The sequence below is a fragment of the Streptomyces sp. Root1304 genome (assembly GCF_001426405.1).
In the GTDB taxonomy this organism is placed as follows: domain Bacteria; phylum Actinomycetota; class Actinomycetes; order Streptomycetales; family Streptomycetaceae; genus Streptomyces.
The window spans coordinates 111,834-224,481 of the sequence record NZ_LMEP01000027.1 but is presented as its reverse complement, the minus strand read 5'-3'; the positions used below and the strand labels follow the sequence as shown (position 1 = coordinate 224,481).

The following is a 112,648-nucleotide window of genomic DNA, read 5'->3' as shown; positions in this document are numbered from 1 at the left end:
GTTCGGTGAGATCGTCGAGGGCCTCGACGTGCCTGCCGAGGTCGACCAGGCATTCCACTCGCTGCACGTGTGCCTCGCGCCGCCGGTTCAGCAGCCGTTCGCGTTCCTGCTCGGCGAACGGTCCCGGCAACCCGGCCAGTGGCTCACCGTCGAACAGGGCCAGGGCCTTCGCCAACTGGTCCGCCGCACCGGCCGGGTCACCGGCAACCCTCGCCCGCCGGGCTGCGTCGGTGCGTTCGGCGAGATCCGTCAGATCGAGCGTGAACCTGTCGGAGACCAGGCGGTACCCGCCCCGCTCCCCACGGATCAGCGACTTCTCCGGGCTGCTGCCCGGAACGTCCAGATCCTGGCGCAGCGCGTACACATAGCTGGGCAGTACGCTCCGGCCGGTCTTCGGGGGATCATCACCCCAGACCGAATCGAGCAGTTGCTGCTGACTGACCAGGGCACCGGGTCGCAGCGCGAGCGCGACCAGAACCGCCTGTCGGCGGACAGGCCCCAGCGGCAGCCGGTTGTCCTCGTGCCAGAGCTGCACCGGACCGAGCAGCACGAGCCGAAGCCGTCGCGGCTGTTGCGCCCCCATGTGATGCCTCCGCTTTCGCGCCATCGGAATTTCATCGGCATTGCAGCGGCTTCCGCGAGGCTTGCGCAAGTGCCCCGCCGAGTCCCGGCCATCCGGGAAGTACCGGCCTGCACACATGAGGGCGGACGGTGGCCGGTCACGGGGGTCCGGCCACCGCCCGCCGAGGGCTGAACCGGAGGGACAGAGACATGGCTGCCGAATCGAACGCGCGGACATCGCCGTCGAGACAGCGTGGGATCCTGCTGGTGCCGGACCGTCCGGTCGAGCAGGGCGGTGTGGTGTACGTCTGTGTGGACGACGGGTTTCCCGGTGGCTTCCCCATCGGCCGGGCGATCCGGGACGACGACGGCACCTGGTGCGCGTACGCCCGCTTCCGACCGGGCCGGGTCTTCGCCGACGACCGGGTGGCCACCGGTCTGCCCGACTTGCGGGCGGCTGTTCGCAAGGTGCTCGCCCATGCCCGCTACACCGATCCGGAGTTGTCCGATTCTCCCGCCGCTGTGGTGCCTCGTCGGCGCCCTGCCGCGGGTGGGGCTCGCGGTCGATGCGCGGGTCCACCGTGGTGACGGGCGGGCGTGGGGACTTGGCCGGTTCCAGCGCCTGCCCTTCCACCGCCCCGGGTGGGCGAGACCGAAGCCGTGACGTCGGGCGTGAGCCGGCTGTGATCGGGCCGTGGGCGGGCAGTCCGTGGACCGGATCGTTCGTCGGCGGTTGACCGCTGGGTTCGCCAGGAGGAGCGGGGAGGCGCCGGACCCCGGGGGAAACCCCGGGTCCGGCGCCTCTCTTCGGGCCGCCCCGAAACGCGAGAACACGCGTGACCGGTGGCGGTGGGACGACCCGGTCGCTCCCGCGGGGGCCCTGGCCGAGTTCCGCGACGCTGTGCGGAGGGCAGGGAGGGGCGGGAGCGTCAGGCCACGCCGTCCTGCCACCACCAGGACTGCGACCCGTAGGCGTACTCGACCCGGGAGTCGACGTGCTGCCACGAGACCGTGTAGGTCTCCAGGCCCGAGTAGCCGCAGGTCTCGGCCTTCTGGTAGATGTTCTTCGTGGACAGGCCGGAGATGGCGACGTCCGAGGCGATCCCGTACAGGTGCATGGAGTTGGAGGCACCGCCCACCGACGCGTTGTGGGAGATGCTGCGGAAGCCGGAGTTGACCGTGACGGCCAGGTCGCCGCACTTCTTGCGCAGCGCCTCCAGCTTGTACATGTTGCGGCGCACGTTCTCCTTGACGGTCGTGGCGTCCACCTTGCCGCCCGAGAAGCCGGAGCCGTCCTTGCTCGCGAACTCGGCGAAGTCGAAGTGGGCGGTCGATCCGTCGGAGCTCTCCAGGGCGTTGAGCCGGCTGAACGTCTCCGGCCCCGCCACACCGTCCACGGTGAGTCCGTAAGCGGCCTGGAACCGACGGAGAGCCGCCTCGGTGCCGGGACCGAAGCCACCGTCCACGGAGACGTACGTCTGCTGGGCCGAGCCGGCGGCCCAGCCGGCGATCCGGATCTGGAGTTCCTTGACGGCCGCGCCGCTGGAGCCCTGGGCGAGCTGTGAGGGCCAGCTGTAGGCGGCGGCCGGGCCGGCGAGGGCCAGGCCGGTGCCGACGGCCAGACCGGTGGCGGCCGCCGCGCCGGCGCCGTAGCGCAGCAGCGAGCGTCGCGAGAGGTTGGAAGTCATCGTCGAATTCCCCTTGTTCCTAGTACCAGTTGTGGGACTGCCAGAAGGACCACGCCGCGCACGGGGTGCCGTACCGCGACTTGATGTAGTCGAGGCCCCACTCGATCTGGGTGGCCGGGTTGGTCTGCCAGTCCGCTCCCGCGACGGCCATCTTGTCGCCGGGCAGGGCCTGCGGGATGCCGTACGCACCGGACGAGGGGTTCGTCGCGTACACCTTCCAGGTGCTCTCGCGGATCCAGAGGTTGTCCAGGCAGTCGAACTGGCTGCTCACGGACCAGCCGTGCTCGGTGATCTTCCACTGGCCGGTCGTCTTCACGGTGCGGGCGATGCGCATCGTGTTCATGGTCGCGGGGCCCGTGACGCCGTCGGCGGACAGGCCGTTCGCCTGCTGCCAGGCCGCCACCTTGGACTTGGTGCCGTCGCCGTAGGCGCCGTCGGCGGTGGTGCCGACCTTGCGCTGCACCTCCATCACCTTGTTGTGCAGGGCGAGTTCGGTGCGGCTGCCGTAGTCGCCGTCCTCGGCCAGCCCGTTGTCGTGCTGGAAGGAGCGGACCGCGGTGCTGGTCTGGGAGCCGTAGACGCCGTCGATGCCGCTGTACGACAGGTAGCCGATCCCCGCGAGATTGCGCTGGAGCCAGGTGGTGGAGTCCAGGGCGTGTGCGGGGGCGGAGAGCGTCAGCATGGCGAGCAGGGTGACGAACAGGACGAGTGCCGCGCGGGCGACGGGCAGCCGGGAGGCCGGCACCTGGGAGGCCGGAAGGGCCGTACCGATGGGTATCACTCCGAGTCCTTGTCTTCGCAAGTCGATGTCGATGCCTCGACGGATACCCGCCGAGAAGGCCAAGTCGGAGGTGTACGGGCGACTTGGCGAATGAAGGACATGGTGCCGTCGGGGTCCGCGGTGGGGAGCACCTCGGGAGGGATACGGGAGCGATACGGGACGGGCCGGGACGGCCGGGACGGCCGGGACGGCCGGGACGCGCGGGACGCAGGGGCGGGATGCCCCCGGATGGCGTCCGGGGGTGGGCCAACCGCCTCATCGCCCGTGGATCAGGCGGTCGTCGAGCCCCGCGGCCCCGGGCATGCGCCGACCGAGGAACAGGCACAGGGCCGTACGCGGTTCGGGGTCGCCCCCGGCGTTCCCGGACACGGCCAGGTCGATGGCCCGGGGGTCGATGTCCAGGAGCAGTCCGCGGCCGAGCCCGGTGGCCCACCGCGCCGCCCCGGTACCGCTTCCAGCACGCCGACTGCGGAAGCATCGCGACGCTCCGCAGCAGCACCTCGCCGTGCGGCCGGTGGCGAGGTCGCCCACCGGCCCGTACGGCAGCCGCCGCGCCGGACCGCCCTCCGGGGGACGCTCCAGGCCCAGGTGGCGAGCGGTGAAGGGGTGTGCTGCGGGGTGAGGACGACCACCTCGCCCCCGGGGGGCCAGCCCGCGACCCGGGTACGGGGATGGCCGAAGTGGGTCGGTCTGCGCGGCGTGCCGCCGGCGAGCGGGACGACGTACGCCTCGGGCGTGCCGTCGCGGGACGAGGTCCACGCGAGCAGCCTTCCGTCCGGGGAGATACGAGGGTGGCTCACCCGGGCGCCGTCGGAGGTCAGCTTCCGGGCCCGGCCCCCGTCCACCGGGACGCCCCGCACCACCGACGCCCGGATCACGGTGCCGTCCGAGCCCGACGGCGGGGTCCGGGGCGGGAGGACCGCGACCGCCGGGCACCGGCGAACGGTGTCCTGTCATCCGGTCGGTCGTTCTCCTGCGAGCGGGCCTCCCTCGACGGCTCGCCCGGAGCAAGGAGGAGAACGCATGGACGACGACCTGCTGACGGCGAAGATCGCCTACGGTTTCGACAGCCTCGACGCGGACAAGGACGGCCGGCTGACGGAGCACGACCACGTCCTGATGGGACGCTCGTCCGCCCGCTCGCTGGGCCACGAACCGGACTCGCCGCAGGAAGCGCGGTTGGTGGCGGCGTACATCGCCATCTGGCGCGATCTGCACCTGCCGTCCCTGCCGCCGGGCAGTGAGGCCATCACCCGCGAGGAGTTCATCGCCGCCACCGCCGCCCTCGCCGACGACCCGGCCGCCGCCCGCAGCACCCTCGGGGCGCTGGCACTGGCGTTCCTGTCCATCGCGGACACCGACGGCGACGGCCTCGTCGACCCGGACGAGTTCTTCACCTTTCAGCGCGGCCACTTCCCCGGCATCGAGCGCGCGGCTTCCGACACCGCCTTCCGGCGCCTGGACCGTGACGGGAACGGCACGCTCTCCGAGGACGAGTTCGTCGAAGCCGTCATCGAGTACTGGACGAGCCGCGATCCGCAGGCCCCCGGCAACTGGTGGGTGGGCGACCCCGCCCGCACCTACTCGGCCTGACCCCGCCACCGCGATCACCCCCGTGCCGGGCAGATAGGTCGAGGACCAACAGGCCGGGACACCCGTGCGGGGCAGAACCCGACGCCCGGTTCAGGCGCGCGCGCCGGTCGCGGTCGACCTCATCGTCCGGGCGCACGATCCAGACCCGGTGACAGCCGCAGCCGGCGCGACCCGCTCGGTGGACACCAGGCCGAGCGGGCCGCCGCCGTCCGGCGGGCCGTGCGCCGGCTGCCGCGTGGGCGGCCGCCCTACAGGGCCGCGTCCGCTCGTGTCTCCTGTCCGCGTGGGCTCGTGCCCGCCTCCGGCCTCTGCTGCTCGGCGCCGCCCGTGGGGACGCGTACCGTCGAGACCACGAGCAGTGAGGCCACCGCCCCCAGCGCCGCCGCCACGACGAGCACCGCGTTCAGACCGGACGCGAACGCCTCACGTACCAGGTGCGCCATCCCGGCGCGTTCACCTTCCGGCCAGCCGGCGACGATCGACCGGGCTTGTCCGCCGCTCAGCGCGACGGCCGCCTCGTGCGGGTCCGGGACACTGCCGCCGGCCTTCAGCACACTCTCGATCCGCGCCTGAAAGATCACGCCGAACACGGCGATCCCCAGGGCGAAGCCCAACTGGCGGAAGGTGTTGACCGCACCGCCCACCATGCCTCCGCGCTCCGGCGGCACCGTGGCCAGGGCCGCCGCCGACAGACTCGGTGTCACGAGCCCGACCCCCAGGCCGGAGACGACGAGCCCCGCCACAAGGCTGCTGCCCGTGGACCCCGCGTCGAGGCTGGCCTGCATCCCGGAGCCCAGGGCGATGAGCGCCAGCCCGCCCCCGATGGTCGCCCGAGGGGGCCAGGGGCCGAAGCGGCCCGCGAGCGCGGAGACGACGAACGCGGAGGCGCACATGGGCAGGATGTACAGACCCGCTTCGACGGGCTCGTACCCCAGTACGGACTGCATCCACAGCGACTCGAACAAGAGAGAGGCGAACGCGGCGCCTTGCAGGAAGAGGGCGCTGATCATGATGCCGGTGAACGACGGGCTGCGGAACAGCGACAGGTCGAGGACGGGGTGCTCGACCCTCCTCTCGACCACGACGAAGAGGGTGAGGGCGACGGCCGCCGCCGCGAACAGGCCGAGCGTGAGGGGTGCCGCCCAGCCGTCGGAGTGGGCTCGGATCAGCCCGAACGTGAGGGCCCCGCTCGCCACCGTGAAGGTGACCATGCCGAGCACGTCCGCACGCTGCGGGCCCTGGCCCTTGGCCTCTCGCACCGAACGCAGGGTCAGCACGACGGCGGCCAGGCAGACCGGCAGGTTGACGAAGAAGATCCACCGCCAGTCCAGGTACTGCGTGAGGACTCCGCCGACCATCGGCCCGGCCGCCGCGGCGACCGAGTTGGTGGCCCCCCACACGGCGAAGGCCACCCCCCGCTCCCGGCCGCTGTAGTGCATGCCGAGCAGGGCGATCGTCGTACCGAACATTCCGGCGGCGCCCAGCCCCTGTACCGCCCGGGCGCCGATCAGCACACCCGCGTTCGGGGCGACCGCGCACACCACCGAAGCCGCGGTGAAGACGATCAGCCCGACGAGGTACACCTTCCTGCGGCCGATCCGGTCGGCACGGGAACCGACGCCGAGCAGCAGCGACGCCAGTGCCAGAGCGTAGATGTCGACCACCCACTCCAGCTCGGAGAGCGAGGTGCCGAGGTCCGTCGCCATGGCGGGCAGCGCCACCGTCACGATCGTGACGTCCAGAAGGAGCATGAAGGTGCCCAGACAGATCGCCGCCAAGGGCCACCACTTACGCATCCGAACCCCTTCCCTGCCCGCCGCACCGAGGAGATGCCCCCGGCGGCGCCATGATCCACGGGGGAGCGGCGTTTTCGCCCAGGACGCGCGCGCCACGCCCATGCGTGGACCGCAGGGAGGTATGCCTAGGTCCGCCTGGAGGATCAGCGGTGGCAGGCCGGCAGACGCGCTCATAGCTTCGGCACATGACCAAACGACAGATCGCCCTCCTGGCATGCACCGTGGCTGTCGTGGCCTCGGGGTCGGGCGCAGCCGTCTCGGCGGCCGACAGCCGGACGGTGCACCGGGTGAAGCCGGGCGAATCGATTCAGAAGGCCGTGGACACCGCGAAGCCGGGGGACACCATCGTCCTGTCGCCCGGCACCTACCGTGAGAGCGTCCGCATCACCACGTCGGGCCTGACCCTGCGAGGCTCGGGCCTCTCCTCCACCGTCATCGTGCCCGGCGGCGCCGCTGCCGGCGACGCGTGCGCCAAGGCCGGTCACGGCATCTGCGTGACCGGGACGGAGAGCCGCCCCGTCCAGGGCGTCACCGTCCGCTCGCTCACGCTCAGGGGCTTCACCGCCAACGGCCTTTGGGCGTCCTGGACCGACCGGCTGAGGGTCCACAGAGTGCTCGCCGAGAAGAACGGAAAGTGGGGCATCGGCCAGGAGAGATCCGTGCGTGGTGTGTTCAGCCACAACACCGCCAGGAACAACGGCGACGCCGGACTGTTCCTGGCCAACACCGTCGACAGGGAGGGCGGTGCCACGGACGCCATGGGGACGGTGATCACGCACAACAACCTGTCCGGCAACCGGATCGGCATCACGGTGAGGCGCCTCCGGAACCTGACCGTCGACCACAACGACGCGACCGGGAACTGCGCCGCGGTGTTCGTGGTGGGCGACGAGTCCAAGCCGCGCGCCGGGGCGATGACCCTGCGCCGGAACAACATCCACGCCAACAACAAGCACTGCCCGAAGACCCCTCGTCTGCCCTTCCTGCAGGGCTCGGGAATCGTCCTCACCGGTACCGAGGAGACGGTGGTCGAGAAGAACAGGGTCGTCGACAACGTGGGCACCTCGCCGCTCTCGGGCGGCATCGTGCTGTTCAAGAGCTTCGTGGGCGCCCTGAACGAGCAGAACGAGATCCGCGACAACGTGGTGATGCGCAACGGCACCGCCGATCTGGCCAACCGGGACACCGGCCAGGGAAACACCTTCACCCGCAACACGTGCACGCTCTCGGAGCCCGCCGGAATGTGCTGACCCACCGGGTTCCCCGCCATCGCCCATGGCACGACAGCAAGGACAAGGCAGAAGATGACAACGGTTGATCCGGCTCCCCCGCCGCCCATGCGACTGCGGGAGCTCGTATTCGGGGCGGCGTGCGCCGCCGCCGTACGTGCGGCCGCCCGCCTCGGTGTGGCCGACGCCCTGGGCGACACGCCCATGACCGTGGAAGACCTGGCGGTGGCGGTGAAGACCCAGCCGCGGACACTGCGCCGACTGCTGCGCGCGCTGTCCTGCCAAGGGGTCTTCACCGAGAACCCCGACGGCACCTTCGCCCACACGGAGATGTCCCGGCTGCTGCGCGAGGACGATCCGCACAGCCTGCGCTACATCGCACTGTGGTGCACCGAGCCGTGGACGTGGGACGTCTGGCCGAAGCTCGACGAAGCGGTGCGCTCCGGACGCAACGTCTTCGAGGACGTGTACGAGCGGGAGTTCTTCGCCTATCTCAACGAAGAGGCGCCCGAGTCCGCCTACGTCTTCAACCGGGCCATGACGACGTCGAGCCAGCAGTCGGCACGTGACGTCGCGAACCTTCTCGACCTCACGGACGTGTCCTCCGTCGCGGACATCGGTGGCGGCCAGGGACACGTCCTGGCGAGCCTGCTGGAGAAGCATCCCTCCCTGCACGGCACGCTGCTCGACCTGCCGGGAGTGGTGGAGAACGCCGACCCGCGCCTGCGCGACAGCGGGGCGCTGGCCCCGCGGGTCCGTGTCGTGGCCGGCGACTGCCGTGAGGACATCCCGGTCCAGGCGGACGTGTACATCATCAAGAACATCCTGGAATGGGACGACGACAGTACCCGCAGGGCGCTCGCCAACGTCCGCAGGGCGGCGCGCCCCGGCGCGCGGGTCGTCGTGATCGAGAACCTCGTGGACGACACGCCGTCGATGAGGTTCACGACCGCCATGGACCTGCTCCTGCTCCTCAACGTCGGCGGTGCGAAGCACACCCGGCAGAGCATGGTCGACCGGCTGACGGACGCGGGGCTCGTCATCGGCGAGATCCGCCCGGTCAACGCGTACCTCCACGCCTTCGAGTGCACCGTTCCGGTCTGACCGGCGCGAAGGAGGAAAACCCGAGGCCGCCCGCTCCGCGTCGTTCGCGGGGCGGGCGGCCTCGGGTATTCCCTGCCGTGCGTACCGGGGGATCAGGAACCCCCGTCGCGCTCCCAGCGGTAGAAGCACTGCGCCATGGCGTCCTTGGGGCTCCGCCACGTCTTCGGGTCGTACGCGCTGACGTACGCCGACAGTCTCTCGCTGGCGTCGCGGAACTCAGGGTGGCCGGTCAGCTTCGCGATGGCCGGCGCCGGGTCCTGGTCCGACTCGATGAGGTGCAGATACACGTCGCCGAACTGGAACAGGCGACGCCGGGTGACGCCGACCAGGTGCGGCAGCTCGCCCCGGTCGGAGGCGGCGAAGACGTCGGCGATCGCCGGCGCCGAATCGGGCGCCATGCGGGCGACGATCAGAGCGTGGTGCATCGAGCGTCCATTCTGGGTGTGGGCGTGGGTGTGGGCGGCCGAGTGCGGTCAGCCGGGCAGGACCGAGGCGTTCCGGCGGTCGTGGGCGACCTGCTCGATGCGGTCCCGGATGAGGGCCATCTGCGTACGGGAGTTGCGGTTGATGTTGTCGGTCATCCAGGCGTCGTCGACCGGAGCGTCGGGCTTCATCGCGAAGTCCTGCACCCAGCGCATGTGGACGCCGGCCGGCGTCTCCTCGTACTCCCACCGGATGTTCATGTGGTCGAACGGGCCGGTCTCCACACGGCGGGCGCGAACGGTCCGGCCGGGCCGGTCCACGGTGCGCTCCGACACCCAGCTCCAGACCTTCCCGGACTCGTCCGGGTGCATGGTCAGGCGGAAGGTGGTGGAGTCGCCCTCGCGGGAGAGGACTTCGAGGGAGGCGTACTCGCTGAAGAGGTCGGGCCACTTCTCGATGTCGTTGGTGATGTCCCAGACGAGGTCGAGGGGGGCGTCGATGGTGATGCTGTTGTCGGTGTGGCCGGCCACGTCAGACTCCCGTCTTGAGGGCGGTGTTGACCAGGCCGAGGAACTCGGCGGGCGTCTTGCAGCGCTCGGCGTCGGTGGGCAGCGACACGCTGTACCGGTTCTCCAGCTCGCCGACGATCCCGAGCAGGCCGAGCGAGTCGAGGCCGAGGGTGGCGAACGGCGTGTCCGGCTCCTTGTCCAGCTTCCCGGCGTCGACGGTGACCCCGGCCGCCTGCTTCATCAGCGCGGCGAGTTCGTCGAAGGTCAGTGCGGTGGTGATCATCAGTGTTCTCCTTCCCGCCCGGTCCTACCGGGCGGAGCAGTCGCCGCGGCGCACGACCAGCGCCGCGTTGGATCCCATGAGTCCCCGGCTGAGGACGAGGGCCGTGCGCAGCTCGGCGGGGCGAGCGCGGGACATCACCAGATCGAGGTCGTGGCAGATGTCGAACACGTTGGGGGTGGGGGGGACCAGGCCGTGTTCCATCGCGAAGACCGCCGCGGCGGTGTCCAGGACGGGCGCCCCGCAGTAGGCGCGGCCGATGCCCGTCTTGGGCGCCGTGACGGGGACGCGGCCGGCGTGTGCCCCGAGGGCGTCGGCGATCGCCATCGCCTCGGCGCGGTCCGCGTCCGGAACGCCCAGGGCGTCGGCGAAGACGACGTCGATCTCCTCGGGCGCGCACTCGGCCTCGTCGAGGGCGACACGGATGGCGCGGGCGAGTCCCTCCCGGGACTCCTTCCACCGGGAGGCTCCGGTGAACGTGGCGCCGTGGCCGGCCACGACGGCCCGCACGGCCGCTCCCCGGTCGCGGGCACGGGACTCGTCCTCCACGACGAGCATCGCACCGCCCTCCGCGGGAACGAAGCCGCAGGCTCCCGCGGTGAAGGGCCGGTAGGCGCGGTCCGGGTCCTCGACGGTGCTGAGCTCCGGATATCCGAGCTGGCACACCATCGAGTACGGGGCGAGGGGCGCCTCCGCCGCTCCGACGACCACCGCGCCGGTCCCGCGCCGTACGGCCCGAGCGGCGTGGGCGAGGCCGTCCAGTCCGCCCGCCTCGTCGCTCGCGACCACACCGCACGGCCCCTTGAACCCGCTCCGGATGGAGATCTGGCCGGTGCTGGCGGCGTAGAACCAGGCGATGGACTGGTACGGGCCGACGAACTTGGACCCCTGGCCCCAGAGCTTCTGCAGCTCTCGCTGGCCGAACTCACCGCCGCCGGAGCCGGCCGCGGTGACGACGCCGATCGAGAAGGGCTCCTCCGGGTCGTCCGGGGCGAGCCCGGCGTCGTCGAGGGCGAGCTGGGCCGCAGCCATCGCGTAGTGACTGAAGCGGTCGGTCTGGACGAGGAAACGCTCCTCGATCAGGTCGGAGGCGTCGAAGCCCCGGACCTCGCCCGCGACCTTGAGCGGCAGGTCCTCGCAGCCCTCGCGGGTGATCCGGTCCAGTACGCCGAGGCCTTCCCGGACGGACTTCCAGTACGCGTCGCTACGCTGTCCGTTGGGGGCGATCACGCCGATGCCGGTGACGACCGCGCGTCGCGGGCGTTCAGTGCTCATCGTGTCCTCCCGCCCGGCCCCGTCAGGAGGACCGCGGACTGGAAGCCGCCGAATCCGCTGCCCACGGAGAGCACGTTCCTGAGCTTCCGGGAGCGGGCGGTGCGCGGCACGTAGTCCAGGTCGCACTCGGGGTCGGGGGTCTCGTAGTTCGCCGTCGGAGGTACCACCTGGTGCTTCAGCGCCAGGACGCAGGCGGCCACCTCGATCGCGCCGATGGCGCCCAGCGAGTGCCCCACCATGGATTTGATGGAGCTCATGGGCGTGTCGTAGGCGTGCGCGCCCAGGGACCGTTTCACGGCGGCGGTCTCGTGCCGGTCGTTCTGCCGGGTGCCCGAGCCGTGCGCGTTGACGTAGTCGATCAGCGTGGGGTCGACCCGGGCCTGGTCGAGCGTGGTGTCGATCGCCCGGGACATCTCCAGCCCCTCGCCGGTCAGACCGGTCATGTGGTACGCGTTGCCGAAGGTGGCGTAACCACCGATCTCGCAGTAGATGTGCGCACCGCGGGCCCTGGCGTGCTCGTACTCCTCCAGGACGAGGACGGCCGCGCCTTCGCCCATGACGAAACCGTTGCGGTTGTTGTCGAAGGGCCTGGAGGCGTGCTCCGGGTCGTCGTTGTCGGGCGACGTGGCCTTGATGGCGTCGAAGCAGGCCATGGTGATCGGGGAGATCGGGGAGTCCGACGCGCCCGCTATGCAGACGTCCGCCCGGCCCTCCGCGATGGTGTGGAAGGCGTAGCCCACGGCGTCGAGGCCGGAGGTGCATCCGGTGGAGACCGTCTGCACCGGGCCGCGGGCGCCGAACCGTTCGGCCACGACGGACGCGAGCGTGCTCGGCGAGAACGCCATGTGCAGTCGGGGGCCGGCCGCGCGGTGGTCCACGTCCCACCGCCGCCCGCCCTCGCTGACCAGGACGTAGTCGTGTTCGAGCCGGGTGGTGCCGCCGACGGCGCTGCCCAGGGAGACGGCGACGCGCCAGGGGTCTTCGGTGTCGGTGTCGAGCCCGGAGTCCTGGACGGCTTCCCCGGCGGCGACGACGGCGAACTGGATGTACCGGTCGACGTGGCCGCTCAGGTCCGGATCCAGTCCGTGGTCCGCCGGGTCGAAGTCGCACTCGGCGGCGATGCGGGAGCGCAGTCCGACCGGGTCGAACAGGGTGATGCCGCGGGTCGCGGTACGGCCGGCGGCGAGGAGGTCCCAGAACGCCTTCGCTCCGGTGCCGCCCGGAGCGACCACACCGATGCCGGTGACGGCCACTCGGCGGGTCACTCGATGGCCCCGTTTCGCTCGGGCACCCGGCCGGGGTCGTGCACGGTCACGTGCGGGCCCGCGGCGGCGAGCTCGGCCTCGTCGGTGACCTCCGTGTCGACGTGGCCGAGGCTCGGCCGGGGGGCGAGCGGGCCCAGGTGGAAGACCATGCGGGCCTCGACGTCACCCACGTTGCGGAAGCGGTGCCGCACGTCGATCGGGATCAGGAGCCCCTGATCGGGCTGGAGCGCGTACGTGTCGCCGTCCAGGTCCACTTCCAGCGCGCCCGATACGACGTACACGAACTCCTCGGAGTACGGGTGGTAGTGCTCGCCGATGCGCTCACCCGGTTGAACGATGGCCAGGCCCATGAAGCCGCTGGTGGAACCGACCGTGGCCGGCGTGAGCATGGCCCGCAGGTCACCTCCCCGCCTGCGGTTGGGTTCCGTCTCGCTCAGGGTCACGATGCGTGGGCGCTGCTTGAGCATGGTTGATACCTCCGGATGTGCCAGTGACGTGCTGGGGGAGCGACTGCGGTGGGGCCACGGCCGGCCGTCAGGAATCCGCCGAGCGGTCGGTGACGGGCAGCATGTCGGCGTGCGACAGGAGCCGGTTGATGTTGCGTTCCGTCTGCAGGGAGCCCTCGACGCCGATCGCGGCGCCGTCGAGGAGACGTTCCAGCTCCGCGGCCCGACCGGATCCCTTGAGCCCGAGCGAGGCGACAGGGTCGAGGTCGAGTTCACCCGTGATGTCGACGAGGCGCACCACGATGTCGTCGCGCTGGAAGACCGTGCTGCCGTACACCGGGCTGTTCGGATCGTCCGCCGCGACGCGGTCCTGATCGGAGAGCAGCCGGGCCAGCTCCATCCCGTGGCCTTCCTTGGCCGGGTAGTACAGCGCGTGCCGTCGCAGGTCGGCCGGCGTCGGCCGGTCGGACACCACGTGGTGGACGGCCGGGAGCGCGGCCCGGGTGAAGAACACACGTGCCGACTCGGGGTCGGTCAGGTCCCGGTCCTGCTCCAGGTACGGGTTGATGGCCTCCTCGACCGCTCGTACCTCGGGCTGACGGGCGACGTGCCGCAGGGCCACGAGGAGGTCGCCTTCCACCTCCACGGCACGCACGACGCGATTGCCGTGCATGAAGAGGGAGGTGCGGCGCAGCCGTGTGGTCTCGTCGACCTGGGCCCGGGGCGACTCGTACCCGGCCAGGAGCTCCGCCACCTTCGACTCGGATCCGGGCTTGACGGTGAAGGTGAGGGCGTGGCGGGCCACACCGTCGCCCTCGCGGGCCTTCACCTGCGCGTCGGCCGGTGCCGCGGTCCGCGCGGTCTGCTGACCGGGGCTGGTCTCCCGGAGGATGCTGTAGCGCATCGAACGGGTGTCCCGGACGCAGCTGTGCATCGGCTTGACGGTTTCGACGTGCTCCTCGCTGTTCACCCAGGCGAGGAACGGCGGCGCACTCTCCCACTCGCTGGTGATGAGCCACTGCGAGGGGTTCTCGATGGACTGGCAGAGCTGGTCACTGATGTGACCGGGAACGGAGGCGACCTGCTTGCGCATGAGTTCGTACGCGTCCAGGAACTGCTGCTGCGCGCCTTCGTACAGGTCGAGCAGGAGGATCACCCGCAGCCTGGAGCCGTCGAACACGGACTGCGAGATGCGTCCCGAGGGGGCCATCCGGCACACCTCTTCTCTTCTCGGTGGGGGGAGGGGGGGAACGGCCTACGTGACCGACACGCCGGGTCCGTCGTGTGTCGATCCTTGACGGGAGCGCCGACAGCGCGCGAGCCCCGTGAAGCGGACGAGTGAACCGCGTGTCATCCGGGTGCCCCCGGCACGCGGGCCCGTCCCCGAAGGGCATGAATCTGCATCCCATCCCCGATTCGCGTCGCAGGTGACGCCGGAGACGAACAATGAACCGATTCGACGTGGCCGGCGGAGCAACCGGTCACCGCACGCCCGTACTCATCGTCGGCGGCTCGCTGGTGGGCCTGTCCACCTCGCTGTTCCTGGGGCGTCTCGGCGTGCCGCACACACTGGTGGAGCGCCATACGGGCACCTCGATCCACCCGCGTGGCCGCGGCAACAACCTGCGCACGATGGAGCTGTTCCGCAGCGCCGGGGTGGCGGATTCCATCCGGGAGGCCGCGTCGGTCCTGGCGCCCAACAACGGCATCCTGCAGACACCGAGCCTGGTGGGCGACGTCGGCGAGTGGCTGTTCAAGGAGATCGACCCCGGCGGCGGGGTCGCCCGCTTCAGCCCCGCCGGATGGTGCCTGTGCAGCCAGAACGATCTCGAACCGGTGCTGCTCGAGCGCGCTCGGGAACTGGGCGGAGATCTGCGGTTCGCGACGGAACTGATGTCCTTCGAGCAGGACGCCGAAGGGGTGACCGCACAGGTCAAGAGCCGCGGCACCGGTGAGCACACCACCATCCGCGCGGACTATCTCGTCGCGGCGGACGGCCCGCGCAGCCCTGTTCGCGAGCAGCTCGGCATCGGGCAGAACGGTCCGGGCGACCTCTTCCACAACGTGAGCATCACCTTCGTCTCCCGCGGCCTCGCGGACGTCGTCGGCGACCGGCACTTCATCGTCTGCTACCTGACGAACCCGGAGGCCGACGGGGCCCTGCTGCCGGTCGACAATCGGGAGCGCTGGGTGTTCCACGCTCCATGGCACCCCGAACAGGGCGAGACGCTCGAGGAGTTCACCGACGAGCGGTGCAGGGACCACATCCGGCGGGCCGTGGGGGTCTCGGACCTCGATGTGGAGATCACCGGCAGAGCGCCCTGGCACGCGGCCCAGAGAATCTCCGAACGGTACGCGGACGGCCGGGTGTTCCTCGCCGGAGACTCCGCCCACGAGATGCCGCCCACCGGGGCGTTCGGCTCCAACACCGGTATCCAGGACGCGCACAACCTCGCCTGGAAGCTCGCCGCCGTACTGGGCGGCTGGGCCGGCCCCGGACTGCTCGCGTCCTACGACGCGGAGCGCCGGCCGGTCGCGGAGGCGACGAGCGCCCGGGCTTCGGCGCGGTCGGTCGAGCACAGCCACCCCGGGTACGCCCCCGGCCCCGGATCCGGCAGTCCCAAGGGAAGGAAGGGCGGCATCCTCAACGAGGTGCTCGGCTACCGCTATCCGCAGGGCGCCGTCCTGGGCGCCGACCGGACGCTGCCGGTCGTACCCGACGGACTGCGGTTGACGGGCGAACCCGGGAGCCGGGCACCCCACCTGTGGCTGGACCGCGCCGGGACCCGGGTCTCCACCCTCGACCTGTACGAGCGGTCCCTGGTACTCCTGAGTTCCGAGGACGGCGCCGGCACGTGGCACACCGCGGCGACACGCGTCGGGCGGCAGTTGTCGGTGCCGCTCGACGCGTACCGGATCGGCGACGGGCCCGACGCGGAGCTCTCCCCGGCGAGCGACACGGACTGGGCGGAGGCTCACGGCGTCACCGCGGACGGCGCGGTGCTGGTCCGCCCCGACGGGATCGTCGCGTGGCGGTCCGAAGGGGCGTCGGCGGATCCCGAAGCGACGTTGAGGCAGGCCCTCACGGCGATCCTGGGCCGGGACTGACCGCCTTCCCGTCGCCGGCAGGGCAGGGATGCCCCGGGGCGCCCCGGTCGCCCGCTGATCCGATTGACGATCCATCAGGCCGTGGGCGTCCGGGGCGCTTCGGTGTCGAGAACGCTCGTGGTCGAGGCTCCTCACCCGTTCGCGCGCAGGAGGCCGTTCGTTTCCGATCACCGCACGGGATGCTGTGACCTGCGGCGCTGATCACCGGGGAGGACGATCAATCCGCCAACCGGGGGCATCGCGCGCGATCTTCCCGTTGCGGTGATCACCGGTCGGGGATCTCCTCGTGCACGGAGCACAGCACCGGAGCCGCGCGGCCCAGCCGGCCAGGAAAGCTCCACCGAAGGAGAGAAGAAGCATGCGTCTCGCACGCACGGGTCCCCAGCTCGCCCTGGTCCTCGGCGCCCTCGTCCTGTCCGCACCCTCCGCCGTCGCGGCGCCCGGCGGTGACGTCCGGGTCAATCCGGGGAAGGCGGCCCCCGGCACCACCGTCACCGTCAGCACCACCGCCTGCGGCAAGGAGACATACGGCAAGGGCGAGTCGGAGGCGGGCGGGAAGTTCCACCTGCTGCCGGGCGACCGGGAGGGCGTCCTGGTGGGCAAGTTCACGCTCCCGTTGGACGCCGTCTCCGGCACGGACACCGTGACCCTCAAGTGCCCGCCCCGCATCAAGCAGACCGTCACCTACCAGATCTCCGGCAGGCCGATCGGTGCCGTGGAAGCGGGCTTCGGCTGGGCCGCGGGCGCCGGCGCGGACGAGGGTGACAGCGGCAGCCCGTACGCCCTCGGCGCGCTGCTCCTCGGCGGCGCCGCCGCGGGCGTTCTGATCAGGATGCGCCGCCGCACCACCGCCGCCCGGAACTCCGTCTGATCCCACGCCCCAGGGCCCACGGTCAGGGCCCCGGCTCCGAGAGGAGAACCGGGGCCCGCCGCTACTCCTGAGCCGCCCCTCATGGGGAAGGGCAGGGGGCTCCAGGGAGGCGCCCGACCCGGGAAAGAGCCCAGGTCAGGCACCTCTTTTCGTGCCCCTGGAAGAACCCGAGCTTCTTGGGGGAGTAGCTCACCAGCAGGTTCTTCGTGTGCTGGTGGTACACGCCTCGCGCGTCCGCTGACCGGCGGAAACGGCCACGATTCGGTCGAGCTGCAGGAGGCTGGTCCGCGTAGGGCGGTCCTCCGGTCCGTCTGGGCCCCAGCGCAGCAGGCGGCGGGCGCGGGCGATCCGGGAAGCGGTGCCGCCGGCCTCGATCTCGTGGCATCGGCCGGCTCGGAGCACGCTTGCAGGGACTCGGTACGGCCTCCGGCGCGATCCAGGATCACGTCGAGGGGCGTACCGAACGCGGTCTCCAGGACACCGGGCGTCGCGACCGCGCCGGAGATGGTTTCGAGCGGCGTGCCGGGCTCGTCCGCCGTTCTGCTCGCCGTACGGCGAGCAGAACGGCGGGTCGGAAGCCGGTGAGCGCGAGCCGTCGGTCGGCGGCGCGTGCATCGGGGCTTGGGCACGACGACGTCGACGGTCGGTGGTCAGCTCTGCACGGCAGCCCGACAGCTCACGTAGTGCCTTCTGCGACGGTGGCGAGTGCCGTGTCGAGGCGTCGTGCCGCCTCGTCGGCGACGGGGGTCATGGCGTCGACGCCGGTGAGGGTGACCATGGTGGCGGGGTCGATCGCCTGGACGGTCACCTGGTCGCCGTCGGTGCGGACCACGACGTTGCAGGGCAGCAGCAGCCCGATCGAGCGGTCGGCGTCCAGGGCCTGACGGGCGAGTGGGGGGTTGCACGCTCCGAGGATCAGGTACGGCTCCATGTCGTGGCCGAGCTTCGCCTTGAGTGTGGCCTGGACGTCGATCTCGGTCAGGATGCCGAAGCCCTGGTCGGCGAGGGCGCGGCGGACGGCCTCCACCGTCTCGTCGAAGGTTCCGGCGACCTTGATGGTGCGGTCGTAGGGCATGGTCTTCACCTCACTGTTCGGAGGGCGACCGCCTCGGCATGCGGTCGACCCGGTCGTCGTGCCGCTGACGGTCGGCGCAGCGTGGGCCGAGGACAACATGATGTCCTGACGCATCCGTCCGGGGGCGGACGACAGGCGTTGAGGGGCCGTTGGAAGTCCTTCAGTTCGGTCTCGTGGTGAGGCCACCTCTTGACCCCTCTCATACCCCATGGGGTATCTGGATCATGTCCTTCACCTGACCTCTCCCGTCCGGCGTGTACCGGGAATGGTCCGGATCTCGATGCGTGGTGGCCTGCACCGGCTGTGACGGCATGCCCGGAGCGCAGGTGAACAGCCCCTACCCAAGGAGGGCGAAGGGGAAGTTCGAGGACGCCCGCACTTCACCGTCTGCAGCGACGGTCAGGAGGGCGTACCCCGGCAGAGCAGTGATCCACCGATGGGCCTCGCGAGCCCCCAGAACCATCGCCGCCGTCGCGTAGACGTCGGCCCACAGTAGTTCCGGGCCTGTCACGGTCGCTCCCAGCAACCCTGTGGCCGGGGTCCGGGTGTGCGGGTCGATGACGTGCGCGCCGCGCTCGGTCGTGCCCGAGGTGGCGACCGCGAGGTCCCGCCCCGCCACCACCGCCAGCAGCCGCCCCGGAACCCGGGGGTCGGTGATCCCGATGCGCCAGGCGCCCGCGGGCCCCGGGGCGCCGCCGACCCGCACGTCACCGCCCGCGTTCACGCACGCGTCGGTGGCGCCGGCCTCCCGCAGCACCCGCCAGGCCCGCTCGGCGGCCCAGCCCTTCACCAGACCGCACGGATCGGGCCGGCCGTCCGCCCAGGCGTCGAAGGCGCCCCGGGTGCGGCTGTGCGCGAGGTCGCACAACTCCAGCACGCCCCGTACGGCGGGAGTGGTGTCCGCCCGGCCCGTCTCGCCCCGTCGCAGTCGGCTCACGGCGCTGTCCGGCAGGAACGGGGAGAACTCCCGGTCGACCTCGTGCAGCAGCGCCACGGCATCGCCCAGCGCGGTCCGCAGCTCCGGCGTCCGCCGGTGGCGCAGGGCGAAGGAGACCACGGTGCCCATCACCGGTTCGGCGTGCCGCCAAGGGGCCGTTCCGGGCGCGGTCCGGTCATCCATGGGCCTGGTCCAGCGCGCTCTGCAGGGATTGGATGTAGCCCTCGCTCGTGTACGTGGCACCCGACACCGTGTCGATGTGGGCGCTCTGCGCGGTCAGGGCTTCGCCGGTGAGCGTCGGCACTGCGTAGCCGGCGATCTCCCGGTCGCGTTCGTTCTCCGACGGGGTCCGGACCGCGGTGACGTCGGTGAGCCGTCCGTCGGTGATCGTGACGCGCACCTGTACCGGTCCGTACCGGGTGTCGACGACGTCCCCGGTGTACGCGCCGGACGCCGGGGTGCCCGGTCTCGTGCCGACAGAACCGGGCCGTGTCGGAGCGGCGCCCGCCGAGGCGCCGGCCGGCTGGTGCGGTTTCAGGGCGAGCAGGGAGCACACTCCGCCCACGGTGACCGCGGTGGAGAGCAGAAGACGGCGCATGGGGCCTCCTCAGGGCCGGTGGGAGGGGAGTGTTCCGGGCCGACCCGGCAGGTTCACCACGTGAACGATTCGTGGTGGATCCGGTGGGCGGGCACCCCCGCCTCGCGCAATGCCGCCTCCGCCGCCGCGGTCCAGCCGGGCGGCCCGCACAGGAAGCAGGTGCGCCCCGCCACGTCCGGGACCAGGCTGCGCAGTGTGGCGGCCTCCAGCGGCAGGTGGTGGCCCGCCGGGTGGCTCACGGAGTAGTAGGCGTGCGCGCCCCGGCGGGACGCGATCGCGTCGAGCTCGTGGCGGAGCACCAGATCCTCGGGCCGTCGTGCCCAGTGGATCAGCACCGGATCCCTCGGCAGTGTCTCGAACAGCACCCGCAGCGGGGTGATGCCCACCCCGGCCGCGAGCAGCAGCACGGGCCGTCCCGCCGCGCGGTCCGGGGTGAGGGCACCGTACGGGCCTTCGGCCCACACCCGGGTGCCGGGGCGGACCGTCGCGAGTGCCGCGCTGTGGCCGCCCAGGGCCTTCACGGTGATGCGCAGGCTGCGTCCGTCGGGGACGGCGGACACCGAGTACGGCGACGCGGTCCACCACAGCCCCGGTGCCAGGAACCGCCAGCGGAAGAACTGCCCGGGCCGGACGGTGAGCTCATCCATGCGCTCGCCGGTGACCAGCACCGACACCACGTCCGGGGCTTCCCACCGGACGCCCGCGACCCGCAGTCCGTGCCGCCGCGAAAGCCGCAGCGGCGTGAGCATCCGGAACCAGACGATCAGGGCGGCGGCCCCCGCGTACAGCACGTACCAGGCGGCCCGCACGGCCGGCCGGTCGAAGTCCGCACCGTTCGTGATCTGGTGCCCGAAGGCGAGGAAGACCGCCGCGTACGTGAGGAGGTGCAGGTAGTACCAGGTCTCGTGGCTCAACCGGCGGCGTGCGGCACGCGCCGAGACCGCCGCCGTGAGCAGCAGGAGCAGCAGCCCGGCTGTTGTCTTGAGCATGTCCGGGTAGTGCAGGACCACCCGAACTCCCTCGGTGACCGGATCCGTTCGGCCGGTGAGCGCGTAGCCTTCGATGATCAGCACCGCGTGGGCCAGCGTCAGCCCGATGGTGTAGCGGCCCGCCGCCGCGTGCCAGCGCGTGATCCGGTCGGTGCCCACCGTGCGGTCCAGGAGCGGTATCCGTGCCATGAGGACGACCAGCACCGCGCAGGCGTACCCCGCGAGCAGGCCGGTGATCCGGCCCGCGCCGGTGAACCAGCCCGCAGGCCCCACCACCGAGGCGGTGTCCACCCACCACAGGGCGAGCACCGCCGCGGCCCCGACCCAGATCGCCGCCTGGGCCGAAAGCATCGCGACGGTCGCGGACCCGGCGGCGGCCCGACCGCCACGACGTCGGCCTCCCGGCCGCACCGTCCGTGCCACTTCCGTGCTCATTCGCTCCCTCGCCTTCGGCCCGTGGCCCGACAGGACGCCGGGGCCTCGTCACTGTGCTCCGTGATCCTGTGAGAAGTCTCTGAACCGGACCCCGTACGGAGCGGTCCGCAGGCCCCGGACCAGCGCCGGACCCGATGGGGCACGGGCGGGCGGTGAGAATCTGTTCAGAGGAAACTCAGAGGTGGGGACGGGCCTCCGGCCCCGCGCCGTCCGGCATCCTGGAAGGACCATGAACCCATCGCCGCGTACCGAGGTGCGCCGTCCCGACGGCACCCGGCCCAGGGTGCTGGTCGTCGACGACGAGCAGGACCTCACCGAGGTGTTGGCCGCAGCCCTGCGCGCCGAAGGCTGGGAGGTGCGCACCGCGACCACGGCCGCCGAGGCGACGGCGGCCGCCGCGGACTTCGGCCCGGACGCGGTGGTCCTGGACTGGATGCTGCCGGACCACGACGGCCCGCACGTGCTGGCCCGGCTGCGCGCGGCCCGTCCCACCCTGTGTGTCCTCTTCCTCACCGCGCGCGACGCCGTCGAGGACCGGATCGCCGGGATCACGGCCGGCGCCGACGACTACGTCACCAAGCCGTTCAGCCTCGAGGAGGTACTGGCCCGGCTCCGGGGACTGCTGCGCCGGGCCGGGCTCGCGGAGGTCACGCAGGGCGGCGGACCCCGCCTGGTCCTCGCCGACCTCGTCATGGACGAGGAGGGCCACGAGGTCGCCCGCGGCGGCGTGCCCATCGACCTCTCCCGCACCGAGTTCGAGCTGCTGCGCTACCTCCTGCGCAATCCGCACCGCGTGCTGTCCAAGCGGCAGATCCTGGACCACGTCTGGCGGTACGACTTCGGCGGCCGCGCCCATGTCGTCGAGCTCTACATCAGCTATCTCCGCAAGAAGATCGACGCCGGCCGCCCGCCGCTCATCCACACCGTGCGCGGCGTCGGCTACGTGCTGCGCCCCGAGCGCCGATGACCCCGCAGCGCCCGTCACGCGCCCGTGGACGGCGCGTCCGCCCCCGACTGCCGCACTCCCTTCGAGCCCGGCTGACCACCGGGCTCGTCGTGCTCCTCGCCCTCGCCTGTGTCATCGTCGGCCTGGTCACCGTGCTCGCACTGCGCAGCTTCCTGGTCGACCGCCTCGACCAGCAGGTCGTGGCGAGCGGCGGACGGTACGCCGTCAGCCTCGAACACGAGAACCGGCCCGATGCCGACGGTCGGGGTGACACCCGGGGACAGGCCGACGGGACTCTCGGGGTCCGGCTGCTGAGGGGCGGGATCGCGCAGGCCGCCGTGGTACGCGGCACCAGCGATGTCACGGTGCCGTTGACCGCAGACGACGCACGGGCGCTCGCCGCCGTGCCGGCGGACGCCCGGCCCCGCACCCTGCGCCTCGCGTCCCTCGGGGCGTACCGTGTCGCCGCCTGGAGCGGCGACGACGGCGACGTCCTGCTGTCGGGACTGCCCCTGCACCCCGTCGAGGAGACGGTGGAGCGGCTCGCGGTCGTGGAGACGGTCGTGTTCACGATCGTCCTCACCGCGGCCGGGGTGACCACCGCGGCCTGGACCCGGTTCTCCCTCCGATCTCTCGAACGCCTGGCCGCGACCGCCGACGAGGTGACGCGCCTTCCGCTCGCCACGGGGCAGGTCGCCATGCCACCACCGCTGCCCGGAACCCGGCCGGACACCGAGGCGGGCCGGCTCACCGGTGCGTTCAACCGGATGCTCGGCCATGTCGGCGACGCCCTGGAGCGCCGCCACGTCGTCGAGGAACGGCTGCGCACCTTCGCCGCCGACGCCGGACACGAGCTGCGCACTCCCGTCGCGACGGTGCGGGCCCGCGCCGAACTCGCCCTGCGGCAGCACGGGGACGCCCTGCCCGACGAGGTCCGGCACGCGCTCGAACGCATCGACGCCGAGTCCCGCCGCATGAGCCTCCTGGTGGACGAACTGCTGCTGCTGGCCCGACTGGACGCAGGGCGCAGTCTGCGCCGGGACCCCGTGGACCTGACGCGCGTGGTTCTCGACACGGTGGCGGACGCGACGGCCCGGCACCCCGGACACCTCTGGGAGCTGGACCTCCCCGAGGTGCCCGTCCACGTCACCGGCGACGGCGACCGCCTCCACCAGGTCCTCGGCAACCTCCTCGCGAACGCCGGCGGGCACACACCGGCCGGCACCCGAGTCGTCGTGGGCCTCGCCGTCGACGCGGAGGGGGTGGTTCTCACCGTCACGGACGACGGTCCGGGCATCCCCGTCGAGCTGCTGCCCCGCGTCTTCCACCGGTTCGCCCGGGGCGACTCGTCGCGCTCCCGCGCGACCGGCTCGACCGGGCTGGGACTCGCCATCGTGGACGCCGTGACACGCGCCCACGACGGCCGGGCGACGGTCACCAGCCGGCCCGGCCGCACCCGCTTCACCCTGCGACTGCCGGCGCGATGTGACGACGACGGCGCCTCCGGCGGCGACGGCGCCGAAGACCGGACGTCTTGACCCGCTCACCGTCGAGGGTGCTTCATCACTGGGCTGGCCAGATGAGCTGTCCCAGGTTGCTCGTCATTCGGTGACGCGGACCGCGAGGGCCGGGCGGATGGCGGCCGCGCGCCGCGCCGGCCCGAGCGTGGCCAGGAGCGACGCGACGAAGGTGGCTGCCGCCAAGCCGCCGACGCTGGCCCATTCGACGGGGAACCCTCCTTCGAGACCCTCGAATGCGGCGCTGTTCCGGTACATCAGCCAGGTCGTCAGCACGCCCAGCAGGGATCCGAGCACGATTCCCTCCACCGCGACGAAGGCGCTTTCCCACAGGAAGGACCGCTGGACGGTCCGTGCCCGGAAGCCGAGGGCCCGCAGGATTCCGATGGTGCGTCGGCGCTCGCGTACGGCCCGGACCATGACGACGCCGAGGCCGGTGATGCCCACGCCGAGGCCGAGGACGAGGAAGCCCTGCATGAGGCGGAAGAAGGCGGTGCTGGAGTCGAACTGGCGTCGGATGTCCGACTCGATGGGTGTGGCGACCAGGCTGGACGACAGCTGCTCGCCCTGCAGTTGGGTCGCCAACGCGTCGGGTGCGGTGCCAGGGCTGGTTCTCACCAGTGCGGAGGCGTTCTGTGCCTGGCTGCCGAAGAGTTCTTGCGTGGCCCGCTCGCTCATCACGACCGGGTAGGTGGTCGAACTCGCGCCCGTGCCCGGGTAGAAGACCATGCCGTTGCTGAGCACGCCGGCGATGACCTTCTGTTCGCTGCGGCCCGTCCGGGGATCCGTCAGAGTGAGGGTGTCCCCGGGGTCGTAGTAGTCGCCGGCCGGGCCGCCGGTGCTGCCGAAGAAGCCGTCGAGAACGACGTAGCGGGGGTCGGAAGCGAGAGCCCGCCAAACCGCGGGGTCGTCGGCCAGACCGGGCAGCCGCTCCCGGAACGTGATGCCGGTGATCGCCCCGTCGGGTACGCCGACGACGGCGGTGTCCAGGGGCTGAGGGCCGCGACCACCCGGATCGGTGGCCCGCCCGGTGGCGTTGAGCAAAGGTGTCACGGCGGAGATCCCGGCGGCCGACGGGCCGCCGCGCAGATCGGAGACGAGCTGATCGGCCGCGACCTCGGGGTTGTAGTCCAGCCGCAGGGAGTATCCGGCGGTGGCGTCGGCGACGACGCCGTCGACGCCGGCGCGGAGGATGCCCGAGATCTCCGTCAGGAGCACGAGGACGAACACGATCAGGGTGTACATCACCAGCGTCGCGCCTGTCCTGAACCGTTTGGCCAAGGGGTACGCGACCGCGAGCCGCGCCGCGAGACCGCCTTCCGTCGGGCGCTGGAGGAGTCGCCGTACGGGGCGGAGCAGGGTCCTCTGGTTGTCGCTGACGAGCACCACGGCGGAGAAGGCGGCCAGGACACCTTGGATGACGTACACGGACATCGACGGCGTGTCGAAGATCCGGGGGCGGATGACGGGTGCGAGGAGCGTCCAGGCGAGTACGGCTCCCGCGACCAGGGTGGTGACCGTGTGGCGGGGGAGGACGCGCAGCAGTGCCGGGGTGGCGAAGGAGAGGGCGAGCGCCGGCATGAGGTACGTCGCGTCGGGCTGGCTGCGCGCCACGGCCGGGACGGCCACGAGCGCGCAGAGGACGGCCAGGGTGGTGGAGACCGTGAGCAGACGGCGGCGCGGACCCTGCCCGGGTGTGGCGGGGAGGTCGCGGATGGCGGCGATGATGTTGAACCTGCTGATGCGGACGCTGGTCGCGAGGATCGCGGCGAAGGCGATGAGCAGGCCCATGGCCAGCCCGTTGAGGACGCTGGTCGGGGTGATGGCGAACGCGATACGGATGCTGCTTCCGCCGACCGACCAGCCCTGGAAGATCTGCGCGGCCACCACGGCGACGCCCCAGCCGACGGCGACCCCGATGGCCACGCCCGGCAGCGCCGACAGCAACGCGTAGGTCGCCCCTTCGAGGGTGAAGGATCCGACCAGCCGCGAGCGCTTCATCCCGACGGCCCGAATCATGCCCATCTGGGATTTCCGCTCCTCGCCGAGCATCACGAAGATGTTCACAAGGAGGAGTGCGCCCGCGATGATGCTGAAGCTGCCGATCATGAGGAACAGGGCTCCGAGGGAGTCCCCGGCCTGCTTGGCCTCCCGGAGCACGGTGTGCTTCGGGGTGTCGATCGCCGTCTGGCCGGCGAGCGGGCCCAGAGCCTGCCGGATGTCGGTGGTCACGCGGTCGGTCAGGGCTTCGCCGCTTTCGACGCCGCCTCGGTTGGACACGAAGGTGACCGAGCGCGGCTCCGCTCCGGCGCTCCGGGCGGCGGAGTCCAGGGCCTCCGGCGGCAGGAAGACGTCTCGGTTCAGCCTGCCGCCGAGGCCCACACCGGCAAGGCCCTGTTCCGGCACCACGCGTTCGACCCGGTACGTCTGCGGTGCGCCGAACAGGTACACCGTGATCGGGTCACCGGCTCCCAGACTGAGGGACCGCGCCAGCGGCTCGTTGACCACGACCTGGCCGGGCTTCGGGTTCGGTCCGCCGAGACCGGAGTCGCCCCCTGCCGCGCCGAACCGCGATGCCTTGTCGAAGTCCATCTGCCAGGCCAGGACGCGCGGCTCGGCGACCTTGCGGCCACCGACACCGCTGACGGCCGACGCCTGCGCGGCCCCGGCATTCAGAACACCGTCGACATCGGGATCGCCGACCAGGCCGGCCAGCCGTTCCGTGACGACGCGCCCGGTCGGTCCGGGGGGCGCGACGACGCGCTCGTCCACCGGTCCCAGGGTGCGGTACGCCTCCTGGCGCACGGAGAAGTTCAGGGTGTCACCGACGACCAAGGCGCCGATGACGATGGCCGTGCCGAGCATCGATCCGCCGATCACCAGCGCCGCCTCGGTGCGCCGGCGGGCGACCTGCCGGAACGCCAGCCGTCGTGACACCGGCTGCCGGACGGCCACCAGTACCAGGGCCGCGAGGGCGAGCGCGAGGGCGCTGAGCAGCGGGACGAGGAGGTTCGGGTACATGGTCAGCTCATGGGGAAGTCACGGATCGCGGCCGGAGCGGTGACGGCCTGGCGGACGTCGTCGACCAGCTGCCCGTCGCGCATCCGGATCAGCCGGGGGACGCGCGCGCCGATGGCGCTGTCGTGCGTGACCAGGACGATCGTCTGGCCCTCGTCCTGGTTGAGCTCGCACAGCAGGTCCATGACCTGGTCTGCCATCGCGCTGTCCAGGTTTCCCGTCGGTTCGTCCGCCCAGACGATGGCCGGGCGTCCGGCGAGGGCGCGGGCGATGGTCACCCGCTGCTGTTCACCGCCGGACATCTCGCTCGGCCGGTGCTCGACCCGGTGACCGAGGCCCACCCGGTCGAGCATGTCCAGGGCTCTGCGGCGTGCCTCGCGCGGCCGGGTGCCCACGAGCAGCAGGGGCAGTTCGACGTTCTCCACGGCGGAGAAGACGGGGATGAGGTTGAACGCCTGGAAGACGAAGCCCATGGTGTGGGCCCGGTGCTCCGTGCGCGCGGCGTCCGACATGGCGAACAGGTCGTGACCGTCGACCTCCACCCGGCCGCCGTCGATGTCGTCGAGTCCCGAGAGACAGTTCAGCAGCGTGGTCTTTCCGGAACCGGACGGTCCCATGACCCCGACCATCTCGCCGCGGCGTACGAGGAGGTCCAGGTCGAGCAGGGCGGTGACCGCGACGGAGCCCGTCCGGTAGATCTTGCGTACCCCGGTGGCGACGAGGAGTGCCCGGTCGGTGTTCATGGTCTCCATCCCAACCTCCGGAGGAAGCGCTGCGCTACGGCCACCCAGGCCCGACAAGGGGCCGAAGGGCCCAATCGCCGGGGCGCCGGGTGGGCCGCTTCGAGCGGTCTGCCGACGTTGTCCACCGGCGCTGTCCACCGGCGCGGACAGGCATCCGCCGTCAGACGTCCGCGGCGGCTCGGGCGCGTCTACGGACAGCGGTGGCGGCCAGGCTGCCCGCGGCCGTCGCGGTGACGGCGAGGAGGACGAACCCCCACGTGTAGTCGTGGGCGACGCTGTCGGCCGCTCCCATCACGAGGGGTGGGAAGAAGCCACCGAGACCACCCGCCGCACCGACCACTCCGGTCACCGATCCGACCCGTTCGGCCGGAACCAGACGTGCCACGAGCGCGAAAACGGCCCCGGACCCGGCTCCCAGGCCGGCGGCCATGCCGAAGAAGGCCGCCGTTCCGACCGGGACCAGGTCCGCCTCGAACGCCGCGACCAGGGCGCACACGGAAACGACACCGTACGAAACAGTCAGTACGGGGACGGGATGGGTACGGTCCGACAGCCAGCCGCCCACCGGTCGCATCGCCACCGCGAGGACAACGAATCCCGCCGTCCGCAGTGCCGCGTCGGAGCGGCCGAGGTCGTAGGCCCGGGTCAGATAGGTCGGCAGATAGACGCTGAAGGCGACGAATCCGCCGAAGGACACGGCGTACAGGAACGCCAGATGCCAGGTCGCCGGCGTGCGTACGGCCGACGAGGTGCGGGAGAGCAGCGACCCCGCCGCCGTCGCGCGTCCCGGTCGGTCGCGCAGCAGGATCCGGGCCACCGCGGCGTACACGGCGAGGCAGCCGGCCACGAGATCGAAAGGGAAGGCGGGCCCGACGGCGTCGGTCAGCTGGACGGTGGTGAACGCCGACAGGGCCGTGCCACCGGTGCCGATGCCGAAGATCCCGAGGGCGACACCCCGCCGTGCGGGCGGGTACCAGGCGTTGACGAACGGAACGCCGACGGCGAACGCCGTCCCCCCGAGCCCGAGGAGGAAGCCGCCTACGAGCACCTCGGCCGGCGAGTCGGCCACGTGGCCCAGATACAGCACGGGGAGGATCGTCAGGGCCGCGACGAGGGGGAAGACCCGGCGCGCGCCCCAGCGGTCCGTCAGTGCCCCGGCCGGGATCCGGCCGAGCGCGCCGACCACCACGGGCACCGCGACCACCAGCGACTGTTCGAAGGAGCTGAGGGCCAGGTCGTCCCGGAGCCGCGGGCCGAGTGGGGCCAGCAGCGCCCAGGCCCAGAAGCAGAGGGCGAACCCGGTGGTGGCGAGGATCAGCATGTGCCATGGTTGCGGCGCGTCCGCAGCCGGTCGGCTCCCCGTGTTCCGGACCATGGCGACCTCCCGGCAGTGATCCGCGCCGGCGGCGTGTGCCCTGCCGCTTCCCACACTCCGGCCGCCATGATCCCGGTCCCAGAGGCCACTCGTTCCCTTCCCCGACCGTGCGGCCCCACGGCATGGGGCCGGTCGGCCCTGTGCGGGGCGCCCTGGGCCGGGCACGGTGGGAGTGACGGACAGGCCACAGGCAGGAGTGTCCGGCTCCTGGCGGGTCCGCCGTCGGGAGTGTGAGTGGTGATGATGTTCTGGTACGGCAATGGCATGAGCGGATGGGGCTGGTTCGCCATGTCGGCCGGGATGGTGCTGTTCTGGGGGCTGCTCATCACCGTCGCGGTGATGCTCTTCCGCTCACTGGACCGCGCCGCGGAACGGCCTCGGGGTTTCGGCCCAGCGGCGTCGGCCGAGCAGATCCTGGGCGAGCGACTGGCGCGCGGTGAGATCGACGAGGAGGAGTACCGTCGGCGCCTGACCGCCTTGCGCAGCGAGGGACCGTGACCGGTGGGGATGCGGGCGGGGGTGCGGCCGGTCACCCTGGGAGCATGACCGGTCGGATGTCCGGGAAGCCGGGCCGGCACTCCCACGCGCTCCGTGAGCTGACCGCTCGGCACGGAGGGCCCGGGGGGCAGTTGCCGGCCGCGCTGGAGCGTGCCAGGTCGGATACCGCCGAAGGGCCCGAGGCATGGGCGCCCCAGGTGGCCGAGGCGGCCGGACTCCCGGCCGCCGCGGGCCTCGGCCCCGCCACTTTCTTCGCCGATCTCGCCGCCCCGCGCGGCGAGCGGCATGTGCGGGTGTGCACCGCGACGGCGTGCTTCGCCGCGCGGGGCGGGAAGCATCTGACAGAGGTCGAACGCACGCTCGGAGTGGTGGCGGGCACGGTCGACGAGGCGGGTTCGACCTCGCTGCAGACCGTGCGCTGTCTCGGCTACTGCTACGCGGGCCCCGCCGCTCTCGACGGCACCCTGCCCCGCGTGGGCCCGGACCTGGCCGACCAACTCGGTGGGCGGACGGAACCGCGTGCGCCGGACATCCCCGCGGCCGACACCACCGGCGCGCCCGTCCTCCTCGCCGGCATCCTGGGAGGGCAGGACGCCTGGGACGTGTGGCGTGCGGCGGTGACCGGACTGCGGCCCGACGACGTACGGCACGAAGCCGCCGCCTCGGGACTCCGCGGGCGAGGTGGCGCCGGATTTCCGGTGGCCGACAAGTGGGCCGCGGCGGCGGGAAAGCCGGACACCGTCGTCGTGGCCAACGGGGACGAGGGCGACCCCGGCTCGTACGCCGACCGGCTGCTCATGGAGGAGGACCCCGAGCGCGTCCTCACAGGACTCGCGCTGGCCTGCTTCGCCTGCGGCGCCCGGCGCGGGATCGTCCTGGTGCGCTCCGAGTATCCGCGAGCCATGGCTCGGCTGCGTCGGGCGGTGGCGCGCGCGACGGAGGCGGGCGACCTGGCACCCTCGGTCGGGGCGGCCGGTCCGCTGCCGTTCGTCGAGGTCGTCGAAGGAGCGGGTTCCTATGTCTCCGGTGAGGAGACCGCGCTCATCGCGCGCCTGGAAGGCGCTCGCGGTTGTGCCCGCCCCCGGCCCCCGTACCCCACGGACCACGGCCTGTGGGACGCGCCGACCGTGGTCAACAACGTGGAGACGCTGGCAGCCGTGTCCTGGATCGTCGCCCACGGCGGAAGGGCCTACGCCCGACGCGGCGTACCGGACGAGCCCGGCACCAAACTGGTCTGCCTGTCCGAACGCTTCGCCCGACCCGGGGCCTACGAGGTGGAACTCGGCACTCCCGTGGACGAGATCGTCACCCGGTTCGGCGGCGGTCTCAAGGGCGGGCATGAGCTCGTCGTCCTCCAGATCGGCGGCCCCCTCGGCGGCTTCCTCGCCGGGACCGCCCTCGACGTCCCGCTCACCACGGCAGCGCTCGCCGAGCACGGCGCCGCCCTCGGCCACGGCGGCACGGTCGCCTTCGACGCCGACATCGATCCACGCGAAATCATGTGCCACATCTGGGAGTTCGCCGCCGACGAGAGCTGCGGGGCCTGTTCGCCCTGCCGGGTCGGCACGCGGCGAGGGCTCGGACTCGCGCGGGACCGGGACGGGCCGGGGGAGACCTACGGGCGACTGGCACGGCTGATGAGCGAGGCGAGTCTCTGCGCCTTCGGCCGCCGTGTCCCCGCCGCCGTCCGCAGCCTCGCCCGCGCCTGCGGGCCCGCCCTGGAAGGGTGGGACCGATGACCCGGCTCCACGTCGACGGCGTTCCGGTCGAACTGCCCGCCGGGGCCACACTGCTCGATGCCGTACGCGCGGCCGGAGCCGACCTCCCCACCCTCTGCCACGACGAACGTCTCCAGCCGGCCGGCTCCTGCCGGACCTGCCTGGTCCACGCCGACGGCCGGACCGTCGCCGCCTGCGTCACACCCGCGACACCGGGCCTCACCGTCGACACCGTCGCCGAGGGCGTACGGAACCTGCGCCGGGACGCGGTCGCCCTGATCGCCTCGGCGCTCCCGCCGCACGCGCTCGCCGACAGCGCGCGCAGTGAACTGGCCGAGGCGTGCCGGGCCTTGGAAATCCCGGCGGACGCGGCCGCCGGTGACTCCACGCGCGGGCTGGACGAGAGTCACCCGTACGTCCACCTCGACCGCGACCTGTGCATCGCGTGCAGCCGCTGCGTACGGATGTGCTCCGATGTCCAGGGCACCTTCGCGCTCACCCTCATCGGGCGCGGCGCCGACACGGTCGTCGCCCCGGGTACCGGTGGCCCTTGGGCCGACTCCGACTGCGTGGCCTGCGGCGGCTGCGTCGACACCTGCCCCACGGGGGCGATCACCCAGCCCGGACCCGGCCAGGGCCTCACCTCCCGGCAGACACCCGCAGACCGCGTGCGTACCACCTGCGGCTACTGCGGAGTCGGCTGCACCCTCGACGTCGTCGTCCGAGAGGACCGAGTCGCCGCCGTGCTTCCCGCCGGGGACGGCCCCGTCAACCGGGGCCACGCCTGTGTCAAGGGCCGCTTCGCGTACGGATACCTCGGCTCCGCCGAGCGCCTCACCGAGCCCCTGCTCCGTGAGAACGGGGTCCTGCGGCCCGCGAGCTGGGCGGAGGCCGTGGACCGGATCGCCGACGGCCTGCGAGCGGCCGTCCGTGACAGCGGCCCCGACGCGGTCGCCGCGATCTCCTCAGCCCGTGCCACCAACGAGGAGAACTACCTCGTCCAGAAGTTCCTGCGGACCGTCATCGGCACCAACAACGTCGACAACTGCTCGCGCCTCTGCCACGCCCCCTCCGCCGCCGGCCTCACCGCGTCTTTCGGACGCGCCGGCGGCACCGACCCCTTCGACGACGTCGAGACCGCCGACTGCCTCCTGGTCGTCGGCGCCAACCCCGTCGAAGCCCACCCCGTCGTCGGTGCCCGCCTCCTCCAGCGGGCACTCGCAGGCGCCTCCCTGATCGTCGCCGACCCCCGTGCCGTGGGCCTCGCTCGTCACGCCGACGTGCACCTGCGTCCGCGCCCCGGTACGAACGTCGCCCTCTTCCACGGCCTCGCCCACGTCCTCGTCGACGAAGGCATGACCGACCCGGGCTTCCTCCGCACACGCGCCACCGGACTGGACGAACTCACCGACCTGCTGGCCGACTACCCACCCGAGCGGGTCGCCGGGACCACCGGCGTCCCCGCCGACGACATCAGGAAGGCCGCCCGGCTCTACGGCCGCGCGGAGCGGCCGGCCGTCGTGTACGGGCTCGGGGTCACCGAGCACCTGCACGGCACCGACGGCGTCCGGACCCTGGCGAACCTGCCCATCCTGCGCGGCGCCGTCGGAGGCACCGGTCGCGGGTACGGCATCAGCCCCCTGCGCGGTCAGAACAACGTGCAAGGCGCTTCCGACATGGGAGCCCTGCCCGATCTGCTGCCGGGCTACGGCCGTGTCACCGACCCGGAGGCCCGCGCCCGTGCCGAGGCGGTGTGGGGGCGACCGGTCCCCGAGCGGCCGGGAATGCGCATCCCCGAGATGTTCGCGGCGGCCCGGGAAGGCCGGCTGAGGGCTCTGTGGGTCATCGGCGAGGACGTGTGCGCGACCGACCCCGACAGCCGACGGGTCGCGGAGGCCCTCGACGCCTGTCCGCTGGTCGTCGTCAACGAGCTCTTCCTCAGCGAGACCGCCCGGTACGCCGACGTCGTCCTGCCCGTGGCCTCGTGGCTGGAGAAGGACGGGACCTTCGTCAACTTCGACCGCCGCTTCCAGCGCGTACGGCAGGCGGTGAACCCGCCCGGAACAGCGCGCTCCGACTTCGAGGTCGTGCATGCCGTCGCCGCTGCCCTCGATGCTGACCTCGGGTGCCCCACCCCGGCGGCGGCGCTCGCCGAGTGCGGACGTGTGACGCCCCTCTTCGCCGGTGTCTCGCACGAGCGGATCGACCGGGAGGGGGCCGTGCCCTGGCCCTGCCCCGCACCGGACCAGCCGGGCGAACGCACTTTGTACAGAACGGAGTTCGCCACTCCCGACGGGCGCGCACACCTGTCGGCGGCCCCCTGTCTGCCGCCCGGGGAAGAGCCGGACGAGGACTATCCGCTCGTACTCGTCACAGGGCGCCGCTGGGCCCACTACAACTCCGGGAGCATGACCCGGCGCGGCGGAAACCTCCTCCTCGACGCGCAGGACCGCCTGGACCTGCATCCCGAGGACGCCGCACGTCACGGACTGCGGGACGGTACCCCTGTCACCGTGGAGAGCCGCCACGGACAGGCACGACTGGTCGCCCGCGTCGGGACTCAAGTCGCTCCGGGGCAGGTCTTCTGCGCGTTCCACTTCCCGGCCGGCGGCGTCAACTCCCTCACCTCGGAACACGCCGACACCGTGACCTCGTGTCCCGAGTACAAGGTCACGGCGGTACGGCTGCGGCCGGCCGCGGCCGACGGCTGATCGGCCCCGAGGTCAGCCGTGGGGGACGAGAGCGACCGGTGACCGACTGTGGTGCAGCACCGCGTGGGCCACACTGCCGATGTGCGCACCCAGCGTCGAAGCCCGGGTGCGCCTACCGACCACCACGAGGGCCGCGTCCGCGGCGGTGTGCACCAGCTCCTGGCCCGCCGACCCGATCGTCACCCGCCCGCTCGCGGGCACGTCGGGGAACTTCGCTCGCCAGGGTTCGAGGAGATCGTCGAGCGAACGCCGGATCTCGGGGGCGGCGGTGAGCCGGATGTCCGGAACCATGGCGGGGCCGAGCGTCGCGTACACAGGCAGCTGCTGCGCGTGGACGACCTGCACCCCGGCGAGACGCCGGGCCGCCTCCTCGAAGGCGAATCCCAGAACGGTGTCCACGGGTTGCCGGAGGTCGACGCCCACCACGACGGGACCTTGAGGAGGTGACGTGTCGAGGGACCGGACGAGGACGACGGGCCGGTCGACAAGACCGGCGACCGTCATCCCGACCGAGCCGATCAGGTATCCGGTCGTACCGCCCAGGGCGCGGGAGCCGAGGACGAGCAGGTCGCTCTGCTCGGCCGCGGCGACGAGGCTCACCACGGGCCCCGACGGCAGCAGCCTGGTGGTCACCGACAGGTCCGGATGACGTGCGCGCAGCCCGGCCGCCGTGCGGGCGAGCAGCTCCTCTGCCCACGGCTCGTCGGACTCTCGCGCCGCGAACGGCAGCACGGCGTCCGGCGACGTCTCCTTCACATGGACCAGGTGCACCCCTGTGCCGCGCAGCACCGCCTCCTCCGCCGCCCACTGCGCGGCTGCGTTCGCCTGATCCGTACCGTCCAGACCGACCACGATGCCCTGCGTCATGATCGTCCACCTCCTTGTGCGGTGTCGTCGATGTCGTAGGTGAGACGGGTCGAGGAGACCGAGACCACTCCGTCGACCATCGCGCACATGCGCTCGACGGCCGGGATCATGCCGCGGAAGCGCAGCTTCCCGGTGAGGTCGACCCGCCCGTCGCGCACGTCGACCGTGAGCCAGGTCGGGTCGAGACGCAGCGTGTCGCCGAGCACGTCCTCGACGATCTCCCGGCGGATGTCGTCGTCCTGGCGGAGGAAGATGCCGAGGAGGTCGCGGCGGCTCACGATGCCCACCATGCGGTCCTCGTCGTCGACGACGGCGAGCCGCTTGATCCCTTGGACCTCCATGAGCCGGGCCGCCTCCGCCACGGTCCAGTCGGGGCGGGCGCACACGGCGGGTGCGGACATCAGCTCCTCCGCGCGCGTTCCCTCGGCCTTCGCGCGCTCCCACGCCTCGAGCCCCGGCACACCCGGCATGTCTCCCGGGGTGGTGGCCCGGTCGGCCGTCTTCCGCATCAGATCACCCTCCGACACGACTCCGATCACCCGGTTCTCTCCGTCCACCACCGGCAGGGCGGTGACCCGGTGCCGCGACAGCACCCTCACGATCTCCTTGAACGGCGCGTCGCCGCGTACGCTCACCACCTCACGGGTCATCAGCCGGTCGATCCTGCGGTGTCGCATCACCCACTCCTTCCCTGCGCGGACGCACCCGCTCCGGCCACCAGACGAGCGGCGCAGCCGTCCCAGGTGGCGAGGGCCGGATAGTCGTCCTCGGTGAGTTCCCTCCCACTGAGTTCGGCGAGCGCCTCCACGAACTCGAGGAAGTCCAGCGAATCCATCTCGAAGGTGTCCCGCAGGGACACGCCGGGATCGAGCCCTGTGAAGTCGGCGCCGGGGACGACACGCTGCACGGCCTGCCGGACGAACGCCTTCGCCTGATCGTGGTTCACAGTTCCTCCGGGTGTTGCAGGAGCCGGTCCAGGGCGGTCAGGAGACGCGCGCCGGTGGCGCCGTCGGCCGCTCGGTGATCGGCGGACAGCGTCGCCGTGAGTACGGGACGTACGCCCAGCAGGCCGTTCACGGCCACGGGCCGCTCGACGATCCTGCCCAGGCCGACGAGGGCGACCTGCGGCGGGTAGACGACGCCGAACACGGACTCGACGCCCTGGTCGCCGAGGTTGGTGACGGTGAGACTGGGGTCGGCGGTCTCGGACGCACGGAGCCGACCGCCCCGTGCCCGTGCCACGAGGTCCTTGAGCGCGGCCATCACCTCGGCCACGGAGAGCGCGTCGGCGTGGGCGAGGGCGGGTGCGACGAGGCCGCCGCCCCGCAGGGAGACCGCGACGCCCAGCCGTACCTCGTCCGCGGGGACGAAGCCGTCGTCGACCCAGTGCCCGTTGAGCTCGGGCGCTTTGCGTGCCGCCAGCGCGACGGCCTTGAACGTGAGTGCCGCGGGCACCAACCGTGCGGAGAGCGGCAGTTCGCGGTTGCGGGCGTGCATCCACTCCAGGGCCGCTGCCATGTCCACGGTCGTGGCGAGGTAGAAGTGCGGGATCTCCCGCTTGGATCGGCTCATGAGCCGTGCCGTGGCCGCGCGCGCCATGTCCGGGACGGCCGGCCGCTGCGCGCCCTCGGCGGCCGCGGCGGAACGGACGTCATCCGCACGGACGGTGCGATCCCGACCCGTGCCGGTCACATCGGCGAGGTCGACGCCGAGCTCGGTGGCAAGCCGCCGCGCGAGCGGAGAAGACTTCACACGCAGCGGAGCGGGACGCTCCTTGGCCGAATCGTCGCCGCGCAACGGCTTCACCCGCCGTGTCGTCGGCGCGGTCTTGTCGCGCTCCGGTGCCGGTGCGGGTTCCGCGTGCTCCACATCCGCGCGTGTGATCCTGCCTCCCGGGCCCGAACCATGGACGACAGCGAGGTCGACGTGCAGGTCCTGGGCGAGTCGGCGGACCAGGGGCGTCGATGGCGGCGGGCTTTCGAGGGGTGGACTTTCGGCCGGTGGGCTCTCGGGCGGACCGACTTCGGCCGACGGGCTTTCGGGGGTCGTGCCGATGCGTGCCAGCGGGGTGCCCACCGGCACGGTGGTTCCCTCGTCCACCAGGAGGGTGTCGACCGTGCCGCTCTGGAAGCACTCCACCTCGATCGCGGACTTGGCGGTCTCGACCACTGCGATGACGTCGCCCCGCGTCACCTGGTCACCCGGGTGCACCAGCCACTCGGAGAGCGTGCCCTCGTCCATGTCGGCGCCGAGCGAGGGCATCGTGAACTCGGCCATCTCAGCTCACCACCCGGCGCGCCGCCGCCACGATTCCGGCCGGCTGGGGCAGCGCCGCCTCCTCGAGCCGACGGGCGTAGGGGATCGGGACCTCCGCGCTGCACACCCGTTCGACGGGTGCGTCGAGCTCGAAGAACGCCTGCTCGCAGATGCGCGACTCGATCTCGGCGGACAGACTGCCGCTGCGCCAGCCCTCGTCGACCACGACGGCCCGGTGGGTCCGCCGGACCGAGCCGATGATCGTGGCGTCGTCCAGAGGCCGCAGCGACCGCAGGTCGACGACTTCCACGCTGATCCCCGCGCCTGCCAGTTCCTCCGCGGCTTCGAGGGCCTTGGGCACGCAACCGCCGTACGCCACGACGGTGACGTCGTCGCCCGTGCGGCGGACGGCCGCACGGTCCAGGTCGACCTCGTGGACGGCCGGATCGAGCGTGCCGGCCGCGTTGTAGAGGCTGCCGTGCTCGAAGAGCAGCACCGGGTCGGGGTCGACCAGCGCGGCGGACAGCAGATGGCGGGCGTCGTCGATCGTGGCCGGCGCCAGGACACGGAGCCCGGGGATGTGGGCGTACCAGCCCTCGAGGCTGTGGGAGTGCTGAGCGGCCAGCTGCCGTCCCGCGCCCGTCGTCATGCGGATCACCAGCGGCACGCCGAACTGCCCGCCGGACATGTGCCGCAGGGTGGCGGCGTTGTTGAGGATCTGGTCGAGTGCCAGCAGGCTGAAGTTGACCGTCATGATCTCCACGACCGGCCTCATCCCTGCCAGTGCGGCGCCGATCCCGGCTCCGACGAACGCGGACTCCGACAGGGGCGTGTCGCGGACACGATCGGGGCCGAACTCCTCCAGGAGGCCGAGGCTCACACCGAAGCAGCCGCCGTAGCGGCCCACGTCCTCGCCCATCAGGAAGACCCGGTCGTCCGACGCCAACGCCTCGCGCAGGCCCTCCCGAAGGGCCTCCCTGAAGGTCGTGGTGCCGTCGTCGGGATGCGCCCGCGGTCGTGTACGCGTGCTCATGACGGAACCTCCTCCTGCCGGGCCGTGACATGGAGGAGCAGGTCTTCGGCCGGCTCCTCAGGAGCCTGTTCGGCCGCGTGTACAGCTCGGTCGACCTCCTCCATGACCTCGTGGTCCAGGGCTTCTTGGGCGTCCGTGCCGAGGAAACCGGCCTTGCGCATGCCTTCGGCGAGTCCCGTGACGGGGTCGTGCTTCTTCCACTCCTCGACCTCGTCCTTCGGTCGGTACCGGTCCGGGTCGTACATCGAGTGCGCGCGGAACCGATACGTCCGCATCTCCAGGAAGTGCGGTCCGTTGCCGGCCCGAATCGACTCGACCGCTCCGCGCGCCGCCTTCTCGACGGCATGCACGTCCATGCCGTCGACGGCCCAGGCCGCCATGCCGTACGACGCCGCCCGCATCGCCAGGTCCGTCTGGGCGTGTTCGCGGGCGAGGGCCGTCCCCATCGCGTACAGGTTGTTCTCACAGACGAAGAGCACGGGCAGCCCCCAGAGCGCGGCCAGGTTGGCGGTCTCGTGGAACTCGCCCTCGGCGAAGGCCCCGTCACCGAAGAAGCAGCAGGTCACTCCGGACTCGCCGCGCAGCCGGTCGGCCAGGGCCAGACCGGCCGCGAGCGGCAGTCCGCCGCCGACGATGGCGTTGCCGCCGTAGAAGCGGCGCCCGGCGTCGAAGAGGTGCATGGAGCCGCCGCGGCCGTGGCTGCATCCGGTGGCCTTCCCGTACATCTCCGCCATCACGGCTTCGGGCGGCACCCCCCTGGCCAGCGCGTGGCCGTGTTCGCGGTAGGTGGAGACGACCGCGTCCGCCTCGCCGAGCGCCTGGTGGACCCCGACCGCCACCGCCTCCTCGCCGATGTAGAGGTGCACGAAACCCCGGATCGCCGCCGCGCTGTACAGCTCGACACACCGCTCCTCGAAGCGTCGGATGAGCAGCATCTGCCGCAGCAGGTCCAGGTCGTGGGTCGCCGCAGGTGTGCGGGAGGGAGCGGTGGGTCCAGGTGCGCGACGGGGGCGCTTCGTCTTCGGTGTCCCGGCGGACTTGCCGCCGCGTGCGGTGGCCATCACGGCTCCTTCCCCGAGGGCCTTGCCGTTCCGGCCGGTTCGGGTGTCTCCAGCGTCGACACATCGCCCTCGGGCAGGCCCAGTTCGCGGGCCCGCAGCAGGCGGCGCATCACCTTTCCGCTACGGGTGTGGGGCAGATCCTCGACGAACTCGATCTCGCGAGGGGCGACGGCCGGCCCGAGGCGCCGACGAGCGAACGCCAGGACGTCCCGCCGCAGTTCGGTGTCGGGCGGATACCCGGGGCGGGGAAGGACGAACGCCTTGACGATCGCGCCCGCCAGCTGGTCCGGGCGGCCGATGACGCCGGCCTCGGCGACGGCCGGATGCTCCATGAGGGCGCTCTCCACCTCGAACGGCCCGATGAGGTGCCCCGCGGACTTGATGACGTCGTCGGCGCGGCCCACGAACCAGTACCAGCCGTCGGCGTCGCGGCTGACCAGGTCGCCGGTCAGGTACCACCCGTCCGCGAAGCACGCCTCGTACCGCCGCGGCTCGTGGAGGTAGCCGCGGAACATCGACGGCCAGCCCGCCCGCAGGGCGAGTTCGCCCTGAGCGCCCGGCTCCTGGAGGATCTGGACGTGCCCGCCGGTGACCGCCGCCCGGCCGTCCTCGCCGCACGCCAGTACGGCGGCCTCGACACCCGGAAGCGGTCGCCCCATCGACCCTGGCCGTACCGGATCGGCCGCGAAATTCGCGATCATGATGGCACCGGTCTCGGTCTGCCACCAGGTGTCGTGGACCGGAAGCCCGAGCGCTTCCCGCCCCCAGCGCACGGCCTCGGGATTGAGCGGCTCGCCGACGCTCGCGACGAACCGGAGCGACGAGAGGTCGTGGCGCGCGGCGGGCATCGGGTCGCCGCTGCGCGGTGCGGCCCGCATGAGCATGCGCAGCGCGGTGGGAGCCGTGTACCAGACGGTGACGTGCTGGTCGGCGAGGATCCCGTACCAGCGAGCGGGGGAGAAGTCTCCTTCGTCGACGACGGTGGTCACCCCGTGGGTGAGCGGGGCGATGATGCCGTACGACATGCCGGTGACCCAGCCGGGGTCGGCGGTGCACCAGAAGACGTCGCCTTCGTGCAGGTCCAGGGCGTGGGCGGCGGTGACGTGATGGGCGAGGACCGCCTCGTGCACGTGTACCGCGCCCTTGGGGGTGCCCGTCGTGCCGCTGGTGAAGTGCAGCAGCGCCGGCTCCGCCGGATCGGTCGGGCCCACCGTGTACTCGTCCGGCGCGGCGTCCGTGAGCGCGGGGAACGAGAGGGTGCCCGGGGGCGGGTCGGCCCCGGGGTCGAGGAGAAGGACGTGCCGCAGGTGCGGAAGCCGGGCCCGTATCGGGGCCACCTTGCGCTCGTACAGCTCCCGGGTCGTGACCAGCGCCCGGGCGTTGCCCAGCTCCATGCGCAGGGCGACGGGTTCGGGACCGAAGGCGGTGAACAGGGGGCACAGGACTCGCCCGGCACGCAGTGTTCCGAGGACGGTGCTGTACAGCTCGAAGCGGCGGCCGAGCAGGGTGAACACCCGCTCGCCGCGCGCCAGGCCGAGCGTCTCCAGCACCTGCGCGAAGCGGGAGCTCTCGGCCGCCAGCCGGGCGAAGGTCACGGTCGCCACGGAGCCGTCGCGGCCGACGCAGCGCAGCGCGACGCGATCGCCGTGGCCCTCACGCAGGTGCCGGTCGACCGCCTCGTAACCGATGTTGATGCCGCCGTCCGGTAGCCCGGCGAGCCGGGACCGCTCGCGTCGCCAGGAGAACGTAACCCGGGCGCTGTCGTAGTCGGGCATGACCGGCGCCACCCACAGTGCGTTCATCGCGGTGGCTCCAGGTCGAGCGCGAGGTTGTCGTAGGCGTAGTCGATCGATTTGTGCAGGGCGACCACTCCGTCGACCGAGCGGCAGAGGCGTACGACCACGGGGATGTCGGCGCGCCTTTCGACGCGGCCCACCAGCGTGACGACCCCGTCGTCGACGGTCACACGGACCGTGTCGGGAGCAAGGCGCAGCGTGTCGGCCAGGACGTCGTGCTCGATCTCGTCACGGATCGCGGTGTCACTCCGAAGGAAGGGCCTCAGCAGGTCGCTTCGGCTGATGATCCCGACGAGCCGGCCGGTCTCGTCGACGACAGGAAGCCGCTTCACCGCCTTGCGGTGCATCGTCCGGGCCGTCTCGGCGAGATTCCAGTTCGGCTGTGCCGTGACGGCCGGTGAGGTCATCAGCTGGGCGGCGGTCTCCGCGTCGGGCAGCCCTCGCTCCTGGGACAGGAGCCGGACGCCTGCCCATCGCCCCTCCAGGTCGGGGAGTTCGGCGGTCGCGCGCAGCAGGTCGGCCTCCGAGACCACGCCGAGCGGGCGTCGGTCGGGGGCCACGACCGGGACCGCGGAGACGTCGTGTTCGGCGAAGAGCCGGGCGATCTGCTTGAACGGGGTCTGGGGGGCGGCGGTGACCACGTTGTGGGTCAGCACCTCGAAAACCGTACGGTGCTGCATGACGGTCCTCCTTCACGGGACGCGGCGGCCCGGTAGATCTCACCCTGCTGCGCGGGACCGGCCCCCGGGCAGTGCCGAATGGTCCCCTTCCGGGACGGTCGGCCCCATGACGAGCGGCCCATCGGGGCGCATGGTGGAAGGCGTGGGCACCGGTCCCGGGAGGGCCGTGGCCGGTTGCTCGGGCCGGGAGGCGAGGACCATGACCGCGACGGAGACACGGCAGGGCCGGGAGACGCCCCGCGCGGGGTTGTGGGCTCGCATCGGCGACCGTCTGATCGTCGGCGGTTCCACGGTCGGGGACAGAGGGCGTGACGGCGAGGTCGTCGGGCTCCACCACGCGGACGGCACTCCTCCCTTCGACGTCCGCTGGTCGGACACGGGCCGGGTCACCCTGGTGTTCCCGGGCCCGGACGCGCGAGTCCAGCACTTTCCGCCGCATCACACGAAAGCCGCTACGCGGTCGTGAAATCCGGCGCCGCGTCCACCACACCGGGCACCGCCCGGGTGAGCAGCGAGAAGCGGATGCGCCCCTCCCTCCGCCACGTCGCCTCCCTCCGGGGTCCTGGTGGGCCGCGAGCGGGACCGACCGGCCCTACCCGGCTCCGCGGGCCCGGTGCGAGCGTGGCAGCAGGCCACCTCACGACCTGGAAAGGCGGTGGGCGCGATGGAATCGCCCCTGGTGGTAGGAGTCGACGGTTCCGACCCCAGCCTCACGGCCCTGGACTGGGCAGTCGACGAGGCCGTACGGCACGGGCTTCCCCTGAGGATCGTCCATGCCTCGCTGTGGGAGCGGTACGAGGGAGTCGTGCCGACCTGGGCCACGGACCGGCCGTCGGGCCAGGTGCTCGCCGAGAACATCGTCGGCACCGCGGCCGAACGCGCCCGGCGCCGCGCACCCGATCTCCCCCTGACCACGGCTGTCCTGGCCGAGGACGCGTCCACCGCACTGCTCAGGGAGGGGCAGGCGGGAGCCACCCTCGTCGTCGGATCCCGAGGGCGCGGCGAGTTCGCCGACCTGCTGCTCGGATCTGTCAGCTTCCTCGTGGCCGCCCGGGCTCCCTGCCCGGTCGTCGTCGTTAGGGGGGACCGACACGCTCTGGAGGCACGCCACGGGCGCGTGCTGCTCGGCGTCGGAGAACACGACGTGGACTCGCCCGCCGTGCGTTTCGCCTTCCGTGAGGCTGCGGCCCGGGATGCGGAGCTGGACGTAGTCAGCACCTGGCGGCGGCCGGTCCACGAACCGATCGACAACCCGCTGTTGAGCGGCAACCGCGCGATCCACCTTGCTGAACATTCCTCCGAATCGCTCGACAAGGCCCTGGAGGCCGCAGCGACCGAACATCCCCGGGTGCGCTTGCGCAGGGCCACGATCGAGGGTCCCGCCCACAGGGTGCTGACCGAGCGCTCCGCCGCCGCAGACCTGCTGGTCGTCGGGGCGCGACGCCGGGACGGGCTCGTCGGCCTGGAACTCGGCAGGGTCGCCCATCGCGCCCTGCACCACGCCAGGTGTCCCGTCGCCGTCGTACCCCAGCGGCGTCTCGAGAGCCCGGAAGGAGAGTCGTGATGAACACAGCCGACGGCCGGCACACCCCGCAGGCCACGAGCGACCTGGGCCGCCGCGTAGCAGTCAGGCGCGCCGAACTGGGCCTGTCCCGAGAGGAGGTGGCCGAGCGGGCCGGCTCTTCGCCGAGCTACATCGCCTACGTGGAGGAGCGCGTGCCTGCTCCGGGAATCGAGTTCCTGGTCCGGCTCGCGAACGCCCTGGAGACCACCGTCCAGGATCTCACCGGGGCCACGACGGGCCTTGCCCCTGGAGGAGCCCGCGCCGGGTACCGGGCACGGATGGAGGAGATCGACGAGGCGGAGTGCTGGGAGCTGCTCGACGGTCACGGCGTCGGCAGAGTCGCAGTCGAAGGGCGGGACGGGCTCATGGTCATCCCCGTGAACTACCAGCTCGTCGACGGGCAGGTCGTCTTCATGACCGCTGCGGATTCGTCCCTCGCGCGCGGCGCGGCGTCGGGTGCGGAAGTCGCTTTCGAGGAGGACCGCCTGGACGAGGCCTTCAGCCAGGGGTGGAGCGTGCTCGTCGTCGGTTCGGTGCGAACGGTGTCGGACGAGACCTCGGTACGGAGGATCAGGGAAGCGGTCCACTCGGAGCCGTGGGCCGGGGACGGGCGGGACACCGTGGTGACGCTCTCGCCGCGCCGGGTGACCGGCCGCCGCATCCGTGTGCCGGGCGCGCCCGGCACGCCGCCCGGGTCAGCCGATCAAGGGCCGACCCGTCAGTGACCTCCGAGTGCCGCTCCCGAACGCCACGTGCGTCCGCCGGCCGCGGACGTCCGTAGCACGCCGAGCGGGACGGCGTGCGTCCGGGCGCGGCCGACAGCAGAATCGCCGCCGTCCGCTCACGTCAGAGGGACGACGGCGACCGGCGCGGGGCTGTGGTGGATGACCGCGTGGGCGACATGGCCGAGATGCGTGCCGAGGGGCACCTTCCGGCTCCGCCGCCCCACGATGACGAGTTGCGCGGTCCGTGACGCCTCGACCAGCTGGTACGCAGGCACGCCGTCCACCGTCGTGGCCGTCACGTCCACGCCCGCGTACCGCTTCCGCCACGGTCCTACCAGGTCCTCCAGACCCCCGAGGATGTGGCCGCCCAGCTCCTCGCCGATGCCCGGGTCCATGACAGCCGCGTAGCCGTACGAGGCGGGAAGCGTCCAGCTGTGCAGCAGCCGCAGCGATGTGTTCCTGCGGGCGGCTTCCTCGAACGAGAACGCGAGCAGGGCTTCGCACGGGCGGTGGATGTCGACGCCCACCACGATCCCGCCCCGGTGAGCGACCGGGGCGCCCTCCGTGCGCACGAGAACGATCGGCCGCCGCGCCGAGCCGACGACGGCAAGGGAGACCGAGCCGACGATGAAGCCTCGGACGCCACCGAGCCCGCGGGATCCGAGCACCGTCAGATCCGCCTCGTTCGCGGCGGCCGTCAGCTCCTCGGCCGCCCCGCCTCGCGTACGCTCCGTGAGCACCTCGAGGCCGGGATGGTCCTTCCGCACACGGTCCGCCTCGTCCCGTAGGAGGCTCTCGGCCCGCTCGGCCATGGTCCGGGCGTACGACAGGGGCGCCTCAGGCGTGTTCGGCCACTCTTCCACGTGCACCAGCCGAAGGGGCACCTCGCGCAACACCGCTGCCGTCGCCGCCCAACCCACGGCGGCGAGGCTTTCCTCTGAACCGTCCAATCCGACGCTGACCTGGGGCGTCATGGCGTGCCTCCTCAGCCGTGTCCGCTCCGTTCCCTGCGGATCCGGACGGACAAGGACATCCGGACTTCAGGCTGGCGGTCCCGTGCCTTCCGGCAGCAGGGCCGGGCAGGTCTCGATCGGGGCCGAACGGCCCATCCACGGAAGGCCCGCGCCGGTGCGAGCGTGGGAGGTGTCGCCCCTCGGGACGTGCTCCCGAGCGCCGGGCGTACCCCGGAGGAGGAAACCATGACCAGCGAGATCCCCGCTCGACCGGAGCTCGGCAACGTCGTCGTGGGCGTCGACGGGTCCCCCTCCGGGCGCACGGCCGTCCTCTGGGCCGCCGCCGAGGCGGACCGACGGGGGCGGCCCCTGCGTCTTGTCCACGCCGCCGACACCGACCGCCGCGCCCTCTTCGCGAACGCCGAGACGATCCAGGCGGTGCGCGAAGCGGGCCGCGACCTGCTGATCGAGACCGAGAGCACGGTCCGAGAGCACTTTCCGGACCTCGCCGTCACGAAGGAACTGAGCCGTCAGGAGCCGGTGGCCGGCCTCCGGGCGACCGCCGGCCACCGGGGCACGATCGTGGTGGGCAGCCGGGGGCTCGGCGGCTTCTCGAGCCTGATGCTCGGATCCGTGGGCATGGGGGTGGCAGCCCGCGCCGAGGCGCCCGTGATCGTCGTCCGCGGTGACAGCGACCGCCCCGAGTCGGGCTCGGTGACGGCGGCCGTGCACGGCGCCTCTGATGTCGGCTGGCTGCTCGTCGCGGCGGCCGAGGCCGACGCCCGCAAGGCGGTGTTGCGACTGGTGAGCGTCTGGAACGTGCTCACTCACGTCGGCAGCGTCGCGACCATGCTGGACGACCTGGACGAGATCGCGCGGCGGCGCGTGCACGAGGTCAAAGTGCTCGCCGACCGCGTGCGTGACTTCTATCCCGGGCTCATCGTCAGCCATCACGTCGAGACGGGCACGAGCACGCCCGGGATCCTGGTGGAGGCGAGTGCCCACACCGATCTGCTCGTCATGGGCAGGGAGCACCGGGTGCTGGGCGCAGGCCCGTCCCTGGGGCGCGTCGCCCACGTCCTGCTCCACCACGCCCATTGCCCGGTGGAGATCGTCCCGCCCGCCTTCGCCACCCGGGTCGAGGAGTCGTGAACGAGATACTGCTCGGAGCCGACCCCCGGGAGCAATCGATCCCCGCTCTCGTCTGGGCGGCCGACGAGGCTGTACGAAGAGGACGGGCGCTCCGTCTCGTCGTCGCCGTACCGCCCGCCCACAACGGGCTCCGTCACGACGCGCTCGCCCACCGGAGCGCCCCGCGACTCCGCGCGGAGTCTTCCCCGGAGAGGTGAGCACCATGCAGCGCATCCGGATCAGCCCCCGGCCCCGACAACCCCGCAGGCCGAGCCCCCCCGATCTGCGGACCCCGACCGGCCGACCGCTCCCGTACTGAGGGGCACCCGAGAGCCACGGAGGATGTCATGGCACCGATGCGTCGCGTCGTACCGTTCACGGAGCTGGACCGCTCGGACGTCGGCCGGGTGGGAGGCAAGAACGCCTCACTGGGAGAGATGACGAACCGGCTCGGCGCCGCCGGCATACGCGTACCACCGGGCTTCGCCACCACCGCCGAGGCGTACGAGGAACTTCTCGCGGGCCGCGGACTGCGCGACGCGGTCGAGGAGCAGGTCGGCCGCCTGCACCGAGGGGCCCCGCTCGACGAGGTGGGCGCGGCCGTCCGTTCGTCCTTCCTCGCACAGCCACTGCCCCCGCCGCTGCGGGACGTCATCCTGACCGCGTACGAGCGACTGGCCCAGGAGAGCGGCCGGAAGACGCCCGAGGTGGCCGTGCGCAGCAGCGCGACGGCCGAGGACCTGCCCGAGGCGAGCTTCGCCGGGCAGCAGGAGACATACCTGAACGTCCGCGGCGCCGATGCGCTCCTGGAGGCGTGCAGGCGCTGCTACGCGTCCCTGTTCACCGACCGGGCGATCGACTACCGCGAGCGGATGGGCTTCGACCACATGGCCGTCGCCCTCTCCGTCGGCGTCCAGCTCATGGTCCGCTCCGACCTCGCCGGGGCCGGGGTCGCCTTCACCCTCGACCCGGAGAGCGGCTTCCCCGAGGTGATCGTGGTGAGCGCCGCCTGGGGTCTGGGCGAGACCGTCGTCAGCGGCCGGGTCGATCCCGACGAGTACACGGTGTTCAAGCCCAGCATGAAGGACCCCGCCCTGAACCCCGTGATCGATGTGCGGATCGGCACCAAGCGGCTCAAGACGGTGTACGCGGACACGGGGATGACCCGCACCCTCGACACCACCGACGCCGAGCGGAACCAACGCGTCCTCGCCGATGCGGAGATCAGCGAGCTCGCCGCCTGGGCGGCGGCCGTCGAAGAGCACTACGGCTGCCCGATGGATCTCGAATGGGCCAAGGACGGCCTCACCGGCGAACTCTGGATCGTCCAGGCGCGCCCTGAGACCGTGCAGTCCCGCCGGCGGTCCACGACCCTGCGCCGCTGCCGGCTGACCGTCGTTCCCGGTGAACCTCTGGTGGAGGGCATCGCGGTGGGCGAGGCGATCGGCCAGGGGCCCGTCGTCGCCCTCGACGCCCCCCTCGATCTCGACCGCTTCCCGCAGGGCGGGGTTCTCGTCACCCGAGTCACCGACCCCGACTGGGAACCGGTCATGAAGAGGGCTTCGGCGATCGTCACCGACCACGGCGGACGCACCTCGCACGCGGCCATCGTCAGCCGCGAACTCGGCGTCCCCGCTGTCGTCGGAACCGGCAACGGCACCCGGATTCTGCAGCAAGGCCGGCCGGTGACCGTCTCGTGTGCCGAGGGCGAGCGCGGACGGGTCCTCGACGGCCTGCTCGCGTACGAGGAGATCATGACCGACCTCGCGGAGCTGCCTGCCACGCGCACCGGAGTGATGCTCAACCTGGCCGACCCGTCGGCCGCGTTCCGCTGGTGGCGGCTGCCCGCCGATGGTGTGGGCCTCGCGCGCCTCGAGTTCATCGTCGCTCACCAGGTGAAGGTCCACCCGATGGCCCTGCTGCACCCGGAGCGACTCGATGCCCGCGACCGGCAGGCCGTCGAGCAGCTCACCGAGGGCTGTCCGGACCGGAGCCAGTACTTCGTCGACCGTCTGGCGTACGGCATCGCGCGGATCGCCGCCTCCCGGTGGCCGGCCCCCGTCATCGTGCGCACCAGCGACTTCAAGACCAACGAGTACGCCAAGCTCCTCGGCGGCCACCCCTTCGAACCCGACGAGGCCAACCCCATGATCGGCTGGCGGGGCGCGAGCCGGTACTACAGCGAGGGCTATCGGGAGGGGTTCGCTCTCGAGTGCCGTGCGTTGCGCCGGGTCCGTGAGGGGATGGGGATGACGAACGTGGTCGTCATGATTCCCTTCTGCCGGACCCTCGGCGAGGCGGACCAGGTGCTCGCGGTGATGGCGGAGGAGGGACTCGTACGGGGTGAGAAGGGCTTGCGCGTCTACGTGATGGCGGAGATACCGGCCAACATCATCCTTGCTGAGGACTTCGCGGATCGCTTCGACGGGTTCTCGATCGGCAGCAACGACCTCACGCAGCTCACCCTCGGCGTCGACCGCGACTCCGAGGCCCTCGCCCACGTCTTCGACGAGCGCGACCCCGCCGTCGTCCGCAGTGTCCGGAGCCTCGCTGCCCGCGCGCACGCGGCCGGCCGCCCTGTCGGACTGTGCGGGCAGCGGCCCAGCGACGATCCGGCGTTCACCGCGATCCTGGTCGACGCGGGCCTCGACTCCATCTCCGTCGCGCCGGACAGCTTCGCGACCGTCAAACGGCACGTGGCCCGGGCGGAGACGGCGCTTGAGAGCGCCGCCGGACGGAGGGAGGAGTGATCGTGCCCAGGAAGACACGGCACCGAGACACCCGGCCCTCGGCCGAGCTCGGTCGCCAGGCGGCCACGGACACAGGGCATGGTCGCCCCGAGAACCACCAGCCGCCCGCGGAGGGGGTGAACGGGCGTCCGAACCGCCCGGTCCACACCATCAGAGTGTCGACGCATTTCCTCTGAACCGACGGCGAAGCGGCCGGATCGCGAACAGGGGGCCTGAAAGGAGGACGCGGCCATGACGACCGCAAGGGAGATGATGCACGCCGGCGCGAGCTGCGTGCAGGAGAACGAGACCCTGATGGACGCGGCACGCCGCATGAGCGAGCTCGACGTCGGCGCTCTGCCCATCTGCGGGCCGGACAACCGGCTCCACGGCATCATCACCGACCGGGACATCGTGGTGAAGTGCCTGGCCAAGGGCAAGGACCCCCACCACATGACGGCCGGACTCCTCGCCCAGGGCAAGCCGGTCACGGTCGACGCGGACGCGGACAGCGAGCAGGTGCTCCGCACCATGCAGGAGCACCGCGTCCGCCGCGTACCCGTGATCGACGACCACCGCCTGGTCGGCATGATCAGCGAGGCGGACCTGGCGAAGCACCTGCCGGAGGAACGGGTGGGCCACTTCGTCGAGGAGATCTGCCGCTGACCGCACCGGAGCGGTGGCGCCATGGGCCGGTCGGTCCAGGCGCGGCCCGTTCGGCCCCGTCGGACGGCCCCCTTGGACGCTGCGCCGCGTCACCTCGCGGGCGGACGATGGGGTTGAGGAGTCGGACCGGCCCCCGTAACGCGGTCCACCGTCCGTCAGCACCGACTCGGGTCCTCGGCGACCGTCCTGGGCCCCGAAACGAGGAGCAGAACAATGGCCGGAGGCAAGGTCGAACGCAGGCACAGCCTCTTCCCCGACTTCAACGACTTGTTCAACCGGGAGTTTCCGGGGCTGCCCGGCTGGCGACCGGCGACGGCCGCACACTCCATCCCGGTGGAGGTGTCCAGCGGCGCCCGCGGGTACGTGCTGCGGGCCGAACTGCCCGGGATGGACCCCGACGACGTCACCATCACCGTCGATGACAACCTGATCACGGTGAGCGCGGAGCACAGCGAGAGCGAGGAGGACAAGGAGCACTCGGAGTTCCGCTACGGATCGTTCCGCAGGACCGTGCGTCTGCCGGTCACGATCCCGGCCGACGACGTCGAGGCGTCGTACGAGGACGGCATCCTCACCATCCGTGTCCCGATGCCCGAGGAGAAGACCGGCGCCGCACGCACCATACCGGTGAAGCGAGGCGGTACCCCGCCCGGGGAAGTCACGTCGTGAACGCCGAGCGAGTCCTGGTCGCCCACGACAGCAGGCACGGCGCGACCAGGGGGATCGCCGACGAGAACGGCCGGACGCTCTGGGCCGACGGCTTCACGGCCGTCGTCCTGCCGGCCGACACCGTCTCCGAGGTCAGGGGCTACGACGGAGTCGTCCTCGGCGGGACCCGGGAGCACATGACCTTCGGTGGCGCGGTGACCGCCGAGACGCCGGGCCGCATCAGCCGGTCCAGAGGCCGCCACGGTAAGGGCGGAGACTTCCGCGACCCGGAACGGATCCAGGACTGGGCCCACCACATCGGGACCGAACTCGGCACTACGCGCTGAACGGTCTCGTCGGCCCGTCCTGGAGGCCGCTCCATCCCAGAGGTGCGAGATATGGACCACCGCAAGCGGTCGGAACCGCGACCCACGCCGTCCGGACCGGGACGTGGCGGGCGCGCCACACTGGTCCTCGTCCTGACGATCTCCCTGATCTGCGGCGCCGTGGCCGCCGCGAGCCTGTGGAGCGCCGGCGCCAGGGCCGATCGTGCACTCGCCGCCCATCGCCACCGGGTGCAGGCGACCACCACCGGGCCGGCCAGGGACCCGGCCGTCGCCAGCCGGTACGGATCGACACCGCGGGCGGTCGCCCCTGCGGTCTGGGAACAGCCCGACCACGTCCGTCGGTCCGGCACCGTCCACGTCCCTCCCCGGACGCCCCAGGGCCGCACGGTGAAGATCTGGGTGGACGACAACGGCACTCCTGCCCGCGCTCCGGGCGGCACCGCCGACCGCGCGCTGACCTCGCTCTCGGGCGGGAGCTTCGCCACGGCCTCCGTCGGAGCGATCGGGGCCGGCGTTCTCGTCCTCGTACGACGGCGGACCGAAGCCCTCCGGCTCGCGGTCTGGGAACAGGAGTGGGAGCAGGTCGAACCCGTGTGGTCCGGTCGGCTCCGCAGGGGGAGTGCCCCGGGGACCGACGATGACTGACCGTGCCGCCACGGGCCGTGCCGCCACGCCCACCGGGGTGCTGCCGTTCGACCCCAGCGAGCCCCTGCCCAGACTGCGCCGGGAACTCGCCACCGGGCCAGAGGGGTTGTCCGCCCGCGAAGCCGCCCGCCGGCTCGCCGTTCACGGGCCCAACGAGGTACGACGCAAGGCCCGCTCCTCCTTCGCGCGGGAGCTGACCGGACAGCTGGTCCATCCGCTCGCTCTGCTGCTCTGGGCCGCCGCCGCGCTGGCCTTCGTCGCGGATCTGGGCGTGCTCGGCTGGGCGATCCTGGCGGTCATCGCCGTCAACGCGGGCTTCGCCCTGCTGCAGGAACGCCAGGCCGAACGGGCGGTGGAGACCCTCGCGCGCTATCTGCCCGAGCACGCCCTCGCGGTGCGCGACGGCCGGCCCCTCACCGTGGAGGCCCGCGACCTGGTGCCGGGCGACGTGATCCTCTTGGAGGAGGGCGACAAGGTACCGGCCGACGCGCGCGTCACCGAGGGCGGAGTGGAAGTCGATCTGTCGATGCTCACGGGGGAGTCCGTCCCCGCCGAACGCATGGCCGCGGCCGGGCTCCTCGGCGCCCCCTTGCTGGAGGAGCCGAATCTCGTCTTCAGCGGGACGACCTGTGTCGAGGGTCAGGCCCGGGCCATCGTGTTCGCCACCGGCGACCACACCGAGATCGGCCGGATCGCCGCCCTCAGCCAGCGGACAAGGCGCGAGGCGAGCCCGTTGGAACGACAGGTCAAGAAGGTCGCCTGGCTCATCGCCGGCGTCGCCACCGGCATGGGGGCCGTGTTCCTCGTCCTGGGGGTGGCCGTCGGACTGCCGGTGACCGACTCCCTCATGTTCGCCATCGGGCTCCTCGTCGCCAACGTCCCCGAGGGGCTGCTTCCGACCATCACGCTGGCCCTCGCGGTCGGCGTCCGAGCGCTGGCCCGCGAAGGCGCGCTGGTGAAGCGACTCAGCGCGGTGGAGACGCTCGGCTCCACGAACGTCATCTGCACGGACAAGACCGGCACGCTGACCCGCAACCGCATGCGTCTGAGAGCTCTCTGGACCGCGGAGCACGGAGCGGGACCCGGACCTCGGGCGCAGGAGCTGGTGCGGGCGAGCGCGCTGTGCACCACCGTGACCCGGGAGGGGGAGGGCGAACTGCACGGTGATCCGACCGAGGCCGCCCTCGTCGCCGGGGCCGCAGACCACGGGGCCCCTGTGGATCTCACCCGGCGCGACGCGGAACGGCGCGGACTGTTCCGCTTCGATCCGCGACTGCGGCTGATGTCGGTCGTACAGGAGGACGAGGTGACGGGTCACCTGCGGGTCATTGCCAAGGGAGCGCCCGAAGCGGTCCTGGCCCGCGTCCTTCCCGGCTCCGCCACGGACGCGGCCCGCTCGGCGGCCGAGGAGCTGGCCGAGGGGGGCATGAGGGTCCTCGCCGTCGCCGCACGCGACCTGCCGTCGGGGTCGGAGCCGCCGTCGCGCCGTCAGGACGCCGAATCGGGACTGACACTGCTCGGTCTGGTCGGGCTGTACGACCCACCGCGCCCCGAGGTGGCGGAGGCCATCCGCCGCTGCCACGAGGCCGGGATGCGCGTGCACATCGTGACGGGGGACAGCGGAGCCACCGCCGCGGCGGTCGCCCGGGAGGTGGGCATCGGAGTGCCCAGCCTGCAGGTGGTCGCGGCCTCCGAGTCGCTGGGCGACGAGGAGCTCGACCGGCTCCTCGTGGAAGGCGACGCCGAGATCGTCTTCGCCCGCTCCTCGCCCGAGACGAAGCTCAAGGTGGCGGACACCTTGCGGGCCCACGGCCGGATCGTCGCCATGACGGGTGACGGGGTCAACGACGCCCCCGCGCTGCACCGCGCGCACATCGGGGTGGCCATGGGCCGCTCGGGCACCGATGTGGCCCGCGAGGCCGCCACCATGGTGCTCACCGACGACGACTTCGCCACCATCGTGACCGCGGTCGAATCCGGGCGACGCGTCTACGACAACGTACGCAAGTTCATCGTCTACATCTTCGCCCACGCCACCCCGGAGATCGTGCCCTTCCTCGTCTTCGCGCTCTCCGCCGGCGCTGTACCGCTGCCGCTCACCGTGCTGCAGATCCTCGCCATCGACCTCGGCACCGAGACGCTGCCCGCCCTCGCCCTCGGCCGGGAACGCTCCGAGCCCGGCATCATGCAGCGGCCGCCCCGACCACGGCACCAGGGCGTGATCTCCCGCGACATGCTCGTCCGCAGCTGGGGCTACCTGGGCCTGGCATCGGCCGCCCTGGTCATGACCGGCTTCTTCTACGTGCTCTGGCGCGCGGGCTGGCAGCCGGGTGATCCCACGGGTACGGGCAGCCCCCTGCACCACGCCTACGTGACGGCCACCACGGCCAGCTTCGCCGGCATCGTCACCTGCCAGGTCGGTACGGCCTTCGCGGCCCGTACCGACCACGCGGCACTCCGCGACATCGGGGTGTTCTCCAATCCGCTGCTGCTCGCCGGCATCGCCTTCGAGCTCGCGTTCACGGCCGCCCTCGTCTACGCGCCCCCGCTCCAGCACCTCTTCGGCACGGCCGCCCTGCCCCTGGACGTCGTTCTGCTCATCGCGACGTTCCCGGTCCTGGTGTGGGGCACGGACGAGCTGCGGCGCGCCAAGCGCCGCCGTCGGCGTCCGGCACGCACGACCGGCTCGTGACCACCCAGATCCGCGACACTGCGGTGCCTCATCGCCTGTCACCCTCGGCTGTGAGTTCGCACCGTACGTCCACGACTCCTTCGACAGCGCGAGCAAGGCGGGCTGCGAGCGGGATGAGCGCGCTGTCGCGGACCTCGCCCGACAGGTTCACGACTCCGGCATCGACACGGACCTCGACCCGACGACGAGAGAGGGGGAACAAGTGCTCGACGACGTCGCGGCGCACTTCGGCGGCGAGATCCTCGTCCGGGCGGAGGAAGACCTTGAGGAGGTCGGACCGGCTCACGATCCCCTGGATGACGCCGCTCGCGTCGACGACGGGTAGCCGCTTCACGCGACGGGCAGCCATGAGACGGGCGGCCCGGGGCAGGGACGCACCGGGAGCGACGGTGACAGCGGGCGAGGTCATCAGGTCCTCGGCTCTGTGAGAGCCCGCCTTGGCCGTGGCGTCGAGGCGACGCATCTGTTCCACGAGACCCGGGCGGTGGTCGTGGAGTTCCTCCTTGAGGAGCAGGTCGGCCTCGGAGACCACGCCGACGACGCGGCCCTCGCCCTCGACAACCGGTACGGCGGTCACCTTCCACCGCTCCATGGCGGCGACGATCTCCTTGAACTCCGCGCCGGGCTGGACGGCGACGACCTTCTTGGTCATCACGTCGGCGACGGTGAACGGCTGGGTGGCCATGACTCTGTCTCCTCACCGGGCGTGGGCCAGGGGTTCCGTGCCGATGCGCGGCATGAGGTCCTCCAGCCCTTTCCCACAGACTCGCCCGGGTCGGGTGCCGCCCGGGAGGGCCGCGCAGGTCCCACCCGGGGGCCGAAGGGCCCCGTCAGCGGACGAGGACGGCCTCACCCGAGCGGGGGACGACGGCCGTCCAGCCCAGTTCGTGGTCGATGCGGTCGCGCAGCGCCTCGGAAGCGGCCGGTTCGCCGTGGACGAGGTAGGTGGTGTGCGGGGGAGGGGCGCCTCGCAGCCAGTCGAGGATCTGTCCGGCGTCGGCGTGGGCCGAGAAGTGGGGTACGTCGGCGACCTCGGCCCGTACGGGTACGTACTCGCCGAACATCTTGAGCGTCCGGGAACCCTCGACCAAGTCCCGCGCCCGGGTTCCGGCGGCGGCGAAGCCGACGACCACGACCGCGTTGCGCGGGTCCGGGAGCAGCCGGTGAAGGTGGTGCAGGACGCGGCCGCCGGTCGCCATGCCGGCCGAGGAGACGATGACGGCGGGACCGTGGGTGCTGTTGATGTCGATGGACTCCTGGACCGTGCGGGCGGCGAGGAACGGCTCCGGGCTCAGAGCCGCGTCCCCCGAGGCCAGGATCTCGGGCCGCAGCTCGGCCGACCGCTCGCGCACGGCGTCGCGGTAGACGTCGAGGGCGGCCAGAGCCATGGGGCTGTCCACGTACACGGGCACCGAGCGGGGCAGGACGCCCGTCTCGCGCAGCAGGGTCAGTTCGTGCAGGACGACCTCGGTGCGGTCGATCGCGAAGGCGGGGATGACGACGGTGCCGCTCCGGGCGAGGGTCCGGGCGATCACGGCGGCGAACTCCGACCGGGCGGATTCCTGGTCGTGGCGGCGGTCGCCGTACGTGGACTCCATCAGCAGCACGTCGGCACCGGAGAACGGCTCGGGCGGAAGCAGAAGTGGGTGTCCGGGCCGCCCGAGGTCCCCGGAGACGGCCAGGGTGTGGCCGTCCTCCAGCGTCAGGCGGGCCCAGGCCGACCCCAGGATGTGCCCGCCGTGGTGGAGTGTCAGTCGTGTGCCGGCCATGATCTCCACGTCCTCGCCGATCGGGACGGGGTCGAGGAACGCCAGCGTCTTCTCGACGTCGGAGTCGTCGTACAACGGCTTGGCCGGGCGGTGCTTGGACCAGCCGTGCTCGGCGGCGTGCCGGGCGGCCTCCATCTGGAGACGGGCGCTGTCGCGCAGCACGATCGCGGCGAGCCGGGCGGTGTGGGCGCTGGTGAGGATCGGGCCTCGGAAGCCCTGCCGGACCAGGCGTGGCAGATAGCCGCAGTGGTCCAGGTGGGCGTGGGTGACGACCACGGCGTCGACGTCGGCGGCGTCGCGCGCGAACCGTTCCCAGTTGCGGCGCCTCAGGTTCGCGAAACCCTGGAAGAGACCGCAGTCGAGGAGGATCCGCGCATGATCGCTCTCCACCAGGAACTTGCTTCCGGTGACCGTCCCCACGCCGCCCAGGAAGCTGAGCAGTGCGGGCCGCGGGGCGGTGGGAGTGGCGTTCGGCGCTGCCTCGGACATGGTCAGCCCTCCTTCGGAGTGGACCGGTCTCCACCTTGGCATCCGGACCGGCCCGGCCGCAGGGCCCGAGCGGGCCCGTTTCGGGGGCCGACCGGCTCATGTGCCGGCGGAGGGTTCCACGGAGCCTGGTGAGCGAGGGCCGCAGCGACGCGCGACAGGAAGCAGGTGGGCGCCATGAAGGCACTCGTCTTCCAGGGGCCGGGTCGGATCGCCTGGCAGGAGGTGCCCGACCCGGGGATCGAGGACCCGGCAGACGTGATCGTCCGGGTCGACGTCGTCACCATCTGCGGCACGGACCTGCACATCCTCAAGGGGGACGTGCCGGAGGTGACGCCCGGCCGGGTCCTCGGGCACGAGGCGGTGGGCACCGTGGTCGAGACCGGAGGCGACGTCCGCACGGTACGACCGGGAGACCGCGTCCTGATCTCCTGCATCTCCGCCTGCGGCAGGTGCCGGTTCTGTCGTGAGAGCCGCTACGGACAGTGCCTCGGCGGAGGCGGCTGGATCCTCGGCCACACCGTCGACGGCACACAGGGCGAGTACGTCCGCGTGCCCTTCGCCGATCTGTCCGTCCATCCGCTGCCGGACTCGATCGAGGGCTCCGACGCCGTTCTCCTCGCCGACATCTTCCCGACGTCCTACGAGGTCGGAGTCCTGAACGGTGCCGTGCGCCCGGCTGACACGGTGGTCGTCGTCGGAGCGGGCCCCATCGGCCTCGCCGCCATCGCCACCGCCGGCTTCTACAGTCCGGCCCGGATCGTCGCCGTCGACCTGGCCGGGTCGCGGCTGGCCGCCGCCCGTGAAATCGGGGCGGACGCCACCGTGAACGCACGCGAGGACCCCGTACAGCTGGTCTCGGATCTGACCGAGGGACTGGGTGCCGATGTCGTCATGGAGGCCGTCGGCGTTCCGGAGGCGTTCGAGATGTGCACGCGGATGGTCCGGCCCGGTGGCCGGGTCGCGAACATCGGTGTGCACGGCAAGCCGGCGGTCCTCCACCTCGAAGACCTGTGGATCAAGGACGTCACGATCACCACCGGCCTGGTCGACACCTCGTCCACGCCCATGCTGTTGCGCATGATGGCCGCGGGGCGGCTGCCGTCGGCGGAGCTGATCACGCACCGGTTCGAGCTGGGGGAGATGGAGGAGGCGTACGAGGTCTTCGGCCGCGCTGCCGAGACCGGCGCCATCAAGGTCGCGCTGGGCGGCCCGCGGCACACGGCCGTGAGCGTCCCCGACGCGCCGGGGGCCTGATGAACGGCCGGGACCCGGGTTCCCTGCGGCCTGCCGCTGTCGTCCTCGACACCGACGGCGTTCTGCTCGACTCGGCCGCCGTCCACGCGCGGGCGTGGAAGACCGCGTTCGATGCCTGCCTCGGCCGGCCGGTGCCCGGCAGCGGGCCCCAGCCGCCCTTCGACGCGGACTCCGAGTACCGCGGATTCGTCGACGGCAGGTCGCGGTACGACGGCGCCGCCGCCTTCCTCGCCGCCCGCGGCCTTCACCTCCCACCGGGAGAGCCCGACGACGTCCCCGGCTGCGGCACGGTCTGGGCCGTTGCGGCACGGAAGGAACAAGCGTTCGTCGATCTGCTCCGCACGGAAGGCGTCACGGCCTTCGCCGACGCCGGGCCGGCTCTCGCGGCCCTGCGTACGGCGGGAGTGCCGTGCGCGGCGGTGTCCGCCTCCCGGCACGCCCGGGCACTGATCCACGCTGCGGGGCTCGCCGGTCTCCTCGCGGTGATCGTGGACGGCGAGGACGCCGCCCGGCTCGGCCTTGCCGGCAAGCCGGATCCCGCGCTCTTCCTGCGAGCGGCGGCCGTCCTCGGCAGCCGCCCGAGGGAGACCGTGGTCGTCGAGGACGCGCTCGCTGGAGTCGAGGCAGCCCGTCGTGGCGGTTTCGGGCTCGTCGCCGGTGTCGACCGGAGCCCGCTGCGGCGCACTGCCCACCTCCTGCGAGAGCAGGGGGCCGACCTGGTGGTTCCCGACCTCACGACACTGGTCCGGAGCGTGTGGGGTGAGCCCGGATGACCACCGGTTGGACGTGGGGGTACGACCGTTACGACCCGGAACGCGAGCCGCTCGTGGAAGCGCTCTGCACCCTCGGCAACGGCCGGTTCGCCACCAGGGGCTCCGCTCCCGAGTGCAACGCCGGGACCACGCACTACCCGGGCACCTATCTGGGCGGCTGCTACGACCGGGTCACTTCGGTCGTCGCGGGGGAGCGGGTCGAGAACGAGGACCTCGTCAACCTTCCGAACTGGACGCTTCTGCGCTATCGCTGCCTGCCGGACGACGGTCCGGCAGGCGACTGGCTGACGCCCGATGCCGGGGAGCTGCGTCATCTCGATGTCCGTCTCGACCTGCGCGCGGGTGTGCTCACCCGGCGCCTGTTCTTCGAGGACGCCCTGGGGCGGGGCCTGCGCGTCAGCCATGTCCGCGTCGTGCACATGGGGGACTCCGGGCTGGCGGCGCAGAGCACCTTGTTCCGGGCCTACGGCTGGAGCGGTGCCGTCGAGGTCCAGTCCGTCCTCGACGGCGCGGTCACGAACGCCGGAGTGGAGCGCTACCGGCACCTTGAAGGGCGTCACCTCACGGATCACCGGGTCGGATTCGAGCCCGACGGTGTCGCCTGGCTCTCCTGCCGTACCGTCGACCCCGGCATCAGGGTCGCCATGGCCGTGCGCACGGTCACCCGTCCCGTGCGGCCCGCTCAGGAGGAGGCCACGCCGGCCGGCACCGTGCAGACGTATCAGCTGCCAGTCGCCTCCCGCCGCTCGGCCATGGTCGTCAAGACTCTGGCGCTGCACACCTCGGTGGACCGGCCCGCCGCCGACCCGCTCTCGACGGCCGTCGACGCGATCGCTCGTGCTCCGGCCTTCCCCCGGCTGGTATCGACCCACAGGGCCGCGTGGCAGCGTGTCTGGGAGCAGGGCGAGTTGCACGTGCCCGGGGAGGCGGGCCGCATCCTGCGGTTGCACGTGTTCCACCTGCTGCAGACCCTCTCCCCGCACACGGCGGGCCTCGACGTGGGCGTTCCCGCGCGCGGGCTGCACGGTGAGGCATACCGGGGGCACGTCTTCTGGGACGAACTGTTCGTCCTGCCCTACCTCGACCTTCACTTCCCCGAGGTGGCCCGGGGGCTGCTCATGTACCGGCACCGTCGACTGCCGGCCGCCCGCGAGGCCGCCCGCCTCGCCGGCCGGCAAGGGGCGATGTATCCATGGCAGAGCGCGGGTTCGGGCCGGGAGGAGACCCAGGCCCTGCACCTCAATCCGCGCTCCGGCCGCTGGCTGGCCGACCACTCACGGCTCCAACGCCATGTGGGCTCGGCCGTCGCGTACAACGTCTGGCGCCACGCGCAGGCCACCGGAGACCGCGGATTCCTCCACTCCGCCGGGGCCGAGATCCTCCTCGAGGTCGCCCGCTACTGGGCCGGCGCCGCCGTGTTCGATCCCGGGCTCGGTCGCTACCGCATCCGAGGCGTCGTGGGCCCGGACGAGTACCACGACGCGTATCCCGATGCCACGACTCCGGGCATCGACGACAACGCCTACACCAATGCGACCGCCGCCTGGGTGCTCGCGCGGGGCCTCGACCTGCTCGGCGAACTGCCCGAGACCCGTCGCTCGGAACTCGCGGAGCAACTGCCCCTGGACGACGGCGAGCTGGCTCGATGGGAGGACGTCTCCCGCCGGCTGTACGTGCCGTTCCACCAGGGTGTGGTGAGTCAGTTCGATGGCTTCGGGGAGCTGGCGGAGCTTGACTGGGAGGCGTACCGGGCCAGGTACGGCGACATCCGCCGCCTCGACCGGATCCTGGAGGCCGAGGGCGACACGGTCAACCGCTACCAAGCGTCGAAGCAGGCCGACACCCTCATGCTCGGCTACCTCTTCCGGTCCGAGGAGCTGTACGGCCTGTTCGGCCGACTCGGGTACGCGCTGGACGACGAGGTGTGGCGTGCGACCGTCTCGTACTACCTGCGGCGTACCAGCCACGGCTCGACGCTCAGCAGTCTCGTCCACGGCTGGGTGCTGGCACGGCAGATGGGTGCCGATGCCTGGCGCTACTGCGAGGAGGCGCTGCTCGCGGACGTGGCCGACGTTCAGGGCGGTACGACCGGCGAGGGCGTTCATCTCGGCGCGATGGCCGGCACGGTCGACCTCGTCGAACGCGGCATCACGGGCCTCGAAACGGGACCGGAGGGGCTTCGGGTCGCTCCGGTGCCGCTGGCGGAGATTCCCCGGTTCGCCTTCACACTGTGCGTCGGCCGTCATCGAGGGGTGCGCCTGCGGATTCTTCCCGGCCGGCTGGCCATCCAGGTCCCCGCCTCGCCCGAGGGCCCGCTCGCGGTCGTCCTCCCCGGCGACCGGAGGGTCACCGTCGCACCCGGACAGGAGCGTTGGTTCCGTCTGTGAGTAGTGGCTCTGTCCGTGAGACACGGTTCAGTCGAAGGAGAGCACGTCGGAGACCGGACGGCGCGGAGTGGCCCGACCGCGGGGCCCGTAGCCCAGGCGGAACACCATGTGGACGAAGCCGATCGTCGAGCCGGGATCGCGTGCGTCGGTACGAAGCTCCGGCCACTCCAGCGGCTGGGACATGAGGGAGGTGGAGAGGCCGTCGAGGGTGGCCTGCAGCAGAACCCTCTGCATGGCCTGGCCGGCCTTCAGCCATTCCTCCCGGGTGTCGCCGACCGTACCGAGCAGTGCGATCTGCGGCCTCTTCTCGAAGCGTGCCGAGACCCGGTCGGGCACCCGGCGGGGGGCGCCGAAATCCCGGACGGGGGCGGTCACGTCGTACTGTCTCGGACCGAAGGCGTACGCCGGGATGCCCTCGGTGCCGGGGTCTTCCCCGGCCGCACCCGTGCGTGTCCAGGCGGCGATCTCCGCGCGTACGGCCTGGTCCGCGGCCTCGAACAGCTCGGAGGCGTGGACGAGATCCATGACGGTGTCGGTGTGCCAGGCCCCGGGGACGACGAGCCGGCAGCCCTCCAGCAGAGCCGCGGCACGCAGCTCGTCGATCAGCTCGGAGGGGATCTGCTCCTCGGTGAAGGGGAAGCGACTGGTGTGCCGACGCGACAGCGCGGCATGCAGTACGCCCAGTTCGCTGTCGGCGTCGTCGGGACCGTCGAGGCGTACGTCGGCGAGATGCCACGGGTCATCGGAAGAGGGCAGCAGCCGGCCCACGGGACGCAGGCCCCGGTGCGCGGCGGCGACGCGCAGGTTGAACAGGGCGGCGCCGCAGCCGAGGTGGAGGGCGCGGTGGTCCGGGTCCTCGTGCGGCATGGCGCGCAGCGGATCCCCGTGCAGTTCGATGACTCCGAGGCCCGTCTTGTGGACGAACTTCCAGGGCTGTGCGTTGTGCATGGAGGGAGCCGTGACGGCGTCTTCGATCAGTGACGTCACGAGTGGTCGGGTCAGGGCGGTGGTGGACACGGTTCGTCCTGTCTGAGGTGGGTCACCAAGAGATGTCGTGGGGAGTCCGGGTGGGGTTGGTGAGACGTGTGTCGTCCTCGTGGAAGGAGAGCCGGTCCACGACGGCGACGACGCCGTCCACGTGCTCGGCGAGTCCGACGAGCATCAGGGCCTGACTCCGCCGCCGGAGGCGGCCGCCCAGCGTCACCACGCCGTCGAGGACGTGCACGTCCACCGCGTCCGCGGGCAGCTCGATGACATCGGAGAGGACGTCCTCACGGATGCGGCGCCGTATCTCCGAGTCCGGGCGGAGGTAGACACACAGCAGATCGCGACGGGTCACGATGCCCACCAGTCGCTCCTCCTCGTCGACCACGGGAAGGCGCTCGACTCCGCGGCGCACCATCAGCCGTGCCGCGTCCGCAACCGTCTCCTCGGCGTGAACGGTGACGGCCGGCGTGGTCATCAGGTCCCGCACGGTCAGCTCGTGGCGGGCAAGGAGGTCGCTCTCGGAGACGACTCCGACGACATGGTCGTCGTCGTCCACGACGGGAACCCCGCTGATGTCGTGCTCGGCGAGCATCTTGGCCACTTCCCTGAACGACGTCGCAGGGACGGCGGAGAGCACGTTGTCGGTCATCAGACCGCCGACCTTCGTATGCTTCATCACCGCGCCTCCCGTTCGAGGGTCCGGACAGTGCTTCCTACGTCACCACCCTCCGATGCGCGCGCGGGGCCTGCGAGGGCCGAACGGTCCACCCTCGGGACCGAACGGGCTCGTCATCGCAGGGTCGCGCCCCGCCCGGCCGAGGGCGGGGACCAATGGTCCCGTCATTGCCCCCAGCGGCCCTCCGGCCCGTCGAGGCCGGCTGCCAGAGTGGAAGGAGGTCTCTCGGCCCCTGGGAGGAGAAGCCATGGACGGAACCACAGCCCGTTCCGGCCCGGGCAGGGTCGACGCGTCGCGCCACGCCGACCTTCTGGTCGTCGGCGGTCGACGATCGCCCGGCCACCTCGGACCGACGCTCGGCCGGATCACGCCGGCCCTGCTGCGGCACGCCCACCGCCCCGTGGAGCTCATCCCTCGGCAAGGACCCGGACAGGGGAGCACGTCATGACCAGCACCACGGATCGCGGCAACATCGTCGTCGGCATCGACCCGGTCAAGAACGGGCACATGGCCCTTGCCTGGGCCGCGGACGAGGCGCGGCTGCGAGGACGGGAACTGCGCCTGGTGGTCGCGGTACCACCGCGGCACGAGCCCCGACACGTCGATGGCGCCCCCCGTCACCTGGCACAGCGGCAGATGGGAACAGAAGCTCTGCGTACAGCGCTCGCCCGGGCGAAAGCACGGCAGCCGGGTGTCGAGGCCGCCTCCTCCCTTCTCGACGGGTTCCCGGCAGGGATCCTGGCGGGTCTCTCACATGAGGCAGACATGATCGTCCTGGGATCCCGGCACCTCAGCCGCACCGAGGAGTACCTGAGCGCTGGCTCCCTGGTCGTCCCGGTCACCGCGAAGGCGGACTGCCCAGTGGTCGTCGTGGGCGACGCCGAACACGTCACGCAGGAGATGCCCTACCTCGTGGTCGGTGTCGACGGCAGCGAGTCCTCACGAGCAGCCCTGGCCTGGGCCTTTGAGGAAGCCGACCTCCGGCGCTGCGCACTGCGTGCCATCGCCGTCTGGCAGCCCCCCGTCTTCTCCCTGCACAGCTCCGACACGCTGTTCCACGCCGAGCGGCGGCTGCTCTCGGAAACCACCGCGGGCTGGGCGGAGAAGTACCCCGACGTCCGGCTCACCCACGAGGTTCCCATCGGCTCCCCCGTAGAGACCCTCGCGGACGCATCCGAGCACGCCCTGGCCGTGGTCGTCGGGCGTCGAGGCCGCGGCGGGTACACCGGGATGCGCGTCGGCTCCGTCGTCCACGGGCTGCTGCACCGGGCGCACTGTCCGGTGATCACCGTCCCTGCCAGGTGAGCGCGCCATGACGGCGTCAGCACCGGACCGGGCCTCTGTGCCGGTGCGGGAGGTGACGGGACTCACCCAGGAGGAGGCGGCCCGGCGGCTCGCCGCCACCGGCCCCAATGAGGTTGCCGCGAGGAAGCCCGTGCGGCTCCACCAGCGGGTTCTGGCCCAGCTGACGGACCCGCTGATCATGGTGCTCCTCGGAGCCGTCGTGCTGACCCTCGCCATCGGCGACCATCCTGACGCGATCGTCATCGGGCTGGTCGTCCTCGTGAACACGACCGTCGGGGTGGCGCAGGAGATCCGTGCCGACAACGCTGTCGCCGCCCTCTCCGCCCTCACCGCCCCGCACGCGCGCGTGCGGCGCGACGGCGCCGTCTGCGACCTCCCGGCGGCGTCGGTCGTCCCTGGTGACGTGCTCGTGGTCGGTGAGGGAGACATCGTCGCCGCCGACGCCGAGCTCGCCGAGGCGTCCGCGGTACTCGTGGACGAGTCCATGCTCACCGGGGAGTCCGTGCCAGTCGACAAGGACGCCGGTGCGACGCTGAGCGCGGGTACGGTCGTCGTGCGTGGCCGGGGCGTCGCCGTGGCCACGGCGACCGGTGCCGGCAGCGCCCTCGGTCGCATCGCGGCTCTTCTCGACGAACGTCGCGAGCCGACCCCGTTGCAGCGCCGCCTCGCCGCCCTCGGGCGCATCCTCGCGGCCGTGACGCTCGCCCTGTGCGTCCTGGTCTTCGCCCTCGGCCTGGTACGGGGACTCCCGCTCGGCACGATGGCGGTCACCGCCATCAGCCTGGCCGTGGCGGCGGTCCCCGAGTCCCTTCCCGCCGTCGTCACCCTGGCACTCGCACTCGGGGCCCGGCGCATGGTCGCCCGGCACGCCCTCGTGCGGCGGCTGCCCGCGGTGGAGACGCTCGGCTCCGTATCCGTCCTCGCCACCGACAAGACCGGCACCCTGACCGAGGGCCGCATGGTCGTCCAGCACGTGTGGACACCGCGGGTGAGCGCCGAACTCTCGGGCGTGGGGTACGAGCCCGTGGGCGAGGTCCTGGTCGCCGGACGGCCCGCGGAAGCGAACGAGCTCGAACCCCTGACGGAGCTGCTGACCGTGACCGCTCTGTGCAACGACGCCACACTGCGCCCGCCGGACGACGGGGCCGCCGACGGCCGCTGGACAGCCCTGGGCGACCCCATGGAAGCCGCTCTGCTCACGGCCGCGGCCAAGGCGGGCTGCCCGGATTCCACAGAACTGGGGAGGACCCGTCCCCGGCTCGGTGAAGCACCCTTCGACAGCCTCCGCAGACGCATGACCACGCTGCACGCGACCGGGGAGGGCCGGGTGCTGGTCTGCCTGAAGGGCGCCCCCGAAGCCGTCCTCGACTCGGCCGTTCTGCGCGACCGTCCGGAGGTGCTCACGGAGGCCCGCCAGGAGGCGGCGGGCCTGGCTGCCCGTGGGTATCGCGTGCTCGCTGTGGCATCGGGCGTGCGGAACGACATCCCGAGCCCGGCCACCGCGGCCGAGTCGGGGCTCGTGCTGCTCGGCCTCGTCGCGCTGAGCGACCCGCCCAAGCCGCATGCCGCGGCGACCCTCGCCTCCTGCCGGGCGGCCGGCATCACCCCCGTCCTCATCACCGGGGACCATCCGGCGACGGCTCGGTCGGTGGCGTCCCACGTCGCCCTTCTGGGCGACGACGGTGAGACGGAACTCCACGTCGTCACCGGGGCGGACGTGGCGGCCGGTCGCGTTGCCGACCTCACCTCGGTGCGGGTCTTCGCCCGTACGGACCCCCAGCAGAAGCTGGACATCGTGGAGGCGTGGCGGGCCAGGGGAGCGGTGACCGCCATGACCGGCGACGGGGTCAACGACGGACCCGCGCTGCACCGGGCCGACATCGGCGTCGCCATGGGAGCACGCGGTACGGAGGTCGCGCGCCAGGCCGCCGACCTCGTCCTCACCGACGACGAGCTCTCGACGGTCGTGGCGGCCGTCGACGAGGGACGTCGTGTCTACGACAACATCCGCCGCTTCCTCGTCTACGGGATGGCCGGCGGCGCGGCCGAGATCCTCGTCATGCTGATCGGCCCGCTGCTCGGGCTGCCGCTGCCCCTGCGAGCGGGCCAGATCCTGTGGATCAACCTCCTGACGCACGGCCTCACCGGCGTCGCCATGGGAGCGGAACCAGCCTCCCCGGGAGCGATGCGGCGACCGCCACGCCCGCCGGAGCAACACATCCTCGGTGGAGGTGCCTGGCAGCGCCTGCTCGTCCTCGCCGCCGTCGTCACAGCAGCCTCCCTCGGCGCGGGGCTCGGTGCCCAGGCGCTGGACCTGGCTTGGCAGAGCGTTCTCTTCCTCGCCCTCCTGGCCGCGCAGCTGGGCGTTGTCCTGGGACTCCGTGCCCGGCTGTTCACCCGCAAGAACCCGTTTCTTCCCCTGTCCGTCCTCACCTCCGCCCTGCTGGCCGGGGCAGCGCTGTACGTGCCCTTCCTGAGCTCGGTTCTGGAGACCGAACCGCTCGGCTGGGCGGGCATCGGGATCGCCGTGGCCGGTGCCCCCGCGGGGTTCCTGGCCGCGCGACTCGTCCGCACGGCCTTCCGCGGGACGCGCTCGGCTGGAGCGTCGGGGACACGGGAACTACCGTGAAGAAGTGCCCGTCAGGCGAGGACATGCGCTCGACGTGGCGGGAGGTGGTGATGGAGCACGAGGGGCCGGTGTCGGCGGACAGCAAACTTGCGCGGCTGCGACTCGACGAGCTGCTCGACGAGCTCGAGGCGCGCATCGACGAGGTGAGGGGCACCAGGGACCGTCTCAACGGGCTGCTCGAAGCCGTCATGTCCGTAGGCAGGGAACTCGACCTGCCTCAGGTGCTCAAGGGCATCGTGGAGGCGGCCGTCACCCTCGTGGACGCCGAATACGGCGCTCTGGGCGTCATCGGGGATGACAGGAAGCTCTCGGAGTTCCTCCCCGTCGGTATCGGGGACGACCTGCGGGCGCAGATCGGCGACCTGCCCTCCGGGCACGGACTGCTGGGTGAGCTGATCCGTAACCCCGAACCGCTGCGGCTTCCCGAGGTGTCCGAGCATCCCGCCTCGTACGGGTTCCCGCCCCGCCATCCGCCGATGCACACCTTTCTCGGGGTGCCCATCCGGGTCCGTGAGGAGGTCTTCGGCAACCTCTACCTCACCGAGAAGCGAGGAGGGGCTGACTTCGACGCCGAGGACGAGGCCGTCGTGACCACGCTGGCCGTCGCGGCCGGCATCGCCATCGAGAACGCTCGGCTGTACGAGGAAGGCCGCCTCAAGCAGCGGTGGCTTGCCGCGAGCTCCGACCTCACCAACGCCCTCCTGTCCGGCGTGGAGGAGACCGAGGTCCTCGACGGGATGCTGGAGCAGGCCGCCGACATCGCGGGCGCCGACATGGCGGTCTTCTACCTGGTGGGGGACGACGGCGAGCTGCGGGGCTCGCTGGCCTGCGGCGAGGAAGCCCACGTGCACTCAGGTGTCGTCCTGCCGAGCAGCGAGGGAACTCTGGCCGCCGCCGCCCTCACACAGAAGGACGGCCTGGTCATGGTGGCGGACGTGGAGAACGAGCCACGCATCACTGTCCAGTCCGAACGGTGGAGGGGGTTCGGTCCGGCGGTAGCCGTCACGGTCGGCACCAAGGAGCGACTCAACGGGGTGCTGATCCTCGCGCGGCGCCATGGGCGGTCTCCGTTCACAGGATCGGAGATCATGGCTCTCCCCGGATTCGCGGGGCAGGCAGCACTCGCGCTCGAGCTGGCCGACCACCGCCGTGACGCCGAGCAGGTGAGCCTGCTGGAGGATCGTGACCGGATCGCTCGTGACCTGCACGATCTGGCGATTCAGCGCCTGTTCGCCACGGGGATGACGCTGCAGAGCGCGCGGCGGTTCGTCGAGCACCCGGAGGCCCTGGACCGGCTGGGACGGGCGATCGACGACCTGGACGCCACGATCAAGATCATCCGGTCGACCATCTTCGGGCTCCGGGAGCACGACGCCCCGGGTACCGCCCCGAAGCTGAGGAGGCGGGTGGCCAAGGCGGTGGACGAGGCCGCGACCACGCTCGGATTCGCCCCGGCCCTGCGCATGGAGGGCCTCCTCGACACGGACGTTCCCTCTGAGGCGGCCGAACAGGTGATCGTGGTCATCGGTGAAGCCCTCACCAACGTGGCCCGGCACGCGCGGGCCCACCGGGCCGAGGTGTCGGTCGTTGCCGACGAGGGCGCGTTGGCGGTGACGGTGAGCGACGACGGCGTGGGCATTCCGCAGGGAGGCAGGCGCAGTGGGCTGCGGAACCTGGCCGAACGGGCCGAGCGGCTGGGCGGCACCCTGACGGTCCGCACGTGGGCGGAGCGCGACACCGGCACGGTGCTCGAGTGGCGGATCCCGCTGCCGGCCGAGTGCGATTGACTCACGTCTCCTCGGCGGTGTCGTGCTCGTGGGCCTGCGCGGCGATGACGGCGGCCTGCACGCGGCGTTCCACGCCGAGTTTGCCGAGCAGCCGGGAGATGTGGTTCTTGACGGTCTTCTCCGACAGATAGAGCCGCTTGGCGATCTGCCGGTTGGTCAGCCCCGCGCCGATCAGTTCGAGCACGGACCGCTCGCGCTCGGACAACACCGCGAGGCGCTCGTCCTCCGGCGGCTTGGCTGCCTCCGGGTCCCGGAGCGAGTGCATCAGCCGAGCGGTCGTGGCCGGGTCCAGCATCGACTGCCCGGTGGCCACGGTCCGCACCGCCGATACGAGGTCCGACCCCTTGATCTGCTTGAGGACGTATCCGGCCGCACCGGCCATGATCGCGTCCAGGAGGGCGTCCTCGTCGTCGAACGACGTCAGCATCAGGCACGCCAGCTCGGGCATCCGGGACCGTAGCTCCCGGCACACCGAGATGCCGTTGCCGTCGGGCAGCCGGACATCGAGAACCGCCACGTCCGGCCGCAGGGCCGGACCCCTGGCCAGCGCCTGCTCCGCCGTTGCCGCCTCGCCGACCACCTCCATGTCGGGCTCGTCGTCGATCAGGTCACGGAGGCCCCGGCGGACGACCTCGTGATCGTCGACGAGGAAGACCCGCGTGGGTGCGGTGGCTGCCGGCAGATCGGTCATGGCGACCCCTGTGGTCGGTCGGATAGGTACCGCCCCCACAAGGATTGTCCGTCATGGAGCGTCTCCAGGGGCACCGAGATCCATCCGGACATCGACCACGCCCTCCACGGCCCGCACCGCGCGGGCGACCAGCGGCACCATCGACCGGTCGGAGAGCGGCCCACGGATCGTGGCCACGCCGTCCGCGACCATCACGTCCAGCTCTGAGGTGGCGGCCGGCTCGCCGAGGACGGACCTGCGGATGTCCTCCTCGATCTCGGCGTCCGTACGCAGGAACACCTTCAGCAGATCGCTCCGGCTGACCACACCCTCCAACATGCCGACGCCGTTGACCACGGGCAGGCGCTTCACCTTCCGCGTCGCCATGATCCGTGCCGCTTCGGCGAGCGTCGCGTCGGGATGGACGGTGACGGCCGGGCTGGACATGAGTTCCCCGGCCCGTACGGCTCCGGCCTTGGCCGCCGCGGCGAACTCGTCCGGTCGGGGCTCGTCCGTGCGGAACTCCTCCTTCGGCAGCAGGTCGGCCTCCGACACGACCCCGATCACCCGTCCCTCCCCCTCCAGAACAGGCAGGGCGCTCACCTTCCACTGGTCCATGAGCGCGACGATCTCCTTGTACGGCGCCTCACGCCCGATGGCGATCGCGGTGTGGGTCATGACGTCGCTGACGGTGTAGCGCGAGGCGGGCATCACGTTCTCCCGGAGGGGTGAAGATCTACGGGCCGCTTCCGTGCAGGGCAGTGGAGATCCAGCAGCCGCACGCGGACGGAGAGAAGACGGTGGGCGAGCACTGCCGGCGGTACGGCTCGAACAGACACGACCAGCCGAACAGTTCGCCGGCGCTGACGCGGTCGGCGATGTGCGGGCCGCTCGCCGCTCACCGGGGCCTCCGCATCGGTGGTGTCCACTCCAGTCTGGCCGCGTCCGTGAAAGGACAGGAGGGCCGGATGGCCCACCTTGGGGCCCTCTTCGGCCCATGCGAGGCGGGACGAGCCCGTGGGCCTTGGTGCGGCCACGCTTGCCGGCGGCGTTCCAGGTGGATCGGTCAAGCGACCTGGAGGGCCGCACCCCACGCCCTTGCGCGATCCCGCTCGCCTGAGCGTAGCGGCCCTTCGGTGTCCTCGATGATAAACCCCTCGGGCTCCGCTACGAGTTCGTAGCCATGGCCGCGCAGCCGACGTGCGATGCCGCCGGCGGCGGCCCCGGCCAGGCGCATGTCCGCCCGGGTGTCGAAGGCCGCGGCCGCATGGGTGCCGGTGTGGGCCTTCGGGAGCGTGTCGTGGAACCAGTCGCGGACACCGGGGCCCTCGGCGCCCTCCTCGGGAGTGAAGGGACGCTCCCCCTTCTCGGCCTCCTGTTTCTCGGCCTTCAGCCCCATCTTCCGGCTCATCCCGGTGGTCATGCCCCGGATGTGGGTCGGCCCGCCGACGACCAGCAGGTCGGTGGGGCCGATACGCTCCGGCAAGGCGTCGACCACTGCCACGCACTCGACCTCGGCGTCCGGGTGTGCCTCCTTCACGCCCTCTCCGATCGCCTCAGCGATCTCGCGCGTGTTGCCGAACAGGCTCTCGTACACGATCACGGCACGCATCACGACTCATCTCCTCAAGTGCTTCCTTCTTTGCTCTCCGTTGCCGCTCCGACCTCCCGAAGACGATTCTTTCGCGCCCCGAACGCTCCCCGGGGGCAACCCAGGGTCGGACCTCCAGGTGCCCCTGACCACCGGTTGCGACGGTGTCGAACAGGCCGGACACCCGCATCGAAGGTGGCGTGGCCACGGGCCGCCGGCGCACTCGGCCAGGCACTCCACGCGCGGCGCACTCCAGACGGGAGAACCGGAACTCGGGCAGAGCTCGTCGAGCAGGAGAGGTTCGACTGCCGCGGTAACGCTCGGCTGGGTATCCACGGAGACCCCCCGGATCCGACACCACCAGTCTGGCCCATAGGAGAATCCCGCGCCGGGGTCGAACGGTCCCCAGTCGACCGCAGCCCCAAGGGCTGAGCCGCAATCTAGCGCGTGTATGGCCCGGACCTGCTGGTCAGGACTGGGATACCGGTGGGATGAACTGGAAGAAGGGGGGTGTTTCGACACCTCCCCCATGGGAGGGGACGTGCTCTCCAAGAAGGCGCCCGAACCGGGGAAAATCCCAGGTCAGGCGCCTTCTTTCGTGCCGCTAGAAGAAGCCGAGCTTCTTCGGCGAGTAGCTCACCAGCAGATTCTTCGTCTGCTGGTAGTGGTCCAGCATCATGCGGTGGGTCTCCCGGCCGATGCCCGACTGCTTGTAGCCGCCGAAGGCCGCGTGGGCCGGGTACGCGTGGTAGCAGTTGGTCCAGACGCGGCCCGCCTGGATCGCGCGGCCCGCTCGGTAGGCGGTGTTCGTGTCGCGGGTCCAGACGCCGGCGCCCAGGCCGTACAGCGTGTCGTTCGCCGTGCGGATCGCGTCGTCGAAGTCCGTGAACGAGGTCACCGCCACCACCGGGCCGAAGATCTCCTCCTGGAAGACCCGCATCCGGTTGTCGCCCTCGAAGATCGTCGGCTGGACGTAGTAGCCGCCCGCCAGCTCCCCTCCGTGTTCGACGATCTGTCCTCCCGTCAGGATCTTCGCGCCTTCCTGCTGGCCGATCTCCAGATACGAGGTGATCTTGCGGAGCTGCTCGGCCGAGGCCTGCGCGCCGATCATCGTGTCGGTGTCCAGGGGGTGGCCCGGGACGATCTTCTCCGTGCGCGCCACCGCCGCCTCCAGGAACTCGCCGTAGTGACCCCGCTGGACGAGGGCGCGCGAAGGGCAGGTGCAGACCTCGCCCTGGTTGAGGGCGAACATCGTGAAGCCCTCCAGCGCCTTGTCGCGGAAGTCGTCGTCCGCCGCCCACACGTCGTCGAAGAAGATGTTCGGCGACTTGCCGCCGAGTTCCAGTGTCACCGGCTTCAGGTTCTCGGAGGCGTATCCCATGATCAGCCGCCCGGTCGACGTCTCACCGGTGAAGGCGATCTTCGCGACGCGCGGCGAGGACGCCAGCGGCTTCCCGGCCTCCTCGCCGAAGCCGTTGACGATGTTGAGGACACCCGGCGGCAGCAGGTCGGCGACCAGGCTCAGCCAGAAGTGGATGGAGACCGGGGTCTGTTCGGCCGGCTTGAGGACCACCGCGTTGCCCGCCGCGAGCGCCGGGGCCAGCTTCCAGACCGCCATCAGGATCGGGAAGTTCCACGGGATGATCTGCGCGACGACCCCCAGCGGCTCGTGGAAGTGGTACGCGACGGTGTCGTCGTCGATCTCGCTCAGCGCACCCTCCTGGGCCCGCAGCGCCCCCGCGAAGTACCGGAAGTGGTCGATCGCCAGCGGGATGTCGGCCGCCAGGGTCTCCCGTACGGGCTTTCCGTTGTCCCAGGTCTCCGCGACGGCCAGGGCTTCCAGACCGGCCTCCATCCGGTCCGCGATCCGCAGCAGGACACCCGCCCGCTCGGCCGGCGCCGTCCGCCCCCACGCCGGAGCCGCCGCGTGCGCCGCGTCCAGAGCGCGTTCCACGTCCTCGGCGGTGCCGCGGGCGACCTCCGTGAACGGACGGCCGTCGACCGGGCTCGGGTTCTCGAAGTAGCCACCGCGCGCCGGGGCGACGTACGCGCCACCGATCCAGTGGTCGTAGCGCGCCTCGTACGACATGAGCGCGCCCTCGGTACCGGGTGCGGCGTAACGGGTCATGGGCATGGCCTCCCTGAGACGGGCCGGCCGTCCCCGGCCGGCGCTCACCGGCGAGTGTGCGGACCCGGAGGTTGCAAGAGGGTTGCACCGGCGGACAGTTCGGCCTCCAGAGAGTCGAGCCGAGCCCGTACGGGCGCCACCTGGGCCGCCGGAACGGCCGCGGACAGCGCCCGCCAGACCGTCACGTCGTCCTCGCCCCACGTGCTGTACGCCCAGTCGGCGAGCAGTCCCGGATCGCCCCGGTCCACCAACGCCGCCCGCAGCCGTTCCGCGAGCCGTTCCCGGAGGCGTACCACCCCCGGGGCGAGCGAGGTCGGCAGCAGCGGGCCCGCGTAGTCCCCGGCGGCGGCCGCCACCGCCCCCGAGGCCAGGCGGCGGTCGACCGCCGCGAAGTCGGCGTCGACCGCCCCGGCCAGCCGGTACGGGCGCGAACGAAGCACATCGGGACCGAGCAGGCCACGGAGCCGGGACAGCTCCGCCCGCAGCGTCACCGGGGTCACCGACGTGTCCTCGTAGAGCAGGGTGAGGAGCTCCTCGCCGCCCACCCCCTCCGGCCGGTGCGCGAGCACCACCAGGATCTCGCTGTGCCGCCGGCTCAGCCGCACCCGGCGGCCGCCCACCGAGAGCACCGCCTCGTCCCGGCCGAGCGCCGAGAGCCGGAGCCGGTCCGGCTGGGGCACCGGCCCGAGCAGCGCCAACTGGGACTCCGCCGCCCGCGCCACCGCCTGGACGAACCCGAGACTGTGCGGGTGCGCGAGCCGACTGCCGCCCGTGATGTCCACCGCGCCCAGGACCCGGCCGCTCCGCGGGTCGTGCACCGGGGCGGCGGCACAGGTCCACGCGCGTACCGGGTGCCGGAAGTGCTCGGCGGCGACGACCTGCACCGGACGGTCCACCGCGAGGGCGGTTCCCGGCGCGTTCGTCCCGGCCGCCGCCTCCGACCAGCGGGCGCCCGCCACGAAGTTCATGCCCCGCGCCTTGCGCAGGGTCGTCGGGTGGCCCTCGACCCACAGCATCCGCCCGGCGGCGTCGCAGACCGCGAGAAGGTGCTCCCCGTCCGTCGCGTACGCCCCCATCAGCTCGCGGATCACCGGCATCGCCGCCGCCAGCGGATGGCCGTCCCGGTACGCGACGAGCTCGTCCTCCGCCAGTTCGACCCGGGCCGCCCCGTCCTGGTTCACGCGCGCGCGTGCGGACCGCCGCCACGAGGCGGCGACGAGCGGACGGACGGGTGGGGAGGCGGGGGCGGTGGGGCTACCGGGGAAGCCGGTGGGATCGGCGCTCAACTCGGCCTCCTCGTCGAGGTCGTCCGTCGGGCCCGGTGCGGTGCGGCCGGTCCCTCGCGCTCATCGTGCGCGGCGTGCGGGCCGGCGACAAGCTCCCGGACGCGCTCGCGTGCCCACCCTGTCCGGGACCCGCCCCCAGGCGCTCACGTAGAGTGGGGCTCGGGCCGTGACTGGCGCTTGAGGTGGATCACCACCGGGGAGCGGTCCGACGGGAGCGCGGAGCCGCGCGACCGTCCCGATGCCGTGCGCCTGGGCGAACCACCGGTCAGAGACGACGCCCAGGAGTTGCCATGTCCACCAGCACCGCCATCCTCATGGACGGTACGGCCCTCGCCCGCCGCACGGTCGAGGAGACCGCCGCCCGCGCCGCCGAGATCACCCGCCGCACCGGTGTCACCCCGTGTCTCGCGACGGTCCTGGTCGGTGCGGACCCGGCCTCCGTGACGTACGTGAAGATGAAGCAGAACCGCTGCGCGAAGGCCGGAATCCGTTCCAAGCACGTCGAGCTTCCGGCCACCACGACGACCGAGGAGCTCGTCGCCGCGATCACCGCGCTCTCCGCCGACCCCGACGTCCACGGCATCCTGCTCCAGCACCCCGTCGGCCCGCACATCGACGAGCGCGCCGCCTTCGAGGCCATCGCCCCCGAGAAGGACGTCGACGGCGTCACCATGGCGTCCTTCGCCGCCATGGGCTTCGGCCTGCCGGGCTTCGTCTCCTGCACGCCCGGCGGCATCATGCGCCTCCTCGACGCGTACGAGGTCGACCCGCGCGGCAAGCGTGCCGTCGTCGTCGGCCGCAGCGCGATCCTCGGCAAGCCGGCCGGTCTGCTCCTCCTCGGCCGCGACGCCACCGTCACCTACTGCCACTCCCGCACCGAGGACCTCTCCTCCGTCGTCCGCGAGGCCGACATCCTCGTGGCCGCCGTCGGCAAGCCGAACTTCATCCAGGGCTCGGACATCAAGCCGGGCGCCGTCGTCATCGACGCCGGCTACAACCCCGGCAACATCGGTGACGTCGACTTCGCTTCGGCCGCCGAGCGCGCCTCCCTCATCACCCCGGTTCCCGGTGGTGTCGGCCCCATGACGATCGCCGTGCTCCTCGCCCAGACGGTCGAGGGCGCGGAGCGCCAGCTCGGTCTGTAGGACGGCTGATGACGGGGCGGTCGGGTCGGTGGCGAGCGAGGGCACGGTCCGCGATTGTCACGGTTCTGTACGGGCAGGGCCCGGCGCCCGAAAAGGGGTGGCCGCGCGGCCACCGAAGGGCGACCCTGGACCGCGTGCCACACCCGCCGACCGCCACCCCGCCGCCCGGCCGAGAGCCGGACGCGCCCGAAACGGCCACCGCGCCCTCGTCGGGCGGCCTGCCCCCGGCAGATGACGCGCCCGAAGCGACGGGCGCGCGTGACCTGATCGGCGCGCCGGACGGGGTCGGCGCGTCCGGCGGGGACCACGTGACCGGCGAGGACGGAGAGCCTGACAGGGGACAAGCCCCCATGGAGGCCCGCGTGTTCGACGACCCCGACCCGGGCTTCGGCGCAGGCGCCGCCACCCCCGAACCCGTCACACCCCGCTCCGTCGAACCGCGGTCCGCCGGTTCCGAGTCCGGGTGGTCGCCCCGTCTCGTCCGGCTCGGCGCGCCCCGGCCCGCACCGGCCGCGAGGCGCGTCCGGCGATTCGGCGTACCGCTCGTTCCGTTGCTCGTGGCCACTCTCGTGGCGACGGCCTTCCTGGCCGCCCGGGGCGGGTCCGGTCAGGGGCTGACCACCGAAGGGAGTCCGGGCGGCGATCCGCCCGCCGTCACCCCGAGCGAGGGCGCCGGTACGGCCGGCGGGCGGACCGACGGCGCGTCGGCCACCGGAGCCCGCGCGTCCGAAACGCCGGTGTCCGACACCCGGTCGCCCGGACCGACCACGCCCGGCTCGTCCGCCTCCGGCAAGCCGAGCCGTTCCGGGCCGTCGGACCGGCCCGCCCGTACGGGCGGCAGCACGTCACCGGCCCCCACCCGCGCCACGAACCAGTCGCCCGCACACACCACGCCGACCCCCGCCTCGGTGCCGACCGGAGAGGGTCGGGTGGGCCGGCCCGTCACCTTCGAGGCCCTGCGCGTCGGCGACTGCTTCGACATCGATCGCGCCGCGCCGGGCACGGCCCTCCGCCGTGCCTGCGACACGCCGCACCATGCCGAACTCGTCGCCAGGCCCCGCCTGACCGGTCGCTTCGACACCGACCTTGCGGTCCGGGAAGCCGCGACCCTGCTGTGCCGCGAGCCGCTCCGTCTCAAGGCCGCACGCCAGCCGCTCGGTACCCGCTGGACCACCTTCGTCCAGTACCCGTACCGCACGAGCTATCTCCTCGGCTCCGAGAACGCCGCGTGCAGCCTGGCCGCGCCCTCCGGCGGCACGCTCAGCCGACCGCTCCAGTAGCACCGCCTCCACCAGTACCCGTACCAGCTCCCGCTTCCGACCCACCCGCCGCGAACGCCGTCGCCAGGGCCGTCGCAGGATCGCGGTCCGGCGGTCCCGCGGGCGACCAGCGCGCACCGGACTTCACGTACGGCCACCAGCGCCCGTCCTCGCCGAACCGGAGCTGGGCCTCCGTACCCACCGCCGTCCACCGTGCGCCACCCGCTCGCCGCAGTGCCGGCCGGTCGTCGTCCTCCCATGCCTCCGCGAGCCGGGCCCCGGCACGGGCCAGCGCGTCCGCGTCCGGTGTCCACTCCTCGTCCAGTACGGCGAGGGCCGCGGCGCCGCCGAACCGCCACGCGCGCGTGGCGAGGTCCAGGTCCGTCCGCGACCGGCCCGAACCGGCGGCCAGCCGTGCCGCGATCCACGGCGCGGGGGAGTCCACCGCGAGCCGCACCGCGTCCTGAGCGACCGTCAGAGGCGGCACCGCGCTCCACGGCGCCGGCGCAGCCGGAGTCACCCCGCCGGGCCCCGGAACGACGGAGGCGTGCGTCCCGGACCCGTGCGTTCCGGACCCGTGCTTCTCGGACCCGTGTGTCCCGGGCCCCACCATCTCCCTCAGCAGCCGGTGCGCCCGCGCCGCCGCGTCCGTCGCCAGGAACTCCAGAGCCGTCGGGTCGACCCCCGCCCCGGGCTCCGTCTCGGTGTCCAGCGACGGTGAACGGCCGGGCGCGCCCGCCGTGACCGGTGGTGCCGGCAGCGGAGGCAGCAGGAAGTCGGCCGCGTAGGCCTCCTCGGCCGACACGCCCGGCATGCCGCCGGCACCCTGGACCTCGGCGGCTCCCGGCGTGTCGTCGCCCCCGTCCGCACCGTCCTCGCCACGCACACCCCGCGCGGCACGCGAGGTGCTGCGTGCCTGCAGCTCATCGATCAGGGCGCGCTCGCCGCGTCCCCGGAGCAGCAGCAGGACGAAGGGGTCCTCGTCGAGCAGCCGCGCCACCTGGTAGGCCAGCGCCGTGGTGTGCGGGCAGTGGTCCCACGCCTCGCAGCCGCACTTCGGGTCCAGGTCTCCGATCCCCGGCAGCAGATCGAGCCCGCTCCCGGCCGCGTCCTCCACGAGGTGCGGCGGCATCTCCCGGTCGAGGAGCGCCGCGATGTGCCCGGCGCTGTCCGCGGCGAGGTCCAGGAGCCGGTCCCACTCCTCCTCGGAGAACTCCCGCACCAGGACGTCGCTGCGGTACGCCGTGCCGTCGCGGTCCTTGACCACCGCCGTGATCCGGCCGGGCCGCACCGACACCGCGCCCACCGCGCCCGCGCGCGCGTGCCGCCGTCCGGCCTTGAGCTGCCGACCGTCGAGCGTGCTGTCCTCCAGGGCCTTCAGCCACGCCAGGCCCCACCAGGTCCTGGCGAAGGCCGCACCCCGCGCGGGCGGCAGCGCCGCGAAGATCCGCTCGTCGCCCTCGTGTCCGTACCCGCTCATCGTCCGTCCCCCCGCAGTCGTACGAGCTCCGCCAGTTCGGCGTCGGTCAGTTCGGTCAGCTCCGGCGGGGTGTCCCCGCCCGTCCCGAGGACGGAGTCCGCCAGCTCCCGCTTGCGGTCGAGCATGGTCGCGATCCGGTCCTCGATCGTGCCCTCGGCGATCAGCCGGTGGACCTGCACCGGCCGGTCCTGCCCGATGCGGTACGCGCGGTCGGTGGCCTGGGCCTCGACGGCCGGGTTCCACCAGCGGTCGTAGTGCACGACGTGCTCGGCGCGCGTGAGGTTGAGGCCCGTGCCCGCCGCCTTCAGGGACAGGAGGAAGACCGGTACCTCGCCGTTCTGGAACCGGGCGACCATCGCCTCCCGCTCGGCCACCGGCGTCCCGCCGTGCAGGAACTGCGCCCGTACGCCCCGCGCCGCGAGATGCGCTTCCAGCAGCCGGGCCATGCCGACGTACTGGGTGAAGACCAGGGTGCACGCGCCTTCGGCGAGGATCGTGTCGAGGAGTTCGTCGAGCAGTTCCAGCTTGCCCGAACGGCCCTCGATCCTCGGGCCGTCCTCCTTCAGGTACTGGGCGGGGTGGTTGCAGATCTGCTTGAGACCGGTCAGCAGCTTCACGACGAGGCCGCGGCGCGCCATGCCGTCGGCCTCGGCGATGGCGGTGAGGGTCTCGCGTACGACCGCCTCGTACAGGCCGGCCTGTTCCGGGGTGAGCGAGACGGTCCGGTCGGTCTCCGTCTTCGGCGGCAGTTCGGGTGCGATACCGGGGTCCGACTTGCGGCGGCGCAGCAGGAACGGCCGGACGAGCGCGGCGAGTCGTGCGGCCGCCGCCGGGTGCGTGCCGCCTTCCACGGCGGAGGCGAACCGGGTCCGGAACGCGCCGAGGCTGCCGAGCAGCCCGGGTGTGGTCCAGTCGAGGATCGCCCACAGCTCGGAGAGGTTGTTCTCGACCGGCGTGCCGGACAGCGCCACGCGCGCGCGTGCCCCGATGGTTCGCAGCCGGCGGGCGGTCGCCGAGTACGGGTTCTTGACGTGCTGGGCCTCGTCGGCGACGACGAGCCCCCAGTTCCGCGCGGCGAGTCGCTCCGCGTCGAGCCGCATGGTGCCGTACGTGGTGAGGACGAAGCCCTCGTCGGCGAGGTCCTCCGGAGTGCGGGTGGCGCCGTGGAACCGGCGGACCGGGGTGCCGGGCGCGAACTTCTCGATCTCGCGCTGCCAGTTGCCCATGAGGGAGGTCGGGCAGACGACGAGGGTGGGCCCCGCGGTGCCCGGGTCGGACTGCCGGTGCAGATGCAGGGCGATCACCGTGATGGTCTTGCCGAGCCCCATGTCGTCGGCGAGACAGCCCCCGAGGCCGAGGGAGGTCATCCGGTGCAGCCAGTCGAGTCCGCGCAGCTGGTAGTCGCGCAGCGTCGCGGCGAGTGCCGGGGGCTGGGCGACCTCGGTCCGGCCGCCCTCCGGCTCCGCGAGCCGTTCCCGCAACCGCTCCAGCCAGCCGCTCGCCGCCACCTCGACGGGCTTCCCGTCGATCTCGGTGGTGCCGGTGAGGACGGCCGAGAGGGCGTCCACCGGGGTCAGCTTGCGGTCCTGCTGGGCGTGGGCGCGGCGCACCTCCTCCGGGTCGACGAGCACCCAGCGGTCGCGGAGCCGCACGAGGGGACGTCCGGCCTCCGCGAGCCGGTCCAGCTCGGCCCGGGTCAGCTCGTGGTCACCCACGGCGAAGCGCCAGTTGAAGCCGAGCAGGGCGTCGGCGGAGAGGAAGGAGGGGACGGCGGAGGCAGCGGCGGCGGAGGGCGCGTCGTCCTCACCGAGGTCGCCGACACGGCCGAGATCGCCGGACGCGCCGTCGCTCGTACGGGAGCCGGTGCCGTTGTCGTTCGGCTCGTCGCCGACCGGGCCGATCACCGCGCTCGCGGTGAGCCGGTCGGCGAGTTCGCGCGGCCAGTGCACCTGGACCCCGGCCGACGCGAGCGCGGAACCCGCCCGGCCCAGCAGCTCGGCGACCTCCTCGTCGGCGAGTTCGACCGTGTCGGGTACGGCCGAGGAGAGCAGCGGAGTGAGCGGCGACCAGGCGCGGGCGGCGCGGCGGAGCGCGAGGAGGGCGTCCATCCGTGCCCGGGGGCCGAACGCGGCGGCGGTCCGACCGGAACCCGCCCATACCTCCGCCGCGTCCGCGACGAGCGTCGGGTCGGCGACGCCGTGCAGTTGCAGGACGGCGCGGAAGGCGGGTGCGTCCTCCGTCTCGGCGGTGAAGCCGGGCAGTTCGAGCCGGAGCGAGAGGCGCACGCCGGCGTCGTGCACGGCCGCCACGTCGGCGGCCCAGGCCCGCTGTTCGGGGACGGTCTGCGGTTCCTCGGCGGCGAAGGCCGCCCCGCCGGCCGCGAGGGGCGCCGCCGGAGTACGGGGCAGGGTGTCCGCCACCGCGTCCGCGAAGGCACGGAGCAGCGCCTCGGGCTCGGGAAGCAGCAGCGCCTCGGGTTCGAGAGCGGAAGGTGTCCCGGGTTCCGGAGGGAGCGGTGACGGCGACGGCGCGCCGGCCGACGAGAGCGGTACGGCGTGGGCGGTGGGCGGCATCGACGCGGCGAGCGTGCGCAGTTCCGCCAGCTCGCCGGGACCGAGCGGACCGATCCGCCAGGCGTCGTGGTCGGTGGGGGTGAGGCCGGGCAGGAGCAGACCGCGCGCGACCAGGTCGAGGGCGAGCAGCGACGCCGCGCCCCAGAAGGCGGCCGCGGGTGAGGCGGTGGGGGAGAACCGGGCGCGGGCCAGCTGCGGCAGGGCGTCCCGTACGGAGAGGGTGTACGCGGGGACGGTCACGGCCCGGAGGCTCTCGCCGTCCACGACGGTCAGTTCCGCGGGGTCGTACGGGGCGTCGTCCGGCAGGGGCTCGCCGTCCGGGGACCAGAAGGCGATCCGGCCGGCGCGGGGCGGATCGGCCGGCAGGAAGACGGCGGAGTGGCGGGCGAGTTCGCGGGTGGGTTCCTGGACGGGTTCGCGGGCGGAATCATCGGGTCCGTGCGACAGCGACAACGCATTCCTCAAATTTGACTACCTGAAGACTGAGCGGCCGAGGATACCTCACCGAAGTCATTCGATGCGCCGCGACTCCATGTGATCCAAATCACTCCCTCGTGAGGGGTGGGGATCGCCCTACCCCGTGCCCCCGGGGCGCCCCCCGTCGGGGACGGGTGGTGACGCCATGGCTCCCGGCGATCACCGATCCGTACGTTCTTCCCAGGAGCCAAGCCGCCGATCCACCCCTGACGAATCCGGAGCCCGCCATGTCCCAGGCCACCGTTCTACCCCCGGCCGCCGTCCCCGCCGCGCCGGTCGCGGAACCCGCCCGCGTCCGGGGCGGCAGCGAGTTCACCCCGCTCCTGCGGGCGGTCAGGGAACAGGGCCTCCTGGAGCACCGCCCCTGGTGGTACGCCCGTGGCATCGCCGTCAACCTCCTCGGCATCGCCGCCGTGGTCGCCGGACTCGCCCTCATCGGCCCCTCCTGGTGGGCGCTGCTCCTCGCCGTACCCCTCGCGCTGCTCTCCGCGCGGGTCGCCTTCGTCGGCCACGACGCCGGCCACGCCCAGATCACGGCCAACCGGAAGGCGAGCCGGATCGTCCAGCTCGTGCACGCCAACCTCCTCCTCGGCATGAGCCGGGAATGGTGGAACGACAAGCACAACCGCCACCACGCCCACCCGAACCACCTCGACAAGGATCCGGACGTCGCCGCCGACATCCTCGTCTTCGCCGAGCACCAGACGGCCGGACGCTCGGGACTGCGCGGCTTCCTCACCCGCCACCAGGCCTGGCTCTTCTTCCCGCTGACGACCCTGGAGGGCTTCGCGCTCAAGGTGTACGGGGTCCAGGCCCTGCTCGCGAAGGACGGCCCCTGCCGCACCCGGCGCGAGCGGCTCGTCGAAGGCGGACTGCTCCTCGCCCACTTCGCGGGCTACGCGGCCCTGCTGCTCACCCTCCTCACCCCGGCTCAGGCCCTCGTCTTCGCCCTCCTCCACCAGATGCTGTTCGGCGTGCACCTCGGCATGGCCTTCGCCCCCAACCACAAGGGCATGGAACGGCCGGACGAGCACGCCGACGGCGACAGCTGGGGGCATCTGCGGCGCCAGGTGCTCACCTCGCGCAACATCCGCGGCGGCGCCCTGACCGACTGGTTCCTCGGCGGTCTCAACTACCAGGTCGAGCACCACCTCTTCCCCAGCATGCCGCGCCCGCACCTGCGCCTCGCCCAGCCGGCCGTCCGGGCGCACTGTGCCGCCCTGGGCGTCCCGTACACGGAGACCGGATTCGTGGACTCGTACCGCCAGGCCCTGGGTCACCTGCACGAGGTGGGCGCGCCGCTGCGTTCGGAGTGGGCCGAGTAGGGTCGAAGCCGGTCACCAGCGGTGTGATCATCGGTTCGGGGCCGGTCGTGCCGGTGGACGGGCCGACCGAAGCGGAGATAGGGGAACTCCTCGCCATGAGCGACGCCAGGGTCACCACGGTCAGCAGCAACGGCGCGTACTCGTTCACCAAGCCCAACAGGGAGGGCATCACCCTCCTCGCCGGGCTCGGAGTGGAGGGCGACGTCCACGCCGGCGTGACGGTCAAGCACCGGTCCAGGGTCGCGAAGGACCCGACGGTGCCGAATCTGCGTCAGGTCCACCTCATCCACGGCGAACTGTTCGACGAGGTCGCCGGCGCCGGCTTCGAGGTGGCCCCCGGTGACCTCGGCGAGAACATCACGACCCGGGGGATCGACCTCCTCGCCCTGCCGACCGGCACGCGCCTCCACCTCGGTGCCGAGGCGGTCGTCGAGGTCACCGGACTGCGCAATCCGTGTGCACAGATCGACAACTTCCGGCACGGACTGCTCAAGCAGGTCCTCGGACGGGACGAGAACGGGCAGATCGTGCGCAAGGCGGGGATCATGAGCATCGTCCTGACCGGCGGGGAGGTGCGGCCCGGCGACCCCGTCCGGGTCGAACTGCCGGAGGAGCCGCACCACCCGCTGCAGATGGTCTGACGGAGCCGAAGGGAAGCGGGCCGCCCTGACCTGGACCGGCCCGACCGGGGCCGGTCCGGGCCGCAGGCTCGCGGCCGCCGCCCTCAGCCCTCCAGTGCGCAGGAATTGACCACGTCACCGTGCGTGGGCCGGCCGATCGTCCGGTCCGCGGGCGGTTCCGTGCCGTCCTCGACCCAGCGCGTCAGCGCCTCGAACGCGGAGCGGTAGCACGGCAGGATCGGGCGCAGCCGGTCCGGATGGGTGTCGTACAGGCCGTCGGTGTGCGTGCCGCCCCGCACCGTGTAGTACCGGTGCGGGGCGCGGCCCCGTCCGTCCACCATCCGCGCGTACACGTCGGAGTCGGTGGCGATCGGCAGCAGGGTGTCCAGATCGCCGTGGAGCGTGATGAGGGGCTTGCCGATCCGCCCCGTGAGCGCGACCTTCGCGACCGCGCGGTGGACGGACGCGGGCCGGGAGGCGTAGTCGTACGCGGCGTCCGACGCACAGGGGGCGAAGATCTGCTCCACGGTCCCGCCGGCCGTCGCACCCGGGCACGCCGGGTCGTACGAGGTGTCGAACTCGGCCCGGAAGATCTTCTGCGTCAGCCCCCAGTACGCCTTCTCGTGGTACGGCCACAGGAACCGCGACCCCGGCGCGAAGCCCGCCCCGATCAGGTCCTCGTCGGAGGCCTGCCCGAGGGACCTGGCCACCGTCACCGGGAGGCTCGTCAGGAGGCTCGGGCCGCGCGTCGTCCACAGCACGCCCTCCCAGTCGACACCGCCGTCGTACAGCTCGGGGCGGTTCTCCAGCTGCCAGCGCGTCAGGTAGCCGCCGTTGGAGATCCCCGTCATGTACGTGCGCTCGGGCGCGCGGCCGTACCGCTGACGTGCGGCCTTCTTGGCGGCTCGGGTCAGCTCGGTCACCCGCCGGTTCCACTCGGCGACCGCGTCGCCGGGCCCCCGGCCGTCGGTGAAGAAGTCCGGGCCGGTGTTGCCCTTGTCGGTGGCTGCGTAGGCGTAGCCCCGGGAGAGCACCTGGTCGGAGATCAGCGCGTCCGTGGAGTACTGACGGCGGGTGCCCGGCGCGCCGGTGACGACGAGCCCGCCGTTCCAGTGGTCGGGCAGCCGGATGACGAACTGCGCGTCGTGGGCCCAGCCGTGGGTGGCGTTGAGCCGGGAGTCGTCCGGAAAGTAGCCGTCGATCTGTACGCCGGGCACCCCCGAGGGGTTACGGGTCCCCAGGGCGGCCAGTCCGGCCTGGTCCGCCGTGTCGGTGTACGGGGTGCCCGCGAGCCCGGCGGTCGTCAGGTCGTCGAGGCAGACGGACTGCTGGTGCTCGGCGCCTGGGACCCGGAGCCGGTCCTGCCCGGCGCAGTGCGCGGCGGGCCGCTCCCGCGCCCCGGCGGGGCTCGCGGGGGCCAGGACGGTGACCCCGGTCAGGAGCGCGGCGAGCAGGGAGACGCCTGGGAACAGGCGCATGGTGGGCCTCCGGTGGGACGGTGGGAAGGATGCGGCACCACAGGAGGCGGCGCCGCATCACGCGGCGCCACATCGTGCGGCGCGCCCCTGCCACCGGGCCATGTCCTGGGACCACACCTCCGAGTGCCGACTCATGGGGTCCCATGAGCGCCGCCCGGCCGGCCGCGCCGGGGACGCGGCTCGTTCAGGACGGGCGTACGGCCATCTCGTCGAGCGCCACGAGAAGCGCGGGAAGCCGGGCGCCTCGCGCGACCGGCAGCACCTCGCGGGGCAACTCGTCGAGCAGCACGAAGGCCATGTCGCCGGTCCGGGCCACCAGGGACCAGCCGGGCCCGTCCGCGCGCAGCGTCCGTTCGCCCTCGCCGGCAGCGGCGTCGGACCGCACCCGGCCGACGGGAGGCGGATCCTTGAGGTAGCCGTGGAGCTCGTCGAGGGCCCTGCGGACACCGTCGTACGGGTCCGGAACGGCGTCGCCCGCAGCAGGCGCCTCTGCCGAAGCACCTGCCTCCGCCGCACCCGCCGCTTCCGTCGGGCCGGCAGGCTCGCCCGCGGGCTCCGCGAACGTCCCGTCGTCGTTCACCTGGGACCGCCACTCCGACCACTGGAGCGCCACCTCGTCGGCGCCCAGCCGCCGCTGGGCGGGCCCCCACTCCGCACCGGAGGGCGGGGACAGCGGGGCGGGCACGCCCTCCTCCGGTTCCGGGTCGTGCGGGGCGGGCACGTCCGGCGCCCGGGTGGCCACGGGCAGCGGCCAGCCGGGCAGCCCCGCGACCACGGAGCGCTCGTCGGGGGACAGGTCGTAGGCCATGCCGCAGTCCCAGGAGGAGATCGCCACGGCGACCAGCGACACGTCGTCGACGACGATCGTCCACCGCGCCCCGAGCCCGTCCTGGCCGAACACGAGCCCGTATCCCTCCTCGTACGGTGCCAGGCCCAGCGCCGCGCAGGCCGCCGGGTAGTCGTCACCGAGGACGCTCGGGAAGCGCGCGGGCGTCAGCAGCGCCGCCGTCAGCACGAACAACGCGTCGTCATCGCCGTCGGCCTCGGCGATCGGGTCCGTCCCAGCCACAGAGGCCTCCCCATCTGGTCGTCGGGCGCACCTTAACCAGTCAGTAGGGAGACCTGTCCATAGCCCGGCGCCGTGAGCTGCGTCGCCGGGACCGTCGCCCGAGGGCTCACGGTCTACGCGTCACCCGCCGGCCGCCGCACCGGCTCCTCCCTGAGACCGAGCAGCGAGCGGGCCACGGTGCGGGGGGACTCGTTCCGTTCCCGGGCGAGCGTGAGCAGGGCCCGGCAGGCCAGCTCGTTGACGCCGAACGACAGCATCCCGGGGGAGACCCGGCTCGCCGCCTCCTCGGCCCGCGCCGCGTCGTCCTCGGCGCACGCGGCCACGTACTCCGCCGCGGCCTCGAAGAGGTTGTGTCCCTGCCGGGGCCGTACCGGCGCCTCCGTGAGGGCCTCCGGCGCCCGGCGGGCGGAGGGGAGAAGTCTGCGCAGTCGTTCCGGTACTCGTGCCACGCCCCACCGCCTCTCCCGGGCAGGGCTGCCCGGCACATCCACCGTAGACAGTGAAGTGCCGTGGCAGAAGGGGGCGTTGGTGGTGAACGCCGTGGAGACGCGCGCCGCGTCCGGCGGCCTACTCGGGGACCGGAGGGGGGTCCGTGCGGACGAGCGGAAGGTTCTTCTCCACGGCCTCGCGCCAGGAGCCGTCGTCGATCATCCGCTTCAGCGCGGTGGTGAGCCGGGCGCGGAGCGGGCTCCCCTTGGGGAGACCGATGCCGTAGCGCTCCTCGGTGACGGGGAAACCGGCGAGCCTGAACCGGCCCTTGAACTCCTCCTGTGCCGCGTAGCCGGCCAGCAGCGCGTCGTCGGTGGTGACGGCGTCGACACCGCCCGAGGCCAGCTCGCTGATGCACCGCCGGTAGCTGTCGTACGTCACCACCTCGGCCCGGGGCGCCAGGTTCGTCCGGATCAGGAGCACGGGAGTGGAGCCGGTGGCCGCGCACACCTTCTTGCCGTTGAGGTCCGTCCGGGTCTTCACGGAGGCGTCGTCCGCCCGCAGCAGTACGTCCTGGTGGGCGACGAGGTAGGGGCCGACGAAATCGACCTTCTGCTTCCGCACCTCGTTGATCGTGTACGTGGCCACGACGAGATCCACGTCGCCGCCGGCGAGGGCGGCCTCCCGGGTGGAGCTCCGGACCTCCTTCCAGGTGATGGCGGCCGGGTCGTGGCCGAGGGCGCGGGCGAGGTAGGTGGCGACGTCCACGTCGAGGCCCGCGTACGTGCCGTCCGGCTTCTTCCACCCCAGGCCCGGCTGGTCGGACTTGACGCCGACGGTGAGGGGACCGGCCCCTCCGGACGGCGTCGTCGACGCGCCGGTGGACGAGGCGGGGGAGGAGGGCTCCTGGCTGCCGGACTTGCCCGCCGTCCGGTCGCGGCCGTCGCCGTCCGGGTCGCCGCCCGGGAGGAGGTTCCAGACGAGGACGCCGCTCAGGGCGACGACGAGGGCGCCGGCCCCCGCGAACACCGCGCCACGACGCTTCGGGGACGCGGACGGGCGGGCGGCACCGGTCGGCGGTGGCGGGCCGAACGGACCGGCGGGCGGTGGCCCCTCCTCACCCGAAGTCTCGACCTGAGGTCCAGGGTGAAGGTGAACATGAGGTGGAGACACCGGCGGCGTCGGGATCCCGACGGGACCGCTCGCCGCGACCTCCGCCAGCATCCGGTCGAAGGACTCCCCGTCGGGCCGCGCCGCCGGGTCGCGTACAAGCACCCGGGTCAGCACCGGCGTGAGCGCCCCGGCGCGGCGGGGCGCGGGTACGTCCTCGCCGAGGACGGCCGCGAGCGTGGCGAGGGTGTTGGCGCGCCGCATCGGGTGATGGCCCTCCACCGCGACGTACAGGGTCATGGCCAGCGACCAGAGGTCGGCGGCCGGTCCGCCCTCCTCGCCGCCGACGCGCTCGGGCGCCATGAACTCGGGCGTGCCGATGATCGAACCGGCGGCCGTGAGCGCGGTCGCCCCGTGGAGCGCCGCGATGCCGAAGTCGGTGAGGACGGGCAGGCCGTCGGGCGTGAGCAGGATGTTCGCCGGTTTGATGTCCCGGTGCTGGATGCCCACCGCGTGGGCGGCCCGCAGCCCGTCGAGGATGCCGCGCCCCAGCACGGCCGCCTCGACGACGCCGAGCGGGTCCCGGTCGAGCCGCTCCTGGAGCGACCCGCCGGTGACGAGCTCCATGACGAGCCAGGGGTACGTGCCCTCCCCGCCGTCCACGATGTGGTGGATGGTCACCACCCGGGGGTGCGCCACGCGGGCGAGCGCCCGCGCCTCGCGCAGGACCCGGATACGGAGTTCCCTGGCGCCCTCGGGGTCGTACTCGGCGAGCGCGGGATCGGGCGGGCGTACCTCCTTGAGCGCCACCTCACGGTGCAGCACCAGGTCCCGCGCCCTCCACACGGTCCCCATACCGCCCCCGCCGAGCCGTGCCACCAGCTCGAACCGGCCGTCGATCACCCGTGCCACCCGCAGCCCCCTCACCCCGATGCGGACCCCGGCGGCGACGTGGTGGGTCCCGCACTGTCGGGCCCTGGCCCCGCCCCGCCCGACTCTGCCACATCCGCCACACCCGGCAGGGGGATCCGGCCGGAACGAGGGGTTCGGCGGCGCTCAGTCCTCCCGTTCGGCCATCGCCAGATAGCGGGCGTCCTCGTCGACGTAGCTGACGAGCCGCCAGCCGGCCTCGGCCAGCACCGGACCGAGCCGGGGCTCGGCGCGCAGGTCGTCCGGGGTGATCCGGCGGCCGTGACGGGCGGCGAGCGCGGCCCTGCCGATCGGGTGGAAGAGCGCGAGCCGACCGCCGGGCCGTACGACACGGGCGAGTTCCCGCAGGTCGCTGACGGGGTCCGCCAGATGCGAGACCAGTCCCGCTCCGAAGACCGCGTCGAGCGCGCCGTCGCGCACCGGCAGCCGGCCGACGTCGGCGAGCAGCAGCGTGGCGGTACCGGCCGCCCCTCCGCGTCCGGCGAGCGCGGCCTGTTCGAGCATCTCGGGGGTGAGGTCGGCGCCCAGTACGAGTCCGGTGGGGCCGACGGCGGCGCGGAGCGGCGGCAGGGCGCGCCCGGTCCCGCAGCCGGCATCCAGTACGGCGTCGCCGGGGCGCAGCCCGAGCTCGTTCACGGCGGCGGCGTACGCGGGGCCGTCGTCGGGGAACCGGGTGTCCCACCCGGCGGCCCGGGAGCCGAAGAACTCTCGTACGTGTGTGGGGTCATCGCTCATGCGCACATGATTCCGCACTCGGAGGGGTGAACGTTCTGTGTGCACGTTCGAGCGCGGCCCGATCGTTCGGGACCATCTCTCTGTCATATTCCAACAGCTTTCGAAATGCGCCCCTTGTGCGCCCCTCGATGCGCACTAGCGTCCCTGAGCCATGGGACACCTGGACCACGCCACCTTCGGCTGGCTGACACCTGCACTGTCGTACGCGATGGCCTGCGTCGGCGCCGCCCTCGGGCTGCGCTGCACCGTAAGGGCCCTCGACGCGACCGGCCGCTCGCGGCGGAACTGGCTCCTCACCGCGGCCTCCGCGATCGGCACCGGCATCTGGACGATGCACTTCGTGGCGATGCTCGGCTTCGGTGTGACGGGGACCGACATCCGCTACGACGTGCCGCTCACCATCCTCAGCCTCGTCATCGCGATGGCCGTCGTCGGCGTCGGCGTGTTCGCCGTCGGCTACGGCCGCGACCGCGTCCGCTCGCTCCTGATCGGCGGACTGACCACCGGAATCGGCGTGGCGAGCATGCACTACATGGGCATGGCCGCGCTCAGGCTCCACGGCGAGGTGCGGTTCGACCCCCTACTCGTCGGCCTCTCCGTCGTCATCGCCGTCGTCGCCGCCACCGCGGCGCTCTGGGCGGCCCTCAACATCCACTCGCCCGCCGCCGTGGCCGTCGCCTCGCTCGTCATGGGCGCGGCCGTCAGCAGCATGCACTACACGGGCATGTTCGCCGTCCGCGTGGACGTCGCCCCCTCCGGTGCGGCCCTGCCCGGCGCCACGGTCATGCAGTTCATCTTCCCGCTCGCCGTCGGCCTCGGCTCGTACCTCTTCATCACCTCCGCCTTCGTCGCCCTCTCCCCGACGGCCAGGGAACGGGCCGCGTACGCCTCCGCCGGCCGCCTCACCGAGCCCGACGAGCGCGCCGTGGACGTCGCACCCCCGGGGTTCCGCACCGCGCAGCCCGTCCGCACGCCGACGAACTGACCGAGACGGGGGGGGCCGAGGGTGGCACGGGCCACCGGGGCCGGAGACCTCCCGGCTCCCCGATCCCGGCTCCCTGACCCCTGACCCGTGACCCCTCATTCCTGACTCCCGATCCTCATCCGCAGGCATCGTCGGCCCTCGCCACAGCCACCTCGGTCGCTTCACCGATGCACCCCAGCCCCACCCGCAGACCCACCGCACCAGAACAGTCGCAGCCGGAACGAGGAGGCCATGCGAACTCCCCGCAGGACCAAGGACGCCGAGGTGACGGCGCCGCCGTCGGCGACCGTGCGCGGACGCCGCGCGCACGCCGGGCCGCCCGCCGACGAACCGGGGGAACACGCCCCCGAGGCACCGGCCGGAGCGGCCGGGTACCCCTCCCCGGAGGGGCGGGGCGGCGGACCGCGTGACGAGCGCCGTGACGGGCTCGACGCCGGATTCCGCGACGAGATCCGCGACGAGATCCGTGACGAGTTCCACGACGAGGAGCGCGGTGGCCCGAAGGGCGCCGACCCCGCCGGTTCACGCGTCGACACCGCGCGCCGCCCCCGCACCGTCCGGCTCGGCCTGCGCCCCCGTACCGTCCGCGCCAAGATCGTCTCGCTCCTGATGGTCCCGGTGGTCTCGCTCCTCGCGCTCTGGGGATTCGCCACCGTCAGCACCGCCCAGGACATCGCCCGGCTCCGCCAACTCCAGCGGGTCGACGCCGAGATCCGTGAGCCCGTGACGGCGGCGATCGGCGCGCTCCAGGCCGAGCGGCGCGCCGCGGTGCGGCAGGTCGCGGCCCCCGGCGCCGCCCGCGCCGCCGAGCTCAAGGACCGGATCCGCCGCACGGACGAGGCCGTCGACCGCCTCCGCCTGGACGGCACGCACACCGTCGGGGACTCCGGGGACCTGCCCGGTGACGTGGGCAACAGGGTGTCCACGTTCGTCGGCGGGGTCGAGCGCCTCGCCCGGCTCCGTACCGCCGCGGCCGACGGGCGGGCCGACTGGGACCAGGTGTACGCGGAGTACACCACCGCCGTCTCCGCCGGCTTCGCCGTCGGCGGAGCCCTCACCGGCATCCAGGACGCCCAGCAGGGCTCCGACGCGCGCGTGCTCCTGGAATTCGGCCGTGCGGGCGAGATGCTCTCCCGCGAGGACGCCCTGCTCACCTCCGCCCATCTCGCGGGGAGGTTCACGGAGGAGCACCTCCGGGCCTTCTCCGGCACCGTCGAGACCCGCCGCACGCTCACCGCCTCCGCCACCGCCGACCTCCCCGCCGCGTCACGCGCGGCCTGGACGCGGCTCGCGACCGGCGGCGACCACCCCCGGCTCACCAAGGCCGAGGACCGCGTCCGCGCCGCGAGCCCCGGTCGGCCCGCCGCCCAGGCCGTCACCTCCGTGGACTGGGACGACACGCTCGCCGCCGTACGCGACGGACTGAGCACGATCGAGCGCGACGCGCGCGCCTCGGAGGCCGACCGCGTCGATCCGTTCGCCGGCGGCGTCCTCAGCGCGGGCGGCGCGGCGGTCGTTCTCGGTCTCGCCGCCGTCGCCGCTTCGCTCGTCATCTCCGTACGGATCGGCCGCGGGCTCGTCGTCGAGCTGGTCGGCCTCCGCAACACCGCGCTCGGCATCGCACGCGGCAAACTCCCCGCCGCCATGCGCCGCCTGCGCGCCGGCGAGGAGATCGACGTCCACGCGGAGGCTCCCCGGGGACCGGTCTCCCAGGACGAGATCGGCCAGGTCGGGGAGGCACTGACCACCGTCCACCGGGCGGCGCTCTCCGCCGCCGTCGAACGCGCCGAACTCGCCAGCGGGATCTCCGGTGTCTTCGTCAACCTCGCACGCCGCAGCCAGGTCCTCGTCCACCGCCAGCTGAACCTCCTGGACAGCATGGAGCGGCGCGCCGACGACCCCAACGAACTCGGCGACCTCTTCCGGCTCGACCACCTCACCACCCGGATGCGCCGCCACGCCGAGAGCCTCATCATCCTGTCGGGCGCCGCCCCCGGCCGTGCCTGGCGGATGCCCGTTCCGCTGACCAACGTCGTCCGTGCCGCCGTCTCCGAGATCGAGGACTACGCGCGCGTGGAGGTGCGGCGGCTCCCCGAGACGGCCGTGGTCGGCGGCGCGGTCGCCGACCTCACCCACCTCCTGGCCGAGCTCATCGAGAACGCCGCCCAGTTCTCCCCGCCCCACACCAAGGTGCGCGTCAGCGGTGAACCCGTCGGCAACGGCTACGCCCTGGAGATCGAGGACCGGGGACTCGGCATGGGCAAGGAGACCCTCGCCGAGGCCAACGCCCGCATCGCCCAGTCCGAGGCCCTCGACCTCTTCGACAGCGACCGGCTCGGCCTGTTCGTGGTCAGCCGCCTCTCCTCCCGCCACGACATCAAGGTCCAGCTGAGGACCTCCCCGTACGGCGGCACGACGGCCGTCGTCCTGCTCCCGACCGACCTGCTCCAGGGCGCTCTGCCGCCGGGCCGCAGCGCATCGGCGCCCGGCCCCGAAGGACCGCACGCGGGCGACACCCGCGCCCCCGCCTCGGGCACGGGCATGAGCCACGCCCGGGGCGCCGATCGCGGAACGGCCGCCCGTACGACGGAGGACCGCGCGGGCGAACCCCGCCTGCTGGACGACCGACTGCTGGCAGACCGGCCGGCGGAGAGCCGGCTGCCGGACGGCCGCCCGTCCGCCGGTCACCGCGCCGACTCCGACCGCACCCTCTCCGGCCCTCCCGGGTCTCCCCGGTCTCCCGGCCTCCCCTTCCCCCGGCTGTCCGACGACCCCCGCCTCTCCGACGACCCTCGGCTCTCCGGCGACCCCAGGACGGACGCCTCGCGGGCCGCGCGTGAGCGCGAGGAGGCGCACCGCGCCGAGGCCCGCCGCTTCGGCCGCCCTCAGGTGCCTCGTCCGGCGGGACAGGCCGGCGGCCCACCGGCGCGGGTCGGCCCGGCCATTGCCGGAGGACCTCCCGGAGGCCCCGTGCCGGCCCCGCGCGGGACCGCCCCTCAACCGCCGGTCGGAGTACGGCCCCAGGGCACGTCCACCCCGCAGCCCCCGGCCGTGCCGAGGACCCCGACCGCTTCCCGCCCGCAGCCTCTGCCGCGCCCGACGCCGGTGCGCGCGCTCGATCCGCCGGAGTCCGGCCCTCCGCCCGCAGGGGTCACCGAACTGCGCAGGCGCGGTTCCTCCGTACCTCCGTCGACACGCGAAGCGGCGCCCGCGCCGCAGCCCGGGCCCACGGGCCAGGGCGACCCCGAGGTCGAGCTGCCCCGCCGCGTACGACAGGCGAGCCTCGTGCCCCAGCTGCGCGAGGCGCCCTCCCCGGCACCGGTGTTCGTACCGTCTGCGCCCGACACGGACCCGCGTACCCCGGAGCAGGTCAGGGACCGGATGACCGCCTACCGCGAGGGCTGGCGCCGGGGCGGCGGCCCGGCTCCCGGCAGCAGGCGTCCCCTCGGCCCCGGCACGACACCCCTCGACCACCACGGCTCTGAAGGAGACCAGGCATGATCGACCACGAGAGGATCTCCCACCACCGGTCCGGCGAGCTCGACTGGCTGCTCGACGACCTCGTCATGCGGGTCCGCGAGGTCCGCCACACCGTGGTGCTCTCCAACGACGGCCTCGCCGTCGGGGCCTCCAGCGGACTCAGCCGCGAGGACGCGGAGCACCTGGCCGCCATCGCCTCCGGCTTCCACAGCCTCGCGAAGGGCGCGGGACGGCAGTTCCACACCGGCGGCGTCCGGCAGACGATGGTCGAGATGGACGACGGCTTCCTCTTCGTCGCCGCCGCGGGCGACGGCTCCTGCCTGGCCGTCCTCAGCTCCGTCAGTGCCGACATCGGCCTCATCGCCTACGAGATGGCCCGCCTCGTCAAACGCGTCGGCGAGCACCTCCACACCCCGCCGCGGCTCACGGTGACCCCGCCGGCCGCCGGCTGACCCGGAGAGAACCATGAACGAGGACAGCGCCGGCGCCGGCCCGACCACACCGGGCAGTCAGTGGTACGACGCCGAGGCCGGACCGCTCGTACGCCCGTACGCGATGACCGGCGGACGCACCAAGCCGGGACCCAGCAACGTACGGTTCGACCTCATCGCGCTCGTCGTCGTGGACGACGACCCGCCCGGACCGGCCGAGGAGTCGCTCCTCGGCCCCGAGCACCGCTCCCTGCTGGCCCTGTGCCGGGCGGAGACGCAGTCCGTGGCCGAACTCTCCGCCGACGCCGACCTGCCCGTCGGCGTCGTCCGGGTCCTCCTCGGCGACCTCCTCGAATCGGGCTTCGTGCGCGTCAGCCGGCCCGTACCGCCCGCACAGCTCCCTGACGAAAGAATCCTGAGGGAAGTAATCGATGGCCTACGAGCGCTCTGAGAGCAGCGGCGCGGACGAGAGCGCGGACACCACCGCCCTCGCCCTGAAGATCCTGGTCGCCGGAGGATTCGGCGTGGGCAAGACGACCCTGGTCGGCGCCGTGAGCGAGATCCGGCCCCTGCGCACCGAGGAACAGCTCAGCCGCGCGGGGGAGTCCGTCGACGACACCGGGGGAGTCGACCAGAAGACGACCACGACCGTCGCCATGGACTTCGGGCGGATCACCATCCGCTCGGGGCTCTCCCTCTACCTCTTCGGCACGCCGGGACAGGACCGGTTCTGGTTCCTGTGGGACGAGCTGTCACAGGGCGCCCTCGGCGCCGTCGTCCTCGCGGACACCCGACGCCTGGAGGACTGCTTCCCGGCGGTCGACTACTTCGAGCACCGGAAGATCCCCTTCGTGGTCGCCGTCAACTGCTTCACGGGCGCGCGTACGTACGGCGCGGCGGACGTCTCCCGCGCCCTCGACCTGGACCGGGGCACCCCCGTGGTGCTGTGCGACGCACGCGACCGGGACTCCGGAAAGGAAGTCCTCATCCGCCTGGTCGAGTACGCGGGCCGCATGCACACGGCCCGACTCCTGGACACGGTGGGCTGAGGGACACGGCGGGACGGGGACATGGTGGGACGGGGGACACGGTGGGCGGGTGGGTACGGGGGGGCGGGCTAGTCGGCGACGCCGCTCTCCGCGGTCACCTTCTCGATGTGGAAGCGGACGAGGAGTTCACCCGGGACCGCGTTGCGTTCCCCGAACTCGTCCGCCCGGTCCTCACCCATGTAGCGGGCCCCGATGCGGCCCGCCCAGTGGCGCAACGCGACGGGGTCCTCGTCGAGTTCGACGCGGCCGCGCAGCGAGACGAACGCGAAGGGCGGGGTGTCGTCGTCGACGCACAGCGAAGCCCGTCCGTCGCGCGCGAGGTTGCGGCCCTTCACCGTGTCCTTGCCCGTGTTGAACACGATGTCGTCCCCGTCGAGCAGGAACCAGATCGGCACGACATGCGGACTTCCGTCGTCACGGACGGTCGCGAGCTTGCCGGTACGGGTTCCCTCGGACACGAAGGCCCGCCACTGTTCGTCGCTCATCCTCGTCATGTCCCCATCCTGCGGCACGCGCGGGCGTGGTGCAGTGCTTGCCCCGTTCACGACAGTGCGTAAGGCTTGCGGCGATACGGCGGACCACGGCGGCCCGGGGACCACGGGAGTCCGGGCCGAAGGGGACGCACCGGCTAGGGGGAGGACCACTGATGGCACTGGACAAGGGACTCGACTGGCTGCTCGACGACCTGACCCAACGCGTCGGGTACATACGACACGCACTCGTGCTGTCGAACGACGGCCTGGTGACGGGCGCGAGCAGCGGACTCGTGCGGGAGGACGCCGAGCACCTGGCCGCCGTCTCCTCGGGTCTGCACAGCCTCGCCCGGGGCTCCGGCCGGCACTTCCGGGCGGGCAGGGCGCGGCAGACGATGGTGGAGTTCGACGAGGCGCTGCTCTTCGTCACGGCGGCGGGCGAGGGCAGCTGCCTGTGCGTCCTGAGCGCCGCCGAGGCGGACGTCGGCCAGGTGGCGTACGAGATGACGCTGCTGGTGAACCGGGTGGGCGAACACCTCGGCGTGGCGGCACGGCAGCCCGGGGGCCCGGCGGGCGGGCTGCTCTGACGCCCTCGGCGCGGCTCTCCTGAACCGGGGCGGTTCATCCTGGACGCGCCCCGGGGCAGCTCTCCCTCGAAGCCGGTGACGGCCGACGGTTGTCCAGAGCCGGTTATCCACAGGGGGTGTCGCTGTCGTCACTCTGCGTTACCTTCGTGGTGATGGATCCGAGGGATTCACACCACGGAGAGAACGCGGATGTACGGGGGAGGCCACAGGATGGCGGTCGACGAGGGTACGAACACGGTGTCGCCGGGGCGGGCCGCGCTGGAGCTGGAACTGAGGCGTGACGAGCTCCAGCTCGCGGTCCAGCTCGGACTGGTCAGGACGGCGCCGGTCGGGAAGGGCGCGAGGCCAGGGGTCGAGCGGCGCGAGCTCGAGCGGCTCAGGGCCGCGCCCGACTTCCCCGCCGGTCTCCGCGACCGGGTGCGGGCGGTCGGCACCGGAGAGGCCGCCGCGCTCCTCGACATCACTCCGGAGCGCTTCACCAAGCTGGCCCGGACCGGACACCTGAGTCCGGCGCGGTTCACCCTGAACCGCTACCGGGCGGTGGTGTGGAGCTACCTGGCGGAAGAGGTCGCCGCGTTCGGACTCGGCTCCCCGGCGCTGCTCACCGGCCGTCTCCCCCTGGAACTCCGCGAACTCCTCGCCGCGCACGTGGACCGGCGGCCGAGGAACTGGCGGGCCCGCAGGCTCGCCGTGCAACTCCGCGCCACCGACGACCCGTGGGCGCGGGCGGCGGCCATCGCCTCGCTCCTCGACCCGGTCCAGGTGGCCGAGGTCGTCGACGATCCGTACGAACGCAACCACCTCGACCGGCTGCGCCCACCACCGCCACCGGGGCTGCCCGTGCGCGCGGCGGCGTGGGAGGTCGCCGACCGGCTCACGCGGGCCGACGACCCGGACGAGATCCTCTGGCACCGGCTGAGTCTGACTCTGGCCCTCGACGAGGCACGCGCGGGGCGGCCGGCTCCGTACCCCGGCGAGGTGGTGCCCTCGGGTGCGGCGGGGGCTCCGCGGGGACGGAGCGCGGAAATCTCGTGGGTCTCGGCGGCCCGGTGGGCACGGGCGGGGGCCGGGGGGCGGGCTGGAGCGCCGGGGGTGCCGACGCGGTTGGCGTTCGCTTCACCCGCTTCGTCGGCCTCGTCGGCCTCGTCGGCCTCGTCGGCCTCGTCGGCCTCATCGGGTCTGTCGGCCCCGCCGTCGTCGTTGTTGCCGTCGCCGTCTTCCTCCCTGCCCTGGGTCGAGGCTCCGCCCGTGGCGGCGGAGGCGGTGCCGGACGGGCGGCCGTTGGTGGTCGAGGGGCCACCCGGTCGGGCGGTGGCACGGGTGAGGCTGCTCGACCGGCTCCGCCGCAGGAGGGCGGAAGGAGCCGCCCGACGCGCCGAAGGGAGGAGGCGCCGCCCGGTCTCCTGGCCCTGACGGGCCCGCGGGAGGGCGATGGCAGGGGTGACGGGGCCGGCCGGCATGCGGCGGAGATGGTCGGCGTGGAGTCGAGGTCGTCGGCGTGTAGGGGAGGTGTCCGGCACGCGGCGGAGGCGGTCGGCGTGCGTGAGGGGTGGTCGGCGTGCGGCGGAGGCAGTCGGCGTGCGAGGGCGGCGGGGTGTGGGGACGATGGGGCCATGCTGCTCGCCCGTGTCGCGGAGGTGTCCGGGGAGGTCGCCGCGACCTCTGCGCGCTCACACAAGATCGCGTTGCTCGCCGAGCTGTTCGCGGAGGCCGCGGCCGAGGAGAGCCCGCTGGTCATCGCCTATCTCTCGGGGCGCCTCCCGCAGGGACGGATCGGGGTCGGGTGGAGCGTCCTCAAGGAGGTCGCGCCCCCGGTCGTCCCGCCCGTCGAGCAGCCGGGGCTCACGCTCCGGCAGGTCGACGGGGCGATGACGGAACTCGCGGGCGTCTCGGGGACGGGCGCTCGGGCGCGGCGGTCCCGGCTGGTGCACTCCTTGTTCGCCGTCGCCACCCGCGACGAGCAGGACCTCCTGCTACGGCTGCTGACCGGCGAGGTGCGACAGGGCGCCCTCGACGCCGTCGCCCTGGAGGGCGTCGCGCGGGCGGCGGCCGTGCCCGCGGCCGAACTCCGGCGCGCCGTGATGGTCGAGGGGGCGCTGCCACCGGTGGCCCAGGCGGTCCTGGCCGAGGGGGCCACCGCGCTCGACCGGTTCACCCTGCGGGTCGGCAACCCGGTGCAGCCCATGCTGGCGCACACCGCGGCCTCCGTCGCCGAGGCGGTCGCCGCGCTCGGTCCCTGCGCCGTCGAGGAGAAGCTCGACGGCATCAGGATCCAGGTCCACCGGAGCGGCGACCGGGTCCGTGTGTACACCCGTTCCCTCGACGACATCACCGAACGGCTCCCCGAGGTGGTCGCGACCGCTCGCGCGGTGGCTGCCGACGCGTTCATCCTGGACGGCGAGGTGATCGCGCTCGACCCGGACACGGCGCGCCCGGTCTCCTTCCAGTCCATCGCGGGCAGGGTCGGTTCCCGCTCCGACGTCACCGGCGCCAGCGCCGCGCTGCCCCTCACACCCGTCTTCTTCGATGTCCTCGCGGTCGACGGCGATGGCCTGATCGACCGGCCGGGGCGGGAACGGCACGCGGTCCTCGCCGGGCTGCTCCCCGCCTCCCAGCGGGTCCGTCGCCTCGTCGTCACCGATCCCGCCGACCCGGCGCAGGCCGAGGCCGCCGAGCGGTTCTTCACCGACACCCTGGACCGGGGGCACGAAGGAGTCCTGGTGAAGGCCCTGGACGCGCCGTACGTCGCCGGCCGCAGGGGGCGCACCTGGCTGAAGGTGAAGCCCGTCCACACCGTCGATCTGGTGGTCCTCGCCGTCGAACGGGGCCACGGGCGCAGGGCGGGGCTCCTCTCCAACCTCCACCTCGGAGCCCGCACCGCCGACGGCGGGTTCGTCATGCTCGGGAAGACCTTCAAGGGCCTCACCGACGAGATGCTGCGGTGGCAGACCGAGCGGCTCGGTGAACTCGCCGTGGAGGACGACGGCTTCACCGTACGGGTCCGGCCCGAGCTCGTCGTGGAGATCGCGTGCGACGGTCTCCAGACCTCGACGCGCTACCCGGCCGGCGTCACCCTCCGCTTCGCCCGCGTCGTACGGCACCGCCCCGACAAACCGGCCGCCGAGGCCGACACCGTCGAGGAGGTCACCGGGAGTCACTGACGTGGAGGGCCGTGCCTCGCGGGACGGCTCGCCGAGAGGGATGCTGGACACGTGGCACGACGAGCGGCCGGTCCGGCGGGCGCGGGGGCGCCCCGCGCGACCGGTGGGCCGCGAGGAGATGAGCGACGTGTACGAATTGCACATCGACACCGACGTCACCGTGCAGCTCAGCGAATGCTGCCGCGAGGACGCCCAGGCCGTCTTCGACGTCCTCGACGGTGTCTACCAGCTGGAGGACATGACGAACCCGAGCCCGCAGATGGCCACGGGGCCGACCACCACCGTCTGGACGGCCACCTTCGACACGGCCGGCGGACGGCACCAGGAGGTGCGGCCCACGCATCTGTCCGCCTTGGTCGGCGCCACACTGACCGGTGGCTACCACGCCGTCGACGAGGTCGAGAAGGTGCTCGCCGCGGGCTTCGACATCCAGTCCCTGCAGTCCGTCTCCGGTGACCAGGAGACCGAGGCCCGACTGCTGCTCGCCTCCCGCTGAGCTGCCGGGCCGCCGGGCGACGGGGCGGCTGACCGGCTGAGCGGAAGGTTCGAACTCCCCGGACGGAGCGGACGGGCGCCGTCCGGGGTTCACGTGTGCCCACGTGCGGTCGAGGACCCCCCGCCGACACCCCCGGTATACACCGTATGTAGAGTTCTTGTTCGGTCGAGCGCGCTGCCCTGACCAGGCGGTATCTCGGCTGTACCGAAAACACCACGGGGAAGGCGGTTCCATGACGTTCCGATCCAGGCTGGGCCGACGCAGGGGACCGGCCGTCGCGCTGTTCGCCGCCGCCTCGCTGATGCTGACGCTCGGCGGCTGCGGGATGGAGACCGTCACGCCGAAGGACGCCCGGGGCGCGGGCGGAGCCGACGACAAGGCGGGCGCCCCGGCCCGCCGGGTGGACTGCGAGAAGGTCAAGTGCATCGCGCTGACCTTCGACGCGGGGCCGGGCAAGGACACCCCCCGGCTGCTCGACATCCTCAAGGAGAAGCAGGTCCCGGCGACCTTCTTCCTGCTCGGCAGCAAGCACGTCGACCGTTACCCGCAGGTCGTCAAGCGCATAGCCGACGAGGGGCACGAGGTCGCCAACCACACCTGGACCCACCGGATCCTGACCGACCTCGACGAGGCACAGGTTCGCGACGAGCTGTCCCGGACCCAGGACGCCGTCGAGAGGATCACCGGCCGCAAGCCCACGCTCATGCGCCCCCCGCAGGGCCGCACCGACGACACGGTCTCCGACGTCAGCCGGGAGCTCGGGCTCGCGCAGATCCTCTGGAGCATCACCGCCAAGGACTACTCCACCACCGACTCGGACCTCATACGGCAGCGCGTGCTGGAGCAGGCGCACGGTGACGGCATCATCCTGCTGCACGACATCTACGACGGCACGGTCCCGGCCGTCCCCTCGATCATCGACGAGCTGAAGCGCCGGGGCTTCACGTTCGTGACGGTGCCGGAACTCCTCGCCCCCGGCAAGGCCGAGCCGGGCTCCGTCTACCGGCCCGAGAAGGACTGACGAGACCTGCCGAAATCGGGTGAGGCGGCTCACACCGCCCACACGGGCAGGCTCGGAACATTCGGGAAACGTTCGTCGTTCCTACCTATGTGACTGCGAAGGGGCCCGGTCCCCAAGGTCCCCCCCCAGAGGTGACCGCCCTCCGCGTCACGGCGATCGGCCCCGGTTGGAATCCCCCGTCCAACCGGGGCTCAGTCGTATCCAGGGCCCTGGGCCCTGCCTCAGGCACTCCTCCCGTCCCCCTCGCGGCAGCCCGCGGGCCTGCTCCTTCGTGCGTACTCCCTCGCATGGGACCCCGGGGGGAGCGGCACGCATACGGCGCCCGAGGGGCGCGCGCTCCGGCGCGTTCGACCCGTTCGAGTGAGGTCCCGCATGGGCCCCACCCGCTCGGGCAGTGATCATCCCGAACCGCCGATCCGAACCTCGTGCGGCCGCTCCGACCAGGGACGATCCAAGGGGGACCCGATGCTCCGAACGACCTCACGCAGCCGCCACGCCCTGCTGACCGCAGCAGCCGCGCTCCTGCTGTCCGGCTGCGCCACCGTCTCCGCCGGAAGCCCCGCCGCCCCCGGGGTGCCCTCCGGCACGGCGGCCCAGGACGCCCTCCTCAAGGCCGCCGAGCACCGGCTCGTCGTCGACTGCCTCGACGACCGGGGCCTCGTGCTCACGGCCCGGCCCCGCGCCCCGGACGAGGAGCAGATCCTGCAAGCGGCGCTCTTCGGCGCCGGCCCGCGGGAACTCTCCCTCACCCTCGCGACGGGGGCCACCGTCACCGCCCACTCCGACGGTTGCGCCGCCGCCGCCCGCCAGCGGCTGTACGGCGACCAGCGCAGCTGGTTCCGGGCGCAGGTCATCGTCGACAACCTCCGGGCCGAGGCCCAGTACCGGATGCGCGACGACCCCGCCCACCGCACGGCACTCGCCCGCTGGACCCGGTGCGTCACCCCACCGGACCGACCACGCCCCGAGCGGCCCGACCCGGACGTCGCCGCCCGCTGCGGCCGCGAGAGCGGCCTCGACGCCGTCCGCGCCCGCCTCGAGGCCGCCGAGCTGATCGCGGTGCGCGCCCTGCACCGCGACGAACTCACCACCTACCGGCAGCTGCGCGACCGCGCGCTGCTGCGGGCAGTCGACCTGTCCGCACCCCCGCACCAGCAGAAAGGCACCAGCCACCCGTGAAGCGATTCCTCGCCACCGCCGCCGCGGCACTCCTCGCCACGACCGCCGGTCTAGCCCTCGCCGGCTCCGCAGGGGCGGCCGACTGCCCCAGCGGCGAGTTCTGCGTCTGGCAGGACTCCGATTTCGGCGGCCAGCGCGCCAACTGGAGCGGAGACGACGGCTGGTGGGAGAGCTGGATCTCCGACACCGATTCCTCCTGGGCCAACCACGGCATCTCCGGCCCCGGCATCAAGGACCACGTCAAGGTCTACGAGAGCGCCTGGCAGGGCGGCAGCATGACCATCTGTCTCGCCCCGGGACAAGAGGTCGGCTACAACGCCGCCGCCAACGACCGAGGGGATTCCCACACCTGGTCCATGGGCTGCTGACCGCCCCACGCCGCCACCCCGCCCACCCCTCCCCGCAACCGCCGACGCTGCGGGGCGCCGGGTAGGGTGGCGGACGTGGAGCGGGTTGTGGAGACGGGGCGGCAGTGAAGGACTTCGACGCGGTCGACGCACTCCTCGCGGGCGTCGCACCGGAGGCGGAACTGCCCGCCCCCGAGGAACGGGTACGGCTGCGGGAGACCGCGCGACTGACCAAGACACAGGTGGCCCGAGCGCTCGGCGTCAGCCCGACGACCCTCGCCGCCTGGGAAGCGGGCCGCGAGCCGGCCGGGGAGACCAGGACGCGGTACGCGTACCTGCTCGACGGTCTCCGAGCCAAGCTCGACGTACCCGTCGGACCCGTCGACGAACCGGCGCCCGCGGAGCCTCCTCGTACGCAGCCACAGGACCCGGCCCATGACCAGGCCCAGCCCTCGGCCCCCACCCCGTCCCCGGTTCCGTCGACTGCTCCGGCGTCGGCCGGCGCGGCGGCAGGAACGGGGACAGGGACGACGGGCGCGGCCGACGACGTCGACGAGCTCCCCGTACCCCAGCCGTGCGTCCTGTGCGGGCACCCGGCCCGGCACGAAGTCGAGGGATTCGCGCAGCACCTCGACCCGGCGGAGTGCGGTGGCCCCTCACCGGCCCTCGCCGCCCAGGAGGGCAGCGGCCCAGCTCCGGCCGCCGCCGACCGCGAGAGCACCGCCATCGCACCGGCTCCCGTCGAGCCCGAGCGGCCCGACCGTGGCCGCCCGCAGGGCAGCAGGCCCGGGAAGGATCGGCCCAAGGCCGAGCGGGTGGCGCCGGCGACGGCTCGGACGCGTGCCTTCCAGGAGCCCGCGCCGACCCCGTTGGGGACCGTCCAGGAGGCCGTTCAAGAGGCACTGGTACGGCACGGCGGTGACGCCGAGGCGGCGACCGCTGACCTCGTGCGGACCGCGATCCCCGACGCCATGGCGCTGCTCGACATGTGCCGCACCGGGGCGCGCTACGAGATCATCGGCCATCCGCCGCTGCCCGCGATCCTGCGGAAGAAGACCTCCCGAGGGGCCGACGAAGTCTGGGAGGCACGGCCCAAGTGGACGCGTCCCGCGCTGCCGGCCGGACCGCAGGAGATCACGGCCCTCGACATCAACGGCGCCTACCTCAGCGCCCTCAAGACGCACCTGCCGCTCGGCGCCCTCGAACACCACACGGGCGGCGCGCACGACCGGCGGCGGGCCGGGGTCCATCTCGTCACGCCCCCCGACTGGAAGCACGGCGAGCACCTCCCGAACCCGCTCGGGTCCCGTGACGAACCGGGCCCCCTCTGGATCACCGAGCCGACCCTCCGACTCCTCCTGCGGCTGTCCTCACCCGCGTACGGGCTCTGCGAACCGCCCGTCGTCCACGAGTCCTTCACCTCCGGTGCCACCGAGAACCTCCTGGAGAAGTTCCGCAACACCCTGCGTGACGCCCGTGCCGCAGCGCTCGTTTCCGAGGACGAGGTCACGCTGGAGTACGTGAAGGCGATGTACTCCAAGTTCGTCGCCACCATGGGGGAGTCGAACTTCAACCGGGAGTTGTACCGGCCCGACTGGATGCACATCATCCGTTCCCAGGCCTTCGCCAACCTCTGGACGAAGGCCTACAAGGCCTACGACGCCGGGCTGACCGTCGTCCGGGCCATGGGCACCGACGAACTGCACGTCATCGGCGACTGGCGGCGGGTCTTCCCCGAGGGCCGGGGCGTGTCCGAAGTGAAGGTCAAGGACGTCTACACGGCGCAGGAGGAGGGCTGAGTGCCCGAGTACACCCATGATTTCGGCCATTTCGGTGCCCGTGGCATCAAGGGCAGCGCGGCGGCCGCACGCCGGCTCGACCAGCTGGTCGAGGGCATCGCCTCGCCCGTGACCAGCCGACGCGGTCTCCTCGCCCGGCTGCACTACCTGAACCGCTCCCCGCACGCGCTGCGGCAGGCGAAGGAGGCCGGCCTCAGGGCGACCGACCGCACGCTCAAGGCCTGGCTCGCCGAGGAGCGCCGCCCCAACCGGGCCAACCTCGACCGGATCGACAGCGCCTACTGGTCGGTGCGCCGGCTCAACGTCGCGCGCTACCTCCTCGCCCGGCTGAACTCCCGTGGCGGCACGCGCGTCGAGCTGCACCCCCTCAATCAGTCCCAGGTGGCCCAGCCGCACCAGCGGGTGCTCGGCTTCCGGTCGCTGAACATCCGTCAGTGGGACCGGATCGTCGCCGCCTGGGCCGCCGGGGACGAACGCGCCCTCGACGACGCCTGGATCGACCAGATCGTCGACCTCGGCTCCGACTGGGGCAAGTACGAGTACGTGAGCAACCTGGGCTTCGCCGCCTGAGGCGAAGCCGCTCGGGTGCCGGACCGCCCTCCGTCAGGCGCGGCGAAGTGCGCCCGTCGGGTGGCGCAGGGCGGAGGTCAGCATCAGGCCGGCGCCTCGGACCACGCTGGTCGACGGGTCGTTCGCCAGGCGGAGGCGGGCCCGTAGGAGGTGGGCGAGGTGTCCGGTCACGTCGAGGCGCAGGGCACCGCCGCCCGTGACGAGGACTCCGCGCCGCAGCGCCCCGCGCACCGCGCCGTTGCGGTCGTGCCGCCACAGGTCGCTCACCATGTCCGCGGCCGTTCCGGCTACCGATTCCGGCACGTTGCCCGACGCCGGGAGGTCGTCGACCCCCATCTCGGCCAGGCGGGCGTCCTCGACGAGGCCGTCCACGACGAGGGTGACCTCGGTCAGCCGCGCGCCGAGGTCGACCACGAGCAGCGGGCCGCCGCCGGCCGGGGCGGCGTAGGCCGCCGCGGCGCGGGCGCTGTCCACCGCGATGACCCGGGCAGGGCCGAGGGCGTCCACCAGCCGCCGTGCCGCCGCCCGCTCCTCGGGGGCGGCCAGCACGGGATGGGTCAGCATCACGACGGTGTCGTGTCCGTCGCCGCCGGGGGCCGAGGCGGTGAGGCGACGGAGCAGCTGCAGCCGGGAGTCCGGCTCGGTGACGCGCCCGCGCCGGACCGGACCGCTCGGCACGTCCGCGAAGACACCCGCACCCGGCGCCCAGGCGCGGGTCCTGGAGCTGCCGATGTCGAGGGCGATCGCCCGCACCGGTCGCTTCGTGCCCCGGCCACCGCCTGCTGATCCGAACGATCCCATCGCTTACGTCGCTTCCGTCCATCCGTTGCGGACCCGCTGTTTGCGAGGCCGGATACGGCCCTCACTATGCAGTATCCGGGGCGGGAGCGCCATGACACTTGGGGATCAAAGGGATTCTGGGATCCCGGCGAGGTGGATCAGCTCTCGGCGCCCAGCCACAGGTCGGGGCCGAAGACCTCGTAGTGGATGTCGGCGGCGGGGGTTCCCCGCCCGACGAGGTCGCCGCGGACCGTGCGCAGGAAGGGGAGCGGACCGCAGAGGTACGCGGTCGTGCCCGCCGGCAGGTCGAGCGCGGTGACGTCGGCGTGGCCGGGGCGGGCGCCCGAGTCGCCCGGCTCCTCGTACCAGAGGTGCAGCGTCCCCTGCGGCAGGGCGTTCACGAGGCCGCGCAGTTCGGCGGCGTGGGCGTGCGATTCCGGGCTCCGGTCGGCGTGCACGACCACGACGGGGCGGGTCGAGCCGGTGGCCGCGAGGTGGTCGAGCATGGCCAGCATCGGGGTGCTGCCGATTCCGGCGGAGGCGAGCAGCAGCGGACCCTCGCCCTCGGGCAGGACCAGGTCGCCGAACGGGGCGGAGACCTCCACGGTGTCCCCGGTCCGGGCATGGGCGTGCAGCCAGGAGGACACCTCGCCCGCCGGGTCGCCGTCGACGCGCTTCACGGTGATCCGCCACTGCGGGTGTCCGGGAGCGGCGGACAGGCTGTACTGGCGGATCTGGCGGGCACCGTCCGGCAGGGTGACCTGGACGCTGACGTACTGGCCGGGGCGGAAGGCGGCCGTCGGGGCACCGTCGGTGTGGCGCAGGACGAAGGAGACCGTGTCGGCCGTCTCCTCGCGCCGCTCGGCGATCTCCATCGACCGCCAGACCTGGCCCTCGGCGACCCCGGCCTCCTGGTAGAGGCGGGCCTCGACGGCGATCAGCGCGTTCGCCATCAGCCAGTACACCTCGTCCCAGGCGGCGGCGACCTCCGGGGTCACCGCCTCGCCGAGCACCTCCACGATGGCGGCGAAGAGGTGCTCGTGCACCACCTTGTACTGCTCGGACGTGACGCCGAGCGAGGCGTGCTTGTGCGCGATCCGGGACAGCATGACGTCGGGCCGAGCGTCCGGGTGCTCAAGGAGCGCGCCGGCGAAGGCGGCTATGGAGCCGGCGAGCGCCTGCCGCTGCTCGCCGCTGGCCTGGTTGCCGCGGTTGAACAGGTCGCGCAGGAGTTCGGGGTGGGCGGCGAAGAGCCTCCCGTAGAAGCGCTCGGTGATCCGGTCGAGAGCGCCGCCGACGGCGGGCAGGGTGGCGCGGACGACGGGGACGGCCTGTTCGGACAGCATGACAACTCTCAATCTGGTAGATGATCTACCTATTTAAAGGTGCGGGAAGCGAGTCGACGGGACGGCGACTCGGAGGCTCAGGGGGGGCGAGAGGCTTCGGGGTGGCCCCGGCCTCAGGGGGAAGGGCGTGGGCTGAGCGAGATCAGCAGCGGGCCGGTCGGGGACTTCACCAGCTCCGCAACGGTCAGCGGATCGAGCGCCCGGTAGAACGCCTCCTGCGCCTCGCGCAGCGCCCCGCGCAGCCGGCACGCGGAGCGCAGCGGGCACGGTGGGTCGCCCTCGCAGGCGACGACCTCCTCGTCGCCCTCCAGGGTGCGGGCCAGCCAGCCCACCGAGGAGTGCCTGCCCCGCTCCGTCAGGGCCAGGCCGCCGCCGCGGCCCCGCCGCGCCTCGACCACGCCGAGGTGCTGGAGCCGGGTCACCACCTTCGCCATGTGGGCGTAGGGCACGTCCATCGACTCCGCCACCTCGCGGGTGGTGACGGATTCCTCCGGAACGGTGACCGCCAGGCGCATCACGGCACGGAGCGCCAGGTCGGTGAACTTTGTCAGCCTCACCCCGTGACCGTATCAAAGCCGTATCCAGCATGCGTATTAGGGGGTGGGTTCCGCGCTCCGCCGCCGCTTGTGCCGCCGCCACTGCCACCAGCCGCCGGTGATCAGACAGCCGCTGGTCAGGACGATGCCGAGGACGGGCCACCGCCCGCCCGCGATCCGGAGGTCCGTCGCGATCACGAAGAGCAGGGCGATGGCCGGCACCAGCAGCGACCCCAGCGCGCGCAGCCCCGACAGTGCGAGGGCCGGGTCCACCCGCAGGCCGCGCGGGGAACGAGGAGGGCGCGCACCGGGCTCACCGACGTAGAAGGCGGTGGCCCGGTCCAGCAGCCGGTCGGTGGCCCGCTGGTACGAGAGGGCCATGTACGGCAGCCAGACCAGCGGGGCCACCAGGCCGACCAGGAACACGACGCCGACGAGCGCCCACCGGCCGGTCCGGGTGAGCCGCCCGACGGGTTCCTCCTCGGGGGTCAGCAGCCCGAGCAGCCGTGCCATCCGGGAGGTCAGCTCCCACAGAGCGGACTTCCTCGTCCGCCCGCCCCGCCGGGCTGCCGCGGGCTCCTCCCCGGTCGGCTCCAGCGCGGCCCGGGCGGCCGCCGTGTCCGCGTACACGCCCTGCAGGACGAGCAGTTCGGCCGCCCGCTCCGGATCCGTGGCGTCCCGCCCCTCGACGGCGGCGATCTCGAGCACCGTGCGCGCCTGGCGGAGCAGCGCGCCGCAGAACGCGAACGGAACCAGGAGCAGGAAGGGCCCGCCCACGAACGACCCTTCGGCCGTCACCGACCGGCGCCCCCGGGTCACGACCATGCCCCGCAGGGCCTCGGTGCCGGCCTCGGGATGCGCCGCCCGCAGACGCGCGACGGCGGCCGCCGCACCCGGGCCCATATGGCGCAACGCGAAGGACGCGAGCGACTCCGGTAGTCTGCCGGGCTCCGCGAGTGCCTCCCTGAGCAGGGAACCCGCGAGCCCGGCGGCCGGTGCCGCCCGCGCCCTCTTCCGCACGTCGGTACGCGCTCCTTCCGAACCTCCGCGACGAGGTCAGGCCAGGACCTTGGCCTTCGCCTTGTCGAACTCCTCGGGAGTGATCGCGCCCTTGTCCCTCAGCTCGGCGAGCCGGGCCAGTTCGTCGGTCGGACTCGCCGCGCCGCCGCCCTGGGTCCCGGCGGTCTTGCGGATGTAGTCCTGGAACGCGGCCTCGCTCGCCTTGGCCTGCTTGACGTCACGCTCGCCCATGCTCCTGCCCCGGGCGATGACGTAGATCAGCACACCCAGGTACGGAAGCACGATGCAGAGGACCAGCCAGCCCGCCTTGGCCCAGCCGTTGAGGGAGTGGTCCCGGAAGATGTCGGTGATCACCTTGAACAGCAGGAACAACCACATGATCCAGAGGAAGAACCACAGCATGGTCCAGAAGAGGTTGAGGAGGGGGTAGTCGTCCATTCCTGCACACTCCGTTCCCACGCCGGCCGGGAGGGACCAGGCGTTTCAGCGAGTCTCGCCCAGTCCCGGCGACCCCGCATGTCGTGCGGCGGGTCCCGGACGGGCGGACGGCGCTCAGGGGGTGCGAAGTGCCGCCAGCGCGCGGTCGGCGTGCGCGCTCATCCGGAGTTCGCTGCGCACGACCTCCCGAACCCGCCGGTCCTGGCCGATCACGAACGTGACGCGCTTCGTCGGCGCGAGCGAGAAGCCGCGCTTCACCCCGAACCGCTCCCGCACGGCACCGTCCGCGTCGGACAGCAGGGGATACCCGAGGGAGTGCCGCTCGGTGAACTCCCGCTGCCGCTCGACCGCGTCCGAGCTGATCCCCACGGGCAGCGCCCCGACGGCCCGGAACTCGGCCGCGAGATCCCGGAAGTGGCAGGCCTCGGCGGTGCATCCCGGGGTCATCGCCGCCGGGTAGAAGAAGAGGACGACCGGCCCCTCGGCGAGCAGCCCGGTCAGGGAGCGCGGGGCGCCCGTCTCGTCCGGAAGGGTGAAGTCCTCCACGAGGTCACCGATGTTCATCGCGGCCCGTCCCCGATCATTCCTGGTGCGCCACCGGTGTGTCCGGTGGCCGGCCGGTGACGCTACCGCAGAGTAGGGTGCGGCCGCACCCATGCGGGTGAACCTCAGGTCTGCCGTGCGGCGACCCCGTCCCGTGCCGCTGTTCCGTCCGGCGCCGCGTCCCGTCCGTGCCTCTCCGCGCGCCGGTCGAGCACCGCGAGGGCGCGCTCGCCCCAGCGCAGGTTCTCCTCCTCGAAGTACCGGCCGCGCATCAGCGTGAGGTAGGGGCCCACCCGCTCGGCCTCGTCGAGGTACGCGTCCTCGTCCCGGCCGTTCAGCATCCACTGCCGCAGCCGGTCGTAGCGCGCCAGCTTCGCCCGCGCCGTCTCCATCCGCTGGGCCACGAACGCCCGGACGGCCCGGGTGTCGCCCCCGTCGCAGGCCTGCACCTGGACCAGTAGCTCGTCCCGTACGGCGCTGGGGCGCGGAGGCATCGACGTGTAGGCGGCCAGATCCCGCAGTCCCGGCTCGGTGAGGCTGAACATCCGCTTGTTGGGGCGCCGTTCCTGCTCCACCACGCGCGCCGTGATCAGACCGGCCTCCGCGAGCCGGTCCAGCTCGCGGTAGAGCTGCTGCGGGGTCGCGGCCCAGAAGTTGGCGACGGACACGTCGAAGATCTTGGCCAGATCGTATCCGGAGGCCTCGCCCTCCAGGAGAGCTGCGAGGACGGCGTGCTTGAGGGACATCCGGACACGCTAGCAGCACGTTGAATAGTTTCCTCCGCACCTATTCAACCCCCTGTTCGACGGGTCGGACGGGGGCCCTTCGCTGGCACGTCCGTCCGCCGCCTGCCTAGGCTGGAAGCAGGGGACGCAAGATCCGCGGGGGCGGGACGGCAGATCCGAGGGGCAGCGCGATGGACAGCGACACGTTCGTCTACACCACCTACATCCGGACCACCCCCGACGAGCTGTGGAAGGCGCTCACCGACCCGGAGTCCACCCGCCGTTTCTGGGGCGTGGCCTTCGAGACGGAGTGGACCCCTGGCGCCCCCATGATCTGGGACGAGGGCGGGCGCAGGACGGTCGACCCCGAGCAGGTGGTCCTCGCGGCCGAACCCGGCCGCCTCCTCTCGTACACCTGGCACACCTTCACGCCGGAGTGGGCGGAGGCCGTGCGCCTCGGACGGGACGTGTACGAGCGCCTCGCCCGGGAACGCCGGTCGCGGGCGACCTTCGTGATCGAGCCCTCCGGCGACACGGTCAAGCTGACGGTGACCCATGACGACCTGGAGGCCGACGGCCTGATGAAGGGGCTGATCGGCGAGGGCTGGCCCGCGCTGGTGTCCAGCCTCAAGTCCCTGCTGGAGACCGGCGAGGAGCTTCCCGAGCCGCCCCGCTGATCCATTCGAGTCGTCTCGCCCCCGAGTCCGCCGCCACGCCCGGCGCCCAGATCATCTTTTCCTCCTCTCATCCGTTTTGATGCTCGGGTCGGCACCGACCGCCGGCGTCGTCGCACGAAATCGGAAGGGGACGGTGTCCTACGTGTCGTCACGCGGATACGTACGGGGGTGGGGCGCGCTGTCCCTCGCGGTGGGAGCCGTTCTCGTCGCCACGGCGGCACAGTCGCCGCCATCGGGCCCGGACGCAGCGCTCGAAGCGGGCCCTCCGGACGCCGTCGTCTCCGTGGACGGCTGCGCCGCCGCCCAGGGCCTGTGCACCGCGCCCCGGCGCACCGTCGTGCTCGGCGGCGGCCCCGTCCTGACCGCGCGGCCGTTCACCCTCGACCCCCGGGCGTCGGGACCCGTGGAACTCGCCCTGCGCACCCCGGGCGTGCTCGCCGACGTCACCGTCACCGACCAGCGCGGACGACGCGTCGCGGGCGCCCCGAGCGCCGACCGCAGCCGGTGGACCAGCGCTGTGCCGCTGCCCGCCGGAAGCCGGTTCGCCGCCCGCCTCGTCGTCGAGCGGGCCGAAGCGGAAGGCCCCCTCCGGCATGTCGCCCGGCTGGACTTCCGCACCGTCCCGGCCCCCGCCGGGGACCGGCTCACCGTCGCCTTCGGACCCGACGACGGCGGTACGTACGGGGTCGGGCAGCCGGTCACCGCCGAACTCAGCCACCCCGTCCCGGCCGACGACCCCGGGGCCCGCCGTGTCGTCGAGCGCGCCCTCGACGTACGGACGCAGCCCCATGTCGACGGTTCCTGGTACTGGGTCGACTCCACCACCCTCCACTACCGGCCCCGCCACTACTGGCCCGCGCGCACCACGGTCCGGGTCCGCAGCGGACTCGAAGGGGCCCGGATCACCGGCGGCCTCTACGGGGGCCGCTCGAAGCCCCTCACCTTCACCACCGGGGCGCGGATCGAGGCCGTCACCGACATCGCCGCCCACGAGATGACCGTGTTCCGCGACGGTCGATCGATCCGCACCCTGCCGGTCACCACCGGCAAGGCCGGCTACCGCACTCGCGGCGGCACCAAGGTCGTCCTCGGCAAGGAACCCATGGTCCGGATGCGCGGCGACTCCATCGGCATCGCCCGCGGCAGCAGCGACTTCTACGATCTGAAGGTCCGTTGGGCCACTCGGGTGACGTGGAGCGGGGAGTACCTGCACGCCGCCCCCTGGTCGCTCGACGCGCAGGGCAGCGAGAACGTCAGCCACGGCTGCACCGGCATGAGCACCGAGGACGCCGCCTGGCTGTTCGACACCGTCCGCGAGGGGGACCTCGTGCGCGTCGTCAACGGATACGGCGAACCCATGACCCCCTTCGACAACGGCTTCGGCGACTGGAACCTCAGCTGGCCCGAGTGGCGGCGGGGCAGCGCCTTCGACCCGAGCGCCCTCGACGCGGGCGCCGCCCGGCCCCGCTCCGTGAGGGCCACGACCGCCCTGCGCCCGGCCCTCTGAACCACCAGGAGCTCCGATGACGGACATCACCCGGGTCGACCTCGGCGACGGCACCCTCTTCGTGGAGGCACGCCGGCTCGGCCCCGAGGTGGAACTCGAAGGGCTCGGCGGCCGTACGCCCGACCTCTCGGCGGTCACCGAGGCCCTCTCCTCCTTCGCGGGGAAGATCGGGGACGCGCTCCACCGGGCGGCCCCGGACCGCGCGACCGTCGAGTTCGGCTGCCAACTGGGCGTGGACGCGGGGAGACTCACCGCGCTCGTCGTCCAGGGCAGCGCGAACGCGAGTCTGCGCGTCACCCTCGAATGGACCAATCAGGGCCACTGAGCCGTCCGGCCGCAGCCACGGGTGCCCCTCAGGTACCCGGCGGCGTCTCCGGCGTCTCCGCCACCGGTTCGGGGGCGGTCGGGGTCGACGCCGGGGCCGGCTCGCCGATGCTCAGCCGGGGACGCCGCTGGAGGCCCGCGCCCACCAGCACGCCCAGGGCGATGGCCGCCACCGTGATCACCGTCGTCACCAGGCTGTCCAGACCGCCGTTGGTGTCGCCCTCCACGATGATCTCCGACACGCTGGTGAGGCCCACCGCGCCGGGCACGAGCAGCCAGAAGCACGGCAGGAAGACCACCTGGTCCGGGGTGTGCGAGTGGCGCGAGATCCAGCGCGCCATCGGCGGCAGCAGCATGCCGGCGGCGAAGGCGCCGAAGGTCGCCCCGGCGAACTCCGCGGCCACCGACTGCACCAGACGCTCGGTGAGCAGGGCGCCCAGGAGCCAGACCGTGACCCGCGGCGGGGCGGAGAAGTACAGCAGGAAGCCGAACCCGAGCAGCAGGACGCCCGCCCAGGGCGCCCAGGCGCCGAGCGGATCGGCCCCGGCCCCGGGGCCGGACGGCGGGCGCGGGCGCAGGAGTTCGGTGCCGACCAGGATGCCCAGGGCGAGCAGGAACAGCACGTTGGCGGCGCCCGCCAGCCGGGCCAGCCCCGAGAGCGCGGCGCCGGTGGCGAGTTCGATCGCGCCGAGCGTCAGCGCGGCACCCGGCAGGAAGGCGATCAGCGGCGGGACGTACAGGACGGTCGGCGCCTCGTGGAGCAGCGGGCCCGCCCAGCGCAGTGACACCGTGGTGACGAGGATCGCGGCGACCACCGGCAGGGCGGTACGGGCCGCCGGGAGCCGTTCGCCGAAGAGGCGCAGCAGCCCGACGACCGCGCCGAGCACCGCGTACCCGACGACGGCCGGGACGGTCGCGTGCCGCATCGAGCCCAGACCGACGGTGAGCAGGACGTAGCCGAGGATCGTGGCGGCCGGGCTGAACCGCTCGGGGCGTTCCCGTACGTCCCGCAGCGCCCGCGAGACCTCCGTGAACGGGACCTCCTCGGCGCGCATCCGCTCCACCAGGGACTGCAGCGCCTCCACCTGGTCGAGCCGCAGGTCGGGCCCGTCGACCGGGGCGAAGTCCAGTTCGCCGCCCCGGCCGTCGGGACCGCCGCCGACCCGGACGAACAGCCCGGTGGGGACCACGAAGGAGCGGACCCGCATCCCGTAGCGCGCGGCCACGTCGTTGAGGACCCGCTCCACCTCGGCGGTCTGTTCCCCGGCGCGCAGCAGTTCGGCGCCGAGCTCGCACAGGAGCGCGGCCAGGTCGCGCAGCCGCTCCCGGCCGGCGCCCTCCGCCTCCGGAACGGTGACCGTTCCCCCGCCGCGCCGTCGGAGACGCAGGGTGGCGGCCCGCCGGGCGAGGGCACGCACATCGACACGGGACAAAAGGCGCATTCGGGAAAACTAGCAGTGCGGGAACCACCGCACCCGACAGCGCCTCACGCCCCGGTGGCCCCACGGCCGCCGGTCCCGCGGCGGGCCGC

At 72.6% G+C, this 112,648-nt stretch carries 101 protein-coding genes, 1 pseudogene and 1 riboswitch (1 of these 103 running past the window's edge); of the genes and pseudogenes, 49 read left to right on the top strand and 53 right to left on the bottom strand.

Annotation, left to right across the window (positions count from 1 at the left end; all coding sequences use genetic code 11):
- Window positions 1-583, bottom strand: the start of a protein-coding gene (locus ASD33_RS32120; RefSeq protein ID WP_242427205.1) for a BTAD domain-containing putative transcriptional regulator. 2,276 nt of this gene lie to the left of the window's left edge; only the first 583 of its 2,859 coding nucleotides appear in the window; its start codon is at window positions 581-583; the stop codon falls past the left edge of the window.
- Window positions 584-771: 188 nt separating this feature from the next.
- Between ASD33_RS32120 and ASD33_RS35640 the strand changes: the two genes are divergently transcribed.
- Window positions 772-1,149 (top strand): hypothetical protein, encoded by a 378-nt coding sequence (locus ASD33_RS35640; protein ID WP_157870107.1) that lies wholly within the window; start codon window positions 772-774, stop codon window positions 1,147-1,149.
- Window positions 1,150-1,490: 341 nt separating this feature from the next.
- On the opposite strand, the gene ASD33_RS32115 is transcribed toward ASD33_RS35640, so the two are convergent.
- The gene (locus ASD33_RS32115; RefSeq protein WP_056568736.1) at window positions 1,491-2,249 is read right to left on the bottom strand and encodes a D-Ala-D-Ala carboxypeptidase family metallohydrolase; all 759 of its coding nucleotides are present in this window, start codon (window positions 2,247-2,249) and stop codon (window positions 1,491-1,493) included.
- 19 nt (window positions 2,250-2,268) lie between these two features.
- Complete coding sequence (locus tag ASD33_RS32110; protein ID WP_056568734.1) at window positions 2,269-3,030, bottom strand: peptidoglycan-binding protein; 762 nt, start codon at window positions 3,028-3,030, stop codon at window positions 2,269-2,271.
- Between the two features lie 1,023 nt (window positions 3,031-4,053).
- On the opposite strand from ASD33_RS32110, the gene ASD33_RS32100 reads away from it, so the two are divergent.
- Complete coding sequence (locus ASD33_RS32100; protein ID WP_056568728.1) at window positions 4,054-4,623, top strand: EF-hand domain-containing protein; 570 nt, start codon at window positions 4,054-4,056, stop codon at window positions 4,621-4,623.
- Between the two features lie 248 nt (window positions 4,624-4,871).
- Here the strand turns inward: ASD33_RS32100 and ASD33_RS32095 are convergent, their stop codons facing one another.
- Window positions 4,872-6,419, bottom strand: coding sequence for an MFS transporter (locus ASD33_RS32095; RefSeq protein ID WP_056568725.1), 1,548 nt, complete (start codon window positions 6,417-6,419; stop codon window positions 4,872-4,874).
- 185 nt (window positions 6,420-6,604) lie between these two features.
- Between ASD33_RS32095 and ASD33_RS32090 the strand changes: the two genes are divergently transcribed.
- Both ASD33_RS32090 and ASD33_RS32085 read left to right on the top strand, forming a co-directional pair.
- Window positions 6,605-7,669, top strand: a complete 1,065-nt coding sequence (locus ASD33_RS32090; RefSeq protein WP_056568722.1) for a right-handed parallel beta-helix repeat-containing protein — start codon at window positions 6,605-6,607, stop codon at window positions 7,667-7,669.
- Window positions 7,670-7,723: 54 nt separating this feature from the next.
- On the top strand, window positions 7,724-8,752 hold the full coding sequence (locus ASD33_RS32085) for a methyltransferase (protein WP_056568719.1): 1,029 nt from the start codon (window positions 7,724-7,726) through the stop codon (window positions 8,750-8,752).
- 92 nt (window positions 8,753-8,844) lie between these two features.
- Here the strand turns inward: ASD33_RS32085 and ASD33_RS32080 are convergent, their stop codons facing one another.
- From ASD33_RS32080 to ASD33_RS32050, 7 genes are all read right to left on the bottom strand, one after another.
- Window positions 8,845-9,177, bottom strand: a complete 333-nt coding sequence (locus ASD33_RS32080; protein ID WP_056568716.1) for a TcmI family type II polyketide cyclase — start codon at window positions 9,175-9,177, stop codon at window positions 8,845-8,847.
- A gap of 48 nt (window positions 9,178-9,225) precedes the next feature.
- Complete coding sequence (locus ASD33_RS32075; RefSeq protein WP_056568713.1) at window positions 9,226-9,705, bottom strand: SRPBCC family protein; 480 nt, start codon at window positions 9,703-9,705, stop codon at window positions 9,226-9,228.
- Between the two features lies 1 nt (window position 9,706).
- The gene (locus tag ASD33_RS32070; protein ID WP_056568712.1) at window positions 9,707-9,967 is read right to left on the bottom strand and encodes a phosphopantetheine-binding protein; all 261 of its coding nucleotides are present in this window, start codon (window positions 9,965-9,967) and stop codon (window positions 9,707-9,709) included.
- Between the two features lie 24 nt (window positions 9,968-9,991).
- Window positions 9,992-11,239 carry a ketosynthase chain-length factor gene (locus tag ASD33_RS32065; protein ID WP_056568709.1) on the bottom strand — a complete coding sequence of 416 codons (1,248 nt, stop codon included), beginning with the start codon at window positions 11,237-11,239 and terminating at the stop codon, window positions 9,992-9,994.
- A complete protein-coding gene (locus tag ASD33_RS32060; RefSeq protein WP_056568706.1) occupies window positions 11,236-12,504 on the bottom strand; it encodes a beta-ketoacyl-[acyl-carrier-protein] synthase family protein in 1,269 nt (422 codons plus the stop codon). Before ASD33_RS32060 ends, ASD33_RS32065 begins: the two co-directional genes overlap by 4 nt.
- Complete coding sequence (locus tag ASD33_RS32055; RefSeq protein WP_056568703.1) at window positions 12,501-12,971, bottom strand: cupin domain-containing protein; 471 nt, start codon at window positions 12,969-12,971, stop codon at window positions 12,501-12,503. Before ASD33_RS32055 ends, ASD33_RS32060 begins: the two co-directional genes overlap by 4 nt.
- Before the next feature lie 67 nt (window positions 12,972-13,038).
- Window positions 13,039-14,160, bottom strand: a complete 1,122-nt coding sequence (locus ASD33_RS32050; protein WP_056568701.1) for a SchA/CurD-like domain-containing protein — start codon at window positions 14,158-14,160, stop codon at window positions 13,039-13,041.
- Between the two features lie 236 nt (window positions 14,161-14,396).
- Between ASD33_RS32050 and ASD33_RS32045 the strand changes: the two genes are divergently transcribed.
- Both ASD33_RS32045 and ASD33_RS32040 read left to right on the top strand, forming a co-directional pair.
- Window positions 14,397-16,058, top strand: a complete 1,662-nt coding sequence (locus ASD33_RS32045) for an FAD-dependent monooxygenase (RefSeq protein ID WP_056568698.1) — start codon at window positions 14,397-14,399, stop codon at window positions 16,056-16,058.
- Between the two features lie 358 nt (window positions 16,059-16,416).
- Entirely contained in the window at window positions 16,417-16,929 is a 513-nt protein-coding gene (locus tag ASD33_RS32040) for a hypothetical protein (RefSeq protein WP_056568694.1), read from the top strand.
- Between the two features lie 189 nt (window positions 16,930-17,118).
- On the opposite strand, the gene ASD33_RS36665 is transcribed toward ASD33_RS32040, so the two are convergent.
- From ASD33_RS36665 to ASD33_RS32020, 5 genes are all read right to left on the bottom strand, one after another.
- Window positions 17,119-17,544, bottom strand: coding sequence for a DUF5954 family protein (locus ASD33_RS36665; protein ID WP_242427204.1), 426 nt, complete (start codon window positions 17,542-17,544; stop codon window positions 17,119-17,121).
- Window positions 17,545-17,605: 61 nt separating this feature from the next.
- Window positions 17,606-18,004, bottom strand: coding sequence for a DUF302 domain-containing protein (locus tag ASD33_RS32035; RefSeq protein WP_056568691.1), 399 nt, complete (start codon window positions 18,002-18,004; stop codon window positions 17,606-17,608).
- Between the two features lie 337 nt (window positions 18,005-18,341).
- Window positions 18,342-19,124, bottom strand: coding sequence for an FAD:protein FMN transferase (locus ASD33_RS32030; RefSeq protein WP_056568688.1), 783 nt, complete (start codon window positions 19,122-19,124; stop codon window positions 18,342-18,344).
- Window positions 19,117-19,539, bottom strand: coding sequence for an FMN-binding protein (locus tag ASD33_RS32025; RefSeq protein WP_056568685.1), 423 nt, complete (start codon window positions 19,537-19,539; stop codon window positions 19,117-19,119). Before ASD33_RS32025 ends, ASD33_RS32030 begins: the two co-directional genes overlap by 8 nt.
- Window positions 19,540-19,592: 53 nt before the next feature.
- On the bottom strand, window positions 19,593-20,963 hold the full coding sequence (locus ASD33_RS32020; RefSeq protein ID WP_056568682.1) for a ferric reductase-like transmembrane domain-containing protein: 1,371 nt from the start codon (window positions 20,961-20,963) through the stop codon (window positions 19,593-19,595).
- A gap of 229 nt (window positions 20,964-21,192) precedes the next feature.
- On the opposite strand from ASD33_RS32020, the gene ASD33_RS32015 reads away from it, so the two are divergent.
- Both ASD33_RS32015 and ASD33_RS32010 read left to right on the top strand, forming a co-directional pair.
- Window positions 21,193-21,930 carry a response regulator transcription factor gene (locus ASD33_RS32015; RefSeq protein WP_056568678.1) on the top strand — a complete coding sequence of 246 codons (738 nt, stop codon included), beginning with the start codon at window positions 21,193-21,195 and terminating at the stop codon, window positions 21,928-21,930.
- Complete coding sequence (locus ASD33_RS32010) at window positions 21,927-23,447, top strand: ATP-binding protein (protein ID WP_056568675.1); 1,521 nt, start codon at window positions 21,927-21,929, stop codon at window positions 23,445-23,447. Before ASD33_RS32015 ends, ASD33_RS32010 begins: the two co-directional genes overlap by 4 nt.
- Window positions 23,448-23,510: 63 nt before the next feature.
- Here the strand turns inward: ASD33_RS32010 and ASD33_RS32005 are convergent, their stop codons facing one another.
- The 3 genes from ASD33_RS32005 to ASD33_RS31995 all read right to left on the bottom strand — a co-directional run bounded on the left by ASD33_RS32005 (window position 23,511) and on the right by ASD33_RS31995 (window position 28,508).
- On the bottom strand, window positions 23,511-26,447 hold the full coding sequence (locus tag ASD33_RS32005) for an ABC transporter permease (RefSeq protein WP_056568672.1): 2,937 nt from the start codon (window positions 26,445-26,447) through the stop codon (window positions 23,511-23,513).
- Window positions 26,448-26,449: 2 nt separating this feature from the next.
- Window positions 26,450-27,196: an ABC transporter ATP-binding protein gene (locus ASD33_RS32000; protein ID WP_242427203.1), complete on the bottom strand. Its 747-nt coding sequence runs from the start codon at window positions 27,194-27,196 to the stop codon at window positions 26,450-26,452.
- A gap of 151 nt (window positions 27,197-27,347) precedes the next feature.
- Window positions 27,348-28,508, bottom strand: coding sequence for an MFS transporter (locus ASD33_RS31995; protein WP_199863627.1), 1,161 nt, complete (start codon window positions 28,506-28,508; stop codon window positions 27,348-27,350).
- A gap of 294 nt (window positions 28,509-28,802) precedes the next feature.
- Between ASD33_RS31995 and ASD33_RS31990 the strand changes: the two genes are divergently transcribed.
- From ASD33_RS31990 to fdhF, 3 genes are read left to right on the top strand one after another with little or no spacing between them, the layout of a single operon-like run.
- Window positions 28,803-29,060, top strand: a complete 258-nt coding sequence (locus tag ASD33_RS31990) for an SHOCT domain-containing protein (protein WP_056568982.1) — start codon at window positions 28,803-28,805, stop codon at window positions 29,058-29,060.
- 44 nt (window positions 29,061-29,104) lie between these two features.
- Window positions 29,105-30,799 (top strand): NAD(P)H-dependent oxidoreductase subunit E, encoded by a 1,695-nt coding sequence (locus tag ASD33_RS31985; RefSeq protein WP_242427202.1) that lies wholly within the window; start codon window positions 29,105-29,107, stop codon window positions 30,797-30,799.
- Window positions 30,796-33,489, top strand: coding sequence for a formate dehydrogenase subunit alpha (gene fdhF / locus ASD33_RS31980; RefSeq protein WP_056568663.1), 2,694 nt, complete (start codon window positions 30,796-30,798; stop codon window positions 33,487-33,489). Before ASD33_RS31985 ends, fdhF begins: the two co-directional genes overlap by 4 nt.
- A 12-nt stretch (window positions 33,490-33,501) precedes the next feature.
- Here fdhF and ASD33_RS31975 read toward each other — a convergent pair whose 3' ends face one another.
- Genes ASD33_RS31975 through ASD33_RS31940 form a run of 8 tightly spaced genes read right to left on the bottom strand, consistent with a single transcriptional unit; the run spans window position 33,502 to window position 41,182 of the window.
- Window positions 33,502-34,356 (bottom strand): universal stress protein, encoded by an 855-nt coding sequence (locus ASD33_RS31975; protein WP_056568660.1) that lies wholly within the window; start codon window positions 34,354-34,356, stop codon window positions 33,502-33,504.
- Complete coding sequence (locus ASD33_RS31970; RefSeq protein ID WP_056568657.1) at window positions 34,353-35,033, bottom strand: CBS domain-containing protein; 681 nt, start codon at window positions 35,031-35,033, stop codon at window positions 34,353-34,355. The genes ASD33_RS31975 and ASD33_RS31970 overlap by 4 nt, the downstream gene beginning before the upstream one ends.
- Window positions 35,033-35,302: a hypothetical protein gene (locus ASD33_RS31965; RefSeq protein WP_056568654.1), complete on the bottom strand. Its 270-nt coding sequence runs from the start codon at window positions 35,300-35,302 to the stop codon at window positions 35,033-35,035. The genes ASD33_RS31970 and ASD33_RS31965 overlap by 1 nt, the downstream gene beginning before the upstream one ends.
- A complete protein-coding gene (locus tag ASD33_RS31960; protein WP_056568651.1) occupies window positions 35,299-36,633 on the bottom strand; it encodes a 2-oxo acid dehydrogenase subunit E2 in 1,335 nt (444 codons plus the stop codon). Before ASD33_RS31960 ends, ASD33_RS31965 begins: the two co-directional genes overlap by 4 nt.
- 1 nt (window position 36,634) lies before the next feature.
- Window positions 36,635-37,645, bottom strand: coding sequence for an alpha-ketoacid dehydrogenase subunit beta (locus tag ASD33_RS31955; RefSeq protein ID WP_056568647.1), 1,011 nt, complete (start codon window positions 37,643-37,645; stop codon window positions 36,635-36,637).
- Window positions 37,642-38,706: a pyruvate dehydrogenase (acetyl-transferring) E1 component subunit alpha gene (gene pdhA, locus ASD33_RS31950; RefSeq protein WP_242427201.1), complete on the bottom strand. Its 1,065-nt coding sequence runs from the start codon at window positions 38,704-38,706 to the stop codon at window positions 37,642-37,644. Before pdhA ends, ASD33_RS31955 begins: the two co-directional genes overlap by 4 nt.
- A complete protein-coding gene (gene acsA, locus ASD33_RS31945; protein WP_056568644.1) occupies window positions 38,706-40,508 on the bottom strand; it encodes an acetate--CoA ligase in 1,803 nt (600 codons plus the stop codon). Before acsA ends, pdhA begins: the two co-directional genes overlap by 1 nt.
- Window positions 40,505-41,182 (bottom strand): CBS domain-containing protein, encoded by a 678-nt coding sequence (locus tag ASD33_RS31940; RefSeq protein WP_056568641.1) that lies wholly within the window; start codon window positions 41,180-41,182, stop codon window positions 40,505-40,507. Before ASD33_RS31940 ends, acsA begins: the two co-directional genes overlap by 4 nt.
- Before the next feature lie 247 nt (window positions 41,183-41,429).
- Between ASD33_RS31940 and ASD33_RS31935 the strand changes: the two are divergent.
- The 3 genes and pseudogenes from ASD33_RS31935 to ASD33_RS31925 form a co-directional block, all read left to right on the top strand.
- A pseudogene (locus ASD33_RS31935) lies at window positions 41,430-41,609 on the top strand (DUF1918 domain-containing protein); the annotation flags it as partial.
- A gap of 237 nt (window positions 41,610-41,846) precedes the next feature.
- Complete coding sequence (locus tag ASD33_RS31930) at window positions 41,847-42,746, top strand: universal stress protein (protein ID WP_056568973.1); 900 nt, start codon at window positions 41,847-41,849, stop codon at window positions 42,744-42,746.
- Entirely contained in the window at window positions 42,746-43,471 is a 726-nt protein-coding gene (locus tag ASD33_RS31925) for a pyridoxamine 5'-phosphate oxidase family protein (RefSeq protein ID WP_056568638.1), read from the top strand. Before ASD33_RS31930 ends, ASD33_RS31925 begins: the two co-directional genes overlap by 1 nt.
- 116 nt (window positions 43,472-43,587) lie before the next feature.
- On the opposite strand, the gene ASD33_RS31920 is transcribed toward ASD33_RS31925, so the two are convergent.
- Entirely contained in the window at window positions 43,588-44,445 is an 858-nt protein-coding gene (locus ASD33_RS31920) for a universal stress protein (RefSeq protein ID WP_056568634.1), read from the bottom strand.
- Between the two features lie 225 nt (window positions 44,446-44,670).
- Between ASD33_RS31920 and ASD33_RS31915 the strand changes: the two genes are divergently transcribed.
- From ASD33_RS31915 to ASD33_RS31885, 8 genes are all read left to right on the top strand, one after another.
- On the top strand, window positions 44,671-45,576 hold the full coding sequence (locus tag ASD33_RS31915; protein ID WP_056568630.1) for a universal stress protein: 906 nt from the start codon (window positions 44,671-44,673) through the stop codon (window positions 45,574-45,576).
- Window positions 45,573-45,773, top strand: a complete 201-nt coding sequence (locus ASD33_RS35310; protein WP_107103799.1) for a hypothetical protein — start codon at window positions 45,573-45,575, stop codon at window positions 45,771-45,773. Before ASD33_RS31915 ends, ASD33_RS35310 begins: the two co-directional genes overlap by 4 nt.
- 129 nt (window positions 45,774-45,902) lie before the next feature.
- On the top strand, window positions 45,903-48,305 hold the full coding sequence (gene ppsA / locus ASD33_RS31910) for a phosphoenolpyruvate synthase (RefSeq protein WP_056568627.1): 2,403 nt from the start codon (window positions 45,903-45,905) through the stop codon (window positions 48,303-48,305).
- A gap of 231 nt (window positions 48,306-48,536) precedes the next feature.
- Window positions 48,537-48,950, top strand: a complete 414-nt coding sequence (locus tag ASD33_RS31905; protein WP_056568624.1) for a CBS domain-containing protein — start codon at window positions 48,537-48,539, stop codon at window positions 48,948-48,950.
- Window positions 48,951-49,163: 213 nt separating this feature from the next.
- Complete coding sequence (locus ASD33_RS31900; RefSeq protein ID WP_056568620.1) at window positions 49,164-49,619, top strand: Hsp20/alpha crystallin family protein; 456 nt, start codon at window positions 49,164-49,166, stop codon at window positions 49,617-49,619.
- Window positions 49,616-49,945, top strand: coding sequence for a hypothetical protein (locus ASD33_RS31895; protein WP_056568617.1), 330 nt, complete (start codon window positions 49,616-49,618; stop codon window positions 49,943-49,945). The genes ASD33_RS31900 and ASD33_RS31895 overlap by 4 nt, the downstream gene beginning before the upstream one ends.
- Window positions 49,946-49,996: 51 nt before the next feature.
- Complete coding sequence (locus ASD33_RS31890) at window positions 49,997-50,590, top strand: hypothetical protein (RefSeq protein ID WP_056568614.1); 594 nt, start codon at window positions 49,997-49,999, stop codon at window positions 50,588-50,590.
- A complete protein-coding gene (locus ASD33_RS31885) occupies window positions 50,583-53,282 on the top strand; it encodes a cation-transporting P-type ATPase (protein ID WP_056568610.1) in 2,700 nt (899 codons plus the stop codon). The genes ASD33_RS31890 and ASD33_RS31885 overlap by 8 nt, the downstream gene beginning before the upstream one ends.
- A 28-nt stretch (window positions 53,283-53,310) precedes the next feature.
- Here ASD33_RS31885 and ASD33_RS31880 read toward each other — a convergent pair whose 3' ends face one another.
- Both ASD33_RS31880 and ASD33_RS31875 read right to left on the bottom strand, forming a co-directional pair.
- Window positions 53,311-53,967: a CBS domain-containing protein gene (locus ASD33_RS31880; RefSeq protein ID WP_056568606.1), complete on the bottom strand. Its 657-nt coding sequence runs from the start codon at window positions 53,965-53,967 to the stop codon at window positions 53,311-53,313.
- Window positions 53,968-54,112: 145 nt separating this feature from the next.
- Window positions 54,113-55,540, bottom strand: a complete 1,428-nt coding sequence (locus ASD33_RS31875; protein ID WP_056568604.1) for an MBL fold metallo-hydrolase — start codon at window positions 55,538-55,540, stop codon at window positions 54,113-54,115.
- A 174-nt stretch (window positions 55,541-55,714) separates the two neighbouring features.
- Between ASD33_RS31875 and ASD33_RS31870 the strand changes: the two genes are divergently transcribed.
- The 3 genes from ASD33_RS31870 to ASD33_RS31860 are packed head-to-tail and all read left to right on the top strand — an operon-like array spanning window position 55,715 to window position 59,954.
- Window positions 55,715-56,794, top strand: coding sequence for a zinc-dependent alcohol dehydrogenase family protein (locus ASD33_RS31870; protein WP_056568970.1), 1,080 nt, complete (start codon window positions 55,715-55,717; stop codon window positions 56,792-56,794).
- Complete coding sequence (locus ASD33_RS31865) at window positions 56,794-57,567, top strand: HAD-IA family hydrolase (RefSeq protein ID WP_056568601.1); 774 nt, start codon at window positions 56,794-56,796, stop codon at window positions 57,565-57,567. The genes ASD33_RS31870 and ASD33_RS31865 overlap by 1 nt, the downstream gene beginning before the upstream one ends.
- Window positions 57,564-59,954, top strand: coding sequence for a glycoside hydrolase family 65 protein (locus ASD33_RS31860; protein ID WP_056568598.1), 2,391 nt, complete (start codon window positions 57,564-57,566; stop codon window positions 59,952-59,954). Before ASD33_RS31865 ends, ASD33_RS31860 begins: the two co-directional genes overlap by 4 nt.
- 27 nt (window positions 59,955-59,981) lie before the next feature.
- On the opposite strand, the gene ASD33_RS31855 is transcribed toward ASD33_RS31860, so the two are convergent.
- Both ASD33_RS31855 and ASD33_RS31850 read right to left on the bottom strand, forming a co-directional pair.
- Window positions 59,982-60,971, bottom strand: coding sequence for a nitroreductase family protein (locus ASD33_RS31855; RefSeq protein ID WP_056568595.1), 990 nt, complete (start codon window positions 60,969-60,971; stop codon window positions 59,982-59,984).
- 22 nt (window positions 60,972-60,993) lie between these two features.
- On the bottom strand, window positions 60,994-61,617 hold the full coding sequence (locus tag ASD33_RS31850) for a CBS domain-containing protein (RefSeq protein ID WP_056568592.1): 624 nt from the start codon (window positions 61,615-61,617) through the stop codon (window positions 60,994-60,996).
- A 444-nt stretch (window positions 61,618-62,061) separates the two neighbouring features.
- Here ASD33_RS31850 and ASD33_RS31845 point away from each other — a divergent pair, with 444 nt between their 5' ends.
- From ASD33_RS31845 to ASD33_RS31835, 3 genes are read left to right on the top strand one after another with little or no spacing between them, the layout of a single operon-like run.
- Window positions 62,062-62,922 carry a universal stress protein gene (locus tag ASD33_RS31845; RefSeq protein ID WP_056568589.1) on the top strand — a complete coding sequence of 287 codons (861 nt, stop codon included), beginning with the start codon at window positions 62,062-62,064 and terminating at the stop codon, window positions 62,920-62,922.
- A 7-nt stretch (window positions 62,923-62,929) separates the two neighbouring features.
- Complete coding sequence (locus ASD33_RS31840) at window positions 62,930-65,551, top strand: cation-translocating P-type ATPase (RefSeq protein ID WP_056568586.1); 2,622 nt, start codon at window positions 62,930-62,932, stop codon at window positions 65,549-65,551.
- Window positions 65,552-65,601: 50 nt separating this feature from the next.
- Window positions 65,602-67,338: a GAF domain-containing protein gene (locus ASD33_RS31835; RefSeq protein ID WP_056568966.1), complete on the top strand. Its 1,737-nt coding sequence runs from the start codon at window positions 65,602-65,604 to the stop codon at window positions 67,336-67,338.
- A 1-nt stretch (window position 67,339) separates the two neighbouring features.
- On the opposite strand, the gene ASD33_RS31830 is transcribed toward ASD33_RS31835, so the two are convergent.
- The 5 genes from ASD33_RS31830 to ASD33_RS31810 form a co-directional block, all read right to left on the bottom strand.
- Entirely contained in the window at window positions 67,340-68,029 is a 690-nt protein-coding gene (locus ASD33_RS31830) for a response regulator transcription factor (RefSeq protein WP_056568582.1), read from the bottom strand.
- 51 nt (window positions 68,030-68,080) lie between these two features.
- The gene (locus ASD33_RS31825) at window positions 68,081-68,719 is read right to left on the bottom strand and encodes a CBS domain-containing protein (protein WP_056568579.1); all 639 of its coding nucleotides are present in this window, start codon (window positions 68,717-68,719) and stop codon (window positions 68,081-68,083) included.
- Window positions 68,720-69,074: 355 nt separating this feature from the next.
- Window positions 69,075-69,620 (bottom strand): flavodoxin domain-containing protein, encoded by a 546-nt coding sequence (locus ASD33_RS31820; protein WP_056568962.1) that lies wholly within the window; start codon window positions 69,618-69,620, stop codon window positions 69,075-69,077.
- A gap of 583 nt (window positions 69,621-70,203) precedes the next feature.
- Window positions 70,204-71,727 carry an aldehyde dehydrogenase family protein gene (locus tag ASD33_RS31815; RefSeq protein ID WP_056568576.1) on the bottom strand — a complete coding sequence of 508 codons (1,524 nt, stop codon included), beginning with the start codon at window positions 71,725-71,727 and terminating at the stop codon, window positions 70,204-70,206.
- Between the two features lie 44 nt (window positions 71,728-71,771).
- A complete protein-coding gene (locus ASD33_RS31810; RefSeq protein ID WP_056568573.1) occupies window positions 71,772-73,013 on the bottom strand; it encodes a GAF domain-containing protein in 1,242 nt (413 codons plus the stop codon).
- Window positions 73,014-73,169: 156 nt separating this feature from the next.
- A riboswitch (ZMP/ZTP riboswitch) is annotated at window positions 73,170-73,275 on the top strand.
- A gap of 28 nt (window positions 73,276-73,303) precedes the next feature.
- Here ASD33_RS31810 and ASD33_RS31805 point away from each other — a divergent pair.
- Window positions 73,304-74,158, top strand: a complete 855-nt coding sequence (locus tag ASD33_RS31805; RefSeq protein ID WP_056568570.1) for a bifunctional 5,10-methylenetetrahydrofolate dehydrogenase/5,10-methenyltetrahydrofolate cyclohydrolase — start codon at window positions 73,304-73,306, stop codon at window positions 74,156-74,158.
- A gap of 362 nt (window positions 74,159-74,520) precedes the next feature.
- Window positions 74,521-75,438: a hypothetical protein gene (locus ASD33_RS31800; RefSeq protein ID WP_157870106.1), complete on the top strand. Its 918-nt coding sequence runs from the start codon at window positions 74,521-74,523 to the stop codon at window positions 75,436-75,438.
- Here the strand turns inward: ASD33_RS31800 and ASD33_RS31795 are convergent.
- Both ASD33_RS31795 and ASD33_RS31790 read right to left on the bottom strand, forming a co-directional pair.
- On the bottom strand, window positions 75,419-76,897 hold the full coding sequence (locus tag ASD33_RS31795; RefSeq protein ID WP_056568564.1) for a hypothetical protein: 1,479 nt from the start codon (window positions 76,895-76,897) through the stop codon (window positions 75,419-75,421). The two genes, ASD33_RS31800 and ASD33_RS31795, sit on opposite strands and share 20 nt — an antisense overlap.
- The gene (locus ASD33_RS31790; RefSeq protein WP_242427200.1) at window positions 76,894-79,923 is read right to left on the bottom strand and encodes a DEAD/DEAH box helicase; all 3,030 of its coding nucleotides are present in this window, start codon (window positions 79,921-79,923) and stop codon (window positions 76,894-76,896) included. The genes ASD33_RS31795 and ASD33_RS31790 overlap by 4 nt, the downstream gene beginning before the upstream one ends.
- Window positions 79,924-80,174: 251 nt before the next feature.
- Here ASD33_RS31790 and ASD33_RS31785 point away from each other — a divergent pair, with 251 nt between their 5' ends.
- Window positions 80,175-81,272, top strand: coding sequence for an acyl-CoA desaturase (locus ASD33_RS31785; protein ID WP_056568561.1), 1,098 nt, complete (start codon window positions 80,175-80,177; stop codon window positions 81,270-81,272).
- A gap of 95 nt (window positions 81,273-81,367) precedes the next feature.
- Window positions 81,368-81,913: an MOSC domain-containing protein gene (locus ASD33_RS31780; protein ID WP_056568955.1), complete on the top strand. Its 546-nt coding sequence runs from the start codon at window positions 81,368-81,370 to the stop codon at window positions 81,911-81,913.
- 83 nt (window positions 81,914-81,996) lie between these two features.
- Here ASD33_RS31780 and ASD33_RS31775 read toward each other — a convergent pair whose 3' ends face one another.
- The 5 genes from ASD33_RS31775 to ASD33_RS31755 all read right to left on the bottom strand — a co-directional run bounded on the left by ASD33_RS31775 (window position 81,997) and on the right by ASD33_RS31755 (window position 87,643).
- Window positions 81,997-83,370: a tannase/feruloyl esterase family alpha/beta hydrolase gene (locus ASD33_RS31775; RefSeq protein ID WP_056568559.1), complete on the bottom strand. Its 1,374-nt coding sequence runs from the start codon at window positions 83,368-83,370 to the stop codon at window positions 81,997-81,999.
- Between the two features lie 184 nt (window positions 83,371-83,554).
- Window positions 83,555-84,439, bottom strand: coding sequence for a hypothetical protein (locus ASD33_RS31770; RefSeq protein WP_056568556.1), 885 nt, complete (start codon window positions 84,437-84,439; stop codon window positions 83,555-83,557).
- Between the two features lie 113 nt (window positions 84,440-84,552).
- Window positions 84,553-84,888: a hypothetical protein gene (locus ASD33_RS31765; protein WP_056568554.1), complete on the bottom strand. Its 336-nt coding sequence runs from the start codon at window positions 84,886-84,888 to the stop codon at window positions 84,553-84,555.
- A gap of 118 nt (window positions 84,889-85,006) precedes the next feature.
- Window positions 85,007-86,833, bottom strand: a complete 1,827-nt coding sequence (locus ASD33_RS31760; RefSeq protein WP_242427211.1) for a bifunctional serine/threonine-protein kinase/glutamate ABC transporter substrate-binding protein — start codon at window positions 86,831-86,833, stop codon at window positions 85,007-85,009.
- Window positions 86,834-87,034: 201 nt separating this feature from the next.
- Window positions 87,035-87,643, bottom strand: coding sequence for a methyltransferase domain-containing protein (locus ASD33_RS31755; protein WP_056568551.1), 609 nt, complete (start codon window positions 87,641-87,643; stop codon window positions 87,035-87,037).
- 151 nt (window positions 87,644-87,794) lie between these two features.
- Here ASD33_RS31755 and ASD33_RS31750 point away from each other — a divergent pair, with 151 nt between their 5' ends.
- The 5 genes from ASD33_RS31750 (at window position 87,795) to ASD33_RS31730 (ending at window position 93,588) form a co-directional block, all read left to right on the top strand.
- On the top strand, window positions 87,795-88,628 hold the full coding sequence (locus ASD33_RS31750) for an MHYT domain-containing protein (RefSeq protein WP_056568548.1): 834 nt from the start codon (window positions 87,795-87,797) through the stop codon (window positions 88,626-88,628).
- Window positions 88,629-89,237: 609 nt separating this feature from the next.
- The gene (locus ASD33_RS35300; protein ID WP_063992010.1) at window positions 89,238-92,129 is read left to right on the top strand and encodes a nitrate- and nitrite sensing domain-containing protein; all 2,892 of its coding nucleotides are present in this window, start codon (window positions 89,238-89,240) and stop codon (window positions 92,127-92,129) included.
- Entirely contained in the window at window positions 92,126-92,560 is a 435-nt protein-coding gene (locus tag ASD33_RS31740) for a roadblock/LC7 domain-containing protein (RefSeq protein WP_056568542.1), read from the top strand. The genes ASD33_RS35300 and ASD33_RS31740 overlap by 4 nt, the downstream gene beginning before the upstream one ends.
- A gap of 13 nt (window positions 92,561-92,573) precedes the next feature.
- Window positions 92,574-92,990: a DUF742 domain-containing protein gene (locus tag ASD33_RS31735; RefSeq protein WP_056568539.1), complete on the top strand. Its 417-nt coding sequence runs from the start codon at window positions 92,574-92,576 to the stop codon at window positions 92,988-92,990.
- On the top strand, window positions 92,971-93,588 hold the full coding sequence (locus tag ASD33_RS31730) for an ATP/GTP-binding protein (RefSeq protein WP_056568534.1): 618 nt from the start codon (window positions 92,971-92,973) through the stop codon (window positions 93,586-93,588). The genes ASD33_RS31735 and ASD33_RS31730 overlap by 20 nt, the downstream gene beginning before the upstream one ends.
- Before the next feature lie 68 nt (window positions 93,589-93,656).
- On the opposite strand, the gene ASD33_RS31725 is transcribed toward ASD33_RS31730, so the two are convergent.
- Window positions 93,657-94,082 (bottom strand): PPOX class F420-dependent oxidoreductase, encoded by a 426-nt coding sequence (locus ASD33_RS31725; RefSeq protein ID WP_056568531.1) that lies wholly within the window; start codon window positions 94,080-94,082, stop codon window positions 93,657-93,659.
- 152 nt (window positions 94,083-94,234) lie between these two features.
- On the opposite strand from ASD33_RS31725, the gene ASD33_RS31720 reads away from it, so the two are divergent.
- The 9 genes from ASD33_RS31720 to ASD33_RS31680 all read left to right on the top strand — a co-directional run bounded on the left by ASD33_RS31720 (window position 94,235) and on the right by ASD33_RS31680 (window position 103,221).
- Window positions 94,235-94,648, top strand: a complete 414-nt coding sequence (locus tag ASD33_RS31720; RefSeq protein ID WP_056568528.1) for a roadblock/LC7 domain-containing protein — start codon at window positions 94,235-94,237, stop codon at window positions 94,646-94,648.
- A 210-nt stretch (window positions 94,649-94,858) separates the two neighbouring features.
- On the top strand, window positions 94,859-96,061 hold the full coding sequence (locus ASD33_RS31715; protein WP_056568944.1) for a DUF6397 family protein: 1,203 nt from the start codon (window positions 94,859-94,861) through the stop codon (window positions 96,059-96,061).
- Window positions 96,062-96,261: 200 nt separating this feature from the next.
- The gene (locus ASD33_RS31710) at window positions 96,262-97,809 is read left to right on the top strand and encodes an ATP-dependent DNA ligase (protein WP_056568524.1); all 1,548 of its coding nucleotides are present in this window, start codon (window positions 96,262-96,264) and stop codon (window positions 97,807-97,809) included.
- Between the two features lie 118 nt (window positions 97,810-97,927).
- Complete coding sequence (locus ASD33_RS31705; RefSeq protein ID WP_056568941.1) at window positions 97,928-98,305, top strand: hypothetical protein; 378 nt, start codon at window positions 97,928-97,930, stop codon at window positions 98,303-98,305.
- Window positions 98,306-98,537: 232 nt separating this feature from the next.
- Window positions 98,538-99,326, top strand: coding sequence for a polysaccharide deacetylase family protein (locus tag ASD33_RS31700; protein ID WP_056568521.1), 789 nt, complete (start codon window positions 98,538-98,540; stop codon window positions 99,324-99,326).
- 465 nt (window positions 99,327-99,791) lie between these two features.
- Window positions 99,792-100,505 carry a hypothetical protein gene (locus tag ASD33_RS31695; protein ID WP_157870105.1) on the top strand — a complete coding sequence of 238 codons (714 nt, stop codon included), beginning with the start codon at window positions 99,792-99,794 and terminating at the stop codon, window positions 100,503-100,505.
- Entirely contained in the window at window positions 100,502-100,873 is a 372-nt protein-coding gene (locus tag ASD33_RS31690) for a peptidase inhibitor family I36 protein (protein WP_056568515.1), read from the top strand. The genes ASD33_RS31695 and ASD33_RS31690 overlap by 4 nt, the downstream gene beginning before the upstream one ends.
- A 104-nt stretch (window positions 100,874-100,977) precedes the next feature.
- Window positions 100,978-102,651 (top strand): helix-turn-helix domain-containing protein, encoded by a 1,674-nt coding sequence (locus ASD33_RS31685; protein WP_056568512.1) that lies wholly within the window; start codon window positions 100,978-100,980, stop codon window positions 102,649-102,651.
- Window positions 102,652-103,221, top strand: a complete 570-nt coding sequence (locus tag ASD33_RS31680) for a hypothetical protein (RefSeq protein ID WP_056568509.1) — start codon at window positions 102,652-102,654, stop codon at window positions 103,219-103,221.
- 33 nt (window positions 103,222-103,254) lie between these two features.
- Here the strand turns inward: ASD33_RS31680 and ASD33_RS31675 are convergent, their stop codons facing one another.
- From ASD33_RS31675 to ASD33_RS31645, 7 genes are all read right to left on the bottom strand, one after another.
- Window positions 103,255-103,974, bottom strand: a complete 720-nt coding sequence (locus ASD33_RS31675; RefSeq protein ID WP_347232302.1) for a rod shape-determining protein MreC — start codon at window positions 103,972-103,974, stop codon at window positions 103,255-103,257.
- Between the two features lie 185 nt (window positions 103,975-104,159).
- Window positions 104,160-105,347: a globin domain-containing protein gene (locus tag ASD33_RS31670; protein ID WP_056568503.1), complete on the bottom strand. Its 1,188-nt coding sequence runs from the start codon at window positions 105,345-105,347 to the stop codon at window positions 104,160-104,162.
- A 113-nt stretch (window positions 105,348-105,460) separates the two neighbouring features.
- Complete coding sequence (locus ASD33_RS31665) at window positions 105,461-105,904, bottom strand: Rrf2 family transcriptional regulator (RefSeq protein WP_056568501.1); 444 nt, start codon at window positions 105,902-105,904, stop codon at window positions 105,461-105,463.
- Window positions 105,905-105,940: 36 nt separating this feature from the next.
- Window positions 105,941-106,786 carry a hypothetical protein gene (locus ASD33_RS31660; RefSeq protein WP_056568492.1) on the bottom strand — a complete coding sequence of 282 codons (846 nt, stop codon included), beginning with the start codon at window positions 106,784-106,786 and terminating at the stop codon, window positions 105,941-105,943.
- A gap of 153 nt (window positions 106,787-106,939) precedes the next feature.
- Window positions 106,940-107,341, bottom strand: a complete 402-nt coding sequence (locus ASD33_RS31655; RefSeq protein ID WP_056568491.1) for an SHOCT domain-containing protein — start codon at window positions 107,339-107,341, stop codon at window positions 106,940-106,942.
- Window positions 107,342-107,455: 114 nt separating this feature from the next.
- On the bottom strand, window positions 107,456-107,905 hold the full coding sequence (locus ASD33_RS31650; RefSeq protein WP_056568489.1) for a peroxiredoxin: 450 nt from the start codon (window positions 107,903-107,905) through the stop codon (window positions 107,456-107,458).
- A 104-nt stretch (window positions 107,906-108,009) separates the two neighbouring features.
- Entirely contained in the window at window positions 108,010-108,630 is a 621-nt protein-coding gene (locus tag ASD33_RS31645) for a PadR family transcriptional regulator (RefSeq protein WP_056568487.1), read from the bottom strand.
- A 170-nt stretch (window positions 108,631-108,800) separates the two neighbouring features.
- On the opposite strand from ASD33_RS31645, the gene ASD33_RS31640 reads away from it, so the two are divergent.
- The 3 genes from ASD33_RS31640 to ASD33_RS31630 all read left to right on the top strand — a co-directional run bounded on the left by ASD33_RS31640 (window position 108,801) and on the right by ASD33_RS31630 (window position 111,118).
- A complete protein-coding gene (locus tag ASD33_RS31640) occupies window positions 108,801-109,286 on the top strand; it encodes an SRPBCC family protein (protein WP_056568481.1) in 486 nt (161 codons plus the stop codon).
- 142 nt (window positions 109,287-109,428) lie between these two features.
- Window positions 109,429-110,793 (top strand): Ig-like domain-containing protein, encoded by a 1,365-nt coding sequence (locus ASD33_RS31635; RefSeq protein ID WP_056568938.1) that lies wholly within the window; start codon window positions 109,429-109,431, stop codon window positions 110,791-110,793.
- 16 nt (window positions 110,794-110,809) lie between these two features.
- Window positions 110,810-111,118 carry a CU044_2847 family protein gene (locus ASD33_RS31630; RefSeq protein ID WP_056568478.1) on the top strand — a complete coding sequence of 103 codons (309 nt, stop codon included), beginning with the start codon at window positions 110,810-110,812 and terminating at the stop codon, window positions 111,116-111,118.
- 28 nt (window positions 111,119-111,146) lie between these two features.
- Here ASD33_RS31630 and ASD33_RS31625 read toward each other — a convergent pair whose 3' ends face one another.
- Window positions 111,147-112,535, bottom strand: coding sequence for a threonine/serine exporter family protein (locus ASD33_RS31625; protein ID WP_056568474.1), 1,389 nt, complete (start codon window positions 112,533-112,535; stop codon window positions 111,147-111,149).
- Window positions 112,536-112,648: the final 113 nt, after the last annotated feature.

What these genes read in the sequence shown, in the direction of transcription:
- ASD33_RS32085 (WP_056568719.1), top strand. Translation starts at nt 7,724, where the DNA reads ATGACAACGGTTGATCCGGCTCCCCCGCCGCCCATGCGACTGCGGGAG.
- ASD33_RS31955 (WP_056568647.1), bottom strand. Translation starts at nt 37,645, where the DNA reads ATGAGCACGCGTACACGACCGCGGGCGCATCCCGACGACGGCACCACG.
- ASD33_RS31845 (WP_056568589.1), top strand. Translation starts at nt 62,062, where the DNA reads ATGACCAGCACCACGGATCGCGGCAACATCGTCGTCGGCATCGACCCG.
- ASD33_RS31650 (WP_056568489.1), bottom strand. Translation starts at nt 107,905, where the DNA reads ATGAACATCGGTGACCTCGTGGAGGACTTCACCCTTCCGGACGAGACG.
- ASD33_RS31975 (WP_056568660.1), bottom strand. Translation starts at nt 34,356, where the DNA reads ATGACGCAGGGCATCGTGGTCGGTCTGGACGGTACGGATCAGGCGAAC.
- ASD33_RS31645 (WP_056568487.1), bottom strand. Translation starts at nt 108,630, where the DNA reads ATGTCCCTCAAGCACGCCGTCCTCGCAGCTCTCCTGGAGGGCGAGGCC.
- ASD33_RS31740 (WP_056568542.1), top strand. Translation starts at nt 92,126, where the DNA reads ATGATCGACCACGAGAGGATCTCCCACCACCGGTCCGGCGAGCTCGAC.
- ASD33_RS31940 (WP_056568641.1), bottom strand. Translation starts at nt 41,182, where the DNA reads ATGCAGCACCGTACGGTTTTCGAGGTGCTGACCCACAACGTGGTCACC.
- ASD33_RS32010 (WP_056568675.1), top strand. Translation starts at nt 21,927, where the DNA reads ATGACCCCGCAGCGCCCGTCACGCGCCCGTGGACGGCGCGTCCGCCCC.
- ASD33_RS31660 (WP_056568492.1), bottom strand. Translation starts at nt 106,786, where the DNA reads ATGGGCCCGGGTGCGGCGGCCGCCGTCGCGCGTCTGCGGGCGGCGCAT.
- ASD33_RS31840 (WP_056568586.1), top strand. Translation starts at nt 62,930, where the DNA reads ATGACGGCGTCAGCACCGGACCGGGCCTCTGTGCCGGTGCGGGAGGTG.
- ASD33_RS31925 (WP_056568638.1), top strand. Translation starts at nt 42,746, where the DNA reads ATGAACACAGCCGACGGCCGGCACACCCCGCAGGCCACGAGCGACCTG.
- ASD33_RS31775 (WP_056568559.1), bottom strand. Translation starts at nt 83,370, where the DNA reads ATGCGCCTGTTCCCAGGCGTCTCCCTGCTCGCCGCGCTCCTGACCGGG.
- ASD33_RS32080 (WP_056568716.1), bottom strand. Translation starts at nt 9,177, where the DNA reads ATGCACCACGCTCTGATCGTCGCCCGCATGGCGCCCGATTCGGCGCCG.
- ASD33_RS31710 (WP_056568524.1), top strand. Translation starts at nt 96,262, where the DNA reads ATGCTGCTCGCCCGTGTCGCGGAGGTGTCCGGGGAGGTCGCCGCGACC.
- ASD33_RS31970 (WP_056568657.1), bottom strand. Translation starts at nt 35,033, where the DNA reads ATGCGACACCGCAGGATCGACCGGCTGATGACCCGTGAGGTGGTGAGC.
- ASD33_RS31870 (WP_056568970.1), top strand. Translation starts at nt 55,715, where the DNA reads ATGAAGGCACTCGTCTTCCAGGGGCCGGGTCGGATCGCCTGGCAGGAG.
- ASD33_RS31795 (WP_056568564.1), bottom strand. Translation starts at nt 76,897, where the DNA reads ATGAGCGGGTACGGACACGAGGGCGACGAGCGGATCTTCGCGGCGCTG.
- ASD33_RS31695 (WP_157870105.1), top strand. Translation starts at nt 99,792, where the DNA reads ATGCTCCGAACGACCTCACGCAGCCGCCACGCCCTGCTGACCGCAGCA.
- ASD33_RS31730 (WP_056568534.1), top strand. Translation starts at nt 92,971, where the DNA reads ATGGCCTACGAGCGCTCTGAGAGCAGCGGCGCGGACGAGAGCGCGGAC.
- ASD33_RS31915 (WP_056568630.1), top strand. Translation starts at nt 44,671, where the DNA reads ATGACCAGCGAGATCCCCGCTCGACCGGAGCTCGGCAACGTCGTCGTG.
- ASD33_RS31780 (WP_056568955.1), top strand. Translation starts at nt 81,368, where the DNA reads ATGAGCGACGCCAGGGTCACCACGGTCAGCAGCAACGGCGCGTACTCG.
- ASD33_RS31820 (WP_056568962.1), bottom strand. Translation starts at nt 69,620, where the DNA reads ATGCGTGCCGTGATCGTGTACGAGAGCCTGTTCGGCAACACGCGCGAG.
- ASD33_RS31735 (WP_056568539.1), top strand. Translation starts at nt 92,574, where the DNA reads ATGAACGAGGACAGCGCCGGCGCCGGCCCGACCACACCGGGCAGTCAG.
- ASD33_RS31890 (WP_056568614.1), top strand. Translation starts at nt 49,997, where the DNA reads ATGGACCACCGCAAGCGGTCGGAACCGCGACCCACGCCGTCCGGACCG.
- ASD33_RS32055 (WP_056568703.1), bottom strand. Translation starts at nt 12,971, where the DNA reads ATGCTCAAGCAGCGCCCACGCATCGTGACCCTGAGCGAGACGGAACCC.
- ASD33_RS31760 (WP_242427211.1), bottom strand. Translation starts at nt 86,833, where the DNA reads ATGGGGACCGTGTGGAGGGCGCGGGACCTGGTGCTGCACCGTGAGGTG.
- ASD33_RS31995 (WP_199863627.1), bottom strand. Translation starts at nt 28,508, where the DNA reads ATGCTGATCCTCGCCACCACCGGGTTCGCCCTCTGCTTCTGGGCCTGG.
- pdhA (WP_242427201.1), bottom strand. Translation starts at nt 38,706, where the DNA reads ATGGCCACCGCACGCGGCGGCAAGTCCGCCGGGACACCGAAGACGAAG.
- ASD33_RS32015 (WP_056568678.1), top strand. Translation starts at nt 21,193, where the DNA reads ATGAACCCATCGCCGCGTACCGAGGTGCGCCGTCCCGACGGCACCCGG.
- ASD33_RS32035 (WP_056568691.1), bottom strand. Translation starts at nt 18,004, where the DNA reads ATGCCCTACGACCGCACCATCAAGGTCGCCGGAACCTTCGACGAGACG.
- ASD33_RS32025 (WP_056568685.1), bottom strand. Translation starts at nt 19,539, where the DNA reads ATGCGCCGTCTTCTGCTCTCCACCGCGGTCACCGTGGGCGGAGTGTGC.
- ASD33_RS32100 (WP_056568728.1), top strand. Translation starts at nt 4,054, where the DNA reads ATGGACGACGACCTGCTGACGGCGAAGATCGCCTACGGTTTCGACAGC.
- ppsA (WP_056568627.1), top strand. Translation starts at nt 45,903, where the DNA reads ATGGCACCGATGCGTCGCGTCGTACCGTTCACGGAGCTGGACCGCTCG.
- ASD33_RS35300 (WP_063992010.1), top strand. Translation starts at nt 89,238, where the DNA reads ATGGTCCCGGTGGTCTCGCTCCTCGCGCTCTGGGGATTCGCCACCGTC.
- ASD33_RS31805 (WP_056568570.1), top strand. Translation starts at nt 73,304, where the DNA reads ATGTCCACCAGCACCGCCATCCTCATGGACGGTACGGCCCTCGCCCGC.
- ASD33_RS32070 (WP_056568712.1), bottom strand. Translation starts at nt 9,967, where the DNA reads ATGATCACCACCGCACTGACCTTCGACGAACTCGCCGCGCTGATGAAG.
- ASD33_RS32030 (WP_056568688.1), bottom strand. Translation starts at nt 19,124, where the DNA reads ATGGATGACCGGACCGCGCCCGGAACGGCCCCTTGGCGGCACGCCGAA.
- ASD33_RS31830 (WP_056568582.1), bottom strand. Translation starts at nt 68,029, where the DNA reads ATGACCGATCTGCCGGCAGCCACCGCACCCACGCGGGTCTTCCTCGTC.
- ASD33_RS31905 (WP_056568624.1), top strand. Translation starts at nt 48,537, where the DNA reads ATGACGACCGCAAGGGAGATGATGCACGCCGGCGCGAGCTGCGTGCAG.
- ASD33_RS35640 (WP_157870107.1), top strand. Translation starts at nt 772, where the DNA reads ATGGCTGCCGAATCGAACGCGCGGACATCGCCGTCGAGACAGCGTGGG.
- ASD33_RS31755 (WP_056568551.1), bottom strand. Translation starts at nt 87,643, where the DNA reads ATGAGCGATGACCCCACACACGTACGAGAGTTCTTCGGCTCCCGGGCC.
- ASD33_RS31630 (WP_056568478.1), top strand. Translation starts at nt 110,810, where the DNA reads ATGACGGACATCACCCGGGTCGACCTCGGCGACGGCACCCTCTTCGTG.
- ASD33_RS32065 (WP_056568709.1), bottom strand. Translation starts at nt 11,239, where the DNA reads ATGAGCACTGAACGCCCGCGACGCGCGGTCGTCACCGGCATCGGCGTG.
- ASD33_RS31985 (WP_242427202.1), top strand. Translation starts at nt 29,105, where the DNA reads ATGACCGGTCGGATGTCCGGGAAGCCGGGCCGGCACTCCCACGCGCTC.
- ASD33_RS31880 (WP_056568606.1), bottom strand. Translation starts at nt 53,967, where the DNA reads ATGGCCACCCAGCCGTTCACCGTCGCCGACGTGATGACCAAGAAGGTC.
- ASD33_RS32050 (WP_056568701.1), bottom strand. Translation starts at nt 14,160, where the DNA reads ATGGCCCCCTCGGGACGCATCTCGCAGTCCGTGTTCGACGGCTCCAGG.
- ASD33_RS31960 (WP_056568651.1), bottom strand. Translation starts at nt 36,633, where the DNA reads ATGGCCGAGTTCACGATGCCCTCGCTCGGCGCCGACATGGACGAGGGC.
- ASD33_RS31860 (WP_056568598.1), top strand. Translation starts at nt 57,564, where the DNA reads ATGACCACCGGTTGGACGTGGGGGTACGACCGTTACGACCCGGAACGC.
- ASD33_RS31815 (WP_056568576.1), bottom strand. Translation starts at nt 71,727, where the DNA reads ATGACCCGTTACGCCGCACCCGGTACCGAGGGCGCGCTCATGTCGTAC.
- ASD33_RS31930 (WP_056568973.1), top strand. Translation starts at nt 41,847, where the DNA reads ATGGAATCGCCCCTGGTGGTAGGAGTCGACGGTTCCGACCCCAGCCTC.
- ASD33_RS32040 (WP_056568694.1), top strand. Translation starts at nt 16,417, where the DNA reads ATGCGTCTCGCACGCACGGGTCCCCAGCTCGCCCTGGTCCTCGGCGCC.
- ASD33_RS31640 (WP_056568481.1), top strand. Translation starts at nt 108,801, where the DNA reads ATGGACAGCGACACGTTCGTCTACACCACCTACATCCGGACCACCCCC.
- ASD33_RS31750 (WP_056568548.1), top strand. Translation starts at nt 87,795, where the DNA reads ATGGGACACCTGGACCACGCCACCTTCGGCTGGCTGACACCTGCACTG.
- ASD33_RS32020 (WP_056568682.1), bottom strand. Translation starts at nt 20,963, where the DNA reads ATGAGCACGGAAGTGGCACGGACGGTGCGGCCGGGAGGCCGACGTCGT.
- ASD33_RS31920 (WP_056568634.1), bottom strand. Translation starts at nt 44,445, where the DNA reads ATGACGCCCCAGGTCAGCGTCGGATTGGACGGTTCAGAGGAAAGCCTC.
- ASD33_RS31725 (WP_056568531.1), bottom strand. Translation starts at nt 94,082, where the DNA reads ATGACGAGGATGAGCGACGAACAGTGGCGGGCCTTCGTGTCCGAGGGA.
- ASD33_RS31990 (WP_056568982.1), top strand. Translation starts at nt 28,803, where the DNA reads ATGATGTTCTGGTACGGCAATGGCATGAGCGGATGGGGCTGGTTCGCC.
- ASD33_RS31865 (WP_056568601.1), top strand. Translation starts at nt 56,794, where the DNA reads ATGAACGGCCGGGACCCGGGTTCCCTGCGGCCTGCCGCTGTCGTCCTC.
- ASD33_RS31670 (WP_056568503.1), bottom strand. Translation starts at nt 105,347, where the DNA reads ATGCTGTCCGAACAGGCCGTCCCCGTCGTCCGCGCCACCCTGCCCGCC.
- ASD33_RS31900 (WP_056568620.1), top strand. Translation starts at nt 49,164, where the DNA reads ATGGCCGGAGGCAAGGTCGAACGCAGGCACAGCCTCTTCCCCGACTTC.
- ASD33_RS31825 (WP_056568579.1), bottom strand. Translation starts at nt 68,719, where the DNA reads ATGCCCGCCTCGCGCTACACCGTCAGCGACGTCATGACCCACACCGCG.
- ASD33_RS32095 (WP_056568725.1), bottom strand. Translation starts at nt 6,419, where the DNA reads ATGCGTAAGTGGTGGCCCTTGGCGGCGATCTGTCTGGGCACCTTCATG.
- ASD33_RS31835 (WP_056568966.1), top strand. Translation starts at nt 65,602, where the DNA reads ATGGAGCACGAGGGGCCGGTGTCGGCGGACAGCAAACTTGCGCGGCTG.
- fdhF (WP_056568663.1), top strand. Translation starts at nt 30,796, where the DNA reads ATGACCCGGCTCCACGTCGACGGCGTTCCGGTCGAACTGCCCGCCGGG.
- ASD33_RS31715 (WP_056568944.1), top strand. Translation starts at nt 94,859, where the DNA reads ATGGCGGTCGACGAGGGTACGAACACGGTGTCGCCGGGGCGGGCCGCG.
- ASD33_RS32115 (WP_056568736.1), bottom strand. Translation starts at nt 2,249, where the DNA reads ATGACTTCCAACCTCTCGCGACGCTCGCTGCTGCGCTACGGCGCCGGC.
- ASD33_RS36665 (WP_242427204.1), bottom strand. Translation starts at nt 17,544, where the DNA reads ATGCACGCGCCGCCGACCGACGGCTCGCGCTCACCGGCTTCCGACCCG.
- ASD33_RS31885 (WP_056568610.1), top strand. Translation starts at nt 50,583, where the DNA reads ATGACTGACCGTGCCGCCACGGGCCGTGCCGCCACGCCCACCGGGGTG.
- ASD33_RS32005 (WP_056568672.1), bottom strand. Translation starts at nt 26,447, where the DNA reads ATGTACCCGAACCTCCTCGTCCCGCTGCTCAGCGCCCTCGCGCTCGCC.
- ASD33_RS31700 (WP_056568521.1), top strand. Translation starts at nt 98,538, where the DNA reads ATGACGTTCCGATCCAGGCTGGGCCGACGCAGGGGACCGGCCGTCGCG.
- ASD33_RS32000 (WP_242427203.1), bottom strand. Translation starts at nt 27,196, where the DNA reads ATGGAGACCATGAACACCGACCGGGCACTCCTCGTCGCCACCGGGGTA.
- ASD33_RS31785 (WP_056568561.1), top strand. Translation starts at nt 80,175, where the DNA reads ATGTCCCAGGCCACCGTTCTACCCCCGGCCGCCGTCCCCGCCGCGCCG.
- ASD33_RS31655 (WP_056568491.1), bottom strand. Translation starts at nt 107,341, where the DNA reads ATGGACGACTACCCCCTCCTCAACCTCTTCTGGACCATGCTGTGGTTC.
- ASD33_RS31720 (WP_056568528.1), top strand. Translation starts at nt 94,235, where the DNA reads ATGGCACTGGACAAGGGACTCGACTGGCTGCTCGACGACCTGACCCAA.
- ASD33_RS31705 (WP_056568941.1), top strand. Translation starts at nt 97,928, where the DNA reads ATGAGCGACGTGTACGAATTGCACATCGACACCGACGTCACCGTGCAG.
- ASD33_RS31850 (WP_056568592.1), bottom strand. Translation starts at nt 61,617, where the DNA reads ATGAAGCATACGAAGGTCGGCGGTCTGATGACCGACAACGTGCTCTCC.
- acsA (WP_056568644.1), bottom strand. Translation starts at nt 40,508, where the DNA reads ATGAACGCACTGTGGGTGGCGCCGGTCATGCCCGACTACGACAGCGCC.
- ASD33_RS32045 (WP_056568698.1), top strand. Translation starts at nt 14,397, where the DNA reads ATGAACCGATTCGACGTGGCCGGCGGAGCAACCGGTCACCGCACGCCC.
- ASD33_RS31875 (WP_056568604.1), bottom strand. Translation starts at nt 55,540, where the DNA reads ATGTCCGAGGCAGCGCCGAACGCCACTCCCACCGCCCCGCGGCCCGCA.
- ASD33_RS32090 (WP_056568722.1), top strand. Translation starts at nt 6,605, where the DNA reads ATGACCAAACGACAGATCGCCCTCCTGGCATGCACCGTGGCTGTCGTG.